The organism is Planococcus sp. 11815, assembly GCF_051096385.1.
GTDB classification, from domain to species: domain Bacteria; phylum Bacillota; class Bacilli; order Bacillales_A; family Planococcaceae; genus Planococcus; species Planococcus citreus.
On sequence record NZ_CP096991.1, the window covers coordinates 715450 to 830792 of the forward strand.

98 protein-coding genes, 1 pseudogene and 1 riboswitch (2 of these 100 only partly in view) are annotated in these 115343 nt (G+C 49.0%); of the genes and pseudogenes, 61 read left to right on the plus strand and 38 right to left on the minus strand.

Annotation, left to right across the window (positions count from 1 at the left end; all coding sequences use genetic code 11):
* Together M1Q06_RS03705 and M1Q06_RS03710 are read left to right on the plus strand one after the other, a co-directional pair.
* On the plus strand, nucleotides 1–119 hold the 3' end of the coding sequence (locus M1Q06_RS03705) for a vWA domain-containing protein (RefSeq protein WP_434401678.1). The gene continues 544 nt to the left of window position 1, outside the view; the window shows 119 of its 663 coding nt (coding positions 545–663); its start codon lies beyond the left edge, outside the window; the stop codon is at nucleotides 117–119.
* A gap of 30 nt (nucleotides 120–149) precedes the next feature.
* Nucleotides 150–701: an Ltp family lipoprotein gene (locus M1Q06_RS03710; protein WP_434401680.1), complete on the plus strand. Its 552-nt coding sequence runs from the start codon at nucleotides 150–152 to the stop codon at nucleotides 699–701.
* A gap of 48 nt (nucleotides 702–749) precedes the next feature.
* On the opposite strand, the gene M1Q06_RS03715 is transcribed toward M1Q06_RS03710, so the two are convergent.
* Complete coding sequence (locus tag M1Q06_RS03715; protein WP_434401682.1) at nucleotides 750–2186, minus strand: carbon starvation CstA family protein; 1437 nt, start codon at nucleotides 2184–2186, stop codon at nucleotides 750–752.
* Between the two features lie 349 nt (nucleotides 2187–2535).
* On the opposite strand from M1Q06_RS03715, the gene M1Q06_RS03720 reads away from it, so the two are divergent.
* Nucleotides 2536–3474, plus strand: a complete 939-nt coding sequence (locus M1Q06_RS03720) for a Gfo/Idh/MocA family protein (protein WP_434401684.1) — start codon at nucleotides 2536–2538, stop codon at nucleotides 3472–3474.
* A gap of 161 nt (nucleotides 3475–3635) precedes the next feature.
* Here the strand turns inward: M1Q06_RS03720 and M1Q06_RS03725 are convergent, their stop codons facing one another.
* From M1Q06_RS03725 to M1Q06_RS03740, 4 genes are all read right to left on the minus strand, one after another.
* Nucleotides 3636–4427 (minus strand): endonuclease/exonuclease/phosphatase family protein, encoded by a 792-nt coding sequence (locus M1Q06_RS03725; protein ID WP_434401686.1) that lies wholly within the window; start codon nucleotides 4425–4427, stop codon nucleotides 3636–3638.
* 98 nt (nucleotides 4428–4525) lie between these two features.
* A complete protein-coding gene (gene ptsG, locus M1Q06_RS03730) occupies nucleotides 4526–6586 on the minus strand; it encodes a glucose-specific PTS transporter subunit IIBC (protein WP_434401688.1) in 2061 nt (686 codons plus the stop codon).
* Between the two features lie 186 nt (nucleotides 6587–6772).
* Nucleotides 6773–7615 carry a glucose PTS transporter transcription antiterminator GlcT gene (gene glcT, locus M1Q06_RS03735; RefSeq protein WP_121300433.1) on the minus strand — a complete coding sequence of 281 codons (843 nt, stop codon included), beginning with the start codon at nucleotides 7613–7615 and terminating at the stop codon, nucleotides 6773–6775.
* 280 nt (nucleotides 7616–7895) lie between these two features.
* Nucleotides 7896–8414 (minus strand): hypothetical protein, encoded by a 519-nt coding sequence (locus M1Q06_RS03740; protein WP_434401690.1) that lies wholly within the window; start codon nucleotides 8412–8414, stop codon nucleotides 7896–7898.
* A gap of 178 nt (nucleotides 8415–8592) precedes the next feature.
* Between M1Q06_RS03740 and M1Q06_RS03745 the strand changes: the two genes are divergently transcribed.
* The gene (locus tag M1Q06_RS03745) at nucleotides 8593–8949 is read left to right on the plus strand and encodes a hypothetical protein (protein WP_434401692.1); all 357 of its coding nucleotides are present in this window, start codon (nucleotides 8593–8595) and stop codon (nucleotides 8947–8949) included.
* Nucleotides 8950–9106: 157 nt separating this feature from the next.
* Here M1Q06_RS03745 and ade read toward each other — a convergent pair whose 3' ends face one another.
* Complete coding sequence (gene ade / locus M1Q06_RS03750; RefSeq protein WP_434401694.1) at nucleotides 9107–10873, minus strand: adenine deaminase; 1767 nt, start codon at nucleotides 10871–10873, stop codon at nucleotides 9107–9109.
* A 390-nt stretch (nucleotides 10874–11263) separates the two neighbouring features.
* Between ade and M1Q06_RS03755 the strand changes: the two genes are divergently transcribed.
* The 8 genes from M1Q06_RS03755 (at nucleotide 11264) to M1Q06_RS03790 (ending at nucleotide 25697) form a co-directional block, all read left to right on the plus strand.
* Nucleotides 11264–12841, plus strand: a complete 1578-nt coding sequence (locus M1Q06_RS03755) for a response regulator transcription factor (RefSeq protein WP_434401697.1) — start codon at nucleotides 11264–11266, stop codon at nucleotides 12839–12841.
* Nucleotides 12801–14579 carry a sensor histidine kinase gene (locus M1Q06_RS03760; RefSeq protein WP_434401699.1) on the plus strand — a complete coding sequence of 593 codons (1779 nt, stop codon included), beginning with the start codon at nucleotides 12801–12803 and terminating at the stop codon, nucleotides 14577–14579. The genes M1Q06_RS03755 and M1Q06_RS03760 overlap by 41 nt, the downstream gene beginning before the upstream one ends.
* 536 nt (nucleotides 14580–15115) lie before the next feature.
* Nucleotides 15116–16414 carry an ABC transporter substrate-binding protein gene (locus tag M1Q06_RS03765; protein ID WP_434401701.1) on the plus strand — a complete coding sequence of 433 codons (1299 nt, stop codon included), beginning with the start codon at nucleotides 15116–15118 and terminating at the stop codon, nucleotides 16412–16414.
* 111 nt (nucleotides 16415–16525) lie between these two features.
* Nucleotides 16526–17473: a carbohydrate ABC transporter permease gene (locus tag M1Q06_RS03770; protein ID WP_434401703.1), complete on the plus strand. Its 948-nt coding sequence runs from the start codon at nucleotides 16526–16528 to the stop codon at nucleotides 17471–17473.
* Entirely contained in the window at nucleotides 17470–18297 is an 828-nt protein-coding gene (locus M1Q06_RS03775) for a carbohydrate ABC transporter permease (protein ID WP_121300441.1), read from the plus strand. Before M1Q06_RS03770 ends, M1Q06_RS03775 begins: the two co-directional genes overlap by 4 nt.
* 707 nt (nucleotides 18298–19004) lie before the next feature.
* Nucleotides 19005–21215, plus strand: a complete 2211-nt coding sequence (locus M1Q06_RS03780) for an alpha-galactosidase (RefSeq protein ID WP_434401705.1) — start codon at nucleotides 19005–19007, stop codon at nucleotides 21213–21215.
* 329 nt (nucleotides 21216–21544) lie between these two features.
* Nucleotides 21545–23269: a glycoside hydrolase family 35 protein gene (locus tag M1Q06_RS03785; RefSeq protein ID WP_434401707.1), complete on the plus strand. Its 1725-nt coding sequence runs from the start codon at nucleotides 21545–21547 to the stop codon at nucleotides 23267–23269.
* 397 nt (nucleotides 23270–23666) lie between these two features.
* Nucleotides 23667–25697, plus strand: coding sequence for a beta-galactosidase (locus M1Q06_RS03790; protein WP_434401709.1), 2031 nt, complete (start codon nucleotides 23667–23669; stop codon nucleotides 25695–25697).
* Between the two features lie 144 nt (nucleotides 25698–25841).
* On the opposite strand, the gene M1Q06_RS03795 is transcribed toward M1Q06_RS03790, so the two are convergent.
* From M1Q06_RS03795 to M1Q06_RS03810, 4 genes are read right to left on the minus strand one after another with little or no spacing between them, the layout of a single operon-like run.
* Complete coding sequence (locus M1Q06_RS03795; RefSeq protein ID WP_101189680.1) at nucleotides 25842–26939, minus strand: ABC transporter ATP-binding protein; 1098 nt, start codon at nucleotides 26937–26939, stop codon at nucleotides 25842–25844.
* Between the two features lie 42 nt (nucleotides 26940–26981).
* The gene (galT, locus tag M1Q06_RS03800; protein ID WP_434401712.1) at nucleotides 26982–28478 is read right to left on the minus strand and encodes a UDP-glucose--hexose-1-phosphate uridylyltransferase; all 1497 of its coding nucleotides are present in this window, start codon (nucleotides 28476–28478) and stop codon (nucleotides 26982–26984) included.
* Nucleotides 28475–29476, minus strand: coding sequence for a UDP-glucose 4-epimerase GalE (galE, locus tag M1Q06_RS03805; RefSeq protein ID WP_434401714.1), 1002 nt, complete (start codon nucleotides 29474–29476; stop codon nucleotides 28475–28477). Before galE ends, galT begins: the two co-directional genes overlap by 4 nt.
* A complete protein-coding gene (locus tag M1Q06_RS03810; protein WP_434401716.1) occupies nucleotides 29473–30660 on the minus strand; it encodes a galactokinase in 1188 nt (395 codons plus the stop codon). The genes galE and M1Q06_RS03810 overlap by 4 nt, the downstream gene beginning before the upstream one ends.
* Before the next feature lie 104 nt (nucleotides 30661–30764).
* Here M1Q06_RS03810 and M1Q06_RS03815 point away from each other — a divergent pair, with 104 nt between their 5' ends.
* On the plus strand, nucleotides 30765–31916 hold the full coding sequence (locus M1Q06_RS03815; RefSeq protein WP_434401718.1) for an ROK family protein: 1152 nt from the start codon (nucleotides 30765–30767) through the stop codon (nucleotides 31914–31916).
* Between the two features lie 51 nt (nucleotides 31917–31967).
* Nucleotides 31968–33014: an aldose epimerase family protein gene (locus M1Q06_RS03820; RefSeq protein WP_434401720.1), complete on the plus strand. Its 1047-nt coding sequence runs from the start codon at nucleotides 31968–31970 to the stop codon at nucleotides 33012–33014.
* A 75-nt stretch (nucleotides 33015–33089) separates the two neighbouring features.
* On the opposite strand, the pseudogene M1Q06_RS03825 reads toward M1Q06_RS03820, so the two are convergent.
* A pseudogene (locus tag M1Q06_RS03825) lies at nucleotides 33090–33227 on the minus strand (5-methyltetrahydropteroyltriglutamate--homocysteine S-methyltransferase); the annotation flags it as partial.
* Between the two features lie 117 nt (nucleotides 33228–33344).
* Here M1Q06_RS03825 and M1Q06_RS03830 point away from each other — a divergent pair.
* From M1Q06_RS03830 to M1Q06_RS03855, 6 genes are all read left to right on the plus strand, one after another.
* Entirely contained in the window at nucleotides 33345–34337 is a 993-nt protein-coding gene (locus M1Q06_RS03830) for a LacI family DNA-binding transcriptional regulator (protein WP_434401722.1), read from the plus strand.
* A 198-nt stretch (nucleotides 34338–34535) separates the two neighbouring features.
* Nucleotides 34536–35786 carry an extracellular solute-binding protein gene (locus M1Q06_RS03835; protein ID WP_434402811.1) on the plus strand — a complete coding sequence of 417 codons (1251 nt, stop codon included), beginning with the start codon at nucleotides 34536–34538 and terminating at the stop codon, nucleotides 35784–35786.
* Nucleotides 35787–35900: 114 nt separating this feature from the next.
* The gene (locus tag M1Q06_RS03840) at nucleotides 35901–37157 is read left to right on the plus strand and encodes a sugar ABC transporter permease (RefSeq protein WP_274842154.1); all 1257 of its coding nucleotides are present in this window, start codon (nucleotides 35901–35903) and stop codon (nucleotides 37155–37157) included.
* Between the two features lie 2 nt (nucleotides 37158–37159).
* Nucleotides 37160–37999: a sugar ABC transporter permease gene (locus M1Q06_RS03845; RefSeq protein ID WP_274842153.1), complete on the plus strand. Its 840-nt coding sequence runs from the start codon at nucleotides 37160–37162 to the stop codon at nucleotides 37997–37999.
* Between the two features lie 34 nt (nucleotides 38000–38033).
* Entirely contained in the window at nucleotides 38034–40094 is a 2061-nt protein-coding gene (locus tag M1Q06_RS03850; RefSeq protein WP_434401725.1) for a beta-galactosidase, read from the plus strand.
* 241 nt (nucleotides 40095–40335) lie between these two features.
* Nucleotides 40336–42324 carry a glycosyl hydrolase 53 family protein gene (locus M1Q06_RS03855; protein ID WP_434401727.1) on the plus strand — a complete coding sequence of 663 codons (1989 nt, stop codon included), beginning with the start codon at nucleotides 40336–40338 and terminating at the stop codon, nucleotides 42322–42324.
* A 153-nt stretch (nucleotides 42325–42477) separates the two neighbouring features.
* On the opposite strand, the gene M1Q06_RS03860 is transcribed toward M1Q06_RS03855, so the two are convergent.
* The 3 genes from M1Q06_RS03860 to M1Q06_RS03870 form a co-directional block, all read right to left on the minus strand.
* A complete protein-coding gene (locus M1Q06_RS03860; protein ID WP_434401729.1) occupies nucleotides 42478–43296 on the minus strand; it encodes an aldo/keto reductase in 819 nt (272 codons plus the stop codon).
* 148 nt (nucleotides 43297–43444) lie between these two features.
* Nucleotides 43445–44572, minus strand: coding sequence for a 5-methyltetrahydropteroyltriglutamate--homocysteine S-methyltransferase (locus M1Q06_RS03865; protein ID WP_434401731.1), 1128 nt, complete (start codon nucleotides 44570–44572; stop codon nucleotides 43445–43447).
* 93 nt (nucleotides 44573–44665) lie between these two features.
* A riboswitch (SAM riboswitch) is annotated at nucleotides 44666–44771 on the minus strand.
* Nucleotides 44772–45008: 237 nt separating this feature from the next.
* Nucleotides 45009–45602: a class I SAM-dependent methyltransferase gene (locus M1Q06_RS03870; protein WP_101189687.1), complete on the minus strand. Its 594-nt coding sequence runs from the start codon at nucleotides 45600–45602 to the stop codon at nucleotides 45009–45011.
* 246 nt (nucleotides 45603–45848) lie between these two features.
* Between M1Q06_RS03870 and M1Q06_RS03875 the strand changes: the two genes are divergently transcribed.
* The gene (locus M1Q06_RS03875) at nucleotides 45849–47330 is read left to right on the plus strand and encodes a phytoene desaturase family protein (RefSeq protein WP_434401733.1); all 1482 of its coding nucleotides are present in this window, start codon (nucleotides 45849–45851) and stop codon (nucleotides 47328–47330) included.
* 115 nt (nucleotides 47331–47445) lie between these two features.
* On the opposite strand, the gene M1Q06_RS03880 is transcribed toward M1Q06_RS03875, so the two are convergent.
* The 3 genes from M1Q06_RS03880 to M1Q06_RS03890 form a co-directional block, all read right to left on the minus strand.
* Nucleotides 47446–48645, minus strand: coding sequence for a cytochrome P450 family protein (locus M1Q06_RS03880; RefSeq protein ID WP_101189689.1), 1200 nt, complete (start codon nucleotides 48643–48645; stop codon nucleotides 47446–47448).
* A 142-nt stretch (nucleotides 48646–48787) separates the two neighbouring features.
* On the minus strand, nucleotides 48788–49600 hold the full coding sequence (locus tag M1Q06_RS03885) for an alpha/beta fold hydrolase (RefSeq protein ID WP_434401735.1): 813 nt from the start codon (nucleotides 49598–49600) through the stop codon (nucleotides 48788–48790).
* 15 nt (nucleotides 49601–49615) lie between these two features.
* The gene (locus tag M1Q06_RS03890; protein WP_434401737.1) at nucleotides 49616–50455 is read right to left on the minus strand and encodes a DUF4097 family beta strand repeat-containing protein; all 840 of its coding nucleotides are present in this window, start codon (nucleotides 50453–50455) and stop codon (nucleotides 49616–49618) included.
* Between the two features lie 216 nt (nucleotides 50456–50671).
* Between M1Q06_RS03890 and M1Q06_RS03895 the strand changes: the two genes are divergently transcribed.
* Together M1Q06_RS03895 and M1Q06_RS03900 are read left to right on the plus strand one after the other, a co-directional pair.
* Entirely contained in the window at nucleotides 50672–51118 is a 447-nt protein-coding gene (locus tag M1Q06_RS03895) for an SRPBCC family protein (RefSeq protein ID WP_101805333.1), read from the plus strand.
* Nucleotides 51119–51339: 221 nt separating this feature from the next.
* Entirely contained in the window at nucleotides 51340–51513 is a 174-nt protein-coding gene (locus M1Q06_RS03900; protein WP_434401739.1) for a hypothetical protein, read from the plus strand.
* Between the two features lie 113 nt (nucleotides 51514–51626).
* On the opposite strand, the gene M1Q06_RS03905 is transcribed toward M1Q06_RS03900, so the two are convergent.
* The gene (locus tag M1Q06_RS03905; RefSeq protein WP_257968658.1) at nucleotides 51627–52328 is read right to left on the minus strand and encodes a FadR/GntR family transcriptional regulator; all 702 of its coding nucleotides are present in this window, start codon (nucleotides 52326–52328) and stop codon (nucleotides 51627–51629) included.
* A gap of 601 nt (nucleotides 52329–52929) precedes the next feature.
* Here M1Q06_RS03905 and M1Q06_RS03910 point away from each other — a divergent pair.
* The 3 genes from M1Q06_RS03910 (at nucleotide 52930) to M1Q06_RS03920 (ending at nucleotide 55782) form a co-directional block, all read left to right on the plus strand.
* Nucleotides 52930–54333: an FAD-binding oxidoreductase gene (locus M1Q06_RS03910; RefSeq protein WP_434401741.1), complete on the plus strand. Its 1404-nt coding sequence runs from the start codon at nucleotides 52930–52932 to the stop codon at nucleotides 54331–54333.
* Nucleotides 54330–55325, plus strand: a complete 996-nt coding sequence (locus tag M1Q06_RS03915; protein WP_434401743.1) for a bile acid:sodium symporter family protein — start codon at nucleotides 54330–54332, stop codon at nucleotides 55323–55325. The genes M1Q06_RS03910 and M1Q06_RS03915 overlap by 4 nt, the downstream gene beginning before the upstream one ends.
* A gap of 124 nt (nucleotides 55326–55449) precedes the next feature.
* Nucleotides 55450–55782, plus strand: a complete 333-nt coding sequence (locus M1Q06_RS03920; RefSeq protein ID WP_434401745.1) for a hypothetical protein — start codon at nucleotides 55450–55452, stop codon at nucleotides 55780–55782.
* Nucleotides 55783–55808: 26 nt separating this feature from the next.
* On the opposite strand, the gene arr is transcribed toward M1Q06_RS03920, so the two are convergent.
* Entirely contained in the window at nucleotides 55809–56225 is a 417-nt protein-coding gene (gene arr, locus M1Q06_RS03925; protein ID WP_434401747.1) for an NAD(+)--rifampin ADP-ribosyltransferase, read from the minus strand.
* Nucleotides 56226–56481: 256 nt separating this feature from the next.
* Between arr and M1Q06_RS03930 the strand changes: the two genes are divergently transcribed.
* A complete protein-coding gene (locus tag M1Q06_RS03930; protein WP_434401749.1) occupies nucleotides 56482–57468 on the plus strand; it encodes an aldo/keto reductase in 987 nt (328 codons plus the stop codon).
* Between the two features lie 168 nt (nucleotides 57469–57636).
* Nucleotides 57637–58119: a hypothetical protein gene (locus M1Q06_RS03935; protein WP_434401751.1), complete on the plus strand. Its 483-nt coding sequence runs from the start codon at nucleotides 57637–57639 to the stop codon at nucleotides 58117–58119.
* Nucleotides 58120–58195: 76 nt separating this feature from the next.
* Here M1Q06_RS03935 and M1Q06_RS03940 read toward each other — a convergent pair whose 3' ends face one another.
* Nucleotides 58196–58888 carry an AIM24 family protein gene (locus M1Q06_RS03940; protein WP_101805334.1) on the minus strand — a complete coding sequence of 231 codons (693 nt, stop codon included), beginning with the start codon at nucleotides 58886–58888 and terminating at the stop codon, nucleotides 58196–58198.
* A gap of 166 nt (nucleotides 58889–59054) precedes the next feature.
* Between M1Q06_RS03940 and M1Q06_RS03945 the strand changes: the two genes are divergently transcribed.
* From M1Q06_RS03945 to M1Q06_RS03995, 11 genes are all read left to right on the plus strand, one after another.
* Nucleotides 59055–59630, plus strand: coding sequence for a TetR/AcrR family transcriptional regulator (locus M1Q06_RS03945; protein ID WP_434401753.1), 576 nt, complete (start codon nucleotides 59055–59057; stop codon nucleotides 59628–59630).
* A 76-nt stretch (nucleotides 59631–59706) separates the two neighbouring features.
* Complete coding sequence (locus tag M1Q06_RS03950) at nucleotides 59707–62856, plus strand: bifunctional cytochrome P450/NADPH--P450 reductase (protein WP_434401755.1); 3150 nt, start codon at nucleotides 59707–59709, stop codon at nucleotides 62854–62856.
* A gap of 121 nt (nucleotides 62857–62977) precedes the next feature.
* A complete protein-coding gene (nadX, locus tag M1Q06_RS03955) occupies nucleotides 62978–63757 on the plus strand; it encodes an aspartate dehydrogenase (RefSeq protein ID WP_434401757.1) in 780 nt (259 codons plus the stop codon).
* A gap of 418 nt (nucleotides 63758–64175) precedes the next feature.
* Entirely contained in the window at nucleotides 64176–64829 is a 654-nt protein-coding gene (locus M1Q06_RS03960) for an ABC transporter permease (RefSeq protein WP_434401759.1), read from the plus strand.
* A gap of 18 nt (nucleotides 64830–64847) precedes the next feature.
* Nucleotides 64848–65840 carry an ABC transporter ATP-binding protein gene (locus M1Q06_RS03965; protein WP_434401761.1) on the plus strand — a complete coding sequence of 331 codons (993 nt, stop codon included), beginning with the start codon at nucleotides 64848–64850 and terminating at the stop codon, nucleotides 65838–65840.
* Between the two features lie 4 nt (nucleotides 65841–65844).
* Nucleotides 65845–66582, plus strand: a complete 738-nt coding sequence (locus M1Q06_RS03970) for an ABC transporter permease (protein ID WP_434401763.1) — start codon at nucleotides 65845–65847, stop codon at nucleotides 66580–66582.
* Nucleotides 66583–66610: 28 nt separating this feature from the next.
* Nucleotides 66611–67513, plus strand: coding sequence for a glycine betaine ABC transporter substrate-binding protein (locus M1Q06_RS03975; protein ID WP_434401765.1), 903 nt, complete (start codon nucleotides 66611–66613; stop codon nucleotides 67511–67513).
* Nucleotides 67514–67652: 139 nt separating this feature from the next.
* Entirely contained in the window at nucleotides 67653–68537 is an 885-nt protein-coding gene (locus tag M1Q06_RS03980; RefSeq protein ID WP_434401767.1) for a proline iminopeptidase-family hydrolase, read from the plus strand.
* A gap of 106 nt (nucleotides 68538–68643) precedes the next feature.
* Nucleotides 68644–69324, plus strand: coding sequence for a serine/threonine protein kinase (locus M1Q06_RS03985; RefSeq protein ID WP_434401769.1), 681 nt, complete (start codon nucleotides 68644–68646; stop codon nucleotides 69322–69324).
* Nucleotides 69325–69499: 175 nt separating this feature from the next.
* Nucleotides 69500–71185 (plus strand): peptide ABC transporter substrate-binding protein, encoded by a 1686-nt coding sequence (locus tag M1Q06_RS03990; protein WP_434401771.1) that lies wholly within the window; start codon nucleotides 69500–69502, stop codon nucleotides 71183–71185.
* 297 nt (nucleotides 71186–71482) lie between these two features.
* A complete protein-coding gene (locus tag M1Q06_RS03995; protein ID WP_434401773.1) occupies nucleotides 71483–73570 on the plus strand; it encodes a GAF domain-containing sensor histidine kinase in 2088 nt (695 codons plus the stop codon).
* A gap of 202 nt (nucleotides 73571–73772) precedes the next feature.
* On the opposite strand, the gene M1Q06_RS04000 is transcribed toward M1Q06_RS03995, so the two are convergent.
* The 6 genes from M1Q06_RS04000 to M1Q06_RS04025 form a co-directional block, all read right to left on the minus strand.
* Complete coding sequence (locus M1Q06_RS04000) at nucleotides 73773–75446, minus strand: DUF2207 domain-containing protein (protein WP_434401775.1); 1674 nt, start codon at nucleotides 75444–75446, stop codon at nucleotides 73773–73775.
* A 138-nt stretch (nucleotides 75447–75584) separates the two neighbouring features.
* Nucleotides 75585–76616: a DUF4097 family beta strand repeat-containing protein gene (locus M1Q06_RS04005; RefSeq protein ID WP_434401777.1), complete on the minus strand. Its 1032-nt coding sequence runs from the start codon at nucleotides 76614–76616 to the stop codon at nucleotides 75585–75587.
* Nucleotides 76609–76932 (minus strand): PadR family transcriptional regulator, encoded by a 324-nt coding sequence (locus M1Q06_RS04010; RefSeq protein WP_058381572.1) that lies wholly within the window; start codon nucleotides 76930–76932, stop codon nucleotides 76609–76611. Before M1Q06_RS04010 ends, M1Q06_RS04005 begins: the two co-directional genes overlap by 8 nt.
* A 195-nt stretch (nucleotides 76933–77127) precedes the next feature.
* Nucleotides 77128–78717 (minus strand): ABC transporter substrate-binding protein, encoded by a 1590-nt coding sequence (locus M1Q06_RS04015; protein WP_434401779.1) that lies wholly within the window; start codon nucleotides 78715–78717, stop codon nucleotides 77128–77130.
* Nucleotides 78718–79131: 414 nt separating this feature from the next.
* Nucleotides 79132–80016 (minus strand): metallophosphoesterase family protein, encoded by an 885-nt coding sequence (locus M1Q06_RS04020; protein WP_434401781.1) that lies wholly within the window; start codon nucleotides 80014–80016, stop codon nucleotides 79132–79134.
* A 167-nt stretch (nucleotides 80017–80183) separates the two neighbouring features.
* Nucleotides 80184–80549 carry a PH domain-containing protein gene (locus M1Q06_RS04025; RefSeq protein WP_434401782.1) on the minus strand — a complete coding sequence of 122 codons (366 nt, stop codon included), beginning with the start codon at nucleotides 80547–80549 and terminating at the stop codon, nucleotides 80184–80186.
* 63 nt (nucleotides 80550–80612) lie between these two features.
* Between M1Q06_RS04025 and M1Q06_RS04030 the strand changes: the two genes are divergently transcribed.
* The 5 genes from M1Q06_RS04030 to M1Q06_RS04050 all read left to right on the plus strand — a co-directional run bounded on the left by M1Q06_RS04030 (nucleotide 80613) and on the right by M1Q06_RS04050 (nucleotide 83475).
* A complete protein-coding gene (locus M1Q06_RS04030; protein ID WP_434401784.1) occupies nucleotides 80613–80759 on the plus strand; it encodes a hypothetical protein in 147 nt (48 codons plus the stop codon).
* A 129-nt stretch (nucleotides 80760–80888) separates the two neighbouring features.
* On the plus strand, nucleotides 80889–81584 hold the full coding sequence (locus M1Q06_RS04035) for an MgtC/SapB family protein (protein ID WP_434401787.1): 696 nt from the start codon (nucleotides 80889–80891) through the stop codon (nucleotides 81582–81584).
* A gap of 24 nt (nucleotides 81585–81608) precedes the next feature.
* Nucleotides 81609–82088: a hypothetical protein gene (locus M1Q06_RS04040; protein ID WP_434401789.1), complete on the plus strand. Its 480-nt coding sequence runs from the start codon at nucleotides 81609–81611 to the stop codon at nucleotides 82086–82088.
* A 176-nt stretch (nucleotides 82089–82264) separates the two neighbouring features.
* Nucleotides 82265–82699, plus strand: a complete 435-nt coding sequence (locus M1Q06_RS04045; protein ID WP_434401791.1) for an excalibur calcium-binding domain-containing protein — start codon at nucleotides 82265–82267, stop codon at nucleotides 82697–82699.
* A 137-nt stretch (nucleotides 82700–82836) separates the two neighbouring features.
* Nucleotides 82837–83475, plus strand: coding sequence for a class D sortase (locus M1Q06_RS04050; RefSeq protein ID WP_434401792.1), 639 nt, complete (start codon nucleotides 82837–82839; stop codon nucleotides 83473–83475).
* Between the two features lie 136 nt (nucleotides 83476–83611).
* On the opposite strand, the gene M1Q06_RS04055 is transcribed toward M1Q06_RS04050, so the two are convergent.
* Nucleotides 83612–84082 (minus strand): SRPBCC family protein, encoded by a 471-nt coding sequence (locus M1Q06_RS04055; RefSeq protein ID WP_434401794.1) that lies wholly within the window; start codon nucleotides 84080–84082, stop codon nucleotides 83612–83614.
* A 377-nt stretch (nucleotides 84083–84459) separates the two neighbouring features.
* On the opposite strand from M1Q06_RS04055, the gene M1Q06_RS04060 reads away from it, so the two are divergent.
* The 5 genes from M1Q06_RS04060 (at nucleotide 84460) to M1Q06_RS04080 (ending at nucleotide 88859) form a co-directional block, all read left to right on the plus strand.
* A complete protein-coding gene (locus M1Q06_RS04060; RefSeq protein WP_434401796.1) occupies nucleotides 84460–85485 on the plus strand; it encodes an NAD-dependent epimerase/dehydratase family protein in 1026 nt (341 codons plus the stop codon).
* Between the two features lie 139 nt (nucleotides 85486–85624).
* The gene (locus M1Q06_RS04065) at nucleotides 85625–86134 is read left to right on the plus strand and encodes a pyridoxamine 5'-phosphate oxidase family protein (RefSeq protein WP_434401798.1); all 510 of its coding nucleotides are present in this window, start codon (nucleotides 85625–85627) and stop codon (nucleotides 86132–86134) included.
* A 129-nt stretch (nucleotides 86135–86263) separates the two neighbouring features.
* Complete coding sequence (locus tag M1Q06_RS04070) at nucleotides 86264–86518, plus strand: hypothetical protein (RefSeq protein ID WP_101189719.1); 255 nt, start codon at nucleotides 86264–86266, stop codon at nucleotides 86516–86518.
* Nucleotides 86519–86746: 228 nt separating this feature from the next.
* Nucleotides 86747–87433 (plus strand): FusB/FusC family EF-G-binding protein, encoded by a 687-nt coding sequence (locus tag M1Q06_RS04075; protein ID WP_434401800.1) that lies wholly within the window; start codon nucleotides 86747–86749, stop codon nucleotides 87431–87433.
* 193 nt (nucleotides 87434–87626) lie between these two features.
* Nucleotides 87627–88859 carry an AI-2E family transporter gene (locus tag M1Q06_RS04080; protein ID WP_434401802.1) on the plus strand — a complete coding sequence of 411 codons (1233 nt, stop codon included), beginning with the start codon at nucleotides 87627–87629 and terminating at the stop codon, nucleotides 88857–88859.
* 76 nt (nucleotides 88860–88935) lie between these two features.
* Here the strand turns inward: M1Q06_RS04080 and M1Q06_RS04085 are convergent, their stop codons facing one another.
* Nucleotides 88936–89811, minus strand: coding sequence for a sulfurtransferase (locus M1Q06_RS04085; RefSeq protein WP_434401804.1), 876 nt, complete (start codon nucleotides 89809–89811; stop codon nucleotides 88936–88938).
* Nucleotides 89812–90267: 456 nt separating this feature from the next.
* Here M1Q06_RS04085 and M1Q06_RS04090 point away from each other — a divergent pair, with 456 nt between their 5' ends.
* On the plus strand, nucleotides 90268–90822 hold the full coding sequence (locus M1Q06_RS04090; RefSeq protein WP_434401806.1) for a DUF1697 domain-containing protein: 555 nt from the start codon (nucleotides 90268–90270) through the stop codon (nucleotides 90820–90822).
* Nucleotides 90823–90890: 68 nt separating this feature from the next.
* The gene (locus M1Q06_RS04095) at nucleotides 90891–91631 is read left to right on the plus strand and encodes an SDR family NAD(P)-dependent oxidoreductase (protein WP_434401808.1); all 741 of its coding nucleotides are present in this window, start codon (nucleotides 90891–90893) and stop codon (nucleotides 91629–91631) included.
* A gap of 105 nt (nucleotides 91632–91736) precedes the next feature.
* Here the strand turns inward: M1Q06_RS04095 and M1Q06_RS04100 are convergent, their stop codons facing one another.
* Nucleotides 91737–91925, minus strand: a complete 189-nt coding sequence (locus tag M1Q06_RS04100; RefSeq protein ID WP_434401810.1) for a hypothetical protein — start codon at nucleotides 91923–91925, stop codon at nucleotides 91737–91739.
* Between the two features lie 229 nt (nucleotides 91926–92154).
* Between M1Q06_RS04100 and M1Q06_RS04105 the strand changes: the two genes are divergently transcribed.
* The 5 genes from M1Q06_RS04105 to M1Q06_RS04125 all read left to right on the plus strand — a co-directional run bounded on the left by M1Q06_RS04105 (nucleotide 92155) and on the right by M1Q06_RS04125 (nucleotide 100061).
* Complete coding sequence (locus M1Q06_RS04105) at nucleotides 92155–95919, plus strand: AAA domain-containing protein (protein WP_434401812.1); 3765 nt, start codon at nucleotides 92155–92157, stop codon at nucleotides 95917–95919.
* Between the two features lie 4 nt (nucleotides 95920–95923).
* Nucleotides 95924–96664: a hypothetical protein gene (locus tag M1Q06_RS04110; protein WP_434401814.1), complete on the plus strand. Its 741-nt coding sequence runs from the start codon at nucleotides 95924–95926 to the stop codon at nucleotides 96662–96664.
* A 126-nt stretch (nucleotides 96665–96790) separates the two neighbouring features.
* Nucleotides 96791–98725, plus strand: a complete 1935-nt coding sequence (locus tag M1Q06_RS04115) for an LTA synthase family protein (protein WP_434401815.1) — start codon at nucleotides 96791–96793, stop codon at nucleotides 98723–98725.
* 145 nt (nucleotides 98726–98870) lie between these two features.
* Nucleotides 98871–99026 (plus strand): hypothetical protein, encoded by a 156-nt coding sequence (locus tag M1Q06_RS04120; protein ID WP_405313656.1) that lies wholly within the window; start codon nucleotides 98871–98873, stop codon nucleotides 99024–99026.
* Nucleotides 99027–99125: 99 nt separating this feature from the next.
* Nucleotides 99126–100061, plus strand: a complete 936-nt coding sequence (locus M1Q06_RS04125) for an acetamidase/formamidase family protein (RefSeq protein ID WP_434401817.1) — start codon at nucleotides 99126–99128, stop codon at nucleotides 100059–100061.
* Nucleotides 100062–100113: 52 nt separating this feature from the next.
* On the opposite strand, the gene M1Q06_RS04130 is transcribed toward M1Q06_RS04125, so the two are convergent.
* The 7 genes from M1Q06_RS04130 to M1Q06_RS04160 form a co-directional block, all read right to left on the minus strand.
* Nucleotides 100114–101436 (minus strand): CitMHS family transporter, encoded by a 1323-nt coding sequence (locus tag M1Q06_RS04130; RefSeq protein ID WP_434401819.1) that lies wholly within the window; start codon nucleotides 101434–101436, stop codon nucleotides 100114–100116.
* Nucleotides 101437–101609: 173 nt separating this feature from the next.
* Complete coding sequence (locus M1Q06_RS04135; protein ID WP_434401821.1) at nucleotides 101610–102320, minus strand: response regulator; 711 nt, start codon at nucleotides 102318–102320, stop codon at nucleotides 101610–101612.
* Nucleotides 102317–103966: an ATP-binding protein gene (locus M1Q06_RS04140; RefSeq protein WP_434401823.1), complete on the minus strand. Its 1650-nt coding sequence runs from the start codon at nucleotides 103964–103966 to the stop codon at nucleotides 102317–102319. The genes M1Q06_RS04135 and M1Q06_RS04140 overlap by 4 nt, the downstream gene beginning before the upstream one ends.
* Before the next feature lie 132 nt (nucleotides 103967–104098).
* Nucleotides 104099–104857, minus strand: a complete 759-nt coding sequence (locus M1Q06_RS04145) for a hypothetical protein (protein WP_434401825.1) — start codon at nucleotides 104855–104857, stop codon at nucleotides 104099–104101.
* A gap of 1 nt (nucleotide 104858) precedes the next feature.
* The gene (locus M1Q06_RS04150) at nucleotides 104859–105731 is read right to left on the minus strand and encodes an ATP-binding cassette domain-containing protein (protein WP_434402813.1); all 873 of its coding nucleotides are present in this window, start codon (nucleotides 105729–105731) and stop codon (nucleotides 104859–104861) included.
* Nucleotides 105731–106105 (minus strand): GntR family transcriptional regulator, encoded by a 375-nt coding sequence (locus M1Q06_RS04155; RefSeq protein ID WP_058381546.1) that lies wholly within the window; start codon nucleotides 106103–106105, stop codon nucleotides 105731–105733. The genes M1Q06_RS04150 and M1Q06_RS04155 overlap by 1 nt, the downstream gene beginning before the upstream one ends.
* A gap of 136 nt (nucleotides 106106–106241) precedes the next feature.
* Nucleotides 106242–107375, minus strand: a complete 1134-nt coding sequence (locus M1Q06_RS04160) for an IscS subfamily cysteine desulfurase (protein WP_434401827.1) — start codon at nucleotides 107373–107375, stop codon at nucleotides 106242–106244.
* Between the two features lie 98 nt (nucleotides 107376–107473).
* Here M1Q06_RS04160 and nadB point away from each other — a divergent pair, with 98 nt between their 5' ends.
* From nadB to M1Q06_RS04180, 4 genes are all read left to right on the plus strand, one after another.
* Complete coding sequence (gene nadB, locus M1Q06_RS04165; protein ID WP_434401829.1) at nucleotides 107474–109024, plus strand: L-aspartate oxidase; 1551 nt, start codon at nucleotides 107474–107476, stop codon at nucleotides 109022–109024.
* The gene (gene nadC, locus M1Q06_RS04170) at nucleotides 109024–109878 is read left to right on the plus strand and encodes a carboxylating nicotinate-nucleotide diphosphorylase (RefSeq protein ID WP_434401831.1); all 855 of its coding nucleotides are present in this window, start codon (nucleotides 109024–109026) and stop codon (nucleotides 109876–109878) included. Before nadB ends, nadC begins: the two co-directional genes overlap by 1 nt.
* Entirely contained in the window at nucleotides 109875–110969 is a 1095-nt protein-coding gene (gene nadA, locus M1Q06_RS04175) for a quinolinate synthase NadA (protein WP_434401832.1), read from the plus strand. Before nadC ends, nadA begins: the two co-directional genes overlap by 4 nt.
* Nucleotides 110970–111168: 199 nt before the next feature.
* On the plus strand, nucleotides 111169–112332 hold the full coding sequence (locus M1Q06_RS04180) for an iron-containing alcohol dehydrogenase (protein ID WP_434402815.1): 1164 nt from the start codon (nucleotides 111169–111171) through the stop codon (nucleotides 112330–112332).
* 76 nt (nucleotides 112333–112408) lie between these two features.
* Here the strand turns inward: M1Q06_RS04180 and M1Q06_RS04185 are convergent, their stop codons facing one another.
* A complete protein-coding gene (locus tag M1Q06_RS04185) occupies nucleotides 112409–113437 on the minus strand; it encodes an NADP-dependent oxidoreductase (protein ID WP_434401834.1) in 1029 nt (342 codons plus the stop codon).
* Between the two features lie 157 nt (nucleotides 113438–113594).
* On the opposite strand from M1Q06_RS04185, the gene M1Q06_RS04190 reads away from it, so the two are divergent.
* Nucleotides 113595–114722 (plus strand): NADH-dependent flavin oxidoreductase, encoded by a 1128-nt coding sequence (locus M1Q06_RS04190; RefSeq protein WP_434401835.1) that lies wholly within the window; start codon nucleotides 113595–113597, stop codon nucleotides 114720–114722.
* 144 nt (nucleotides 114723–114866) lie between these two features.
* Here the strand turns inward: M1Q06_RS04190 and M1Q06_RS04195 are convergent, their stop codons facing one another.
* Nucleotides 114867–115343, minus strand: partial view of a hypothetical protein gene (locus M1Q06_RS04195; RefSeq protein ID WP_434401837.1) — the 3' portion only. Its footprint extends 135 nt past the window's final position; the window shows 477 of its 612 coding nt (coding positions 136–612); its start codon lies off the right edge, out of view; the stop codon is at nucleotides 114867–114869.

The window sequence follows — 115343 nt, forward strand, 5'->3', positions numbered from 1 at the left end:
AAGTGGTGAGCGAAGCGGTCAGTTCGTTCCGGACCGGCAAGAAGATTGACCGTGAATGGAAAAAGGAAATTGAGCGGGATTATGAGGCTCGAGGAAAGAAGAAAAAAAATAATGAGTGAACTTCATTCGAAATTAAAGGGGGATTCATCATGAAAAAAGTATTTAAGATTGGCTGTCTCGGAATCATTGGCCTATTTGTATTAATGGCGATACTGGTTGCTTTAGTTGGTGGTGGAGAAGATTCCACTGAAACCGAAGGCACGACAGAAACAGCTCCGGCAACAGAAGAAACCGCCACAGAAGAAACTTCTACGGAAGAAGCTGAGGAACCAGCTGAAACGGAAGAAGCTGCTGAAACGAAAGAACCGGTTGAAGAAGAACCAGCTGAGCCGGAAGTATCGACGGAATTTGAATCTGCATTGAATCAAGCACAAACCTACTCAGATACCATGCATATGTCGAAAGCCGACCTATTCGAGCAATTGACTTCTGAATACGGCGGCCAGTTCCCAGAAGACGCTGCACAATACGCGATCGACAATGTGGATGCTGATTGGAAAGTGAACGCTTTGGAATCGGCCAAGACGTATCAAGAAAGCATGAGCATGTCCAAAGAAGCTATTCGCGATCAATTGACTTCGGATTATGGCGGCCAGTTTACACAAGAGGAAGCTGACTACGCCATCGAAAATCTGGAGTAAGCCAAAAAGATGAGCCCCGGCAAACCTGCCAGAGCTCATCTTTTTCATTTAAACCGCTTCATATTCCGAATCCACTTGCTTCGCAGCGCGATACTTCATGATCTGCGCGATATACCAGAGAGCGACAGCCAAGGTGATGACCGAGCCGATCATGGCGGCGATGTGGTATTCCATGTTCAAGCCTTCTGGTGCATAGAAGATGTACATGGAGACGACGCCTGTCATGAACATGGCCGGCACGCCGCTGATCCAGTGCATTTTGTAGTTCTTGAGCAAATACATCGTCGCTGTCCACAGCATGAAGGTTGCAACCACTTGGTTGGTCCAGCCAACGTAGCGCCACAAGAAGGTGTAGTCGATCGTTGCCATGTAGAACGTCGGGATGGCGAGTGGGACGGTGATCAACAAGATACGCAAGGTGCCGTCAGTTTTGGTGAACTTCGACAATAAATCAGCCAAGATCATGCGCGATGAGCGAAGCGCGGTATCGCCCGTTGTGATCGGCAAGATGATGACGCCGAAGATTGCGAGGATGCCGCCCAAAGTTCCAAGAAGCGAGATCGAGATGTCATTGACGACGCCAGAAGGGCCGCCTGCTGCGAGTGCTGCGCCGAGTCCTTCTGTGCCGTTGAAGAAAGTCATGCCAGCTGCCGCCCAGATCAAAGCGATAACGCCTTCAATGACCATGGCTCCGTAGAAAATTTTACGGCCGTCGGTTTCTTTTTTCATCGTGCGGGCAATAATCGGGCTTTGCGTGCTATGGAAGCCGGAGATCGCGCCGCAAGAGACGGTAACCATAAGGAGCGGCCAGATCGGCAATTCGCCTGGGTGCAAGTTGCTGAACGTTAGGTTCGGCATCGGTTTGCCGGAGAACACGAGTGCTACGGCTACTGCGATGGCCATGAACAACAGGATGCCGCCGAGTAGCGGGTAGATGCGGCCAATGATGCGGTTGATCGGCAAGATTGTCGCGAGAACGAAGTAAGCAAAAATAAGTGCAAGCGCCCAGATAAACGAGATCGGCGTGATTTGGGCGATCAATTGAGCGGGGCCAGCCGTGAAGGCAGCTGCAACGAGCAGCATCAACACAAGCGACAAACCGTTGATGAAGACTTTTGCGTTCTTTCCGAGGTAACGCCCGACCAGCGTCGGGAATTGCGCTCCGCCGTGGCGCATCGACATCATGCCGGAGAAGTAATCATGGACGCCGCCAGCGAAGATGCAGCCGACGACGATCCAGATGAAAGCGACGGGCCCGTATAATGCACCAGCTACAGCGCCGTAGATCGGGCCGAGGCCTGCGATGTTCAAGAGTTGGATCAAATTGCCTTTCCACCAGCTCATCGGCACATAGTCGATGTTATCGGCCTGCGCGTATGCGGGTGTTGGAGTTGTATCGTCGACGCCGAATACCTTTTCGATAAATTTTGAATAAAAAACGTATCCCAATATTAAGAGTGCAAGTGCTGCGAAAAATGTAATCATATGCGTCGTCCTCCTGGTGTCAGTGATATATCGTATACACATGATAGCATCTTTTGACGAAAATTAAAGTTAATATTTCGAAAAAACTAATATTTCTATTTATTTATAGCAAACCGATAGATAGTTGATAAGATAATCGGGAGTGAAAGCGTATCCAATGGGTTTTGAGGACTAAAGATATTTTGCAGTTGTTCACACAAGTTCGTGAAGTTCTGAATTTCATTATCTTGAAATAAAAGTAAAGTGAAACATTCATTCCAGACATCGGATAGATTTGATGTTATGTGACACATCGGCGTGATTGCATTATGCTTGAACTCTAGTACATAAAGAGAAGAGGGAATAGATCATGAATTTCGGAATCATTGGAACGAATTGGATCACCGATCGATTCATCAAAGCAGCTAAGCAGCATCCTGATTTCCGCATCGGCGCCGTGTATTCAAGGACGGAAGAGACCGGCCGCGCGTTTGCGGAGAAATACGCGGTGGAGGCGGTCTATACGGACATGAAGAAAATGTTCGAAGAAGGCGATATTGATGCGGTCTATATCGCTTCGCCGAATGCGTTTCACGCTGAACAAAGCCTGCTCGCGATGCAACACGGCGTGCATGTGCTCTGTGAAAAGCCCGCCGTTGTCAGCCTGGACGAGATGGACAGAGTCATTACGGCATCGAAAGAAACCGGCATGACTTATATGGAAGCGATGAAATCGACCGTGACACCGACTTTCCTGCGGTTGAAAGAAGAGCTGCACAAAATCGGCCCGGTCCGCCGCTACGTATTCCATTACAACCAGTATTCGTCCCGCTATGATAAATATAAAGAAGGCATCGTCGAGAACGCGTTCAAGCCGGAACTCGGCAACGGCGCAAAAACGGATCTCGGCGTTTACGGCTTGGCGCCGCTCGTCCATTTGGCGGGGGAGCCGGATGCCGTATTGCGCAACCGCTACCTGTTATCGACCGGTGCGGAAGGGCAAGGCAGCATGATTCTCGATTACGGCGAATGCGAAGCGATCGTCATGTACTCGAAGATTTCGGATTCGTATTTGCCGAGTGAAATCCAAGGCGAAAACGGCGTCATCGAAATCGACAGAATCAGCGACCCGAAACATGTGCTGATTAAATACCGCGACGGCACAACCGAAGACATTTCCGTCCCGCACGAGTTCGATACGATGTATTACGAACTCGACGAATTTATTCGCTGCGTGCACAAAGGCCAAATAGAGTCCCCGATTAACACGCACGAGATCTCCCGGCAAGTGACGAAGCTGTTGCTTTAATGAAAAATAGTCAACGAAAAAACCGCTTTTCCCGTCCAGTATATCTAGGGGAAAGCGGTTTTATTTGTCTAGTTATTTGTGTTCGAGCATCACATAAAATCATTGCTCCCACATTTACTGCGTAAATGCGTCGCAAATGAATTTGCTCAGCTGACTCTTCGCTAATTCATTTCCAACTGAACTTCCACACCGAAATGATCCGACACCAGCGGCTTGTGCTCGCCGTTGAAGATGACTTTCGACGATTTGACGGTGACGGGTTCGGTGGAGAGGATCAAGTCGATGCGCAAGTCTTGCTTGTTGTCACTCCAGCCGGTGATTTTGCCTTGGACGGTGATGCCGGCATCTTTTTCCTCGGCCAGTGTGTAGGTGTCGTGCAACCCATTTTCCAATAAGTAGGCATAGCCTTGTTGTTCGAGCGAGGCGTCGTTATTGAAGTCGCCCATCAAAAAAGCAGGGGCTTCTGTTTTCATTTGCCCAAGCAGCTGGTCGGCCTGGAATTGGAACGGCTCTTCCGCATCGTGCCACCAGCCGGTGTGGCAGGAATAGAACGTGAAGGGCTGGCCTTTGTAATGGATCATTGCGCCGACAATCTTCCGCGTTTTCGGCGAATGCTTGTCGGTGCTTTGGCTGACGAAGAAGCTATCCTCCTCGATGACCGGGTGGCGCGTCAAGATCACCAGCCCTTCTTCGTAGCGTCCGTAGACGAGGTGGGAGAAATCCCATACCATCGAATAGCCTGTCACGCCGAGTTGCTCCAGCTCCTGAAGCAGGACCCGTGCGTAATTGTCGTGCTTGACGACATGTTCTGGTTCATCGTCGATCGACTGGTTGACTTCCTGCAAGGCGATGACGTCATACTCCTTTTCGGCAATGGCTTGTGCCAAGTGGCGGATTTTCTCCAGCTGGTTTTCTTCGTGCCAAGCGTGGCAATTCAAAGTCAGTAGTTTCATCGGTTCATTCCTCCAAGAATAACTATTTTACAGAAAACCCGGACCTAAGCGAAGCGATTCGCGCGGGTCCGGGTTTGAAGCTGGTAAGAAAGGAGCTTTTACACTTCTTCATTCCCCCCAGTAATTTCAATCAAGTCTTTCGTATTCGCAGCTACTCGGCCGGATGTTTTGATGTTCACTTGCTGTCCTTCTTGGAGGCTCGTGAAGACAACCGGCGTGATGATGGACGGAGCGTGTTCGCTGATATAGGCGAGGTCCATTTCCATCAATAATTGTCCTTGTTCGACAAGGTCGCCTTGCTCAACATGGGCAGTGAATCCTTCGCCTTTCAGATGGACGGTATCGATGCCGATATGGATCAGCATTTCAGTGCCGTCATCCGCTTTTAACCCGATGGCGTGTTTCGTCGGGAACAAGGTGACGACTTCACCGTTCACTGGCGAGAATACTTTGCCTTCAGACGGTTTGATCGCAAAGCCGTCGCCGACCATTCTGCCGGAAAAGACTTGGTCAGGCACATCGGTGATCGGCAGGATATCGCCTGTGATCGGAATTCCGAAATCAATGGTGCCGAGGCGTACCGGTGCATTTCCCGCGTCTTTCGCTTGGTCGATGATCTGGGATACATCTTGTTTCGTGCGCGGCGTTTTGCCGTTCATGATGTCTTGCATTTGCCCACGCAGGTTGTCGGAAACCGGCCCAAAAATCGCTTGGATGTTATTGCCGACTTCCATGACACCGGAAGCACCGAGTTTCTTCAATTTATTCTTATCGACTGCGCTCTTGTCTTCAACACTGACGCGCAGGCGGGTGATGCAGGCATCAAGGTGGGTGATGTTTTGCTGTCCGCCCATCGCTTGCAGGATTTCGTATGGCAATTCACCGGCAACGGCTGAATCGCCATCTTCGTCTGCTTCTTCGTCTTCACGCCCTGGCGTCATCAAATTGAATTTCGTGATGGCGAAGCGGAAGCCGAAATAGTAAATGACTGCGAAGAACAATCCGACGACGATAACCCAGAACCATTCCGTTCTGCCCGGCATGACGCCGAACAATAGGAAGTCGATGAGGCCGCCGGAGAAGGTCATGCCGATTTTAACATCAAGAATGTGCATGATCATGAACGAGAGTCCAGCGAATACTGCGTGGATCCCGAACAACACTGGTGCTACGAAAAGGAATGCAAATTCAAGCGGTTCAGTGATCCCTGTCAAAAATGAAGTCAAGGCAGCAGAAGCCATGATGCCGCCGACGACTTTCTTGCGTTCAGGGCGTGCACAGTGGTAGATCGCAAGTGCCGCTGCTGGAAGGCCGAACATCATGAACGGGAATTTCCCTGTCATGAACGTGCCGGCTGTGAATTCAACGCCGTCCTGCAGCTGTTCAAAGAAGATGCGCTGGTCGCCGCGGACGATTTCGCCAGCCGCATTCGTATACGTGCCGAACTCAAACCAGAACGGCGAATAGAAAATGTGGTGAAGCCCGAAAGGAATCAACGAGCGTTCCACCAGGCCGAATACAAAGGCAGCGAGTGTGCGGTTCGTTTCAAGCATGAAATAAGACAATGTGTTCAAGCCGTTCTGTGCGAAAGGCCAGACGAGGAACATCGCGACACCGAGAAACAATGCCGAGAATGCGGTAATGATCGGAACAAAGCGTTTTCCGGCGAAGAAGCCGAGAAATTGCGGCAAGTTGATATTGAAGAATTTATTGTACATCGCCGCGGCTAATATCCCGACGATGATCCCGCCGAAGACGCCGGTCTGTAAGGTCGGAATGCCAAGGACCATGGCGTACGCAGGATCTGAAGTGGCCATCTCGGGTGTGATGCCGCCGATTGCTTTCATCGTGACGTTCATGATCAAATAGCCGATGATCGCGGCAAGTCCTGCGACCCCGTCACCGCCGGCTAAGCCGATCGCGACGCCGACCGCAAAGAGCAGTGGTAAATTATCAAAAATTACACCGCCGGCTTCAGCCATGATGAAGAGCAATGACTGGACCCAAGGGGTGCCGAAGAATGGTACCGCTTCCACAAATGTGTCTTGTGAAAAGCTTGTGCCGAATGCCAGCAAAATTCCTGCTGCGGGCAAGAGTGCGACAGGCAGCATCAATGCCTTCCCGACTTTTTGCAATGTGCCGAATACATTAGTAGACATAAAATTTCCTCCTTTATTGGTAAAAATGAATGCGGATCAAACGTGATGGAGCGCATATGGCGGAAGCAAAAGCATACAAAAAAGGCATGAGCGGAAAAGGCATCGGTAAAAAAGGGGAGAATTCCCCTGGATTAACCGTTGTACCTTTTCATACTCATGCCTGATCGAATCAGTAACACGTATGAATCAGTTTGTATGGGTCAAGCGCTGCAAATGAATCGTCAGATAAAGCACTTCCGCTTCGTCGACAGGCTTTTTTAATTGGTTTTGCATTACTTTAATGAGCTTCCAAGCCAGATTATAGCACACGGGGTATTCGGCTTTCAATAGCTCTTGAAGTTTATTTTCATCGCCCAGTGATTCCCCGTGATGGATACGGTCGATCGCCCGGTGCAGATGCTGGATCAGGCGGTGGTAATTGACATTGTCTTTGCTGATGTCGACTTTCAACCCATCTTCAATCAATTCCGTCAGGCGCGAAATAAGCGCGTGGTCACGGTTGATGTCGCGCAAGGATTTGTCGGTCACGGCACTGTGGATGTGAAGCGCGATAAATCCGATTTCGCCTTCCGGAAACACAATGCCCATGTGATTTTGGAAGGCTTTCACGACACCTTTAGCCACTTGGTATTCTTTCGGATACAAAGACTCGATTTCGAAAAGGAACGAATTCGAAAACTGCATGTTCTGCTGGATGCGCTTGATGGCAAAAGACAAATGATCCGTCAACGCTACGTGAATATGTTCATTCAACTCAGTGCCCATCTGCTCCTCGATGTATAAGAGCTGGTCATTGATAAACGCGATGAGGTCTTCATCGATATGCGGAATCATGTTGACGTATTGTTCCTTTTCCGCCTCGTCTTTTAACAGGAAAGTCTTATCGGCATGATCAAACGAAATGACATCGCCTTTTTTCCGGTTGAAGCCAAGGCCATTTCCGATCAAGACGACTTCCTTATAGGCATCATGGCGGGCGATCACGACATTGTTGTTCAATACTTTTTCGATGGTCAATAGCTGTTCCATGATTTCCTCCGTTCAAAAGATCGCCTTGATGTATTAAGCATAATTCAAGTTATACAGGAAATGGGGGAGAAAAAACAAGTTCGGGGCGTGGGGGAATGTAGTGTGTCCCTGTGCAAGGCACAATTCAGGCGAGGTGGATGGCGGTAGCAGTGGGTTTGGGTGCGGAATCGTCCCTGTGCATGACACAATTCGAACGAGAAATGCATGAAGAATGCTCCGGAATGGAGATCTTCTTCATGCATTTTTTATATTTTTGTTTTAATTGTTCGAAGAGGTGTTTTCAGATAGAAGCTTCTTCATTCTGTACTTTGAACATTTCATATTCCATCTGGTCTAACTTATTTGTCCATCTCAACCCCGAAACTTCCGGCATTAAGGATCGATGATCACCCCAGTTCAAGATATGTATAAGCTGCAATTCCTTTTCAGGTAAAGAGGAAATGCTTCTAGCGTTATAGGCGGGCTTATGTGAGTAAATTAATAGACGCTCCGCCAAATCAATATATTTTGACCAAATCTCATCGTTCAAAGGTTGACTCCCATGAAGCCTTCCAATATAGATTTTGTGGTTGTTGGAGTCGTTGGTACACAACCAATTTTCCTGGGGAATCCGTTTGCCTAATGTTTGATAATCAGCTTTTCCTATATAAAGTAATACATCATTTCCATATACGGGGTGAGTTCCGTAAACCTGGTAAACCCCATAATCAGTTTTGTCATTCATCAAATGTGGCAAGTCTTTTAATTGATAAGAACCTTCCCATTGAATTTGGATCAAAGTAGATGCGGTAATGGTCATATAAAGCGCTCCCTCTAAAGATATGATTTTTTTGGAAAAAATTAAGTAGTAATTACTGATTTTAATTAATAATTGTATTTAAGTTCCTTATTTATGATACTATTTACGTAATAAAAATAATAGTCAAAATATCACATCTAGTTTTGAATTATTTTAATTGAATAAAGGGGGAGCATTCATGAAAATTACGATGGAAATGAGCAGAAAAGCGTTTCCAATAGCAAAGAAAGTATTTTCAGGACAGCTGACAAGAACTAACGGGAAAGTTGAAATTAATCGAACTTCAGGTATGGCCGAGGGATCTGCACATGCATATATCACAATTTTTCTAGCAATGATGGGTGGGGAGGAATACAAGCGGGCGTTCAATAATGAGACAAATAGGTTTTTGCTAGAAAGCATTCGAAAAGATTATGGGGAGCAGTATTTTGTAAATGCATTGGATGCAGCACAAAAGCATATAAATTATTACTCCACACTCAAAAAAGGAAATTTAACAGGTTTGCAAAGTATCGTTGACGAGTTGAGACCATAAGCTGCTGAATCGTTTTACAAATAATGCTAGAATACATAAAAAAACATGAAGAACCCCGTATTCTCGGAGGGTCTTCATGTTTTTTCTGCTTAAATTGTGTGGTGCACAGGGCGAGTTCAGGCGTGTTCAACAAACAAACTCCGCTATATCAACACTCTCAGTCGTTTTCTGGCGTTTGAATTGTGTCTTGCACAGGGATAGAAGAAGAAACAGGAACAGAAATATGCCGGAAACTCCCGACATCGAACAATCCCCGGTCGGTCAGTTTCAAATGAGGAATGACCGGCAGCGACAGAAATGACAAAGTCAGGAATGCGTTGAAATGCGTTGGGGCGCCGATCTGAAGCAGGCTGTGATCGATTGTTTTCAGCTGCTCGTAAACGGCGGTGGACGGTTCGTTGGACATCAATCCGGCTATCGGCAGCGGTAAACTCGCCAAGACTTGGCCGTTTTGGACGACGGCGAGTCCGCCTTGCAGTTGATGAAGCGCTTCGATTGCTGCGAGCATATCTTGGTCATTCGTCCCGACCACAATCACATTATGCGAGTCGTGCGCTACGGTTGTCGCGATGGCGCCGTTTTGGAGGCCTAGCCCTTTGACAATGCCGAGGCCGATATTGCCGGTCGCCCGGTGGCGTTCGATGACAGCGATTTTCAAATGGCCGCTTGCCGAATTCGAAACAAACATGCCGTCAGCGACTGGCACGTCTTCTATTAAATGCTCGGTGATCAATTTGTTTGGATTGATGCCGATAACATGTGCGCTCGTATTTGTGCCCATTGGAATTTGTAGCTTGTCTGCGGACAGCTCGGCAATACGTACTGTCTCACGAACCGATGAGCTGTCACTGTCTGTGTCCATGGGCCCTGCGTAGCGCCCGTCTTTCGCTGCCAGCTGCCCGCCTTTATAGACTTCCGTAATCGTGAATTCTTCCAAACTATCGAGCAGTGCGAAATCCGCGTCGTAGCCAGGGGCGATGGCACCTTTTTGGTGCAGCCCGAAACATTGGGCAGCATTCAAGGTCGCCATCGAAATGGCGGTGATGGGATTGATTCCGTAGCGGATTGCTGTCCGGACGTTGTGGTCGACGCTGCCTTCTTCGATCAGATCATCGAGATGCTTATCGTCGGTGCAGAACAAGCAACGCTGAGCGTTTTGCTCGGTCACGCCTTCAAGAAGTGCGTGGAGATCTTTTGCGACCGAGCCTTCGCGCAGCATGACATAAAGGCCGCGTTCAATGCGTGCCGTCATTTCTTCTTTCGTCACGCATTCATGATCCGTCAAAATGCCGGCGGTACCATAGACATTGATATCATTATCAGTAAGGCCTGCTGCGTGGCCGTCAATCTGCCGGCTCAGCAGAAGTTTATCGAGCATCGCCCCGTCTCCTTGAAGCACCGCGGGAAAATCCATGACTTCCGCCAGGCCGAGCACCGAATCGCGCCCGACAAAAGGAATCAAGTCTTCAGCGGACAGCCGGGCGCCTGCGTTTTCAAAAGGCGTAGCCGGGACGCAGGACGGCAGCATCATTTTAATATCGAGCATGGCCTGCTCCGCATCTTTCAACATGAATTCAAGTCCAGCCGTTCCGCTGACATTGGCGATTTCGTGTGGGTCGGTGATGACCGTCGTCACGCCGTGCGGCAGCACGACTTGTGAAAACTGCTGGGGTGTCACCATCGACGACTCGATGTGGACATGGGCATCGATCAAGCCGGGTGCGATGAACTTGCCGGATGCATCGATTTCCTCGATGCCTTCGTAGTCGCCGATTCCGACGATGACGCCGTTGCTGATCGCTACGTCTCCGGTCGTCAAGGTTTTCATGAAGACATTGACGATCAACGCATGGCGAATGACAAGGTCTGCTTTTTTCCGTTTGTTGGCGGCGGCGATCCTGTTTTTCAGTTGGGCTTTTTTCATGGCTGATTTCGCTCCTTTGGATGCTTGATCGGGGATTGAACGCGAGTTAAGTTTTGCCATATTCTACAGCAGAGCGAGCGGAAGCTCTAGTGAAAAAAGAAAATGTCCCTGTGCGCGACACAATTCGGACGTTGGAAAACCCGTGGCCAGTGGAGGTGGGTATGAAACCGTCCCTGTGCATGACACAATTCTCACTCTACAAGACACAATTCGTCTAGATGTTTTCCGATTCTAAAGTCAGAACCTGGGAACTATCCCAATCCGCTCAAAAGGTGGTAACATATCAACAAGAAAAAGAATTCAGAGAATTGCCACGGGGATGGACGGGTCGAGCATGCCAAGCAGAGAAATAGATGGTGTAAGGGCTCGGAATTGACCGATGAGTTTCATATGATGGGGGTAAAAATCATGGGAGAAGCGTGCAAAGTTCTGATTGTTGACGACGAGATGTTGATCAGACAGGGGATCATTAATTATATTGCTTGGGAACAGGAAGGCTTTCAAATTGTGGGGGAAGCTTCGAATGGCAAAGAAGCGATGGGCTTGATTGCAGAATTTGCGCCGCATATCGTCATTACGGACATCGTCATGCCGATCATGGACGGCATCGATTTGGTGAAAGAAGGGAAGACGGAGTTTCCCGACACTGAATTCATCGTCTTGAGCAGTTTTGAAGACTTCGATTACGTGCGGTCGATGTTCCAGAACGGCGTCGCCGATTATATTTTAAAGCCAAAGTTGAATGGGCCTGAGCTGTTGAAAATATTGAACCGTGTCGTGGACCGCATTCCGGGGCTACAGCATTGCGTTTCGGCGGCGCAGGCGGAACCGACCACAGAAGAGTTATTGGAAGGCGTGATTCAAGGTTATCATTTGCCTATCGACGGGGACGGGTTATCTGATGTTTTACCGAACAGTTACTTCGCTATACTGGCAATCCGCGGCAAAAATGTCGATCCGCTCCAGCTGAAAACGGCGTTGGAGCGCTCCATGCTGGAAGAATTGCCGATTCTCGCCTTGAATTCCAGCGACGCGGATGCGCTGATGGTACTGAATTTTCATCCGCATCAGCTGGAAATCGTCAAACAAGCCATCAAACAGCAGGCAGCCCAATCGCAAGAAAGCAGATGGATGATGTGCGAGCCGGTCGATGCCATCGAAGAGTTAAAGAAAGCGCATGATGAAGGATGCGCAAAGATGAAGAAATATGAATTTTATTTGCCGGATGACAAGCTGTTCCTCTTCGGTGAATTGCCGCTGGAAAATGAAAAACAAGCAAATTTCGATTTGAATCACTTCATTGAGATGTTCAAGGACCGGCTGTTCAATGCCGCTTTCACGTATTTGGAAAACCATATCGAGTATTTGGCCGGGCGCTACAACAACGACAGTTTCGAGTTCAAATCGTTTTTGGGCAATATCGTCTTCAACATCGTCGTCTTATTGGATGCCATGAAATACGATACCCAAGAGCTTGAGCAGAAGAAATATAGCTATTTCTCGACGATCAATGAAGCCGCTGATGTCAATGAAGCATTGGGTTTGCTCGATGCCTTCCTCGAAGAAGTGAAGGAAATCATCCACCTAGGAGACAAAGCGAATGAATCCAATAACCTCGACAAGATTCTGGAGTATATTGAGCTTCATTACACCGAGCCGCTGAGGTTGTCTGAAATCGCCAACCATTTCCATTTCAACGCGTCGTATTTGTCGTCTTATTTCAGTACGCACCATAAAGAAGGATTCAGCGAATACTTGAACCGTGTGCGCATCAAAAAATCGATGGAACTATTGGAAAACAGTACAGTATCCATCTCGAACATCAGCGGCATGGTCGGCTATTCGGAGCACAGCTATTATTGCAAAGTGTTTAAGCGCATAACCGGGATGTCTCCAGGCAGCTATCGAAAGGAGCTCCAAGCCCGCCATGAAACTGAAGAAAAAGGCCTTTCTCATCTTAAGAAATAACAGCTTGTTCATCAAAATGTTCCTGATCATGGTCATCAGCATCGTGGCGGTTTCCTTGTTGATCACGTTCAGTTCGATCCGCATGTCATCCGACCTGTTCATGGACACCTTCAGCATTTCGAACACGAGAGCTTTGGAGCAGATCGAGACCGAATTCGAAGACTATAGCTTTGCCATCGTGGCGGCGACGAATGAAGTGCAAAACAACGGCACCATCAAACGGGTGCTGACGCAAACGAACGCCACTACTTTGGAAACCTATAGCTCTTATCACGATATCAGCGAGCAGATCGAGCGCATTTACCGGACCGTCGAGTCGTACGATGCCAATATGATCGTGCTCGGCAACAACGAGCGCTTGTATAATGTGAACTACACAAATTGGCCGGTGTCGTGGGAAGCGCTGCGCAATCACCCGATCTCGCAATACACGATTAACCGTCCGAACCGGCTATTGTATCAATACTTGCCGTCCACGTCATTCGCGGATGAGCCGATGATCGTCGCAACGAAAGCCTTGATGGAGCGGTCGACCGGCGAGATTTACGGCGTCTTGTATTTCCCGATCCGTGAAGCGCAGCTGAAGCAATTTTACGAAGGCTATACGAGCGAGGAAAACGAAGTCATGCTGGTCGATGCTGAAGGGAAGATCGTTTCCGGCAATCAAGAGGCAATGATCGGCCAAGATGTGCCCGAATTGATGGCTTTGGCACAAGAAGTGGACGATGAGGGGCTGGAATACAAAGACGTCGAAGTGTTCGGCAAGGATTATATGCTGATGGCGCAATATTTGCCGACTTATAATATGTATTTGGTCAATCTCGTCGACAAAGATGCGGTGCTCGCCAACCTCGTCAATACGAGGGAAATCCTGCTGATCAGCCTTGGCATCGTGTTACTGGCGGTCATTGTCGTGTTCATCATTTCACGGCGCATGACCAATTCCATCAGCCGTTTGGTCAAGCAAATCTCGACCATGGCGAAACACGATTTCAACGTGCCAGTCGCTGAAACAGGCGGCTACGAAGCGAAGAAAATCGCCAATGCGTTCAACTCGATGCTCAATGAATTGCAGGAATATGTGGATCTCGCGATACAGGCGCAGCAAAAACAGCGCAGTGCCGAATTGATGGCGCTCCAGCACCAAATCAACCCGCATTTTATCTACAACACCTTGGCGTCGATCAAGTTCATGATCCAGCAAGGCAAAAAAGAGCAAGCGACCGATATGATCCATGCCCTGATTGCGCTGCTGCAAAATGCCCTCAGCAATGTCGAACAGACGATTACTGTGGAACAGGAAATAACGGATTTGAAAAACTATGTGCTGATCAACCAATCGCGCTACGGCGACGGCATCAAAGTGAATTTCTTCATTTCACCGGATTGCCTGGATTGCCAATTGCCGAAATTGATCCTGCAGCCCTTTATCGAAAATGCGTTTTTCCATGCGTTCAATGAGAAAAAACAAGGCTTTGTGCAAATCCTGGTGTCCCAAAAAGGCGATAATTTGTTGTGCGAAATCGTCGATAATGGCGACGGCATGGAAATCAAAGGCGACCACACGAAAGAAGATATCAAGGAAAAACGCCATCTGTTCAGCGGCATCGGCATCCGCAACGTCCATGAACGCATCCAGATGCTTTACGGTGAACAATACGGCGTGGACATCTCAAGCGTCAAAGGCGAAGGCACGAAAGTGAAAGTGGAATTGCCGCTTCAGAAAGTCATGGTGTAAGTTGAATGAATTTTTTAGATTTCTTTATAAGCGATATTCCGCAAAACAGCTGGCTTTCCTGGGGGCTTGCGCTGAACTAATTCGGGCTAAACGCCCGAATGGATTTCAGCACTTCGTCGAAACGGAGTTGGAAAGCCACCTCCGTTTCTGCTCCCCAAGGAGTCTGCGCTATTTTGCTACATATCTATTCAATAGTTCATCCGAAAGAGCGGAAGGTGGCGACTCCTGCGGAAATAGCACGAGCTGAAGACCCTGGACTGAGCGTAAGCGAGGGAAGCGGCTGAAGCCGTGTCCGCGGAAAGCGCCCACCTGAAGCGATTTTAACATTCTATTTTTCTAACTCTGATTTATTTGTTCGCCAAAAGCCAATGAAATTCCAAGAACCTAACAATACTACAAGAAAAAAGAGAGAAAATTGAAATATCTAAAAATTTTCGGATAGAACACCTAAAGATTGTGCTAACAATCTTTTTTTTTTGGCCGCTATACTGTTTACAAGGCGAAAAGTTAAGCGCTTACAAAAAGGGGGATTTCAAATGAAGAAATTTAATCTTATGTTTTTGGCGGCAGCGAGCATGGCCGCATTAGCAGCTTGTTCTTCTGGGGATGAAGAGGCGAGCGGTGGCAGTGGATCAGAAGGTTCAGCTGACGTAGACGAGATTACGGCATGGGCTTGGGATCCGGCTTTCAACATTGCAGCTCTTGAAGATGCAAAAGAAGCTTACAATGGCGATGGCGATTACGAAGTGAATATCATTGAAAATGCGCAAGACGATATTATCCAAAAACTCAACACGGGGCTTAGCTCAGGGACAACGAACGGCATGCCGAACATTGTCCTGATCGAAGACTACCGTGCACAAAGCTTCCTGCAAGCGTATCCGGATGCATTCCATCCATTGACGGACGTCATCGATTCCGAAGACTTTGCGGATTACAAGATCGCAACGACGAGCTTTGACGGCGAGCAATACGGATTGCCGTTCGACTCTGGCGTTGCAGCACTGTATGTACGGACAGACTATCTTGAAGAAGCCGGCTACTCAGTCGAAGACGTAACAGACATCACGTGGCAGGAATACATTGAAATCGGGAAAGACGTCAAAGAAGCGACAGGCAAGAACATGCTGACTTTGGATCCGAACGATTTGGCGCAAGTGCGCATGATGATCCAGACGAACGGATCTTGGTATGTCGAAGAAGATGGTTCGACACCGAACATTGCAGGAAACGAAACTCTTGAAAAAGGCTTTGAAACATATAAAGAAATGATGGATGCGGACATCGCGAAAATCGTTTCTGACTGGAGCCAATTTGTCGGTGCGTTCAATAGCGGCGATGTAGCCAGCGTACCGACCGGAAACTGGATTACGCCAAGCGTCAAGCAAGCAGCTGATCAATCCGGCAAATGGGCAGTCGTTCCAATGCCACGCTTGGATATGGAAGGCGCGGTCAACGCATCCAACCTAGGCGGCAGCTCGTGGTACGTACTGAATGTGGACGGCAAGGAACAAGCAGCAGACTTCTTATTGAACACATTCGGCTCAAATCCTGATTTGTATCAAACACTGGTCAAAGACATCGGCGCGCTTGGGACATATTCACCGGCAGCTGAGGGCGATGCATACGCAGTGGAAGACGAGTTCTTCAGCGGGCAGCAGCTCATCACAGACCTCTCCACATGGACAGATGAAATTCCAGCAGTCAATTATGGCCTTCACACATACGCAATCGAAGACATCCTGGTCACTGGAATGCAAGATTATTTGAACGGCGCAGAACTGGATACAGTACTTGAAAATGTCCAAGGGCAAGCTGAAGCACAACTCAAATAATTGATCGGAAATACATGAAGCCTTGAGTTGCCGCCGACGAACTGGTAGAAGTGCTTTATCACTTACCAGTTGGGCACAGCTCAAGGTTTTTTTATAGGAGGAATGAGGAGCATGAGCCAACTAGGAACAAAGAAAGCCGAAGTGGATCTTCCGGTTCGCACTAAATACGAAGAGAGTAGGCGCCAAAAAACCGGTGTCTTTTTCAAGAAAAAAGTGGGTTGGCTGTTTATCATTGTCTCGGTCATCGCCATCACCATCTTCAACTTTTACCCGATGGTTCAAGCGTTCCTGCTGTCGTTTCAGTCAGGGATGGGCGCAAACCTAGAATATGTGGGGCTAGATAACTGGCGCAGATTGTTCGGCGACCCGACCTTTATCGCCGCGCTGACCAATACAACGATTTACTTGCTGATCCAAGTGCCGTTGATGATCGTCTTGGCCTTGTTCTTTTCGGTGTTATTGAATGACCCGAAATTGAAGTTCAAGAGCTTTTTCAGGATTGCGATCTTCCTGCCTTGTGTCACATCGCTCGTTGCCTATTCAGTCGTCTTTAAATACTTGTTTGGCATCGATGGCATCGTCAACCAATTTTTGCTCAATTTCGGTTTCATCCCACAGACGATCAACTTTTTAGCAGATCCGTTTTGGGCGAAAGTCGTCATTATCTTGGCGATTACATGGAGATGGACCGGCTATAACATGATTTTCTATTTGGCGGCTTTGCAAAACGTCGATAAATCGATTTACGAAGCGGCGAAAATTGATGGGGCCAGCTCGTTCCAGCAGTTTTTCCAAATTACGGTCCCGATGCTCAAGCCGATCATTTTGTTCACATCGATCACCTCGACGATCGGGACATTGCAAATCTTCGATGAAATCGTCAACATCACCAATGGCGGCCCAGGGAATGCAACGATTTCGATTTCGCAATACATTTACAACTTGTCATTTGAATACACGCCTGACTTCGGTTACGCGTCAACCGTTTCCTATGTCATCGTAATTCTCGTGGTGATCCTTTCAATTATCCAATTCAGAGTGGCGGGTGAGAAAAAATGAACAGCTTAAAACGAATCTTCATCTATACGTTTCTCAGTGTCGCGGCGATTGTTTCCATTTTCCCATTCCTATGGATGCTCACCAGCATCACCAATAAATCGGTCGATGTGACGCAAGGGCGTTTACTTCCGGGAACGCATTTAATCGAAAACTTGAAAACCCTTTTCGCAACAGTGGACATCGTTCCAGCTTTGATCAATTCTTCCATTATCGCGATCATTACGACCTTTTTGACGCTGTTATTGGCCTCGCTTGCCGGCTATGGGTTTGAAATCCACCGCAGCAAAGGAAAAGACATCATTTTCACCATTTTGCTGTTGTCGATGATGATTCCGTTTGCGGCGATCATGATTCCTTTATACCGCATGTTCGGCAGCATCAGCGAAACGGCACCGCTTATCGGCATCGACTCGCTCGGTGCAGTCATTTTGCCGACAGCGACGACGGCGTTCTTCATTTTCTTCTTCCGCCAAAACACCAAGATGTTCCCGAAAGATTTGGTGGAAGCGGGACGCATCGATGGCTTGAGTGAGATCGGCGTGTTTTTCCGAATCTACGTGCCAACGATGAAAACGACTTACGCAGCTGCGGCGATCATTGCCTTCATGAACAGCTGGAATAACTATTTATGGCCATTGGTCATTTTGCAGTCGCCAGAAAAACGGACGATTCCGCTCTTGATCTCCAATCTCGGCTCGAGCTACTCGCCGGACTATGGCGTCATCATGTCAGCGATCGTCATTGCAACATTGCCGACAGCGCTTGTATTCTTCCTCATGCAGAAGCACTTTGTTGCAGGCATGATGGGCTCGGTTAAGGGTTAAATGAAAGTCAGCTTTAAGTGTTGTCAATAAGCTCCAGAAAATCGTATTTTCCGAAGCTTATCGCTCGCTTTCCGTGGGGCGGGAATCGGGCCTCCTCGTCACTAAAACCGTGTGCTCAACTCTCACTGCGTTCGAGCATCGCAAGAAAATCGTTGCTCCCACATCTGCAAGCAGATGCGTCGCAAATGAATGTGCTCAGCATAGCTTCGCTCATTCATTGCCTGCGGAGTCTCTCAAACCCGCTAGTCCCACAGGAGTCGAGCAAACGCTTCTCCAAATACTCAGCTAGCACATTGATCTTTGAATGCAGAAATAGGATTCACATTTTTCATTCATAGAGGCTTGTGGACTTCTTTAAAACTCTAAAAAGTTAGTTTAATGGGGCATGTCATTAGTTAAAGACGTGTTGCCTTAAACGCCGCTTCGGCCGCTTTGGGCATGGTTCCCGCAAGAAGCCAGGAAAACCACCTGTCTTCTTGCTTCGCCTAGCCCGTGGCTGCGCCGGCGCTAGTGAATGCATTAAACAAAAGCAACTCTACTTTTCAACAACTACTGCCAATTCAGATATGAAGCAAAATAGCGTAGACTCTGCAAACCCGTGACGACATTGAGCGCCAGCTGCATGATCCATATCTTGTGGCCGCGAAAACAAAGCTGCTTTGCGGAATATCAACACAACTTCTAAAAGTTCAAGTAGGAGGTAAATTGTGCCGATTTTATATAACGACGCCACACGTGAGTTTCATCTGAAAACCGAGAAGACCAGCTATATTTTCAGCATCTTGAAAAATGAACAGCTCGGCCAGCTGTATTACGGTAAAAAACTGCGCCACCGGGACTCGTTCGAGCGCTTGTTTCATATCGAGGAAATGCCGAATACCGCTTGCGTTTACGAAGGCGACTTGGTGTTTTCGCTTGATATCCTCAAGCAGGAGTATCCGGCATACGGAACGACGGATTTCCGCGAGCCGGCGTACCAGGTGCTGCAACAAGGTGGCAGCCGCATCACGAACTTCGTCTATCAAAATCACACCATCCATCAAGGAAAAAACAAGCTCGCTGGCTTGCCCGCGACATATGTCGAGCAAGACGAAGAAGCGACCACCTTGGAGATTTCTTTGTACGACGAAGCGATCGATGTGGAGATCCAGCTGTCCTACAGCGTCTTTGAACAACTGAACGCGATTACCCGCTCCGCCCGCTTTATCAATCACGGCCAAGGAGACGTCAATTTGACGAGAGCAATGAGTGCCAGCCTCGATTTGCCGGATTCGGATTTCGAGATGGTGCAATTGTCCGGTGCGTGGGTCAGGGAGCGCCATATCCACAACCGCAAATTGGTGCCAGGCCTTCAAAGCATCAGCAGCACGAGAGGCACGAGCAGTGCGCATCAAAATCCTTTTCTGGCACTGAAGCGCCCATCGACCACCGAGCATCACGGCGAAGTGTATGGCGTGAGTTTGGTCTATAGCGGCAATTTTCTGGCGCAAGTGGAAGTCGACCATTACGACGTGACGCGATTGATGATCGGCATTAACCCATTTGATTTTAATTGGCTATTGGAAAGCGGCGAAAGTTTCCAAACGCCAGAAGTGGTGATGGTCTACTCGGCAGATGGCTTGAACGATATGAGCCAGACGTATCACAAGTTGTACCGTAGCCGTTTGGCGCGCGGAACATGGCGCGACCGGGAACGCCCAGTGTTGATTAATAACTGGGAAGCGACGTATTTTGATTTCGATGAAACGAAAATTTTGGAACTCGCGAAGTCTTCCAAGGATTTGGGCGTAGAGCTGTTCGTCCTGGATGACGGCTGGTTCGGCAAGCGCGATGCAGACACGACGTCTCTCGGCGATTGGTTTGAAGACAAGCGCAAATTGCCGAGCGGCATCAGCCAATTGGCGAAAAACATTGCCGACTTGGGAATGAAATTCGGTTTGTGGTTCGAACCGGAAATGGTCTCGAAAGCAAGCGAATTGTACAAAGCGCATCCGGACTGGATCCTTCATGTGCCGAATCGCAAAAGCTCGCATGGCCGCAATCAACTTGTGTTGGATTTCTCCCGCCAGGAAGTGGTGGATTATATCCACGGCTTGGTAGCAGGCGTGCTGCGCGATGCACCGATTTCTTATGTGAAATGGGACATGAACCGCTATATGACAGAAGTCGGTTCATTGGAATTGCCGGCGAACCGCCAGCGGGAAGTCGCCCACCGCTACATCCTCGGCGTGTATTCCTTGTACGAACGATTGACTTCGGAATTTCCGGGTGTCTTGTTCGAATCCTGTGCAGGAGGCGGGAGCCGCTTCGACCCAGGAATGCTTTATTACGCGCCGCAAGGATGGACGAGTGATGACACCGATGCGGTCGAGCGCTTGAAGATCCAATACGGCACGTCGATGGTCTATCCGATCAGCTCGATGGGCACGCATGTCTCTGCAGTGCCGAATCATCAAGTGGGTCGCATCACGAGCCTGAAGACGCGGGCAGATGTCGCGTATTTTGGCGCATTCGGCTACGAACTTGATGTCACGAAGATGGACGAGGAAGACAAAGCCATCGTTACAGAGCAAATCGCTTTCTATAAAGAAAACCGTTCGCTCATTCAAAAAGGCCGATTCTACCGGATAGCCAGCCCGTTCGCAGAAGACGGCAACGTGACGAGCTGGGTGGTCGTGTCAGATGACCAGAGCGAAGCGGTATTCGGTTATTACCAAGTCTTGGCCAAACCGAACCCTGGATATGCACGCGCATTCTTCAAAGGGCTCAACCCCGAATTCGAATACGCCATCGACGGGATCGACGATACGTTTTACGGGGATGAATTGATGGGAGCAGGCGTGCAGCTCAACCGCTACCGCAAAAATCAACATCCGAGTGATTTTTCTTCTATTATTTTTAAATTAACGCGAGTTTAGATAATATTGAAAGCTTACACCGCACCGGTCGCTTAGTCCTTGGGCGTATCGAGCTGGATAACTACTATCAAAAGGTTAATAAAAGCTATCTAGAGTATGGAGCAAAACAACGGAGACTCCCGTGGGACAGCGAGACAGCCGAGACCCCGCAGTCGCGAAGCGACGAGGAGGCTTGGCGCGAGCCCACAGGAAATGAATAAGCGATGGGAAGCGGAGCTTATTCATTTGCGATGCTCGAACAGAGTGAGAGTTGAGCAAAGCTTTGAGGAGTTGTTTTGCGTAATACTGGCTATTGAAAACTATCTTCATCTTACATAGGAGGCGTCGATGTGCTGACTGCTAAAAACGGATCGTTTTATTTTGAAGGAGAGCCATTCCAAATATTGTCAGGAGGCATGCATTATTTCCGCACCGTGCCTGAACAATGGGAAGACCGTTTGCAGAAATTAAAAGCGCTCGGGTTGAATACGGTCGAAACCTATATTCCGTGGAATTTCCATGAACCAAAAAAAGGCCAATTCCACTTTTCCGGAATGGCGGATATCGAAGGCTTTATCGAGCTGGCACATCGCTTAGGACTGTATGTCATCTTGCGCCCGGCGCCGTATATTTGCGCAGAGTGGGAAATGGGCGGCTTGCCGTCCTGGCTGATGAAAGACAAAAACCTGGTGTTGCGAAGCAGCGATCCCGCTTTTCTTGGACATGTGGAAGATTATTTCGCGGAGTTGCTGCCGAAATTCAAAAAACACCTGTACCAAAACGGTGGCCCGGTCATCGCCATGCAGATCGAAAACGAGTACGGCGCATACGGCAACGATTCGGCCTACCTTGATTTCTTTAAAGCACAATACGAACACCACGGGCTCGATACGTTCTTGTTCACCTCAGACGGCCCGGACTTTATCACGCAAGGCTCGATGCCGGATGTGACGACGACCTTGAACTTCGGATCGCGTGTGGACGAGTCATTCCAAGCACTTGATGCCTTCAAACCGGATTCGCCGAAAATGGTGGCTGAGTTTTGGATCGGCTGGTTTGATTATTGGTCCGGGGAACATACCGTTCGCAGCGGGGACGACGTCGCTTCAGTGTTCAAGGAAATCATGGAAAAGAACATCTCGGTCAATTTCTATATGTTCCACGGCGGTACGAACTTTGGCTTCATGAACGGAGCCAATCATTACGATGTTTATTACCCGACGATCACCAGCTACGATTACGACAGCTTGCTGACAGAAGGCGGGGCGATCACCGAGAAATACAAGGCGGTCAAAAAAGTCTTGAGCGAGTACAGGGAAGTACCAGCTGATTTCGAGGAGAACGTCTCTGCGAAAACGTATGGAACTACTACGCTGACCGAATCGGCTAGTTTGTTCGATGTGTTGGAAACGATCAGCGACAAGGTCGAGCATATTGTGCCGCTGTCGATGGAAGATATCGGCCAGGCTTACGGCTACACACTTTACCGCACGACCGTTAATCGGCGGGGCGAACTGAAAGTCAGCTCAAAAGATATCCGCGACCGCGGGTTTATTTACATCAACGGCCGCCATGTGGCAACGACATATATCAACGACGAGGAAAAAATGATGACACTCGATTTTCCGGAAGCGGTGAACACGCTCGAGATTCTTGTGGAAAATATGGGGCGCGCCAATTACGGAGAGCATTTGACCGACCCGAAAGGCTTAGTCAACAATTTATGGCTCGGCGAACAGTATTTCTTCCACTGGGACATGTTCAAAGTGGAGCTCGAGCAGTTGCCGGAAAGCTACGGAGCGGGAGAAGACCCGCGCTTCCCGAAATTCTTCCGCGGGTCGTTCGATGCCGAAGAAGGCTTGGATACGTATGTCGACACGCAAGGATTCACAAAAGGCAATGTCTTCATCAACGGCTTTAACCTCGGCCGCTACTGGAACACCGCCGGCCCGCAGCAACGATTGTACTTGCCAGGCCCATTATTGAAAAAACAACACAACGAAATCGTCGTTTTGGAACTGGAACAGACAACAACGGATCAAATCCAATTGCTGGATGAGCCGAAGCTTGACTGAAAACTAATGCTAAGAAGATGTTGTCCGTTTTTCCCTAATTTATAAGATATGGAGCGAAACAGCGTAGAAAACCGTACTGCACAATAATGCTGCGCATTACATCGCAAAAGAAACTGCTCCCACAGCGCTGCGCACTGCGTCGCAAAGGATTGACCTTGCAAGCTTCGGTCAACACCTTTCCCGCGGGAAAGCGAAGTGCCGAAATCCACTTGGGCGTCTAAGCCCAAGTTAGTTCGGTGCAAGCCCGCAGGAAATGAATAAGCGAAGGGAAGCTGAGTTTATTCATTTGCGATGCTCGAACATAGTGAGAGTTGAGCAAAGTGTTTTAAGAAGCTGCTTCGCGGAATATCGATGGTGAAAATTCTCGGTTCAACATACATAGAAGGGATGGAATCAAATGATCAACGATAAATTGCCGAAGATTTGGCACGGCGGGGACTATAACCCGGAACAATGGGATTCACAAGAAATTTGGGACGAAGACGTGCGCATGTTCAAGCTTGCTGGCATCGACGTCGCTACGTTAAACGTCTTTTCATGGGCGCTCAATCAGCCGAACGAAGACACATACAACTTCGAATGGCTCGATGATAAAATCAACCGCTTGTACGAAAATGGCATTTACACATGCCTCGCTACAAGCACGGCAGCGCATCCTGCGTGGATGGCGAAAAAATACCCCGACGTATTGCGCATTGATTTCTACGGCAGAAAACGCAAATTCGGCAGCCGCCACAACTCGTGCCCGAACAGCCCGACTTACCGCGAGTATTCCGAGAAAATCGCCGACAAACTAGCCGAGCGCTACAAAGATCATCCGGCGGTCTTGATTTGGCATGTGTCTAATGAATACGGCGGCTATTGCTATTGCGACAATTGCCAGGACGCTTTCCGCGTTTGGCTGAGCGATAAATACGGCACGCTTGAAAAGCTTAACAAAGCTTGGAACACCGGCTTCTGGGGCCACACGTTCTACGAATGGGACGAAATCGTCGCCCCGAATATCTTGAGCGAAGAGCGTGAAGACAACGTTTCAGACTTCCAAGGGATTTCTCTTGATTACCGCCGCTTCCAGTCGGACAGCTTGCTTGATTGCTATAAGCTCGAATACAACGCAATCCGTAAGCATACGCCGAACATCCCGATCACGACAAACTTGATGGGCACCTACCCGATGCTCGATTACTTCAAATGGGCGAAAGAAATGGACGTTGTGTCGTGGGATAACTACCCAGCGATCGATACGCCGTTCAGCTATACGGCGATGACGCACGATTTGATGCGCGGATTGAAGAGCGGGCAGCCGTTCATGCTCATGGAGCAGACGCCGAGCCAGCAAAATTGGCAGCCGTACAACTCCTTGAAGCGCCCGGGCGTCATGCGCTTGTGGAGCTATCAGGCAATCGGCCGCGGGGCGGATACGATCCTTTATTTCCAACTGCGCCGTTCAGTCGGAGCTTGCGAGAAATACCACGGCGCAGTCATTGAACATGTCGGACACGAAAATACGCGTGTCTTCAACGAAGTGGCGCAAATCGGAAGTGAGTTCAACCAGTTGGGCGATACTTTGCTCGATGCGCGGGTCAACGCCAAAGTCGCGATCGTCTTTGACTGGGAAAACCGCTGGGCGACAGAGCTGTCGAGCGGTCCATCCGTGTCACTGGATTATGTCAATGAAGTCCATAAATACTACGACGCGCTGTATAAATTGAATGTCCAAGTCGATATGGTCGGTGTCGAAGAAGATTTGAGCCAATACGATATCGTCATCGCACCAGTCCTTTATATGGTGAAAGAAGGTTACGCAGCGAAAGTCGAGCGATTCGTCGAAAACGGCGGTACGTTTATCACGACCTTCTTTAGCGGCATCGTCAACGAAACGGATATCGTCACACTTGGCGGTTACCCAGGCGAATTGCGCAAGGTGCTTGGCATTTGGGCAGAAGAAATCGACGCATTGCATCCGGACGAAACGAATGAAATCGTCGTGAACGGATCGCGTGGAAGCCTGAACGGCAGCTATTCCTGCAATTTACTGTTCGACTTGATCCACACAGAAGGCGCACAAGCGGTTGCTGAATACGGCTCTGATTTCTACCAAGGCATGCCGGTCCTCACCGTCAATGAGTTCGGAAAAGGAAAAGCCTGGTATGTGGCCTCGAGCCCAGACGCAGAGTTCTTGGTCGATTTCCTGCAAACCGTATGCGAAGAAGCAGGCGTCGAGCCCTTGCTTTCGGTACCGCAAGGCGTCGAAACGACCGAACGCGTCAAAGACGGCCAGACCTATTTGTTCGTATTGAACCACAACAACAAAGCAGAATCGATCGACTTGAAAGACAGCCAGTATAAAGAACTGCTGACTGCCCAGCAATTGAGCGGAACAGTGGAACTTGAAGCAAAAGGCGTCTTCATCTTAGCGAAAGTATAAGAATATATAATAGAAACAATCAAAAACCCATGCACAGCGCCCGGCTGTTGGAAATCAATCCAACGGTTGGGGGCAGGTGCATGGGTTTTTATTGTTAAAAGTTTTCGAGAAAAAACCCGGCCAGAACTCTGGCCGGGTTTCCTTTTATTTAATACGCAATTCTGATTCGCTATCGAAGAAATGGGCTTTATTCATATCGAAGGCCATGTCGATCGTCTGGCCGGATTCTACATTGAAGCGGGCATCGACGCGTGCGACGAAATCCTGTTCGTTCACATTCGAATAAAGAATGATTTCCGAGCCCATCAATTCCGCCACTTCTACATAAGCTTTCACTTTTGTATGCGGTGAATGGTCGAGGAACAAAGGTTCATCGTGGATGTCTTCCGGACGAATGCCGAGAACGATTTCCTTATCTTTATAGCCTTGGTCGCGCAGTGTCGCAAGCTTGCCTTCAGGGACGAGCACTTTGACATCGCCCATGACGAACGAATCGCCAACGATTTTCCCGCGCAGGAAGTTCATGGACGGCGAACCGATGAAACCGCCGACAAACATATTGTCCGGCTTGTCGTATACTTCTTTTGGTGAGCCGACTTGCTGGATAAAGCCATCTTTCATGACAACAAGGCGTGTCGCCATCGTCATCGCTTCTGTCTGGTCGTGCGTGACATAAATAGTCGTCGTCTGCAGGCGGCGATGCAGCTTTTGGATCTCGGTGCGCATCTGTACGCGCAGTTTGGCATCCAAGTTGGACAATGGCTCATCCATCAAGAACACTTCTGCATCGCGCACGATGGCACGCCCGAGAGCGACACGCTGACGTTGTCCGCCTGAGAGCGCTTTCGGTTTGCGGTCCAGATAAGCATCAAGGCCGAGAATGCTGGAAGCGTTGGCCACGCGTGACTTGATTTCATCTTTCTTCATTTTACGCAGTTTCAAGCTGAACGCCATATTGTCGTAAACGCTCATATGCGGATACAATGCATAGTTCTGGAACACCATGGCGATGTCGCGGTCTTTCGGTGAAACGTCGTTGACGCGTCTTTCGCCGATGTACAAATCGCCGTCTGTGATTTCTTCCAAGCCTGCGATCATGCGCAAAGTAGTGGACTTGCCGCAGCCTGAAGGCCCGACGAGTACTAGAAACTCTTTATCGCGGATTTCCAAATTGAAGTCCTGAACAGATACGACCCCTTTTTCGTATTCTTTTCGTATATTCGTTAAAGTTAAGCCTGCCATCTAAATCCCTCCCGTGTATGTAAGTGCTTTGTGTAATCGTTGTTAAATGGTTTTTGCTGTTTGTTCGTTGACGGCGTGGATAAATCGTTTGAATGCTTGTTGTTCTTTCAGCACACCGGCGTCTTCGAGGATACGTACGAATTTCTTGCCCAGTTCTTCCCGCACGAGCGCTTCGGCATGTTCGTGGCTCGCGATGGGGCCGTATTGCGCTTTCAATTGCTCCGCCCAATCGAGGTGAGCGGGTTCTACGTGGTTTGATTTGCCGAGCAGGAATTCCTGGATTTGTTCCAGTTCCTGTTTCAAGCGCGGCGGCAGGACAGCGAGCCCCATCACTTCGATCAAGCCGATATTCTCTTTTTTGATGTGATGGACATCTGCATGCGGATGGAAGATCCCGGCAGGATGCTGCTCTGTCGTGCGGTTGTTTCTCAATACCAAATCGATTTCGAATAGACCGTCGCGTTTTCTGGCAATCGGCGTGATCGTATTATGCGGCGTATCCCCACTAAAGGCAAGGACATCTGCCGCTTCGTCCGAATACTGCTTCCAAATTTGCAAAATCTCATCTGCGGCATTCACCAGCTCATCAATATGACCGCTTTTCAAGCGGATGACCGACATCGGCCAGTTGACGACAGATGCCCGTAGGCCTGGGAATGAATCCAAGCGGAACGTAAACGCATCTTCAGCGCGGGTCATGGCGAATTCGTAACGGCCCGCCTGGTAATGGTCATGGCTCAGGATGGATCCGCCGACGATCGGCAAATCGGCATTCGAACCGACAAAGTAATGAGGAAACTGTTCGGTAAATCTCAGCAATTGTTCAAATCCGCCGCGGTCGATTTTCATGTCGCGGTGTTCTTCGGAAAGAAGGATGCTATGTTCATTATAATAGACGTACGGTGAATACTGAAAGTACCAATTTTCCCCGGTGAGCGGAATTTTGATGACACGGTGGTTAGCGCGTGCGGGATAGCCGATTCGCCCCACGTAACCTTCGTTTTCCTTGCACAATAAACATTTCGGGTAGCTGAGCGTTTGCTTCATTTCGCGTTCACGTTTGATCTGTTCCGGGTCTTTTTCAGGTTTGGACAAATTGATCGTAATGTCCATCTTGCCGTAAGGGCTGTCGTGTTGATAGGAAATGTTTTTTCGGATCCGGTTCATTTGAATGTAATTGCTGTTTTGGCTCAGTTCGTAAAAATAATCGGTCGCAGCGATTGGCGATTCAGCGTATTTTTCGTTGAATGCGGCGTTGATGGCAGATGGCCTGGCGACGAAGCAGTTCATGATATTCGCCGACAGCATTTCCTTGTCGTCCAATAAGTCCTCGATGACACCATTTTCAACTGCGTAGTCGTTGAGCGCTTCCAATAGATTTGGAATGGTGTCGTCTGTTGGTTCGACAGCTTCTTCCGGGAAAGCGTCCAATTGAAGCAAGTGCATCGCTTGGTTGCGGGCGTAATCGATATCGTCTTTTGCAATCAATCCAGTGGCCAAGGCTTTTTGAATAAGTCCAGCAAGGGTGTGGTGGATCATATATTGACCTCTTCTCCGTAGCCTGCAGGATGGGCGGAATGCCAATTCCAGGCATCTTCAATGATTTTCGTCACCGAGGTATGGCTTGGATGCCAGCCGAGAATGCGCGTCGCTTTTTCGGTGCTGGCGACCAGAATGCTTGGATCGCCTGCCCGACGCGGCCCGATTTTGACAGGGATTTCTTTGCCGGTGACAGAGCGCGCAGCGGAAATCATTTCATTGACTGAAAATCCTTGGCTGCTGCCGAGGTTGAAGACATCGTTTTCTCCGCCCTTGCGTAAGTAGTCGAGTGCTAATAAGTGGGCGTTGACGAGATCTTCGATATGGACGTAGTCGCGGATGCACGTGCCGTCCGGCGTGTCGTAATCGTCGCCGAAGACTGTGATTTCCTTTCGTTGCCCGAGGGCTGCCTGCAAAATGATCGGGACGAGATGGGATTCGGGGCGGTGGTCTTCTCCGATTTCGCCTGTCGCCCGTGCGCCTGCTACATTGAAGTAGCGCAAGGAAACGAATTTCAAGTCATGGGCAACAGAAGTCCATTTCATCATTTTTTCCATGGTCAGCTTGGTTTCGCCGTAAGTGTTAGTCGGCTGGGTCGGCATCGTTTCAGTGATCGGCACGGATTCTGGCTCTCCGTAAGTCGCGGCTGTAGAAGAAAAGACGATGTTCTTGACGCCGTGTTTTGTCATGGCCTGCAACAGCACCTGGGTGCCGTAGACATTATTGTCAAAGTACTTTAACGGATTTTCCATTGATTCGCCGACCAGGGAGTTGGCCGCAAAATGAAGAACTTCGTCGATTGACTCGTTTTCGAATACGGTATCCAAGAAGTCCGCGTCCCGGATATCGCCTTCGTAAAAAACAGCTTCCGGGTGGACCGCTTGTCGGTGCCCGTTCTCCAAATTATCGACGACCACGACTTGCATGCCTTGGTCGATCAATTGATAGACCGCGTGAGAACCGATATAGCCTGCTCCGCCTAATACCAATACACTCATAATTGCCACTCCTCTACCAGCTCTTTTGCGCCATCCGAAACTTTCGCTTCGTAAAACGCTGGGGGATAGCCGAAATCTTCGCTATAGACTGTTGTCAGTGTTTTTTTGAAACTGTCGATCTGTGCTCGCTCGACGATCGCAATCGCACAGCCGGCGAATCCCGCCCCGGTCATCCGTGCGCCGATGACACCGGGATGGCTCCAGGCCGTTTCTGCGATTTTATCGAGTTCCGCTCCCGTAACTTCGTAATCATCACGAAGGGAGACGTGGGAGGCGTTCATCAGTTTTCCGAACGCTTCGATATGGCCTTGCTCCAGTTCGCTGAGCGCAAGCACGGTCCGTTCATTTTCGTGGACGGCGTGCTTGGCGCGTTTGCGGTTGATGTCGTTTGTGATCAATTGCTTGTGCTGTTCGAATTGTTCGCCGGTCAGTTCGCCCAGGCTTTCGATTGGCAATTGTTTCTGTAGATCCGCCAAAGCCTGTTCGCATTCGCTGCGGCGTTCGTTGTATTTGGAGCCGGCGAGCGTCCGTTGTTTATTGGAATTGATGATGACGATTTCATAGCCGTTCAATTCGACCGGTGCGTAACTGAATTCCAGCGTTTGGCAATCCAGCAGCATCGCGTGGTCTTTTTTGCCTTTGCCGATGGCGAACTGGTCCATGATGCCGCTGTTGACGCCGAGGTAATCGTTTTCAACTTTCTGCCCAAGGCGAATCATCTGCAGCCGATCGATCTCCAACTCGAATAGCTCTTCTAGCACAACGCCCGTCGCCATTTCGATGGAAGCGGAAGAGGAGAGGCCAGCGCCGTTTGGAATGTCGCCATAAAATAGGATATCCATCCCCGAGGAAATCGTAAAACCGTGTTCGATGAAGATGTGAATCATGCCTTTCGGAAAGTTCGCCCAGTCGTGATCGGGATTGAACGTTAAATCACTAAGTGTACACTCAATGATGCCAGCATCCGGAAAGTTCATTGAATAAAAACGCAATGTTTGGTCAGTGCGCTTGCGGGCGATCGCGTAAGTGCCGAGTGAGATGGCCGCCGGGAACACGTGGCCGCCGTTGTAATCGGTATGTTCACCGATCAAATTAATGCGGCCGGGTGCGAAGAATGATCGCGGTGTGTCAGTGGTCTGAAAGATATCCTGGTAGTTTTGCAACAAGTCTGGCTGTGTCATCATGTCCCTCCAATACTTTGTAAATTAATTTAATTAACATAAGTATATGGTATTTTGTTAAACTATTCAATAAAGAAACTGAAAACTTTAAAAACGGAGGAATCAGCATGCGCCAAGGCAGCTTTCAGTGGATGAAATCGATGAACAAATCGATCATCCTCAATAAAATCAGAACGCAAGGGCCGATCTCCAGGGCGCAGATTGCGCGCGAGACCAACTTGACACGCCCGACCGTGAGCAGCAATGTCAAAGAACTGATCGACCAGAACATTGTCGAAGAAAGCGATGTCGGCCAATCGCAAGTCGGCCGCAAACCGACCATGCTGGTCATCAATCACGGCGCTTTCTGCATTCTTGGAGTGGATGCCGGCCCGGATACCATCAAGTGCGTCGTTTCGGATCTTTCCGGAAAAGTTCTTGAGAGAGCCGAAACGCAATTACAATTGCCAATCGATAATGGAGGATTTCTTCATGCCTTGAAAAACTCGATTCAGGAATGCCTGGTGAAAACGTCAGGCAAAGATGTCATGGGCATCGGTGTGGCCATGCACGGGGTGGTGGATGTCGAGACCGGCGTGTCACTGGTCGCACCGAATTTAGGGCTTACCGATATTCCGATCAAAGAAGAGCTTGAGAACACTTTCGGCCTGGAAGTGAAAGTGGAAAATGATGCACGCGCCATGGCGCTTGGGGAATTCTGGTTTGGGGATCACGGCGAACTTGAGAGCATGCTCGCGGTCAATATCGGGCGCGGTGTGGGGGCGGGGTTGATCATCGACGGAAAGCTGTATCACGGTTCTTCTGACATCGCAGGGGAGATTGGCCATATGACGATCGATTTGCACGGTCAAGTATGTGAATGCGGTAACCGCGGCTGCCTGCAGACTTTTATCGCCGGCCCGGCCATTTCGCGGAAAATCAACGAACAGCTAGCGGAATCTTTGACTGCGGAGCAAGTCTTTGAACGGGCATTAGGCGGTGATGAAGCATGCATCGAAGTGCTGTCACAAGCCGGCAGCGCTCTAGGTGTCGGGCTGACCAATCTGATCCATATAGTCAATCCCGAAAAAATCATTCTCGGAGGCGGTGTTTCCAAAGCACAGCAATTTCTACTCCCGGCGATCCGTGAAACGATTCGCGCGTCTGCATTGACGCAATCGGCAAGCCAGACAAAAGTGGAGATTACCAAGCTTGGCGACGACGCCACGTTAATCGGCGCAGTGACGCTGCTATTGGTGGACGTTTTTGAACTGACATAAAGTGAATGAGTCGTTTGAGATGATAAGAAGATTGGAAGGGAGATAAACAAAATGGCAATTACGAAAAAAGCATTCGGCCAGATCAATGGCCAAGATATCACGCGCTATACATTGACGAATAACAAGGGCTTTCAGGTATCCTGTCTCGACTACGGCTGCATCATTACGGAAATCCTGGCACCAGACCGAGATGGCTTGCTGGAGAATGTCGTGCTAGGCTTCGATACATTGGAAGAATACGGAAGTAATACGCATTATTTCGGCGCTATTGTCGGCCGTTTTGCCGGGCGCATTCAAAAAGGCGCTTTTACAATAGAAGGAACGGATTATCAGCTCGCCCAGAATTCCAACGGCCAGCATTTGCACGGCGGTCCTGGCGGCTTTCACGCGGCCGTCTGGAAAACGAAAATGATTGAAACCGAAAACGAGTCGATCGTAGAACTTACCCATTTCAGCCCGGACGGAGAAGAAGGGTTTCCTGGGAATCTAACGATGACGGTTCGCTACATCGTGAAAAACGATGAAAATCAATTGACGATTTCCTACTTCGCGAACTCCGATAAAACGACCTTGCTGAACGTCACCAACCATTCCTATTTCAATTTGAGCGGCGATTTAAAGCGGACGATTGTGGAACATCAACTGACCATCCCAAGCGGCCACTACGCAGAGTTAAACAGCGACATGCTGCCGACGGGGAAACTGGTGCCGGTAGAGGAAGATCCGCTATTTGATTTTCGCAAGGGCAGAACCATCCGCGAAGGGACAGACTCCCAGCATCCTCAAATCGAACTGGTCGGCGGCGGCTATGACCATCCGTTCCTATTGGATAAAGAAGCCAAGCCTGTAATTGAGCTTAAAGACGAGGAAAGCGGGCGCGGCTTGCAGGTCGAAACGACAGAACCAGCAGTCGTCTTGTACACCGCCAACCATATCGGCGGTTCGTATTCATTCAAAGGCGTGGCGGCGCAAAACCAGCTCGGGCTATGCCTCGAAACACAAGGCATGCCAGATTCCATCCATCATCCGCATTTTCCTTCTGCGATATTGAAAGCAGAGGAAGCGTTTGAGTCGCGGACTGTGTATCGGTTTGTGTAGTAGTGCTGTCCCTGTGCACCACACAATTATTCCAAACAAAAAGGCAAGCGCAAATTTGCGCTTGCCTTTTCTGATTCACTCTCCGAAAATCTCTGCAGAAACTTCCACGATGTAGCGCAGTTTGTCCCATTGCTGATCTTCTGTGAGGAGATTGCCATGGTGAGTCGAAGCGAAACCGAATTGCGGGTTGATAAATAGCTGTTCGAGCGGCAAACTTTGGACCAACTATACTAATGTTTCCGAAGGAATTAATATAGCTTGACAATCAAGTAAAAAAGAGTAAAAATTAAGTAAAACAATTTACTTGATTTAAAAGTGGAGGTGGAATCATTGGCTACAATTAAAGATATTGGTGAAAAGACTGGATTTTCTATTTCTACGGTTTCACGCGTACTTAGCAATGACCAAAGCTTATCAGTTCCTGAAGAAACTCGGGAAAAGATATTCGAGGCAGCGGAACAGTTGAACTATCGTAAAAAAACAGTGAAGTCACTTGTGAAAAATATCGCTTTTTTATATTGGTTGACTGAGAGAGAAGAATTGGAAGATGTCTATTTCAAGACCATGCGTATTGAAATAGAGAAAATGGCCAAGTTATCCAATGTAGAATTGACGACTTATAAAATAGATGGTGGACTCGGTCAGATTCCAGACAACATTGAGGGGTTTATCGCAGTCGGAACATTCTCGGATAAAGAAATTGCACATCTGCGACACCTCACGCCTCACGGTGTCTTTATTGATTCAACCCCTGATCCAGAACATTTCGATTCGGTTAAACCGGATTTGGCCCAAATTACTAGAAAAACGATTGATTTCCTGATTGAAAAAGGCCATCAGAACATTGGGTTCATCGGGGGAACTTACCATAACCCGAATACTGATGGAGACGAAATGGACATTCGTGAACAGACTTTCCGTGAGCATATGGAGAGAAAAGGTCTGCTTCAGGATCGCTTTGTATATTGTCATAGAGGGTTTTCAGTAGACAATGGCTATCACCTGATGACTAAGGCTATTGATGAGTTAGGCGATCAACTTCCAACAGCTTTCTTTATTGCAGCAGACCCGATTGCTGTAGGCTGCCTCCAGGCTTTGAATGAACGAGGAATCCAAATACCCAAAAGGGTCAGTGTCGTCAGCATCAATAACATCAGCATCGCTAAATACATCTCACCTCCCTTGACTACATTCCATATCGATATGGCGGAAATTTGTAAGAACGCTATTTCTTTATTGCTTGAGCAATTACTGGAAAAACGAAAATGCACGAAGACCTTATACTTAGGGGCAAGCATGATTGTAAGAAAAAGCACGAACTAGAAAACAGCCTAGTAAATAGGCTGTTTTTATTTTCGTAAAAATATTCAATATTTTTAGTAAAATAATTGTTTACAGTTTTTTCTAACAATGCTATATTAAATTTCAGGAAGCGCTTTCAACAGAAACTTGTGAGAGAGTTTCGAAAATGACTTGAGAGGGTGTTTATTCGTGAAGAAATATACTAAGTATGCAGGGTTAATGAGTGGAGTCGCTATAAGCTTATCTTTGGCTGCGTGTGGGCCGCAAGAGAGCGGGGGAGGCACTTCTGGAACGGGCGCTGCAGAAGAACAGAACCGTGAACTAATTATTTGGGAAGACATCGAAAAAACTGACGGAATTCAAGCTGCTGTCGACCAGTTTGAAGAAGAGAATGATGTAACCATTACAATTGTCGAGAAACCCTATGCACAGCAGATAGAAGATTTGCGTTTGGATGGGCCAGGAGGAACAGGGCCGGATGTGTTGACCATGGCGGGAGATCAGATTGGCACAGCCGTCATTGAAGGGCTGGTCAAAGAAGTGGCTGTAGGAGAGGAAGTTCAATCCATTTATACTGATGCAGCAATGCAATCACAAATGGTTGATGGAAAAGTCTATGGTTTGCCTAAAGCAGTAGAGTCTACAATTCTTTACTACAACAAAGATTTGATTGCTGAAGAAGAATTGCCGGCCACGCTTGAAGAATGGTACGAATATTCGAAGGAGACTACAACGGGTGACCAGTTTGGATTCCTGGCATTATTTGACCAGATCTACTATGCACAAAGTGTTATGAGCGGTTATGGCGGCTATATCTTTGGACAGGACGCCGATGGAAACTATGATCCGAGTGATATTGGTTTGAACAACGAAGGGTCTTTGGAAGGTGCAAACTACATCCAGAAGTTTTATGAAGAAGATTTGTTCCCAGCTGGAATAATTGGGGAGCAGGGTATTAACGTGTTGGAATCTTTGTTCACCGAAGGTAAGGCGACAGCCATCATTTCGGGCCCTTGGAACGTTGATCCGTTTACAGATGCCGGCGTTAACTTCGGGATGACCAAATTGCCTGAATTGGACAATGGAGAAAACATGAGTTCATTCATTGGAGTAAAGAGCTATAACGTCAGTGCTTATTCGGAGAATGCTGAACTTGCTGAAGAGCTGCTAGTATTCCTAGCGAATGAAGAAAACTCCCGGACACGTTTTGAAGAAACACAGGAAGTTCCTGCAGTAGAAGCTTTGGCTAATGATCCCGTCGTTGCTGAAAGTGAAGTTGCACAAGCGGTAGCGGAGCAATCAATCTTTGCAGAATTGACGCCGAATATTCCTTCTATGAATGAAGTATGGACACCAGCAGATTCTGCATTGCAGACAATTGCAACTGGAAAAGCCCAGCCAGAAGAAGCACTGAACCAGGCTGTTGAAACAATAGAGGGGCAAATTGAAGCCACTCATGGCGGCAACTGATTAGCGATAGCAGCAACAAATGGTGTCAAACGTCAAGGCGGTTTGACGCCATTTGTTGTAAAGGCCGGTAAACATGCGGGTTTGCCGGGCCATACATAAAAAGAGGTGAAGAAAGTGCAAGCACGTAAAATAGCCTTATTGTTATCAATTCTACCGGGATTTGGCCAATTTTATAATAGGCAGTGGATTAAAGGGCTCTTGTTTCTCGGTTTTGGTATATCCTTCTTTTTAGTGTTCGGAGATCTCTTGAACATGGGATTTTGGGGACTTGCTACACTCGGCACAGAAGTCCCACGAGATAATTCGATTTTTCTTTTGGCAGAGGGTCTTATAGCAGTAATCGTGACGATTTTTGGACTTGCTTTTTACTACGTGAATTTAAGAGATGCCTATAAAAACGGCAAATTGCGTGATGAAAATAAACCGTTGAGCTCGTTGAAAAGTGATTATCAAAACTTAATTGCGCAAGGCTATCCATATTTAATTAGTGGCCCATCATTGTTCATTCTGATTTTTGCGGTTATTTTCCCGATCCTCTTCAGTTTTGCACTGGCTTTTACAAATTATGATTTGTATCATTCCCCACCGGCTAATCTAGCCGACTGGGTTGGGTTTGACACCTTTGCGAAAATTTTCACCGTCGATATTTGGCGCTCGACTTTTTTCAGTGTGCTCGGCTGGACTGTAATCTGGACACTTGTCGCTTCAACGCTTCAAGTCGCTCTAGGAATTTTCATGGCCGTGTTGGTCAATCAAAAAGATCTTCGTTTCAAGAAGTTTTACCGGACAGTGCTTGTTTTGCCTTGGGCTGTTCCTGGATTCGTTACCATTTTAATTTTTGCCGGTTTGTTTAACGACAGCTTCGGGGCCATCAATAACGATATCTTGGCTATGGTGGGCATCGATGCAATTCCTTGGCTAACAGACGAAAATTGGAGCAAGGTAGCATTGATTCTTATGCAGGGATGGCTCGGCTTTCCATTTATTTTCTTGGTCACGACTGGGGTGCTTCAATCGATTCCGGATGATCTTTATGAAGCTGCCCGAATTGACGGCGCGTCCATTTTTGCGCAATTCCGCAATATCACCATGCCAATGATTTTAATCGCCACAGCACCGGTGATAATTACGCAGTTTACTTTCAACTTCAATAATTTCAATATCATCTATCTCTTTAATGGCGGGGGGCCTGCTGTACCGGGATCCACTGCCGGAGGGACCGATATACTCGTATCGTGGATCTATAAGCTGACCTTGCAATCAAGCCAATATTCACTGGCAGCTGCATTGACGATACTTTTGTCTGTATTCGTTATCGCGATTGCGTTATGGCAGTTCAGACGGACTGATGCATTTAAGGAGGGTGCTTGAAAATGAATAAAGGAAAATTTTTTCGTCTTCTAGTTTCCCATTCAATTTTGATTGTTATGGCGGTCATTATTATTTATCCGCTGCTGTGGACGGTGGGGGCGAGCTTTAACCCTGGAAATAGTTTAATCAGCACGACGATGATCCCCCAAAATCCGACATTGGACCATTACCGGGAGCTGTTTGCAGGAAGTGAGAGCTTGCAGTATGTCCAATGGTATTTAAATTCCTTAAAGATCAGCTTGTTTACCATGCTCGGTTCGGTCATCTGTGTTTCTTTTACCGCTTATGCTTTTTCACGTTTCCGTTTTAAAGGCAGACAAAATGCGTTGACGCTGTTCCTGTTGCTGCAAATGATTCCACAGTTCTCTGCTTTGATCGCGCTTTTCGTTTTGGCGCAAATTCTGGGAATGATGAACAGCCACTGGCTATTGATCTTGCTCTATATTGGCGGATTGATTCCACTGAACACGTATTTGATGAAGGGCTATATGGATTCCATCCCGATGGATCTGGACGAAAGCGCCAAAATAGATGGCGCAAGCAACACGAGAATTTTTCTGCAGATTATCATGCCTTTATCAAAGCCGATGATCGCGGTCGTGGCGATGACAGGATTTACAGGACCTCTGGGAGACTTCATCCTGGCATCGACGATTCTGCGATCGCCTGAATATTATACATTGCCGATCGGCCTCTACAATTTGGTCAATGATGTGATGGGGGCAAGCTTTACGACCTTTGCTGCCGGTGCTATTTTGATCAGCATCCCGATCGCCATCATTTTCCTCCTGCTGCAAAAGAACTTTGTGTCAGGTTTAACGGCAGGCGGAACAAAAGGCTGACAGCCCAAACTGCAGCACCTGGAAGGAGAACATTATGCCTATAAATGAAAAAACCTATACTACTGCGGCTGATTTCATGCTGCATGGTGGAGACTACAATCCCGACCAATGGTTAGACCATCCGGAAATTTTAGAAGAAGACCTGAAGCTAATGAAGCTTTCAGGCAGCAACACGTTCTCAGTAGGCATCTTCGCCTGGAGTACGCTCGAACCGGAAGAAGGCCAGTTTCATTTTGAATGGCTGGATAGCATTATCGATAACATCCATAGCATCGGCGGCCGGGTCATTTTAGCGACGCCAAGCGGAGCGCGACCAGCGTGGATGTCGCAAACATACCCGGAAGTTTTGCGGGTCGACGGATCGCGTGTCCAGCAATTGCACGGAGGGCGGCACAATCATTGTTTCACTTCGCCGATTTACCGCGAAAAAACGGCCAAGATAAATCGAATGCTTGCGGAACGCTACGGCAAGCATCCGGCTTTGCTCATGTGGCACATTTCAAATGAATACGGCGGCGAATGCCATTGCGACAGATGCCAGGATGCGTTCAGAAGCTGGTTGAAAGACAAATACGAGGGCGACTTGAAAGCTTTGAACGATTCTTGGTGGGGGCCATTTTGGAGCCATACGTTTAACCATTGGTCGCAAATCGAATCGCCATCTCCAATTGGCGAGAATATGGTGCACGGCTTGAATTTGGATTGGAAACGTTTTGTGACAGACCAAACGATTTCTTTTTTTGAAAATGAAGTGACAGCGATCAAGGAATTGACCCCGAATATTCCGGTCACCACAAATTTCATGGCGGATACACATGATTTGATTCCTTTCCAAAGCTTGGATTACAGCAAATTCGCGAAGCATTTGGACGTCATCAGCTGGGACGCATATCCAGCGTGGCACAACGATTGGGAAACGACCGCGAACTTGGCGATGAAAGTCGGCTTTATCAATGATTTATACCGCAGCTTGAAGCAACAGCCTTTTTTGTTGATGGAATCTACGCCAAGTGCTGTCAACTGGCACAAGGTCAACAAAGCCAAACGGCCAGGCATGCATTTGCTGTCTTCGATGCAGATGGTGGCGCATGGCTCGGACAGCATCCTGTATTTCCAATGGCGCAAATCACGCGGTTCTTCGGAAAAATTCCACGGAGCGGTCGTGGACCATGACAACAGCGCAGAAAACCGTGTCTTTAAAGAAGTAGCGAAAGTCGGAGAGACTTTAGGCAAACTGTCCCAAGTGGTTGGAAGCAATCGCCCTGCAGATGTTGCCATTCTTTACGACTGGGAAAGTAATTGGGCGCTTGACCATGCCCAAGGCTACGGAACTGAAACAAAATCCTACCCACAAACTTTGCAGGAGCATTACCGGCCATTTTGGGAACAGGATGTTCCGGTCGATGTGGTTACGAAAGAACAAGAATTTTCAGGTTATAAATTGCTTATAGTACCGATGCTGTACTTGGTAAGTGAAGAAACAATTGCGCGGCTGAAGCGCTTTGCAGCAGACGGGGGCACAGTGGTAATGACTTATATTAGCGGGATCGTCAACGAGTTCGACCTAACGTATTTGGGAGGATGGCATCAAGATCTGCAAGATATTTTTGGCATCAATCCGGTTGAAACGGATACGCTTTATCCAAGCGATAGAAATGCAATCCAGTACGGCAACCGTTCCTACGTGTTGAAGGATTACGCAACAGTGGTGGAAAATCATTCTGCGGATGTCGTCGGAACTTACGAAGAGGATTTTTATGCCGGGACTCCAGCGGTAACAAGCAAGCATTATGAAAAAGGACGGACTTACTATATCGGCGGTCGTTTGGAAGAGCAGTTTCACCGCGATTTCTATCAAGAGTTGATCCGCGAATTGTCGCTCGAAGCAGTATTCCCGGTTACCCATGGTCCGGGTGTCTCGGTTCAGGTGCGCCAGGACGCCGATCAAGACTACGCCTTCGTCATGAATTTCACCGAACAGCAACAAATCGTATCAATCAATTCGGCAGTGAAAGACTTGGTGACGGGTGAGGATCTATCGGGCGAGCTTGCTTTGGCGCAGTATGAAGTGCGGATTTTAGCCATAACCAACTAAAATAGATTTAGCATTGCTCCGGTTTGGAAAATCTAGTTTTTCCGAAGTGAACTATTGGGGATTCAGTGCTAAGCGTCGGACAAAAAAGTTTAAAAAATCCTATATGTAAATGTCACTGGCATCCGCTCTTAATAGGAAATCTGTTGAGCGGATGTTTTTGATTAAGGGTCTAATATTCAAGGTTATAAAAGGATTTAATTAAATCCTTTTTAACAATAAAATCAAAGGATGTGGAAAGAGGATGGCGAAGGGTAGAAAATGGAAAGCGAAGCTGGCGGCTGTATCTGCAGCTGCCATGGTGATGGGTTCTCTTGGTTTAAGCACTGCACCAGCACTGGCCGCGGTACCTGAACCGGTGAAGGCGGATATCTTTGTCGAGCGCGTTCCTGGAATCGATGAAGATTTTATTAAAGGGGTCGATGTTTCGAGTATACTTGCACTCGAAGACAGCGGAGTGAAATTCTACAATCAAGACGGAAAAAAGCAGGATATTTTTAAAACATTAGGACAGTCAGGCGTAAATTATGTGAGAGTGCGTGTCTGGAATGACCCTTACGACTCGGAAGGAAACGGGTATGGTGGAGGCAATAACGATATAGAAAAAGCCATTGAAATCGGCAAACGGGCCACTGCCAATGGGATGCAGGTGTTGGTGGATTTCCACTACTCCGATTTTTGGGCAGATCCTGCGAAGCAGCAAGCGCCAAAAGCTTGGAAACAGTTGAGTTTTGAAGACAAGAAAACCGCCCTTCATGACTTTACAGCAGACAGTCTTCAAGCGATGGAAGATGAAGGTGTGGCCATCGGCATGGTGCAGATCGGAAATGAAACCAACGGCGCCATGGCTGGAGAAAAAGACTGGAAGCGCATGAGCGAGCTATTCAATGAAGGAAGCCGAGCAGTCAGAGCACTGGATCCGGAAATTCTGGTCGCGTTGCATTTTACCAACCCCGAAACTACGGGAAGATATGCATCGATCGCCAAAACGCTTGAAGACAACAAGGTCGACTATGACGTATTCGCCAGTTCGTATTATCCATTTTGGCATGGCACATTGACGAATTTGTCATCTGTTCTTAAAAGTGTAGCTGATACTTACGGCAAAAAAGTCATGGTCGCAGAAACATCATATGCCTATACTGCAGAAGATGGCGATGGCCATGAAAACACCGCACCGAAAAGCACTGGCCAAACTTTGGACTATCCAATTACGGTCCAAGGGCAAGCGCATGCAGTCAGAGATGTAGCAGCAGCTGTTGCGAAAATAGGAGATGCAGGCCTCGGCGTATTTTACTGGGAACCGGCTTGGATTCCTGTAGCACCAGACAAGAAGTTGAAGAAAAGCAAAATGATTTGGGAAAAATACGGTTCCGGCTGGGCGACAAGCTATGCGGCAGAATACGATCCGGAAGATGCCGGGGAATGGTACGGTGGCAGTGCAGTTGATAATCAGGCGTTGTTTGATTTTAATGGCCGTCCCTTGCCCTCTTTGAACGTTTTCAAGTACTTGGAGACAGGGGCAGTCGCTCCATTGAAAGTAGATGATGTGAAAAATCCATCCATCTCGGCTGTCGCGGGCGAGGCGATTGTATTGCCTGAATTGGTGACCGTCATTTACAACGATAGCAGCGGAGGCTCGGTTCCGGTTACATGGAATGAGGAAGCATTGCAGCAGGCGGTCAGCAACGGTGCCGGCAGTTATGTGATTGATGGGGAACTGGAGAACGGCTTGTCTGTCACAGTGAATCTTCAGATCAGTCCAGAGAACTTTGTGAAGAATGCAGGGTTTGAAAATAGCGACAGAAGCGTGTGGAATATCACCCACCGAAATGGTACTGCGCCTCACACGAGTTATCAAAACAAAGCATCGGATGCTAAATCTGGAAACTATTCGCTTCATTTCTACTCAGCGGATGCAATCGATTTTCAGGCAGAACAAACGATAACAGGCTTGGAACCGGGATATTACAAACTTTCTGCCTTTGTGCAGGGAGGAGATGCCGAGAACTCCGAGATGTATATTTACGCTGAAACAACTGGCGAGCGCTATACAATGAACACCACTGTTAACGGGTGGGCTAATTGGAGCCAGCCTGAACTAGACGGTATCCTTGTGGAAGACGGTACAGTGACAATCGGCGGAAGCGTGAAAGCAAATGGCGGGGCTTGGGGAAGTCTAGATGACTTTTCCTTGTTCCGGATGCAAGATGCTGATGCAGTGAATCAATAACTGAAAATCTGACCTAGATACTCAAGAACGATCAATGTTCGTGAACAGGTTAAGCTCAACAACGAAGGGATGTGTATCCTAAAAAAGGATCATCTTATTTTGGTTGGAATTGAGTTAGGCAGATAAAATGAAAAACCGCCCAAGGGCGGTTTTTTATTTGGCGCGAACATCTTCAAAAGCATCGAGCTTTTGAAGATCCTCTGGAGAGATGGTGAACGCCAATTGACTATTTTCAACGATGCGTTCTTTGTTCGTTGATTTCGGAAGCGGCAAAGTGCCATGCTCCAGACAATAACGAATGCACAATTGAGCAGGGGTAACGCTGTATTTAGCAGCCATTTCTTTGATTTCAGGGCTGTTCAAGATTTGGCCAGTTGCCAGCGGAGAGTACGCTTCTACGACAATATTATGTTTTTTGCAAAACTGTAGCAGGCTCGCTTGATCACGACCGATATAGAATGGGATTTGATTCGCCATAGGTACAATGTCGCAGGAATCCAAAAGCGCCTGAATATCTTTTTCCGAAAAGTTCGAAACGCCGATTGCCCGAATTTTGCCGTCCTTATAAAGCTTCTCCATCGCTTTCCACGATTCAATATTGCCTTCTGTACAATCTTTGCCGACTTCGTCCCACGGCCATGGCGCATGAATCAAATAAAGATCTAACACATCGACTCCGAGATTTGAAATCGTTTCTTCAAAAGCCGCTAATGTTGCATCATAGCCTTTAATTTCAGCAGGAAGCTTGCTGGTGATAAAGACCTCTTCCCGAGAAATGTTAAAATCTCGAATCGCTTTTCCAACATTTTCCTCGTTCTGATAGGCTAAGGCCGTATCAATATGAGTATAGCCATTTTCTAAAGCAGTCGTTACTGCGGCATAAGCTTCTTCATTTGGGATTTGCCAAGTGCCAAATCCGATAGTGGGAATTTCAACTCCATTGTGGAACGTGAAAAACTTTTCGTTTGCCATGGAAATATTTCCTCCTCTTTATCGAACGCTCTTTTTTATTGTACGACTTTTCTGTCAACAGGGGAACTCTAACCCGCGGTGTCCCTGTGCACCACACAATTATTCCAAGCAAAAAGGCAAGCGCAAATTTGCGCTTGCCTTTTGTCGTTTACTCTCCGAAGATCTCTTCAGAAACTTCCACGATGTATCGCAGTTTGTCCCATTGCTGTTCTTCGGTGAGGATATTGCCGTGGTGAGTCGAAGCGAATCCGCATTGCGGGCTGATGCATAGCTGCTCGAGCGGCACATGTTTTGCGGCTTCTGCGACGCGTGCTTTGATCGCTTCTTTGTCTTCAAGTTCACCATTTTTTGAAGTGAAGACGCCGAGCACAACTCTTGGTCCACCGTTTGGAATGTACTCAAGTGGCTGGAAGCTGCCGGAGCGGTCGTCGTCGTATTCAAGGAAGAAGCCGTCGACTTTTTCTTTGGCGAACAAAGTCGGCGCGATCAATGCGTAGCTGCCTTCAAATGCCCAGTCGGATTGATAATTGCCGCGACACAGGTGAGTCGTCACAGCGAGGTCTTCCGGCTTGCCTTCCAGCACGCCGTTTGCGACACGAAGCGCCAAGTCGATCAAATACTCGCGATTGTATTTTCCATCGTTGAACGGAATGTCCGGAGATGACAAGCCAGCGATATAGACATCGTCGATTTGGATATAGCGCGCGCCGGCATCATAAAATGCCTGGAAAGCGTCGCGGTAAGTTTGAATGACGTCTTTCGCGTAGTCTTCCAAGTCCGGATAGATGGCTTCATCGCGGATGCCTTGGTTGAAAAATTGGTTCGGGCTTGGAATCGTCAATTTCGGCACAGCGCGGCCGCCGACGATTTCCTTGAATTCAATGAAATCACTGAGAAATGGATGGTTTTCATTAAAAGAAATCTTGCCGATATTGCGCACGTCATAAGCTTCCGTTTCGACGTTTTTGAACTGATAGCCTTTTTCCGGCGTGTAACCTTCGAAGCCATTGATATGCGCCATGAAATCAGTATGCCAGAACGTGCGGCGGAATTCGCCGTCCGTCACTGCTTTGAGACCGACTTCGATTTGCTTGTCGACGATGCGCTTGATTTCCGTCGTCTCGACTTCCCGCAGCTGTTCCGCTGTGATTGTGCCTACTTTGAACTGTTTGCGCGCCTCGTGAATGCTGTCGGGGCGCAATAAGCTCCCGACGTGATCAGCCTTGAATGGGGCAGTTGTTAATTTTTGGTTTGTTTGAATAGTTGAATGGATCATGTGAAATTCCTTCTTTCTGTTTTTAGTGTGAGTGGTGGAAATAAAAAACGGGCTTTCTTCGAAAAGAAGAAAGCCCGTTTTGGAAAAGCATTCTTCTTATCTTCTAGGCTTATGCCTATTGGAATTAGCACCTTGTCCTGAAATAGGGCGGTTGCTGAGACTTCACAGGGCCAAATCCCTCCGTCTCTCTTGATAAGAAATCGACTATTAAGTTAATTGCTGGTTGATGTTGTTCACATTAAACCAATCTTCGGACAATTGCAAGGAAATTGGGAATTATTTTTTTGTGCCTGTGCACCACACAATTCGAGTAGTGCCCCATGCAGGATAAGTGAATAAGAAATACCTTCAAATCAGGATCAGTAATATTCCTTCCGTATTTTCATGCCTTCAGGTAAATAGTCATAATTGTGCCGTACACAGGGACAGTTACAATTCACAACGGTTTCCGGCTCTCAATGGTCAAAAATAGTCCGCCGTAATAGGATTCCACCTTCACAATTTCCAGAGGGGAGCGATTCACCAAATCGATTGTATCGCGGTTCAAATGGCAGCCGTCGCATAGCTTTTTCCAGACGGGTGTCAAGGATTCCTGAGTTTTGCCCATGAGCGGTTGGTCCATTTTGACGTGCTCGAACATGAGGATCTGGGCGCCGGGTTTGCTGACGCGGTAGATTTCTTCGAGCGCTTTGACCGGGTCTGGAATCGTGCAGAATACTAAGGTCGCGACGACCGTATCGAAGCTGTCATCGGCAAAGGGCAGTTTTTCAGCGACTGCTTCGTACGTGCGAATCGGTGTCTTCGACTGTCGGATGCGTTTGCCGGCCTGTTTACTCATCTCCGGGTTTGGTTCGATGGCGTCGACCCGTTCGGCATTTTGATAATAGCGGAAGTTCGCACCTGTTCCGAAACCGATTTCGAGCACGCGACCTTGCGCTTTTTGAACCAGTCCGGCGCGGATTTTTTCAAAGCGCGTCTTCTCGAGCGGCTTCATGGCCGTGTCATATATATGCGGTAAAAATCCAGCCATAGTGATCAACTCCTGTCTTGTGTATTGCATCTTTCTATACCATTCCACTTTCCCTGTCAATGTCCTGTTTATTCCTGGAATGAACGGTTTGTCTAGGATTATACAAAAACTATACAATCAGCGTTTTTAAGCTTATTATGAAGGGAATAACAAGGACAATGGCAAGGCATTAAAGAAATCTCCGTACAGGCGGTTTTAGCGTAAAAAAGAAGGATACATATTTCATTAAAAAGGGGCGGTACATATATGGGGAAAGCGAAGAAATCCGTAATCGTAATCGGAGGCGGGCTTGGGGGCTTGTCGGCGGCGATTTCATTGCAGCAAAAAGGCTATGAGGTTTCGTTATATGAAAAGAACGAGCATATCGGCGGGAAAGTGAACCGCTTAGAGCGGGACGGCTTCGGTTTTGACTTGGGCCCGTCGATTTTGACGATGCCGCATATTTTCGATCGCTTGTTCCAAGGCAGTGGCAAGAAAATGACGGATTACGTTCCGATGCAACGCTTAGAGCGTGAGTGGCGCTCATTTTTCCCGGACGGCACGGTGATCGATCTGTACCATGACCTTCATTTGATGGAGCGGGCGAACCCGGCACTGTCGAAAAAGGACATGAAGGAATACTACGCGCTGCTCAAGTACGCGAAGCGGATTTACGAAACGACCGAGCGCAGCTATTTGAAGGAAGGGTTTGAATCGCCGAAGGAGGCCGTCGCACAAAACGGCATCCTTGCGACTCTGACCGGATTCGATTTGACCTCGACGATGTACAGCGCGATTTCCAAGCGCATCAATAATCCTCATTTGCGCGACATGCTGTCGTATTACGTGAAATACGTAGGGTCTTCGCCGTATAGCGCACCCGCTGTGCTCAATATGATGATTTATATGCAACACGCACAAGGCTGCTGGTATGTGCCGGGCGGCATGGAGAGACTGGCGCGCGAAGAAGGCGTCCAGATCCATACCGGCATGGGCGTGATTCGTGCCTTGACGAGTGCGGAAGGCAAGATCACCGGCGTCGAACTCGAAGACGGCAGCTTCCAAACCGCTGATTATTACGTATCGAATATGGAAGTCATCCCGTTCTATCAAAAAATGGTCAAGGCGGAGCATGAGTTTGTCGATAAGCTCGAGAAGAAATACGAGCCGGCGAGTTCCGGACTCGTTTTGCATCTCGGCGTCAAGAAGACCTATCCGCAACTGAACCACCATAATTTCTTCTTCTCGGACAATTTAAAAGAGCAGATGGACAAGGTGTTCGAGCGTCATGAATTGCCCGACGACCCGACGATCTATCTCGTCAACGTCAACAAGACCGACCCGACGCAGGCGCCGGAAGGGTATGAAAATATTAAAATCCTTCCGCATATCCCGTATATCCAGGACAACCCGTTCACGCCGGAACAGTACAAGGAATTCGAAGAGCGAGTCATCAATAAGCTCGAACGCATGGGGCTCGACGGCTTGCGCGATAATATCGTCGTACGCGATGTCTGGACGCCGCATGATATCGAACGCATCTACGGTTCGGACCGCGGAGCGATTTACGGAACGGTTTCCGACAAGAACAAGAACGGCGGCTTCAAGCACAAGAAGCAAAGCGAACTATATGACAACCTGTATTTTGTCGGCGGTACGGTCAACCCGGGTGGCGGCATGCCGATGGTGACCTTGAGCGGCCAGCAAGTGAGCGATAAGATCGTCAAACGCGACAATGCAAGCAAGTAGAAGTCTTTAGTTGAAGCGTGTATTGGATTTCCTGTCTTCATAGCCTGGACTAATTACAATTCAAAAGGCGGTGCCAATGACTTCGAAAAGTCATTGGCACCGCCTTTTTGCCTAGCTATTTTCCGAGTGTCACCGGAAGTTCACGGACGCCGCGGACGATCATGCCCGGACGCCATTCGAGTTCGTTTTCTGGGACAGCAAGCGCCATGGCAGGAAAACGTTTCAATAGACCGTCGATGGCGGTATGGCCTTCCAGCCGTGCGAGGGGAGCGCCGAGGCAGAAGTGGATGCCTTTGCCGAACGCCAAATGGGCACTTTTTTCGCGGTGGATATCAAACAGTTCAGGGTTATCGAACTGCTCGGGGTCATGGTTCGCCGCGTTCAGCGCGACGATGACCAGATCGCCCCGGTGAATGGTTTTTCCGCTGAATTCGATCTCTTCCGCGGCCCATCTTGAGGTGCTGAATTCGACCGGTCCGTTCAAGCGCAGCGATTCTTCGATGGCCGGCCCGATCAGTTCAGGCTGTACGCACAATTCGTGCTGCTGTTCAGGATGCTTCAACAGCGTGAGCACGGTGTTGCCGATCAAGTTCACGGTCGTTTCGTGTCCCGCGATGATAAGCAAGGAGACCAGCCCGTACAGCTCTTTTTCCGTCAAACGGTCGCCAGCTTCTTCTGCTTCGATCAAGCGGCTGATTAAATCGTCTCCCGGTTGTTGGCGCACTTTTTGGAACCATTCGCCGAGATATTGGATAAATTCATTCATATGTTCGTAGACACTGACACCTGCTTCGCCGCTCGTGCCTTCGATCAGCGAGTTCGACCAGGTACGGAATTTGTCGCGGTCCTGTGAGGGCACGCCCAAGATCTCGCAAATGACGATGATGGGGAGCGGAAAGGCGAATTCGTCAATTAATTTGACGTTCGATTTGCCTTCGAATCCATCGAGCAATTCGTCGGTGATTTCCTGAATGCGCGGTTTCATGCCTTCAATCATTTTCGGGGTAAAGGCTTTTTGTGCGAGCCCGCGCAGCCTTTTATGGTCGGGCGGATCGGAAAATAGCATGTTTTGGGCGAATACGCTCATCTCGTCCATGCTGCCGCCGAACAGCTTCGAAAAGTCTTTGATGAAGCGCGGGTCTTTCAATACGGCTTCCGCGTCCGCGTAGCGCGTCACGAGCCAACCGAGCTGGCCATCTGGAAAACGCACCTGGTGCACAGGGTCTTCTTCGCGCAGCCGTTCGTAGGCTGGGTAAGGGTTCCTGGTGAATTCTGGGCTGAATAATTTCGTTTCGTCTTTGTCATGCAAATTCATTGAAATGCCTCCTTTTTTATCTATACCCTGAGGCGGATGGCTTTTACTCGCCTATTTTTCATATTCCTTCCTTCTCTAAAGAAATATGGAAGGCTGCTTTTTCGGTCCAGGCGATTTTCCGGCGAAATGGTTTGGCTAGTCATTAGCTTTTTTGAGCTTTATCGACAAACTGGGTGATGGCCTTTGCGACTTCTGGCGGGCCTTCCCAATACAGCATATGGCCGAGCTGCGGGAGGATGCACAGTTGGGAATTCACGATGGCAGAGGAAAGCTTTTGCTGGTCTTCTTGTGAAGCGATGGGATCTTCCTTTCCGGAAATGATAAGCGCGGGTGCTGTCACTTGGTGAAGGAAGCCAGGGAATTTTTCATTCAATGCAGCTTCACTCGTTTCTCTCCACACACGCGCGGGAACGTTTTGGATCTCATGGAACATTTTCTCCAAGAAATCGGCAGGCACCGGTTTGTTGAAAAGTCCTCCGGTAAATTTCCGGATGAACTCGGGACTGACGGGATCTGTTAAGTGCGACAAAGTGGATTCGTGAATGGCGACGATTTCCGGCTGGTTGCCGAGCTCGGAAGGGGAGCCGATTAAGATGAGCCCAACTGTCCGTTCCGGGTATTTCGCAGCGAAATTCCTGGCGGCAAATCCTCCGCTGGATGCACCTGCGATAAAGGCTTTCTCGATAGCTTTGGCATCCATGAACTGCAGCAAATCCGTTTCAAAATCTTCTGTTCGATACGACAGGCCCGGCAGATCGATGCCGTCATGCCCTCGCTGTGTATAGGCGAGGGTGCGCAATTGTTCAGGGAAACAAGCGAATAATAAGTCGAAGGTATGGCAGGAATCGGCAAGCCCGTGCAGGAAAATCAGCGGAATGCCGTGCGGGTCGCCGTGCTCGATATAGCATAGTTCTCTTGTATCCGCCAAGCGCAGTGTCGCTCGTTTCAAAGGCATGTTCATCCATTCCTTTCATTCGACAGCAATGCTGCCATTATTTGAAGCGAGCTGGATGAGCACCTCGCCGCTGCCGAACACGGTCTCTTCATTTTCGCGCCCGTATACATCGATGCTGCCATTGTCGACGCGCGCTTCGATGCGGGCATTCACCGGTTCGCTGGCAGTGCGGATTTCGATTTGCCCATTATCCGTAGCGAAATCGACAGGGAAATCAAGCGTCTCTGTGTCCAGTTCTATGCGTCCGTTATTCGCTTGTGCTTCCAGTTCGCCTGAAACGTCACTGAACAGGATGCGTCCATTGGATGAGCGGACGCTAATGACGGCTTCCATGTCTTTCAGTTCAACCGGTCCGTTGTCTGTTTCGACCTCAACCGTATCGCTGTCGACTGCCTCCAAAGCGATGCGCCCATTGTCTGCTTCAAGAAACAACTCAACAGCAGTGATCTCGCTCACTTCGATGCTGCCGTTATCGCTATCGGCCGACAAGGAATCAAGCCCGCTCGCAGGCACGTAAACTTGCAGCGTATAGGAGCGGTTAAAGTCGAAATTGAAGAACGGGGAGCGGTCTTCGACTTCGATTGCCAAGCGGCCGCCTTCAACTTCTGTGTTTAAGGTGAAATCATCGTCATTGCCGGACATGACGATTCGGACCGTTTCATCTTCACTTGGCATAATGGCTACCCGGGAATTTTCAACGGTAATTTCCACTGCCTCAATATTTTCATCGAAGCTTTGTTCCTCGAGCACGTCTTGCTGCGCCGGGTCTGAATTGTAGACGGCATATAAGACGATGCCGACACCGACCAAGAACAGGCTTGCGATGATGATCAAAATTTTCAAGAAAGTTCCCATCACATCTTCTCCTTTCATTTAAATAACCCATAGTTTGGTACATGGAGCCGTATTGCTGCTGAACGGATTTTGCTAAGTACCATCATTTTACTATAAATATCAGAAAAGTCAGTTTATTTTAATGGAATCATGCTATATTAATACCTATAGAGAGGTTGTGAAAAAGAGATCCGACGCTGGTTGGATCTTAAATGTGAGGCAGGGGAGGATGCTGATATGTGGAGGGTAACGAACACGGTTTTCATTGACCGGCGAGCAAAGGAAGTCCATCACTTCGCAACCAATCCGAAACTCTGGTATCAGTGGTATGCCGGATTGTCCGAAGCGGAAAATCTGATTGGCACAGGGAAAAAAGGGACGAGCATGAATTTGAAGTATTACTTTTTCGGGAGAAGCTTGGCTTTGCATGTACTGGTTGTGGAAAATGCGGCTGTAAAAGACGGCTATATATGGCGCTGCCTAATTAGCGGCGCATTTGGTGGCACTCAGACCTGGCGCTATCTTTCGAAAGACGGGGGCACTGAGATTCAATTCGAAATGGAATACGAACTCCCAGGCAGCATATTCGGGAAATTGGCCAATACGATTTACATCAAGAAGCTCATGTACAACTCGGTTGAACAGACTTTGCAAAACTTAAAGGATATCAGTGAAAGTGAGTAGCGGGTTCGGCAGGCGCGAAAATAAGAGGGGTGATTAATGGCTTGCTTTTAGGGAGTGGAAAAATGGAGCAAAGTCAAAAACGCGATTATTCCACCTTTCAGTTTGCAAGACCGGGCTTTTGTCATGGGAGTGCCGGCTATCTTAGACATTGAACTACAAATGGGTTATGCTGTGCACAGTTAAGCTGGTAGAAAATCAGCTGAAACGGGAGGGTGATTGACATGGCATTTTTGGACAAGCTGAACGCAATGAAAGACAAAGCGATCGAAAAAGGCAAAACCCATTGGGACGAAAATAAAGATGACTATAAAGAAAAAGCGGCTGACTATAAAGAGAAAGCCATGGTAATGAAAGACGACGTGGAGAACAAATTGAAAGAGAGAAACAGGAAATAAAAGGAGGTGTGCTCTCTTGGGAGAGTGCGCCTTTCAGATATCCTGCTTTCGGAATTGAAAAACGCGTGGAGAAACGAATCCGTTTCTCCACGCGTTTTTTGTTTTAAGCGAATTCATGTCGAACGATACAATTCCGAACGGATGCGAGAGATATGCTCGCTCATCAATTGCTTGGCCAATTCGCTATTGCCGCTTTCAATCGCCAAATAGATTTCTTCATGTTCATTGTACGTATCCTGATGGCGCTCAACATCGGTGAAGCGGTGGCGACGCGTGGCGCGGATATTTTCTTCCAGCCGCTTCGCAAGTGTTTCCATCAAGTCGATCAATAATTGGTTTTTGGTGGCATTGGCGACTTGCAGATGGAAATCCACGTCAGCCTGGACGCCGAGTTCGGGATCGTTCGCTGCCAAAGCCATGTGCCCGAGCACTTCGCGGATCGCCAGCAAGTTCTCAGGTGTCGCCCGCTGCGCTGCGAGCGAGGCGGCTTCGACTTCGAAAGCGCGCCTGAGCTCGAGCATGTCGTCGATGTATTGGATCTCCGCCGCATCGATGCGGGTGCCGAGTTCATTTCCGAGCATATCGTGCTTCGTCTCAGAGAGAAAACTGCCGCCGCCTTGCCGGATTTCAAGAAAGCCTTTGCTTTCCAGGCCTTTCAACGCTTCGCGGACGGAATTGCGGCTGACGCCGAACAAACTCGCCAAATCCCGCTCGGAAGGGAGACGGCCGCCAGGAGGCAAATTGTTCTCCAAGCACAGCGTTTGGATCTGTTCGACGACTAATTCATAGGTGCGTTTTTTCGGATTCAATAACACGGAACTCTCTCCCTGCTGACTTGTTTTTTGCGTTCTCTTTTCATCATACCGAAAGAAATGCAAAATGTCTGAAAATACACATTGTACTTTTCAGATTATTATGTATAATTGGTTTAATTGGTAGGACCAATTTTCGGAGGTATGAAGATGTATCGGTGTGTATGCATGCTGTTGTAAGACTTTTGGTAAGGCATCGCAATCGATATTCCACAAAACAGCTAGCTTTCCTGGGGGCTCGCGCTGAACTAATTCGGGCTAGACGCCCGAATGGATTTCAGCACTTCGTCGAAACGAAGTTGGAAAGCCACCTCCGTTTCTGCTCCCCAAGGAGTCTGCGCTGTTTTGCTCCATATCTAATAATTAGTATTTATTAAGAGTGGAAGGCGGTGACTCCTGCGGGAGCAGTGACGGAGCATTGCGACGGAGCGACATGAGTCTGTGCCCTGGCAGCTGGCTGCGCGACGTCCTGTCGCGCCAGCTGCATGACCCACATCCTGTGGGCCCGAAAGCGTCCGCCTGAAATGATCCAATAAGCTTTTCCCTATTATAATTTTGAAATTAAGTTTAAATAGTGTGAATAACCACAAAGGAGCGATATGAAATGGCAATTCCTCATCAGGAGAAAATCCTGCACAATTTGGCGGAGTTTCTTACAAGCGAACAAGTCAGCGTCAACGAGACGATCAAGGAGCTGCACGGCAGGGATGAATCCTATCATGCCATGCAATTGCCGGACATCGTCGTGTTTCCAGAAACGGCGGAGCAAGTATCGAAAATCATGAAGTTGTCCCAGCAATACGCGATTCCGATCGTCCCGTTCGGCCTCGGATCGAGCCTTGAAGGCCATGTCATCCCGGAACAGGGCGGCATCACCGTCGATTTTTCCTTGATGAATAAGGTGCTGCATGTCGATGCGGAAGATTTTCTCGTCACTGTCCAGCCGGGTGTCACCAGGACGCAATTGAATAAGGAATTGAAAAAACACGGATTGTTTTTCAGTGTCGACCCTGGGGCGGATGCGACCCTTGGCGGCATGGCGGCGACCAATGCGAGCGGCACAACATCCGTCAAATACGGCGTCATGCGTGACCAGGTGCGCGACCTTGAAGTGGTCATGGCGGACGGCACCATTATCCATACCGGCAATAAAGCGGCGAAATCGTCTTCCGGGCTTCATTTAAACGGCTTGTTCGTCGGCTCTGAAGGGACGCTTGGCTGCTTTACGGAAATGACCTTGAAAGTATACGGCATCCCAGAATTCGTTACGGCGGCTCGCGCTTCATTTCCAAGCGTGAAAGATGCGGTCGAAGCGGTCGTCTCGATCTTGCAAGCGGGCATTCCGATTGCCCGCGTCGAACTTGTCGATGAACAGTCGATGAGGCAAGTGAATGAATACAATGATACCGCTTACCTCGAGAAGCCGACTCTGTTCTTGGAGTTCCATGGCAACGAAGCTGGGCTCAAGCAAGATGTGGAGTTTATGGAAGAAATCGTCCAGGGGCATGCGTGCGAAGAAATCGCATTTGAGACTGATACGGCGGCGCGCAATCAATTATGGGAAGCACGCCATACTTTGGCCTATGCCTATATCCATGGCTATCCCGGCAAAAAGATGATGGTGACGGACGTTTGCCTGCCGATTTCAGAACTTGCAAACGCAGTCGGCCATGCACGGGAAAATCTGGAGGCGCTTGGGCTTCCGGGCGGCATCGTCGGCCATGTCGGCGACGGCAATTTCCATGCGCTCATCATGATGAATATGGAAGACCCTGATGAAGTGGCGCGTGCGCAGGAGTTTAACGGGCGCATCGTCGAGTACGCACTCGAGCGCGGAGGGACTTGTACAGGCGAACACGGCGTCGGGCTCGGCAAACAGAAATACCAACAGCAAGAACACGGAGCGGCACTTGAGGTCATGGAGAAAATCAAACGGGCGCTCGACCCGAACAATCTATTGAATCCCGGCAAAAACATTAAAGTGGAGACAAAGGAGACGATCAAATGAAAGTATTGCAATCATTGAGTGCCATCGCTGGAAAGTATTTTGCTGTGTGGGTCATCCTGGCCGCCTTGCTGGCGTTTTTCCTGCCTGAAGCCTTCGTCGGATTCGGTGCCTATATCACGATTCTGCTCGGTGTCGTCATGTTCGGGATGGGCTTAACGCTCAAGCCGGTGGATTTTAAAATCATCGCCAAAAGCCCGCTGCCGGTATTCGTCGGGGTAGCAGCGCAGTTTCTCGTCATGCCGCTTGCGGCCTTTGCCATCGCGTATGTCTTGAATCTGCCTCCTGAGCTTGCGGCAGGCCTCGTGCTTCTCGGCTGTGTGCCGGGCGGGACGGCATCGAACGTCATGGTCTATCTGGCAAAAGGCAATTTGGCCTTATCAGTCGCGATGACTTCCTTGTCGACTTTGATGGCGCCGATCATGACGCCGCTGCTTTTGCTATTGCTTGCAGGGCAATGGCTGCCGGTCGACCCTGTCTCGATGTTCACATCCATCATCCAAGTGATCATCCTGCCGATCGCACTCGGGATCTTAATCCAGCGCATCTTCCCGGCGGCGGTCGCAAAAAGCATCTCGGTCGTGCCGCTCATTTCGGTGGCAGCGATTCTCATCATCGTCTCCGCCGTTACTGCGGCCAATGCGCAAAACGTCATCAGCTCAGGATTCATCGTCTTCCTTGCGGTGTTCTTGCATAACGGATTCGGTTTGATGCTCGGTTACCTGGTCGCGATGCTCATGGGCCTCAGCGAAACAGACCGCCGCGCGATTTCACTCGAAGTGGGCATGCAGAACTCAGGGCTAGGTGTTGCCTTGGCCACCGCCCACTTCAGCCCGCTCGCTGCGCTGCCAAGCGTATGGGGCGCGATCTGGCACAATATTTCCGGGCCGATCTTGGCGACGATCTGGTCGAAAAAACCAGCCACTGCACCGGATAAACAAAACCCGGAACTGGCCTCGCGAGTCAAACCGGCGGTAGATTCCGGATCCAAATAAGTGAATGCTATGTATGCGAAAACCACCCGTCACTTGGGTGGTTTTTTGCATGAAGGAGAATGAAACGCAAGTGGCGAAATTTACCAGGTGGAAGATCATCATACGAAAAAGTGAGTGAGACATTGTGGAATTCAAATTGGGAAATGGCACGCTAATGCTGCCGGAGCTGCACATCACAGTGATGGCGATCATCATTATTTACTTGCTGGCCAAATGGAGCAAGGAGTTGGAAACCGGCCGCATTAAAATCTGCATCTATTTTCTAGTTGCCGCCTATGTCATGCCGGTTCTTTCATACAGCACTTTAGAGTACGACTTCCAGCTATGGATTCCGGCCGGCTTCCTAGTGGTGTTCTTTTATATTTACCGGAAAGAACGGTACCATCCCGCTAAAATGAAGGCCAGTGTGCTTGGTCTGTTCGTGGCGATATACCAAATCGCTGGCCATATGTTTTAAAGCCCAGCCGGCGTTTTGAAAAGAGTTCAATCAATAATGGTTGCTTTGCCTTGTTCGCGAAGCGATTTCAGCGAGTCGAGCATATGCTTGATCTGCTCGTCGCTATGGCGTTCCCAGGAAGCGAGTTCCGCCACGATCTTCAATGGTTCTTTGGAGCGGTAGGAGCGTGTCGGGTTCCCGGGAAAGCGCTTGTCGGTCAAATTCGGGTCGTTTTCGAATGTGCCTGTCGGTTCGACAATGTAGATCCGTTCGGGCAAATCCGTGGCGGCGAGTTCCGCGCCCCATTTCGCCGCGTCGAGTGTGGCGGTGAAATAGATGTAATTGGATTTCTTGTCCTGGAAGTTGGAAGGATTCTGAGATTCCAGCAAGTCCCCGACTGCCAGTTGTGCTTTCGTTCCGTGGAAGAAGGGGCCAAGGTCCAAAACTTCTGTCGATTCATTCATCGTGTTGCCTCCCATTTTCAGTTTGATATCCTGAGTATAGGGCAGCCGTTTCCGAAAAAGTAGTCTGCAAATACATTTTTCTTTCAGGTATAATAATAGGAGAGAGTAACGCGCATAGCCCGGTTTTTCATGTCCGACCATGAGAAATCGGGCTATTTTCATGCCTGCCGATAACTGGGATTTCATTCGTTTAACGGCTTCCTCAACGGGTACACATGGGTATATGTTTTAACTATTAAAGAAGAGGTGTTCACGAATGAAAAATGATGTGACAATCAAACATAAACTTGGGCTCGGAACAGCGCCGCTCGGCAATATGTTCCGGGACGTGCCGGAAGACGAAGCGATGGCGACCATCGAATCTGTCTGGAACGAAGGCATCCGTTATTTCGACACGGCGCCGTTTTACGGGGCAGGGCTTGCGGAGCTGCGGCTCGGCGAGATTTTGCCTTCCTACAAGCGCGATGACTATTTGTTGAGCACAAAAGTCGGCCGCATCGTCTTGGACGAGGAAGAAGAAAAAGAAGGGCTGTTCGAATTCGGCCGCAAAAATAAAATCCAGACCGATTACACGGAATCGGGCACGCTGCGTTCGATTGAAGACAGCTTGAAGCGCTTGAAAACAGACCGCTTGGATATGGTCTATGTGCACGATATCTCCCCGGACTTTCTTGGCGATGAATGGGTCACGAAGTTCGATGAAGCACGAACAGGGGCTTTTAAAGTGCTCGATCGCTTAAGAGACGAAGGCGTTATCAAAGCATGGGGCCTTGGGGTCAATACGACCACGCCGATCGAAGTCGCACTCGAACTCGAAGAAGCGCACCCTGATTTGAGCTTGTCCGCGACGCAGTATACTTTGCTGCAGCATGAACGCGCACTTGAGCGCATGATGCCGCTTGCCGAGAAAACAGAAGGCGGCCTAGTCATCGGCTCGGCGTTCAACTCCGGCGCTTTGCTTGGCGGCGATCATTTCGATTATGCAGAAATCACGCCAGAAATCAAACAGCGGGTGGCGCGTTTCAACGAAGTTGCCCAAAACCACGGCGTGCATTTGAAAGACGCCGCGCTGCAATTTTCAACGGCGCATCCTGCGGTCAAAGCAGTCGTCACCGGTTCCACGCGGCCAGACCGCATCAAGGAAGACTTGGCTGCACTGAAAGCTGACATCCCGTCTGCCTTCTGGGACGAACTCGTCGACAAAGGCCTCGTTTCTCCGAAAGCCGTATTGCCGAAAAAATAGTAATAGAGAACGACAAAAGGTTCCGGTCAGCAGACCGGAACCTTTTATTGTGGATGCAACAGCAGTTTGTGCAAGAAGCCTCATTAATTGCCGGATTAGCATATCTTTAATTTTACAAATTTACCATTTGCTATACTATAGACTAAGGATAAGAACTGGAGGGTCAACATGAAAGCTTCGGCTGCAATATCGATAACGGCATCTTTACTGATCGTCATCGCCACCTTGGCTGGCTGTGGTACTGTCGGGGAAAGCCCAGAAACTCTCGCGATCGAACACCGCGGGGAATACGAAGGGGTACTCGTTTCAAGCACTTATACTTCGGCCAAAACCGCAGGCTATGAAGAAACGTTCATCGAAGGGCCGGAAAAAGCCGATGAACTGATCGACCGGTTGAATGGAGAAGAGCTGATTCAAGCGAGTGAAGCGGAACTGCAAGAAAGGGCCGATCTGCTCGAGCAGCCTGGCAGCTACCGGATGATGCTTTACAATATGCCGGCAGCCAATCGCATGGACGAGCATATGTATTTGATTCACTTTTACAAAGACGGAACGATTCAACTGGATCAAGAAGGTGTCACGTATTTCGTCTATAATCCTCCAGAGGATTTGCTTTCACAATTGAAACAACAATGGAATATCGGCTTTTAGCATAAAACAAACTGCCCCGCGGCGATTAGAGCAAAGTCTAATCGCTGCGGGGCAGTATTTAGTAGGTGATATGTCGTCAGCCTTGTGGCGCGTGATAGATTTCCTCGAATGGCTGGACGACGACAAAGCCATTTCCGGAGAATTTCATCTGTACGGATTCTCCGCTGCCTCTGCCAAAAAAGCTTTTCAACTGCACGTCGGTGACGAAATCCGGTTCCAAATTGCCCGACCAAGCAACAGTCGCGTTCGGGTCGGTGAACACTGGCGTATCCGGCGTGACGAGCAAAGTGAGCGGCTCGTAATGGGAAGTGAACGCGACGAGTCCGTGGCCTTCTAAGCGGACATTGAACAATCCGCCCGCCATCATTCCGGCGACGCGGCGCATCAATTTGATGTCCCAGTCGAGCCCGTCCTGAAACGCGAGCAAGTCGTTGCCGTTGATGAAAATGCTTTCGCCTTCAAGATCTAAAATAGTGATTTTCTTGCCGCTGTCCGCGACGTAAAGTTTGCCTTGGCCGTTCGCTTTCATCAACTGGGCGCCTTCTCCGCTGAGCGCTTTTTTGACAAATTTCCCGAGTCCGTGCTCGAGCATGCCTTCACGCTCGAATTTGATATTGCCTTCATAGGAAATCATCGAGCCCGCCTTGGCCCATACTTGGCCATTCAAATTCACTTCGAGCAGGCGGTCAGTTTCAAGTTCGAAAAAATCGCGCGCGCTTTCTTCCTGTTTCGTTTGCTGGACAAATTGCTTGATGGAATACTTCGACATGAATGATTCCTCCTTTAACTGGATACTATGCTATACGGACAGCCAGCGAAATCGTTTCATTTTGGCGACATCCACTTTCGGGTTATTCGTTGATTTTCAAGGAGGGAAGGAGTAAACTATCGGAGAATGAATGTTCATTCCGCAACAAAAGGAGGAATTTTTCCAGATGCCGACATCCACCACTAAACGAGATGATATTCTCGACAGCGCGCTGACCTTGTTTGCCGAACGCGGCTTTGATGCCACGACCATCCCGATGATCGCGACCGATGCAAAAGTCGGGGCGGGGACGATTTACCGTTATTTCGCCAATAAAGAAGTGCTCGTCAACACCTTGTTCCAGCATTATGTGACCTTGTTCAAGGAGGCGCTGGAGAAAGACTATCCTGAGGGAGCGGGCATTCGTGAGCAATTCCATCATTTATTCCAAGGGATGATCCGCTTTACGAACGAGCACGATCATGCTTTGTATTTCATTAAAACCCATACATCCGCTTATTTTCTGGACGCCGAAAGCCGTGAGCAATTCAGCCATTTACTAATGATCCTCGAAAATTTCTTCGAGGCAGGAAAACAGCAAGGGCAGATCCGTGAGCTTCCGTCCAAGGCGCTCATCGCCATTATCTTCGGCGGCTTTTTGCAACTCTATCAATTGATCCGTGCAGGGGAACTTGAAGCCTCGGCGGAACTACTGGCAGGCGTCGAGGAAAGCTGCTGGGATGCTGTGCGTCATCATTCGTGATGATGCCAGTTTTTTTCTCATTTTATAGGAATGAATATTCATTCCGTTTTTAATTTTACAGAAGAGGTGCTAATCCATGATTGAAATGAAAAACCTTCCACAACCGAAATCCTACGGCCCGCTTGGCAATTTGCCATTGATCGATAAAGAAAAGCCGGTGCAATCGTTCATGCAGCAAGCGCGTGAACTTGGGCCGATCTATCAATTCCATTTTCCGGGACGTGCCAGCACGTTTGTATCGAGTGCGGAACTGGCCGCGGAAATCTGTGACGAGACGCGCTTTGATAAAAAGATCGGGCCGGCTCTCCAGAAAGTCCGCGCATTTGGAGGAGACGGTTTGTTCACGAGCGGAACCGAAGAGCCGAACTGGAAGAAAGCCCATAATATCCTGTTGCCGAGCTTTAGTCAGCAAGCGATGAAAGGCTATCACGAGAAAATGATCGATCTCGCGTCGCAATTGGTGCAGAAATGGGCACGTCTCAATCCGAACGAAGAAATCGATGTGCCGGATGATATGACGCGGTTGACGCTTGATACGATCGGCCTGTGCGGGTTCAATTACCGCTTCAATAGCTTTTACCGTGAGGATTCTCATCCGTTCATCGAGAAGATGGTGCGTGCTTTGGATGAATCGATGAGCCAGACGCAGCGTCTTGGCATCCAGGACAAATTGATGGTGCGCTCGAAGCAGCAATTCAAGGAAGACATCGATTATATGTTTAACTTGGTTGACGAATTGATCGCAGAACGCAAGGAAGCGGGAGACCAGGGAGAAGATGATTTGCTGGCGCATATGCTGAAAGGGAAAGACCCGGAAACCGGGGAGTCCTTGGATGATGAGAACATCCGCTTCCAGATCATCACGTTCTTGATTGCCGGACACGAAACGACGAGCGGCTTATTGTCATTCGCGATCCAGTATCTCTTGAAGCATCCGGAAAAACTTGAAAAAGCTTATGCCGAAGTGGACGAAGTGCTTGGTGATGCGACGCCTTCATTCAAGCAAGTGAAGCAATTGAAATACGTGCGCATGATTTTGAATGAAGCGCTGCGACTGTGGCCGACCGCACCGGCATTTTCCGTCTATGCGAAAGAAGATACGACGCTTGCCGGCAAGTATGAAGTCGAAAAAGGTGAAGCGTTCACTTTACTCATTCCGGAACTCCACCGCGATAAAAGCGTTTGGGGACAAGACGCAGAAAGTTTCCGGCCGGAGCGCTTCGAAGACATCTCGAAAATCCCTCATCATGCATACAAGCCGTTCGGCAACGGACAGCGCGCATGCATCGGCCAGCAATTTGCGCTTCACGAAGCGGTTCTCGTGCTCGGCATGGTGCTGCAGCATTTCGAACTGATCGACCATACCGATTATCAACTTGAAGTGAAAGAAACTTTGACCTTCAAACCGGACGGATTGACGATGAAAGTGAAACCGAGACGAAAAGTACAGATGTTCCAAGCGCCAGTTGCGGAAGAGCCAGAACAAGCGCCGGAAGCCGAGCAAGCCATCGATTCGCACGGCACGCCGCTATTGGTGCTTTACGGATCCAACCTTGGGACAGCACAAGGCGTCGCCCGGGAGCTCTCGGAAACGGCACGTTTTAAAGGCTTTGAGTCACAAGTAGCTGCGCTCGATGACTATGCCGGCAACCTGCCAACACAAGGGGCGGTCGTCATCGTATCGGCTTCGTATAACGGAAACCCGCCGGACAATGCGGTGCGCTTTATGGAATGGCTGGCCATGGCCGATTCCACTGAAGGCGTCACATACAGCGTCTTCGGCTGCGGAGACCGCAACTGGGCAACGACCTATCAGCGCGTGCCGAGCATCATCGATGAACAGCTGTCGGCAGCAGGCGCCACGCAGCTCATCGGCCGCGGCGAAGGCGATGCCAGCGAAGATTTTGACGGGGAGCTGGAAAAATGGCAGCAAGCCCTATGGCCAGCACTCGCCGAACGTTTCGGGCTCGACTTGGAAACGAACGCACAAGCAACCACCCAGTTGACGATGGAATTCATCAGCGGCGTCAGCCATACCCCATCAGCGCGCGCATACGATGCGTTCACGGCAATGATTGCCGGTAATGAAGAACTATTGAAGACAGCGGAACGTAGCACACGCCATATCGAGATCCAGTTGCCTGAAGGGGCAGCGTATCAAGAAGGCGACCATCTCGGCGTGCTGCCGGAGAATTCCAAGGAATTGGTGGAGCGGGTGTTGACGCGTTTCGGCCTAAAAGGTGAAGAGCATGTAGTTTTGGAAGGAAGCTCTGGACGCGCGAACCATTTGCCGACCGGCCAGCCGGTCCAGCTCGAACAATTGCTTGCAAGCTATGTCGAGTTGCAGGAACCGGCGACACGCGCGCAGCTACGCGAACTCGCGAAAAGCAATCCATGCCCGCCACATAAACAGGAGCTTGAACAATTGGTGGAAGACGAGACCTATAAACGGGAAGTGTTAGCGAAGCGTTTGACGATGCTTGAATTGCTGGAACGCTTTATGTCGTGCGAGATGGAATTTGAGCACTTTTTGGCTTTATTGCCGGCATTGAAAGCCCGCTACTACTCGATCTCGAGCTCACCGCGTGTCTCATCCAGCAAAGCGAGCATCACGGTCAGCGTCGTGAAAGGCGACGCGTGGAGCGGTACGGGTGAATACGAAGGCGTCGCTTCCAATTATTTGGCGAAGCGCGTGGTGGGAGATAAAATCGCTTCCTTTATCCGCACGCCTCAAACTGCTTTCCAATTGCCGGAAAACCCGGAAACACCGCTCGTCATGGTAGGCCCAGGCACCGGCATCGCACCGTTCCGCGGCTTTATCCAAGCACGAAAAGTGTTGAAAGAACAAGGAGCCACACTCGGTGCCGCGCAACTGTATTTCGGCTGCCGCCATGCACAAGAGGATTACTTATATGAAGAAGAGTTGAAGCAAGCCGAGCAGCTTGGCTTGATCGAATTGCATAGCGCCTTCTCGAGACAGCAGCAAGAGAAAGTTTATGTGCAGCACTTGATGGAACAGAACGCACAGGAAATTCTTGGGCTGTTGGAACAGGGCGGACATCTGTATATTTGCGGAGATGGCGGCAAGATGGCGCCAGCCGTAGAGGAAAGTCTGATTCTAAGCTATCAGGAACTGAGAGGCGCGACGCGTGAACAAGCGCTGGCGTGGCTCGGTGAACTTGAACAATCCGGCCGTTTTGCGAAAGACGTTTGGTCGGCTTCCTAAAAATGAATCATTTGAGATAATGAAATGCCACCTTCCATGAAATCAGTCGATTTCGAAGGTGGTATTTTTCTATTTAGGGGTAAAGAAACATAAGGTGATTTTCAAGGAGGGAGGAATACTAATGAACATCGGCATCATCGGAACCGGCAATATCGCGACCTACTTGCTCGAACAGGTGAACGACAAACGCATGGCGGATGGGCGCATCACTGCTGTGTTTGGCCGCAACGTGGAAGCCGGAACGCGTTTAAAAGAACGTTTTGGCATGGAGTTTTACACCGACCTCGACGAATTTCTATCAACCTCGGTCGATACGGTCGTGGAAGCTGTGACAGTGGATGCGGCGAGGCTGTTTTTGAAACAAGTGGCCGAACGCAAAAAAGACCTCATCGTTAGCAGTATCGGGGTGTTCAAAGACTTCGCGTTCCTGGATGGACTGACGAATCTTGCGGAAACGAACGGCACACAAGTCTATCTGCCGTCCGGTGCGATCGGCGGTTTGGACGTCTTGCAATCGGCAAGGGCACTCGGTGGATTGGAATCTGTCCGGCTGACGACGCGGAAATCGCCGATGTCACTCGGGATGGAGACGGACCGTGAACAAGTGCTGTTTGACGGGACGGCGTTTGATGCGGTGGGCGAATTTCCGAAGAACATCAACGTCGCTTTGGTGCTTGCGATTGCGGGCATTGGGGTGCATGAGACGAAAGTGCGCATCATCGTCGATCCGAAGATTGAGCGCAATACGCATACGATCGAGGCACAAGGGGATTTCGGCAAGATGCAGCTGCAAGTCGAGAACAACCCGATGGCAGCGAATCCGAAAACGAGTTTACTGGCTGCACTCAGCATTCTGTCGGTGCTGCAGAATAAAGGCCATGCGCTGCGGATTGGAAGCTGACCCAAGGGCAAGAATATTATTCTTATCAAAATAACAGCGAGCCAGCTGCTTGATTAACCATCAATAGCTGGCTTGCTTTTTTTATTCATGGATAGACAATAACGAAAGGCTATTTTTCAACGGAAAATAATGGGGCGCTAATCGATTTTTCGCCGTTCTCTAGCACCTCCAATCTTCAGCGAATCGCGAAAAATACTATAGAAATCATTTTATTAGAAAAATACATGTTATGCTTGTAGAGGATGAAAAGGGAGTCATGGAGAATGTTGTGCATTTTCTTTGCTCTTCGTGACGTCCTTTTGTCCTGCGCAATTAGGGCAGGAAGAGGGATTCGGCGTGTGCTTGCACGCTTTAGTAAAGGAATGGCCGAGTCGCCGTTCCATTCATTTTTTTCTATTAACAGAAGGGAGGTGTTTCAATGGGAAATTGGGGCAGGTTTCTTGAGGTCAATTCGTCCCGTATTTTAGAGCTGACGATTGACCATGCGATACTGGTATCGTTGGCGATTGCCGTCGCGCTATTGATCGGCATTCCGCTTGGCATTTATTTAACGACGAACCAATACCTGGCAGACACAGTTCTTCAGATGGCTTCGATTACATTGACGATCCCGAGCATTGCGCTGTTCGGCGTGATGATTCCGATCTTTTCCTTGATCAACCAGGGAATCGGGTTTGTGCCGGCTTTTGTGGCGCTCGTGCTGTACTCACAGCTGCCGATTATCCGCAATACATATACAGGCATCAAGAACGTCAATCCGGAAATGCGCGATGCAGCAATCGGCATGGGCATGAAAACGCATCAGCGCTTGTTGCGTGTCGAAATCCCGAATGCTTTGCCGGTCATCATGGCAGGGGTTCGGACAGCGGTCGTCATGAATATCGGAATCGCAGTCATCGCCGCGTATATCGGCGCCGGCGGCCTTGGCGTACTCATTACGCAAGGCATCAGCAGAGGCGATAATTACTTGATCATCAGTGGATCCATTGCGGTGGCGATCTTGGCGATCATTGCAGATTCCATTCTTTTATTGATCCAAAAACGGTTTACGAAAAAAGCGATAGCCGATTAACTGCAAAGAGGTGAGTAGATGATTTCATTTAACCATGTAACGAAAAAATACAGTGAAGAGATGACCGCGATCAGCGATGTCGATTTCACGGTGGAAGAAGGCAAGATCGTAGTGCTGCTCGGCCCTTCCGGCTGCGGTAAAACGACATTGCTGCGGATGGTCAATCGCTTGGAATCCATTTCACAAGGCGAGATCGTCATCAACGGTGAAAACTCCCAAGATCTGGACCCGATCGAATTAAGAAGAAAAATCGGCTATGTCATCCAGAGCAATGGATTGTTTCCGAATATGACGATCGAAGAAAACGTCATGCTCGTTCCCGATCTTCTTGGATGGAGCAAAAAAGACAAGCGCGAACGTTTCAGCTATTTGATGAAGCTGATCGGCTTGGATGCCAAGGATTATGGCAATCGCTACCCGCACGAATTGTCAGGCGGCCAACAACAGCGCATCGGTGTCGTCCGTGCACTGGCAGCCGATCCGCCGGTCATGCTGATGGACGAACCGTTCGGCGCGCTTGACCCGATCATTCGCGACAAGATCCAGGAAGAGTTCCTGCAGATCCAACGCGAAGTGAAAAAGACCATCCTGTTCGTCAGCCACGATATCGACGAAGCGATTAAAATGGCGGATAAGATCCTGTTGCTGCGCGACGGGAAAATCATGCAATTCGATACGCCTTCCGAAATGCTGGCGCATCCGAAAAACGAATTCGTTTCCCAGTTCTTCGGCAAGGACCGTGCGATCAAAAGCTTGAGCTTGCACACGGTCGAAAATTTGCGGGAAGTCATCGGGCTTGGGCCGGTGGATGAATCCATACAAGATACGAAAACGATCCATGTCCACCAGGATCTGCGCAACACCTTATCGATGCTGTTGAATCAGGAAGCCGACCAGGTCATTGTCACCGATGAACAAGGCGAAAATATCGGGACGATCACCATCGACCTGGTCCAGAAATATTTGCATTTTGAAATCAAAGGGAAAATGTCCGCCTCCCAGGAAGGGTGATCCGGTGAAACGAAAAAAATTGATAGGCAATATAGTCAGATACAGTTTATACGCAGCGGTCGCCGCTTTTTTCATCTGGGCGGTCTCGAATAATTATTTCGGCTACATCTTCACGCAGTCGGAGACATTCCTGGTGCTGTTGCGGCAACATATCGTTCTCGTGCTGGTGTCTTCCGTGCTCGCCATCTTGATCGCGGTACCGGCGGGAATCCTCATCACACGTCCGAAATTCAAAAAAGCGGAATGGGTCGTATCCAATATCGCCAACTTGGGGCAGACGATCCCGAGCCTTGCCGTTTTGGCGCTGATGATCAGCGTGCTCGGCATCGGCTTTCAAACTGCCGTGTTCGCCTTGTTCATTTATTCGATCCTGCCGATTTTTCGAAACACCGTGGCAGGCCTCGATTCGATCGATAAGAACATGATCGATGCGGCGAAAGGGATGGGGATGAAACCCCATCAAATCCTGTTTCGCATCGAGCTTCCGAACTCCGCCTACTCGATCCTCGCGGGCATCCGGACAGCCGTCGTCTTGAACATCGGCACAGCCGCTCTTGCTTATGTGGTCGGGGCTGGCGGGCTGGGCGTCTGGATTTTCACGGGCATCAATTTATTCGATAACGGCTTTTTGATCTCCGGCGCGATCCCAGTCACCTTATTGGCGATTTTGGCGGATTACATCTTGCGTAAAATCGAGTATGTGGTGGTGCCGAAGGGGTCAAGGCGTATTGAGAAAGCATAGCGATAGCGAATAGGAGGAATCAGAAGTTGTGGGCAATCTACTTAAATTAATCCCTTTGCTGATCATCATGCTGATCTTGTCCGCCTGTTCGGGTGTGGCAGGAAAAGAAGTGACGGTTGGGGGCAAAAACTTCACCGAACAATACATCTTGTCGGAAATGACCGCGTTCTTACTGGTCGAAGAAGGATTCAAAGTCAATCAAATGAACAATCTCGGAAGCAGCGTGGTCCGTTCCGCACTCGTTAACGGCCAAGTGGACATGATGTGGGAATATACAGGGACGGCGCTCATCACCTATATGGGTGAAGAATCGATTGCCGATCCGGAAGCGGCTTTCCAGAAAGTGAAAGAAATCGACAGTGAAAACGGTATCCACTGGATGAATATGTCGGAAGTCAATAACACTTACGCGCTCGTCATGAGAAGCGAGCAGGCGAGTGAACTTGGAATCGAATCGATCAGCGATCTTGCCGGTTACATCAATGAAAATCCAGGAGAGTTGTCGATGGCATCCGATGCCGAATTCGCCAACCGTTCCGACGGCTTGCCGGGCGTTGAAGACACATACGATTTTGAATTTGGCTCCGGCCAGGTCAACCAAATGGATCTAGGCTTGACGCAGCGCTCTCTAAATAATGAACAAGTGGACGTGTCGGTCGCTTTTGAAACCGACGCCACTATCCGCAGCTACGATTTGATCGTGCTGGAAGACGACGAACAATTCTTCCCGCCTTATCGGGCAGCGGTGACAATCAACGAGGACGTACACGAAGAATACCCGGAAATTGAAGAAATCACTTCGCGCTTGGCGGAAAACCTTAACAGCGATATCATGCGGGAACTGAATTATCTGGTCGACGTTGAAGGCCAGAGCGTTTCGGTCGTCGCTTATGATTGGCTCGTGGAAAATGGATTTCTAGAAGAAGAATAAGGTCCATCAATTAAAACAAAGCAGAAACCGCCATTCCTTTTCGGGATGGCGGTTTTGCTTATGGGGACATGAAAATAAAGGGGATTTTGCATTGATGGAGAAATGCTTGTTAACAGGCTAAAAGGAGGCTCAAGCATTTATGGAACATGTCAAAGAAGGGTTCATTCCCGTGACTGGGGGCAAAGTATGGTACCGCATTACAGGCAAAGGCCCTGGTATTCCGCTCTTGCTATTGCACGGCGGACCGGGAATGAAAAGCAGCGATAGCGACCCGCTGCAACAACTAGGGGCAGAGCGGCCGGTCATCCAATACGACCAGTTGGGCTGCGGAAAATCGGAGCGGCCGGAAGATGCGTCTCTTTGGACAGTGGACCGCTACGTCGAAGAGCTCGTGCAAGTGATCCAAGCGCTCGAACTGGAAGAAATTCATCTTCTGGGCCATTCCTGGGGGACGATGCTCGCCGCGTCTTATTTATTTACAAAACCACCAGGCGTGCGCAGTGTCATATTCTCGGGGCCTGCACTCGATGCACAGCGCTGGGAGCGGGACCAGCGCGCTTATTTGAAGCAATTTCCGGAGCAGGTGCAAAAGACGATCGTGCAGAGTGAACAGCAAGGGACAACCGATTCCGAAGATTACAGGGAAGCTGTGATGAAATACTATAAAACCCATATGTGCCGCGTCGACCCATGGCCACAGGAGTTGTCGGAAGATCTCGATCAACTGAACCCGAGTGTCTACAACTATATGTGGGGGGCATCGGAATTCACGGTCACCGGCACCTTGAAGCATTTCGACGCGACGGAGCGCCTGCAGGAAATCGCTATTCCGGCTTTGTTTACTTGCGGCCGGTACGATGAAGCGACACCATCTGCGACTGAATATTACGCGAGCCTCGTCCAGGATGCGGAATTTCATGTGTTTGAAAACAGTTCACACATGCCGGCGATCGAAGAACCCGGTGCTTACCTGGAAACCGTACGCGAATGGGTCAATCGCCAGGAAATGAAGCCGGGTGCGTAAAAGGGAAAATTGGAGAACTGATGCTATGATAAAGACGAACCGCCAACACATGGGCGGTTCGTTATTTCAATAGAACAAACCGTGAACGATCAGAGGAGAGATGGGCATGAATGAAGATCAATGGCAACTGGCGGCGCAAGCTTTGTCGGCTGTCACCGTGACAGCGCATCCTGATAATGAACCCGTGACAATCGTGGGAATGGCAGATAGCTTCCGCTGCATCGGCGTCGGGACGGATGCGGCCGTGTTCCAATCCGAAAACTTCCCCGAATATGCATTCAAGGTATACGCAGAAGGCAAAAAGGATAAGCTCGAAGCTGAGGCACAAGTATATGAACAAATCGGCCAATCTGTTTATTTCTCGACTTGCTATGGAAGAAATGAGCGCATGCTTGTGCTGAAATTCGAGCAAGGCCCAACTTTATTCGATTGCCTGCTGCAAGGTATTTACGTGCCTGAACAGGCCATTGTGGATGTGGAAAAAGCGCGCGACTATATTCGTGAAATCGGCTTGAATCCCCGGGATATCCATTTGAAAAACATCATTTTGCAGGACGGGCGCGCAAAGCTGCTCGATGTGTCCGAATACATCAAGCCCGGCAATGATTTCCGCTGGGAGCATTTGAAAAAAGCGTACCAGGAATATTACCCGATCATCGACGGCAAACCGGTGCCATTCTGGCTGCTCGACACGATCCGCAAATGGTACCACCATTGGAACCGCTATTCTGCCTCGTTTGAAGAATTCATGCGTATTGTATCCAAGCAAATAAACTACCGCAAATAATTTTAGCGAACAACAGACTTTCCGGCTCTTGGAAATCCTGTTGTTTTTTTGAAATAAATAACTGATAATACCAACTCTATTAAATTCAAAATTTTATATATTTTTCAAGAAAATTGTTATTTGTATATAATAGGAGGGGAAATGAACTAGAGCAATAGACTTAGGAGGCTTCATAATGACTAAACGAAATAAAGCTTGGGCTTTGGTGACGACGGCCAGTTTGGCTGCGATGCTTACAGCTTGCAGCGGGGATCAGGAATCGGCATCTGATACGGAAAGTGAAGCTGGGCATGGAGAACTGGACAGTGTCCAGGAGCTGCGCTTAACGACAGGGTCTGGAATTCCGACGATGGATTCCGTATTGGCGGACGATGCGGTATCGTTCACAATGTTGAACAATACCGGCGAAGGGCTCTATCGCCTAGATCAACAGAACACGGCCATACCGGCGATGGCTTCGGCCGAGCCTGAAATCAGCGAAGACGGATTGACCCATACATTCAAGCTGCGCGATGCGAACTGGTCTGACGGCTCACCTGTGACGGCGCATGATTTTGTCTTTGCGTGGCAGCGAGCAGCCGATCCGGAAACAGGCTCGACTTATGGTCCATATATGATGGCGGGAACGATCAAGAATGCCGCTGCGATTGCAGAAGGCAAGCTGGACAAGTCGGAACTCGGCATTACCGCACAAGACGACCAAACGCTCGTCGTATCACTTGAACGCCCGATTCCTTATTTCTTGTCCTTGATGGCGTTCGGTACGTTTTATCCACAGAAGGAAGCCTACGTCACTGAACTTGGAGATCAATACGCCGTGGATTCAGAAAATCTGTTGTCGAACGGGCCGTTCGTTTTGGCGAACTGGGATGCAACTGCAGCATCGTGGGAGCTGGAGAAAAACCCTGAATATTGGGATGCGGAAACGGTGAAATTAGATGAGGTCGAATTTAATATCGTCCCGGATCCAGGGACCGGTGTTAATTTATATGAGACAGGGGAAGCGGACCGTGCCGGCTTGGCAGGCGAATTTGCGATGCAATACGCAGAGGATGAAGAGGTCGTGCGCGTTTTGAAGCCGTCTGTCTATTATTTGCAATTCAATCAGGAGCGCGAAGGCGAATCGACGCCGCTTGCTAACCCGAAATTGCGCAAAGCCTTGTCACTGTCTTTCAACAAACAGGATTTGGCTGATGTGGTCCTTGCCAACGGATCGATTCCGGCAGATTTCTTGGTCCCGACAGAATTCACGTTCGATGCAAACAATGAAGATTTCCGCCAGCTCAATGGAGATATGATGGAATTCAATGCTGAGGAAGCGAAAGACTTATGGGCAGAAGGCTTGGAGGAAGAAGGGCTGACGGAAGTGAGCTTGGAGTACTTGAGCGGCGATACGGAACTTTCGAAAAAGATCGATGCCTATATGAAAGACCAAATGGAAGGCAATCTGGAAGGCTTGACGCTTGAGATGAGCCAAGTACCGTTCAATGTCCTGCTCGATAAAAACGAAGCACAGGATTACGATATCCAAAGCACAGGCTGGGGCCCGGATTTCCAGGACCCGATCACATTCCTTGATTTGTTCGCGACCGAATCGCCTCAAAACACAATGGCATATTCCAATGAACAAGTGGATGAATTGCTGGAACAGGCAAACGGCGAACTTGCCCTGAAACCGGAAGAGCGCTGGCAAGCGTTAGCTGAAGTGGAGAAAATCCTCGTTGAAGAAGATGCGGCCATTGCCAATATGTATCAGTTCGGCAGCATGGCGCTGCAAAAACCATATGTGCACGATGTCATCACACATCCGTTCACGGGTGATTTCAGCTATAAATGGGCGTATATCGCAGGAAGAGAATAATGAAAAGGAGGACGGCGGCTGCCATCCTCCTTTTTTAGATTGTCGCGAAAGCTTTCACCTTCTATCGGCATTCATTTCAAGCCAGGCTAGTTCCCAAGCAAGTGGACTTGACTTTAGGTATTCATTATTTAAAAGGGGAAAAATTACAATAAACATTTATTAACAAATAAAACGGTTGTAACCAAAACAATATAGTAATATTGTAGACAGATGAACAGAGTGATCCGGAAAGAAATTTTTAATAGATAGTGGCAGATGAACTCCAACGATCAGTTGGCGGGAATGGAGAGTTATTGTATGGTGAATGATCAATCGCGGTATTCGAGGCTTGCGAACATCACACGCATTGTTAATATGAAACTGGATTTGCATGAAGTTCTGCAGCAAGTCACAATGGCCATTTCGGAGGAAATTGTCCGGTGCGATTCTGTTGGGATCTTTTTGCCGGAAGGCGATGGCACTTACCGTGGCTTTGCGGGAAAACCGGAGATGATGAGCGGCGTAACACTGCAGTCACAAATTATCGATCCGAAAACTGACCCACTGGCAGCGGAATTAATAGAGAAAAGAAAAACCATCTACATAGCGGATACGTCGACAGATAATCGGCCGAATTTGACGCCGGTGGGAGCTTTCCGAATCAATTCCTTATTGGCGCTGCCGATTTCCTCTGAAAAGGAATTCATTGGCATGGTGTTCCTGTTCAATTACGGCATACCGATGAATTTAACGCCATCAGAGATTGAAAGCGTTGAAGCTTACGTAAACATGGCAGCCGTCGCGATCCAAAACGCGAAAGCCCTCAATCAAAAGGAGAAGTTGTTGATGGAAAAGCAACTATTGCTCGACCTCACCCGAGAGTTGTCTTTTTGTTCGACGATTCGGGCAAGCTTGAACGTGTGCTTCGATTATTTGAAACGGGCAGTTGGCACCGGGGATTTTGCCGCACATATCATCAAGCCGTCGAGCGCGAAAGGCAGCACGCCAATTAGGTTTCACGTAGCGGGTGAGGTGGCCGAACAGGACTGGCATGAACATCTTGCCAAAAAGGGCTTAACCGATAATTATGAAGAGCTGATCAAGCGGGCTCTATCAAAGAAAGAGCCAATCCGGGCCGATATGGGTGGTCGCGGGGAACTGCTGCTTCTTCCAATGGTTTCCATGGGGAAAGTGCATGGCATCGTTTCTGCGTCATGTGCTTGTGTGGGGGTGAAAAAGGCTATTGATTTGCAGGTTTCGTTCGCGCAATCCATTATCGATGCCACTGCCCCGGTGTTTTCGAATTTATTGTATATGGATCAATTGGAAGGCATGGTCGAAGAGCGGACGCGTGAGTTGTATGCTGCGAACAAACGGGTCAACAGCGTGATTGAAAGTATCACGGATGGTTTTTTTGTGCTCAATAAAGACTGGGAATACACCTATGTCAACAAGCATCATTTTTTTCCGGGAGGGAAAAAAGTGGAGGAAGTGCTTGGCAAGAACATTTGGGAGGTGTTTCCGCAAACTGTGGGAACCATCACCTATACCGAGTTCCATCGAGCCATGAATGACCGGATGACAGTCCGCTTTGAAACTCAATCCGATGTGCATGATTTTTGGTTTGAAATTACCGCCTATCCGTTTGATGACGGCATATGCTGTATGTTGAAAGACATCAAAGAGAAAAAGAAATACGAAAAAGAATTGAAAAGGCTCGCCAATATGGATCTGATCGGCCAGATGGCAGCAGGGATCAGCCACGAAATCCGCAATCCGATGACAACGGTACGCGGCTTCCTGCAATTGATGTTAAGCAACGAGCAATTAGAGCCGCACGCCTCCCATTTCAATTTGATGATCGGTGAATTGGACCGGGCGAATGCGATCATCACTGAATTTCTATCGGTCGGTAATACGCAGACTTCCGATATGAAAATGATGAGCTTGAATACCATTCTCGAGGACATTTCCCCGTTGATTAAAATCGATACGTCCAATCAGAACAAACAAATCCGCATTTACACACAGGAAGTGCCGGAATTGATGTTGAATCATAATGAAATCCGGCAATTGATCATCAATTTATATCGCAATGGGCTTGAAGCGATGGGGGAAGGGCAGACTCTGACCATCGGCACCTATCCGGAAAACGAAAACTTCGTGGTGCTGGCAGTTCAGGATCAGGGCAGCGGCATCGATCCTGCCATCATCGAAAAAATCGGCACGCCTTTCTATACGACAAAAGACGAAGGCACGGGCCTTGGGCTGGGTATCTGTTACGCTGTGGCAGCTCGCCATAATGCGACGATCACTATCGAGACAGGACCCGAAGGCACCATCTTTTTCACGAAGTTTCCGGTCGAACAGGAGCCGGATGGAAAGCTTCCAACTCATCGCGACTGACCTCACCCCTCCATAAAGAAAATTCATCATTCAAAGCAAGGGGATTCTCCAGGCTGTCGAGAAAGCTCGGCAGCTTTTTTGTGCTCCATTCCAACCGGGCACGTTCCGCTTTTGTTCATAACATCAAGAATGACCTGTGTTTCTCAATAGATTGGAAAAGGAGGATGGCAGCTGCCATCCTCCTTTTGCGTTAGCTATCATTTTAAAACGCGCCCGATCCGCCACCACCACCGCCGACTCCGCCTCCAGTTCCGGCCATTCCGCCGCCGCTTGCGCTGGCGCTCGAACTGGTCGTGGTGCTGGCCGAGACGAATACGGCCGTCATGAGGATTGGGTTCATCGCGAAGCCAGAGACATCGTTTGCCGGCTCAGCAGCTGTGAAGGCATTGGCTTTTCGCTCGGCCGTTTTCTGGTCGCTGCCGAGCAAGTAAGCGTAAGCACGCTGCTTTTCGTCCATAGTCAGCCGTTCCCATTGCTCGGTCGGCAATTGTTCCATAGCGTTTTTCATGCTGCGCCATTCATAGCGCACGCCGTGGCCTTCGCGCGTAATCGGCGAATAGCCGATCGCAAATCCGAGAGCGAGCATCGCAAGCGCAATAGAGGCTGCCATCCATGGCAATAATCCGTAAATGCCCGACACGATGGCGAGGCCGATGAAGACCGCGCTCATGATGCCGACCGCCCAGCGCAGGCCGATATGTTTTTCGTAAAAGTCTTGAGCCAACACTTCGGCTCTCACTTCTTTATTCCACTCGGCGGTCGCTGCATTGTAATCTTCGTGATTGCTTTCATTTTTCGTATAAATTTCGACTTGTTCCAGCGTGAACTCCTGGCCATCCCCGATCGTATCGAACAATAGCCCAATCAATACTGCTTCATGCGGGTGGTCGGTACTGCGGTCGGCCAGTTCGAAATGTTCTTCCGAGAGTTGGCGAATCTTGCCTTTTCTCATCAAATCCAAAATCGCCGCTGACATGCCGTTCGCCGCTACATAGCTCGGGTTCGTAAAATGAAGCAGGGCGGGAATGCTCATTGAGCCTTCAGGTACGAAAAATTCATAAGTGCCGCTTTGGACACTTCGTTTACGTCTCGACGCCTTCAGCCAAGAAAATAGCACGAGCCCGATGAGAAGCGCGCCAAGTATCACGATGGCGGGAATCCCAGCCGATTTCGCGATTTGTTGGTTGCGGGCGAACGCTGCTGCCTCGTTTTCGAGTTCTTCACGGTCATCCGCGAGCTCATCGCGCACCGTACCGTCTTGCGCTGTGACACCAGGGAACAATTCTGGTTCAAAAATTGCGCGGATATCTGCATTTTTTTCGGATGGCACATTGCCTAAATCGAAAACCGCGGTGCCGTCTTCCGTAACGTTCGAGGTATCAAACGCCTCGCCGTATCCAAGCGCTTCGGTTTCTGTTGCCGGGGCAGGCGGGATGACTGTAATCGTCATATCGCCGTACTCGCTTTCGTTGGTTGCATCAAAGAACGGCCAGTAAAACTCGGCGCCGTCTTCAAACTTCTCGACAGCCCCGACGATCCGGTAGTTCAGTTCGACTTGGATCGAATCGCCGTCATTGCCCGAGCGGTAGATTTTGTACAGGCCGTCTTCGGCTTCCACTTCCAGATCCCGACGGCTGTCGCTTGCCGTGAAATCCTCGATCGACGTTCCTTCTTTTGGAATCAAGCTTCTCGTGATGCCATTAAACTCATCTTCGAATTCATACGTGAATTGTTCCGTGACATCTGCCGTACCGTCTTCATTCAACTGGGCTTCGATCTGCACTTCCGTAATATCGAAATCAACTGCAAACGCCTGGACCGGGACGAGCAGCAAGAAAATGAACAAAACGAATGCCAACACTTTTTTGTTCTTCACGATTCATCACCTCTTGTATAGCAGTACGGATGAGAAGGGAGAAGGTTTCATATCAGGACGCAGCCGGTTGGATGAAATGAAAAACCAGGCGGGGAAGAAGTTCCCTGCCTGGTTTCCATTCGTGCATCAATCGCTTATTCAATTAACTAATTCAACCGTGATGCTGCCATTATCCGACTGCAAATCCACCGCATTCTCTCCGCTGCCGAAGACGCTGTGTCGGTTTTTTATGCCGAATACGGAAACGGTTCCCCAATCGACATTCGCGCGGATTGTCGCATTTTTTGGCTGCGCCTGGGTCTCGACCGAGATGGCGCCATTGTCGGTTTCGAGGCTGATTGTGCGGTCAAGGTCCGCAGTCGACAAGCGAATGCGCCCGTTGTCGGTTTTCGCGCGGACATTGCCTTTGATGTCTTTCAAGTCGATGGCGCCGTTATCCGTTGACGCATGGAGTTCATCTGCCTGGATGTCCCGCAGCTGGAGCTGTCCGTTGTCGGTGCCGACTTTCAGTTTCTTTGCCTGTACATGTGCCAATTTGATATCGCCGTTGTCCGATTCGACATTCGCTTGGTCCGCCGTGATGTGCGTAAGCTCGATGCGGCCGTTATCGGTTTCGATGGACAACTGGCGGCTGTCGAGTCGCTCGCCAGTGATCATGCCGTGGTCGGAATCGATTTGGATTTTGTCATACAGTTTCTTTGGCAAGCGGACGTCTAGCTTCGGTGATTTCATGCTGCCGGTAAAGCTGAAGATGCCCCATTTTCTTGGCTCTTCTTTCAAGGTGATGACGAGCGTCCGGTTGAGGATATCGACATTCAGCTGCTGGCGGTAGCTTTTATCGGTGATGTCGGCATGCATCTTGCCGTCTTCTGAAGGAGCAATCGTCAGTATGCCATTATCGATTTGGATATCGACTTGATCGAATTTATCTTCTGTCAGTTCATTCGCCGCCGCACTAATATCGCTTTGATTGAAATCAAACGACTCGATCAGTTCATCGGCAATTTCCTGCGGCGAGCCGAGTTCATCGGCGATTTCGCTATCGGTTTTGCCATCTGCCTGGCCGTTCGCAAAATACTCGCGGATGTCTTGGAGAATATCGTTCTGTTCTTCTTTCGGCAATCGTTTCAACGCTGTTTCAAGTTCTTGCAAAAATTGGTTTTCAGTCATTTTGCACACCCTCTTCAATTAGTTGGTTGACCCCATCCGTGAAACTTTTCCATTCTTCGAGCTGTTCCTGTAAATACGTCCGGCCGAGTTCGGTGAGCGAGTAATATTTCCGAGGCGGGCCTTCGCTTGATTCCTGCAAGTAAGTGGTGAAATAGCCTTCTTTTGTGAGCCGCCGCAGCAGGGGATAGACGGCGCCTTCCGAGATGGCGATGCGGCTCGAGATTTTCTGGACGAGTTCATAGCCGTAGCGGTCTTGTTTATCCAACAACACCAGGACACATAAATTCAACACGCCTTTTTTAAACTGGATGTTCATCTGGGTTTCCTCCTTTCCTAGCTAGTGTTTTATAAACAGTAGTGATTAATGAATAATATATCATCTAGTATTGTTCAATGCAAGGTACTGAACAGAATTAATTGAAAATTATTTTTTCTTTGCTCAAATAGCTGTCTATAAACATAAAAAAGCTGGCTCCCATTATGTAGAAAGGGGAGCCAGCTGGTAAGGCAATTATTCAAAGTCGATTTCCAAAGTCATGACGCGTCCTGTCGGGTGCGGGTCAAAGCCGGTGATATTGTCTTTGCCGGCAAGCGATGGGGACGTATGGACGAGCGGGATGATCGGTGGATCTTCGTGCAGGATGACTTGCGCTTCACGGTATAATTCATTGCGCTCTTCCTGGTCAGTGATGATCCGCGCTTGGTCCAATAAGGCGTTCAGTTCCGGGTTATCGTATTGCGTCGAGTTGGTCGAACCGACATTGTCACCGTGCAAAAGCGTATAGATGAAATTGTCCGCATCGCCGTTCATGCCGGTCCAGCCGAGCAGGAACGTATCGGCTTCACCATTAATCGCTTTTTCGATATACGTTGCCCATTCAAACGTGACGATTTCTGCATCGACGCCGATATCGGCAAAATTGGACTGGAGATATTCAGCGACCTTGGCGCCGTCTGGCATATACGGGCGCGATACCGGCATCGCGTAGAGTTCCATGCTGAATCCGTCGGGGAGCCCAGCTTCAGCCAGCAATTCTTTCGCCCGTTCCGGATCGTAAGCGTACGGTTCGATATCATCGTTGTAGCCTTCAACAGCAGGCGGGATGACGTTTTTCGCCGGAATCGCCCCTTCGCCGAAGAATGCTTCGACCAGCGCTTCTTTATTCACCGCATGGCTAAGCGCCTGGCGGACGAGTGGGTCGTCGAACGGTTCATGCGTCAATGTCATGCCGAGGTAGCCAAGGTTGAGAGGGGGACGGGAATAAAGCTCGAGCCCAGCTTCTTCTTCAATCTGCTCATGGGATTCGGAATCCAAACCGGCGACCAGATCCACTTCGCCGCTCAGTAAAGCATTGAGACGGGAAGAATTGTCCGGGATTGTGCGGAAAATGATTTCCTCCAGCTTCGGCAGTCCATCGACCCAGTAATCGTCGTTTTTTTCCAGGGCGATCCGCTCATTCGGCAACCACTCCTGGAACGTAAACGGACCGGTGCCTACCGGATTGCTTCTACAATCATCTCCGGACTCTTCAATCGCTGCGGGGCTGGAAATTGACAGAGGCGTCAGCGCCAAATCTTTTAAAAGCGTTGGCTGCGGCCGGTTTAATTGAATTTCGACCGTGAATTCGTCGACGGCCGTGACGGATTCGATATTATGGACTTCGTCGCCTGCATAGCCGCCGAATACTGTGCCGTACATCGGGAAGCTGTCACCGCTTCCGTTCATCCAGCGATTGAAGTTAAAGGCGACGGCGTCTGCATTAAAATCTGTTCCGTCGTGGAATTTCACGCCTTCACGGAGCGTAAAGGTATGGGTCAGCCCATCGTCTGATTCCTGCCATTCGGTCGCAAGCATAGGTTCGACAGTCGTCCCGCCTTCCGCGAAAGTCGTCAATGTTTCGAGTATGCTTTGCGCAACATTCTCGGATTCGTTATCCGTCACTTCAGAAGGATCGAGCGAGACCGCATCGCCGCCGCGTGCGAAAATGAGCGTATCTTGTTCAGCCGATTGTTCGCTTCCGGAATCACCGCCGGAACAGGCCATTAAGAGAAGGGGGGACATAATCAACAGGGCAAGCATTTTCGTGGATCGTTTAATCATTGAAACACTCCTTTTTATGTAGATTATTTTTTGCAACACAAGTAAATAAAGTAATTCATTATGTATACCTGAAAGGGCGGCTTGAGAAGTATTGATGTTTCTTGTTATGCCATTCAAACTGTTTTTTCATGTATAGTGCCAAGAATTGCTAGGCTTTTCCTTCAATAGGTGAGGGAATTCTAGAGGTCGCCTTGTACTATTATAAAGTATAATCATTTAGTTTTGTGATTATTTAAACAATTTAGTTATTTAATATCATATAAAAAGGCACAGTTTTGTCGAAACAAGAAAAGATTAAGCATTCAGATCGATTCATAGATTTCTATTTCCATGTTCAATAAAAAAGGATGGCGCCAATCCACTGGGGAGTGGGCGCCATCCTTTTTCTTCAATTTCATTCTAACTTGGCAAAGATTATCTCGTTTTGATTTTTTGAATATCGTTTAAATCCAAGCCAGTAGCAATCGGCGATGAAGCCGAAAGCGGAATCGCGTATTTCACATCGGCCTGGGTGCCGAGAGGGTGAGGCTTGAGTTGAAAGTGATCGATGGCTGTACCGATCGTGTGTGCTGCCGATTTTAATTTGGGATCCACTAAAGAAATATAATCGATGGCAATTAATGACTGGGATACGTCAATGATTCGGACAGCCTGTTCGTCCAAAACAGCGGCTATTTGGAGGAATGTCCACTGTTCTCTTGCTGCGATGGAATTGTAATGATTGTGCCCATTTACGTACAGTCCAGCACGCTGCTTCGGTTTTAGCAATTCCCACATCGGAATGTCTGGCGCAATGCAACGTTTTTCTTTTTCGGAGTTTTTGGTTGTTCCATGTACAGGATGATGGCCGAAGACGATGAGTGGAAGATCCCCAGACTCCTGAACGACATTTTCAAGCCATTGTTGTTGAACAAGATCCAAAGTGCCGCCCCAGTCTTCGTAATTTTGTTCTTGGGCAGTATCCAGAAATGCCAATGTTGCATGTTCTGTTGAAATGGTATGAAAACGCTCTTGTTGTGTGATGTGGAGGACATTTTTCCGGTTCATGGCATAGACGTCATGGTTGCCGAGCACATGTACGAATGGTTTTTCATGCTGGCGGATCATGCCATATATATCTTCCAATTCGTCAGCTGAACCAAAATTCGTCAAATCACCAATAGAGACATACAAGTCTGCCGGAATCGAGAAAAACTGTTCCATGAAGGATTCAAAAAATGACTGCCGATCTTCCCGGATAAAAGCATAGTCCTCTTTTACCGAAGGAAAATGTAAATCTCCAATCACTGCAATTTTCATTCTGTTCAACAACTCCTTCTTCATTTAATAACACCAGTATCTCAAGCGGCTGCTAAGCTGTGGTAAACGCAGTGTAAAGAATTGTGAAAATACGGATTCTGTCCCAGGGCAATAAAAAAGCCATACCTATCCGCCCGTGTGACGTGTAGGTATAGCTCAGTTGAAAGTTACAGAATCGCTTCCGCAATAATCTTATCTAGTTTGCGGATATCGACTTTCTTATTCAAGTTCAGTTTGAAGTTCCCGGCTCTTGTCCAAAGCTGGATTTCCGCGTTGGCATCGAAGGTACCGGCATTTTCGGTCGAGTACATATTGATCGATGCGAATGGGATGGTGTAAACTTCAACTTTTTTTCCGGTCAAGCCTTGCTTATCGGAAATGATGATGCGCTTGTTTGTTACGACAGCGGTATCGCGCACGGTTTTATAGGCGACTTTCGCTTGTTCGCCGTCCACCAGCAAGTCCTTGACCGAGCCCGGCACATCAATTTCCTGCAGGAAGGTCCAGCCCATCATTGCGTTCAATTCTGCCATTTGAATTCCCCCTCATTATTGTTGATACCAGTATGGCATATGTCGGAAAAGGGAGCTATAAAAATGAACGCCTATTCGATTGGAACTCAGGCGGTCAAATGCTTATTGGATTTCATTGCAATCGCATCTTTCAGCAATTCCCTCAGCAATTCGGCAAAAACGGCCACGACTGCAGAAGCGAATGTGCCAACGACTGTATGGCTTGCCTAGCTGGCGTTGAATTCCCCCCGGCATTTCTAATTTGGGATGGTAATGACTATTCATATACCATAAAGAATGAATCAGCTCTTTAAGGGGTATAAAATGATAATAGACTCCATAAGTATCGGAGGGATGAATGTGGATTTTTTACCAGATGATTATCTCCTCATCACTTTACGGCTTATACTGGCTGCCCTATTAAGTGGACTTATCGGAATGGAAAGAGAAATGAAAAAACAGCCTGCCGGACTTCGCACACATCTTTTGGTTGGCATCGGCGCCTGTTTGATGATGCTGCTTTCCATCACCGGTTTTGATCATTTCTTGAAAAATAGCACCGGACCAATCCAATTTGATCCTAGCCGTATTCCATCCTATGTCATCAGTGGCATCGGTTTTCTTGGAGCGGGCACTATTATCGTCCATGGGAAATCGGTAAAAGGTTTGGCAACAGCGGCTTCGATCTGGGTTGCTGCAGGACTTGGTTTGGTGGTAGGCATTGGGATGTATTACGTAGCTGTGTTAGCTACTTTTATTGTACTGGTTGTCCTCTTTGTACTCGGAAAACTAGAAAAAAAGTATATTCCTAGCTCTAAGCAAAAACAAATAACGGTAATAGCCGAAGATCAACAAGAAACTTTTTCAAAGATTAGCCGTGCTTTTGAAGACCACCACTTGATTATTATCGACTTTCGTATCGAAGATGGAGCGCTATACGGCAGTAAAAATATTTCGAAATATATTTTTTCGATAGAAGGTGGAGAGACTGGCCGAGAAATGGAGCTGGTCAAGGACTTACAGAAATCAACGGCTGTCATAAAAGTGATTACTTAATTTATTTCTGGAGGTGACCATACAATGCCGCCATCGACACGGAAAGAAATGATGGCTCGTCTGGATTTCTTCGTCGGGACTTGGGCAATCGAAGTTTATCATCCAGAGCTTCAACCAACACCGATTACAGGTGAGGCAAGCTTTGAGTGGCTGGACGGGCGCTATGTCATACAGCGCACGAAAATCGACAAGCTCGAATTTCCAAGTAGCATGATCGTCTACGATTGGGATGATGCGAAGGGACAATATATTCAGCATTATTTTGATTCGCGCGGCGTGACGCGTTTGTATGAAATGAGTTTGAAAGCAGGCGTTTGGAAATTGTGGCGGAACGAGCCCGATTTCTCGCCGCTCGATTTTTATCAGCGGTTCAGCGGCATAGTGAATGAAACAGGAAACCTTATCGAAAGTTCTTGGGAACAATCGGCAGACGGTATTCATTGGGAGCATGATTTCAAGTTGATTTTTAAAAAAATAGTAAAGAGTGAAAGCCTTCCGGATTGATTGGAGGGCTTTTTAACTGTGTAAATGAAAAATTTGGAAGTAATCAATGAGAGACAGGGCTTTTGATGTCTGTATGAGGATTATGACAAAAATATCGAAAATGATGTTGAATTATTTGTTAATTCAGACTATTATTTGTTGTAGCAAGAAAATAAAGGGAATGGAAGGAGAATAATATGAAAAAAGGAATTACTGGAATATTTATGGGATCGCTTTTATTTGTAGGAGCTTCTCTGAACGTAGCAGCTGATGAACATGTCGATAAAGATTGTGGTGATTTTTCAAGCCACGAAGAAGTCATGGAATTTTGGTACACAAACGGGTATAGTGCAGAAAACGACCCGCATGACCTCGACCGTGATAATGACGGACTCGCTTGTGAAGTTAGTCAATCAGAATACGATGATTATGTAGCGAGCCAAGAAGCTGCCGAATCTGATGACGAAGCTTCTGGTGATCAGGAAGAGGCCGTAGAAGTGGAAGAGGATGGCGCAGCTTTGCCGGACACTGCTTCGAACGGACCTTTGATGATGCTGTTCGGCGCTGGAGTTGCCGGGGCAGGGTCATTGCTCTTATTCCGTAGAAAGAGACAAACAGCCGAGCAACAATAGGCTGTCTAATAAGCACTCATACAAAAGATCAGCGGGATTGAATCTCCGCCGCTTTATTCAAATCTAAAAAAGGACTGTCCTTGAAAGTCATGACCATGACCTTTTGGGGCAGCCTCTTTATTGCGAGGTGAAGCTAAATGAAGCGTTGGTTGGGCTTGGTGCTCCTGTTTATTGGTTTAAGTATTGTCATAGTGAATTTCTTGGAATGGAATACCGGCCATACAGCAGCGCAGGATTTCACTGAAAAAGAAGCGGATGAAGTGGCGGAAGTGGCTCAGACACTGGAAAAAGAAATGATCTATACGCCACCTTCCATCGAAGAGCCGACTCCCGTTTTCACAAGCGATATTCAAGAAGAGGCAGGAGCGAATATCGCTACACTGCTTATCCCCAAGATTGAGCAAAAATATTCCATCTACTGGGGGACGGATCCTTCGACCTTGACTCAAGGCGTCGGCATGTTCGTCAGTGATTTGACGACGGTGCCAGGCGGTTATGGCCATACCGTTCTAAGCGGCCATCGGGATACGGTCTTTACTAGATTAGGTGAACTCGAAAAAGCCGATCTGCTTCATGTGCAATACGGCGATGAAATTTTTATTTATGAAGTCACGGATACGTGGATCACGCACGAAGATGATCGAACAGTCATTGTCAAAAAAGAGGAATCCACTCTGACTTTGACGACTTGTTATCCTTTCGACTTTATCGGCTATGCTCCGGATCGGTATATCGTTCAAGCAGAGTTGGTCGCTGAACAAAAAATCAAGAACTAATAATTGAAACGTTGTGGATGCAAGTCAATATTGCAGCCACGAAAAAACAGCTGTCCGGATGGATTTTCCATCCCAAGGGGCAGCTGTTTTAAATTGGCGAATGCCAAGATCAGTTGGTGGATTGGCGAACGGGGTTTCAGTCCGCATTCATGCTGTAAGTGTCAGATGTTTCGCAGACGGCTTTTAAATTGTTCAAGGTTTGCTCCATGGAGTTGTTCATCAGTTTTTGGATAATGAGTTTATTGGCTACTTTGCCCACCAATTTACCAGGCAGCTCGTAGTTCATGTCCAAGGAAATTTCAACACCTTTTCCTTCAGGCACATATGTCCAGAACTGATCGGATTTGATTGCTCCCTTGACCGTGCCTCTCCATGAATAGCCGTTGCCATCTTTGCCCGTTTCCACTACTTCGACTTCGATCGGCAAATGCATCCCCAGCATCGTGTATTTCATGTCCATGGTCGTTCCGGTCTCTCCTTGGCCAACCAGCTTTTCAGGTTCCGAAAGGCCCACATACCATTGGAACCAGTGGGTCGGGTCGATTGCGGTATGGTAGACTTCATCAATCGGCCGGTCAATATAGACGCTTTTTTTGATATTCCACATACCATGCTCCTCCTCGTTCGTGCTCCGGGTACGGGAAGTGAGGTTCGAATCGTTCTTCGCCTCATAGTTTTGAAACGGTGCGGGAAATCTTGATGTCTATTTCAACTGATGTCGCCAAAACAATCGCCAATTCTTCAAACGGAGTTAGTGGATGCGCAACGACAGAAATCATTCGTTTCCGATAATTTAGGCACTACTATTATATAGCAAATGAACCTAAATTACAATGAATAATTAGAATATTCAAACTAAAGGAGGCTGCGCCAATTAATATCGAATCCAGAGAGGAAGGACTTTGAAAATTTTTTGGCGAATATGCTTGAAAAGATGGATTCTGAGCGTATTGACCATAAAAAGTAGCGATAGGAGGAATCGCAATGAAAATCCTGATTCTCGGCGGCACCCGGTTTTTGGGGCGCTTTCTAACGGAGTCGGCGCTAAAGCAGGGGCACGAAGTCACACTGTTCAACCGTGGAAAAGAAAATCCGGAACTTTTTCCAGAAGTGGAGAAATTGCTCGGCGACCGTGGAGGTGATTTGTCTGCACTTGAAGAGGGCGAGTGGGACGCAGTCATTGATACATGCGGCTTTGTGCCGCGTGTAGTCCGTGAATCGGCCAAGCTTCTTGCAGAACGTGCGGGGCATTACACCTTCATCTCCAGTGCTTCCGTCTACGATGAATTGGAAAGCCCAGGAATCGACGAGGAGCATCCCGTCGGCCAATTGGCGCTATCGGAAGCGGAAGAGATGACGAAAGGGATGACCAATCCGCCTGCCAATGAATACTACGGCGAACTCAAATTTTTATGCGAGCAGGAAGTGGAGAAGCAATTTCCCGGACATAGCCTCATCGTCCGCCCTGGACTGATTGTCGGGCCATATGATTTCACGGGCCGCTTCAGCTATTGGATCAACCGCGTCGCAAAGGGCGGCAAAGTGCTGGCGCCCGGCCGCAAAGACAAACGTATCCAATTTATCGACGTCCGGGATTTGGCAGAATGGATCATCCGTATGGTCGAACAACAGGACAGCGGCATTTTCAATGCGGCTGGGCCCGAATCGGCCTTGACGATGGAAGCCTTTTTAGGCGAATGCAAAAGAGCGTCGAAGAGCGATGCGGAATTCGTTTGGATGGATGAAGCGTTCCTCCTTGAAAATGAAGTCGGTTATTGGATGGAGCTGCCTTTATGGATACCGGATAGCGAGCAGATGGAAGGCTTCCTGTCGCTTAATATCGATAAAGCGCTTGGGAAAGGGCTCACGTTCCGCCCGCTTTTTGAAACCATCCGCGATACGCGTGAATGGGAGCTCAGGCAAGATGCTTTGGAGCGTAAAGCAGGGCTTGATGACGATAAGGAACAAGCGGTGCTGGGAAAATGGAAAGCAAGAAAGGCGAATGCGTAAATCTCGGCATGTATATGACTGGATAAAACGCATACTTTTTCAGGGATTTCTTCCAAAGTTTAGCGACAATTCATTGCGGGAAACTAAGAGACTGTACTTAATTAATCGCAGGTTACTAGTTGAATGGAGGAGAAATAAGATGGCACAACAGCATACACATGAAGAAGCAGTGGAAACGGTCAAAGATCTCATTAAGGATATCAAGGTCGCGATGATGACGACAGTCGTGGATGGGAAGCCCGTGTCGCGCCCAATGCAAACGCAGGAGACCGAGTTCGATGGCGATTTATGGTTCGTTACCTTGAAAGACACGGATAAATACGATGAGATTGCATCGAACCCGACAGTTAATTTGGCGTATGCCGGAAAATCCTACGTCTCCGTCAGTGGCACGGCTGAATTTATGGAAGACCTGGAGCGCAAGAAGAAATATTGGAACCCGATCTTCGATAAAATGCTGGAGACCAGCTACGATGACCCGAATGTCGTGCTGATCAAAGTAACACCGGAAACTGCGGAATATTGGGAGTCAGGCAATACGCTGAAAACCGTGAAGAAGTTTGCGCAAAAACTGACGAGCAAAGATTCCGTAGGTGATAATGACAGTGAACTGAACGACACCGTCGATTTCAACAAGCCAAATAAATAATTGAAATCACAGATTAAACAGCATCCGCTTCTAACAGGATGCTGTTTTTTATTGACGGACTATTATGATAAACTTAAAGAAGAAATGGATGATAGTGGAAAAAAGTTGAATTTCCCAAGGAGGGCTTAAATGAAGAAAAGCTTTGAATTCACACATGAAGGCCGACATATCGTCATTGAAAATCGATGGTTTGAAGGCGAAAAATTATTCGTAGACGGCCAATTGCAGGATGAAAATCTGGGGCTCAGTTTTGGCGGGGAGTTGAACGGCAAGCTGAAAACCTCTGAAGGCATAAAAGACTTGAAAGCCACTGTCGGCGGTTTTTTTACGATCGAGTGCAAAGTGTTCGTCGATCATCAATTGGCATACTCCAGCAAGGCGTAGGCAATTCAATAGCTTAATTTGAGATGAGAAAAAATTACAGCGAAAGGGGTGATATCAGATGGCAATCCGTAATCAATTGTCAGCGTCAGGAACAACTCACGCAAAGCCTGTATGGAATGGCGATCCTTTGTGTGGGGCAAGCAAGAATTGAATCGCCCATCACGCGTCATTTCAGCACACGGCTTCCTTATTAAATAAAAGAATCTACTTTATAAGGAGTGTCTTACAATGACGCAAACAGAACAGAACCGTGCTGAGAACAACATTTCTGGCAGACGGGTGGAAGCATTCATCCGCAATGACCAGTTTAACTTTATCAAAAACCAGGCGAAAATCCTGGTCAATGGCAAGGCGTCGAGCAACGACCGCGAAGTGGTGGATGTCCTGAGGCATTTGGCGCAGGAAAAGGTTTCCGGCTTGTTTCCATCAGTTACTGAAGAACAGTCATCGCTGCTTGGGCAATTGACCGATATTACAGATCAAGCGCAAACCGATGCTTATTTGGAGAAGTTGGAAGCTTATCTTGTACCGTTTAAACAAGTGTCGCCTGTGGGATTGAAAAAGCTGTTTCCGAAAGCGAAAAAGTTGAAAGGGCCGAAGCTTGAGTCACTGGACTTTAAGCGTATATCTTATTTGGGCTGGATCGAAAGTTCGAATGTGATGTACTTGGTAACGGAACAAGACGGGCAGTTGCAGGGAATCCATGGCAGCTTCACACGCAGTTCGAAACAAGGCATCTGCTCGATCTGCAACCGCCATAGTGAGGTCGGCATGTTCATCGCGAAAACGAAAGGCTCCACTCAGGATCAGTTCATCAAGCGCGGCAATTATATTTGCCAAAACAGCGAAACCTGCAATGAACACATCGATACCTTGGAGCGTCTGGATGAATTCGTCGGACGGCTGCAAAAATAAATGACCCAAAAGCTCTCCAGCAAATGCTGGGGAGCTTTTGTCTTAAAAAAGTTCTGATTCTCAACGGGCGGAGCGGTGTGAAATGGCAGGGATGGGGGTACTTTATCTGTAATCACGAACTCTGCCACTGCTGCCGGCGCACCGTGTCTGGTACAAGACAAAACCAATTGTGTTGTTGGAGAGGGTGGGTTCGATGGGACCGGAACAGAATAAAACAGCGTTCAGCCTTGCCGCTTCCTGGTTCGTGAGGTGGGTGCTGAACAATAAAGCGGTATCAGTACTGATCATTCTTTTATTGATCCAAGTGAACATCCTGCTGTTGCCGAGGATCAGCTTCATTTTCGCGCCGCTTCTTGCATTGATCAGTGTCATGGGGCTGCCGCTGATCATGGCCGGGGTGCTGTATTATTTATTGAGCCCGCTGATTGACTGGATGGAAACGAAAAAAATCAACAGGCTCGGCGGCATTACGATTGTTTTTGTAGTGATTCTCGCTTTGCTCGCATGGGGAGTTACGGCGTTGATTCCGGTAATCCGCGAACAATCGCTGAGCTTGCTGGAAAACTGGCAAGATTATTTGGCCAGCTTTATCGCCAAAATCGATACATTTTTTGAAAGTGAATTTTTGGCAGGGCTGCAGGAACAATTGACAGGGGAAGAAGGCGGCATCACGGCCACGATTACTGATCAAGTCGGCGGTTTTTTCGGTTCGACGGTGAGCGGCATCGGCAATGTATTCGGCATCGTGTCGACGACCGTCTTGGCCTTGATCACGACGCCTTTCATCTTGTTCTATTTATTGAAGGACGGCCATCACTTGCCGTATCATATTATGAAATTTGTGCCTTCGCATATGCGGGAACAGACCTACCGATTGCTGCGTGAAATGAATATGCAGATCAGCCAGTATATCCGTGGTCAGCTGCTCGTAGCATTTTTTGTCGGGCTAATGTTCTGGATCGGCTTGAGCATCATCGGCCTAGAGTATGCGCTGACGCTTGGGATTTTGGCGGGCGCCTTGAATTTGATTCCATTTCTTGGGACCTTTATCGCGGTCATTCCGATCTTCATCATCGCCATTGTCCTGCATCCACCGCTCATGCTTTTGAAAGTGCTGATTGTGTTCATTATCGAACAGACATTGGAAGGGCGCGTTGTGCAGCCGCTTGTCCTCGGCAGCAGCTTGAATATCCATCCGGTGACGATCATCGCCGTGCTGCTGACAGCTGGGAGTTTATTCGGTTTGCCCGGCGTCATTATTGGGATACCGGCCTATGCAGTTCTCAAAGTCGTTCTCGTGCATTTATTCAAATGGTACCAATCCTATACCGGCATGTATGCCGACGATTACAATCCGGCCCCGAAGCCTTTGGTTTCTGAAAAGAAAAAGAAGAAGCTGCTGAAACGTAAGAAGAAAATCGAGTAGTTTCCAATGGACGATGGATCGGTCGCGCAGGCAAAAAAATCCCGGCCATCAGAAGTTGGCCGGGAGTGTTCTTGTATTAGCGGGTTTCGCTTTTGACGACCGGACAGGAAGGGTCGCTTGTCCATTCGTTCATGGAGCCGTCGTATACGGCCACATTGGGCTGTCCGAGTTTATTCAACATCAAGGCGTTCCACGTTGCCGCGATGCCGCCTCCGCAATACGTGATGACTTTTTTGCCGGGATCGAGTGCGCCGGTCTGTTCAAAGGCAGCACGCAGTTTTTCATCATCGTACAATGCTTTTGATTGTTCGTCTGCATGAACACCGAAAAAGACATTTTGGCTGCTCGGGATGTGGCTGCCCTCGTATTCTTCTGGCGACAGGCTGTCGATGAGAATGGTTTGTTCGTCATCGATGGCTTTTCGAACGTCTTCTTTTGTGGCGAGCATCTCGCTGCGCCGCTGCCCTGAGAAGCTGGCTTTTGGATAGGACGCTTGGTCTGTTGATAAGTCGCGGCCTTCCGCCTGCCATTTCTGTAAGCCGCCTTCTAAAATGGCGATTTGGCCGAATCCTTCGTAGCGCAATTGCCATGCGAGGCGCGAAGCCCAGTACGAAGCGGCAACCGATTCGCCGACGAGTGCGTTTTGGTCATAGACGACGGTACGTGTGCCGTCACCGATGCCGAGCTCGGTCATTTTGTCGATAAATGCGTCGCGCGGCGGAACGGTGAATGGCAAATCCGATTCGCTATCGGTCAATTCCCCGAGCAAATCAGCATACACGGCTCCGGGGATATGGCCTTGTGCAAAGGACTCTTTGCCGGATTCGACATCCGGCGGCCCGCCGGCTTCCGGAAATTTCATGAATACAGTGGCATCCACAATCCGCAAATCAGGATCATCCAAATGCTCGGCTAGCCAATCGGTTGTCACGATTAATGGAATATCATTCATCTAAGAACTCCTCCTTCGTGTAGTTGTCCTTACTGTACGCCTTGTATGAGAACTCCGTCAAAAATTAGGTTTCTAAAAATCGATTGACATGACAGAGTGTTGAATAAGTTCGTAGTCCGCTATAAGCAAACAAAGTGCGTAGCTTTTCGACATTCAATAATCAATGACCTATCTATGTATTTGGAGAAGCGTTCGCTCGTAACCCCTTCTGCTCAATAATGCTGCGCATTACTTTCGCAAAGATAAGGTCTCCCATAGGTCGATCTTATCTTTCCAGTGGATCAGCGAGACGACCGAGACCCCGCAAGACGCGTAGCGGCTGAGGAGGCTTGGGCGCGAGCCCACGGAAAGCGAGCGATAAGCTTCGGAAAATACGATTATCAAGTGTTAATTGACAGCCTGCATAATGGCCATGCCAATCTGCTGGCACACTATTTTTCAAAAGGGGAGATGTCCATGATCTATGCAGCGTTGCTTCGCGGAATCAATGTCGGCGGCAACAATAAAATCAATATGAAAGAACTGAAAGAAGCGTTCGAACAAGCAGGCATGTCGTCGGTCAAAACGTATATTAATTCAGGGAATATCGTCTTCGAAGACGCCCGCAATAAAGAGCAAGTGACGTTTGTGTCTGAACAGGCGATTTTTGAACATTTCGGACTGCGCATCAAGGTGCTCGTTTATTCATTCGACGAATATAGCCGTATTGCACAAGCGGTCCCACCGGAATGGGCAAACGATGAACGCTTGAAAAGCGATGTATTGTTTTTATGGCAACAAGCCGATGATGAACGCGTGCTGGAACAATTGCTCTTGAAGCAAGAAATCGACCGTGTTCAATATGTGCCCGGGGCAATTCTGTGGTCGGTCGACCGAGGGGATGTAATGAAAAGTGGAATGGCAAAAATCGTCGGGACCAAGCTGTATAAGCTGGTCACCGTCCGCAACGTCAACACTGTCCGAAAGATTTACAATTTAATGAAGGAACTGGAAGAAAAGTCACCGAAATAACTTATAAATTGATGGATAATTCTGATAAGATAAACATGATACAAAATTTGGAATTGGAGGCGATTGGGATGGATTTGGCAGGCAAAGTGGCAGTGGTGACAGGCGGGGCTTCCGGCATCGGGCTGGCAGCAGCGAAAGCGTATTTGGCAAAAGGCGCGAAAGTGGTCATAGCCGACTTTAATGAAGAAGGCGGCAAACAGGCGGCAGAGAACTTGAAGAATGACGGCGACATCCTGTTCATTAAAGTGGATGTAGCAAGCGAGGATTCGGTAAAGGAGATGATCGATTTCGCGATCGATCAGTTCGGCACCATCGATCTGCTCGTAAGCAACGCCGGTATCGGGGCGCTTACGGAAACGCATGAGCTAAGCTATGAAGATTACCATAAAGTCATTGCGGTCAATCAAGACAGTATTTTCTTCGGCGCGAAACACGCCATCCGCCATATGATGAACAATGGAGGCGGCGCCATCATCAATACTTCATCGATTCTGGGAAGTGTCGGCGAAGGAGCAGCATTTGCCTATAACGCATCAAAAGGCGCGGTCAACCTCATGACAAAATCCTTGGCGCTCCAATATGCCAAGCATAATATCCGCGTCAACGCCGTCGCGCCGGGCTATGTCGAATCCGGCATGGTAAGCCGTGAAGCGCTCGGCGAAGAATTCTACGGGCAGCTGGTCAGCAAGCATCCAATCGGCCGTCTCGGAAACGCGGATGAAATCGCCCACGCGATCATTTTCCTTAGTGAAAATGACTTCACCACCGGCACCACCATCCTGGTCGACGGCGGCTATACCGCGCAATAAACTGAAATGAAGTGTAAAATATCCGAAAATACCTGTGCGCTCGATGGCCGGCCTTGAACCAGCCGGGGAGCCGCAGGTTTTTTACGTTCAGTTGACCATGAACACTCAGGGCAAAAGCTTTTTCGGCTCTTTCACTTTGATGGAAACGACTTCACCGCAGTCGAGGCAAACCGTGAAGACCCGTTCCGAACCGAAAGACATTTTCTTATTCAATGGGCGCAAGTTGACGAAATCCATCGCTTGGACAAACGAATTCCCTCCGCAATCTGTGCATTTCTTTTCTGTGTGCTTCATACTCTTCATCTCCCTTTAATGGTTTACGCTTTTTACGCAATAAAGTTTCAAGTTCTACAATGCGTGAAATTGTGTGAGGCAAAAGAAGGGTTTCCTTTAAAATACATAAGTTCAGAAAACATAAGGGCCCTGCAGGTGATATGATTAGAAGATACGATCGACAGCGAAAACCCGAAGGAACAGCTAGGCTTTACGGCTTTTTCAGTTTGGCGGAACAGGTGATGACACAATGGCAACGCAGACAAAAACATACCAGACGTCTATACGTCTAACTAAAACCGCATCGGAAAAGATGAGAGGGTTCGGCATCAGCGAACGCTCATTTTTTATGGCGGACAAACCGTTTCAAGTATTTCTTGAACGCTATCCGTCGACTGCGGATGGCTCTCTTTCGGTTGCGCTGCTGTTCAGTGCAGAACAGACAGGGCGGCTGACGGATCAAGCGTCAGGGCAACTCGCTGTGCTTCACTGCGTGTTCGCCAACCATCAATTATTGGTGACCAACGTGACGCTCAGAAAAGCCTATCAAGCGCTCGGGACCAATTGGCAGCGCGAGGAGTCGATTCAGTTCAACAATTCGCGCGATCCGGTGCCGGTGGCGTTCATGAATCTGATCAACCGGATGACGCCGGCGAAAGAGCGTTCGGATTACGTGAAAAAGCGCATCTCGAGCTGGGAAGGCTATTTGAAAATCCAGGAACAGGGCATGGATATTCCGGATATCAAGACAGGTTATTCGAATCTAGCGTTCAGCCACGACTTCAGCCGCATCACCTTGACGGGCTGCCGCATGGACGACAAAGAATGGAAAAACCTGCGCAATTTGAGCGTCCGCTTGACCGGCATCGACGGCGATGTCGGCTCGGTCTTCAAGACGAAAAACCGCGCGATCGAAATCGAATTGAACCCATACATCATCAAGCAACTGCGCGAAAAAGCGCATGCTCTTCATAAGAAGGAAGTCGTGTTCAGCAATTTCGCGGCACTCAGCCAAATCCGGAGATTGCGCCAGGGCTTCACCAATCTCGAGAAAGGCCTCGCGGTCAATCCCCAGCTCGACCGCCTGTTGTTCGAGGAGCGGCCGAATGTGGCGCCGCTAAAAGAAATGCCAAAGCTCGAGTTTCACAACCGCTTGAATGAATTCCAGCAGCAAGCGGTGACAGGGGCGATGTCAGCGGAAGACTTATACGTTATTCAAGGGCCTCCCGGAACCGGTAAGACGACGGTCATTTCGGAAATCTGCCTGCAAAATGCGAAAAAAGGTTTGCGCACGCTCGTTGCTTCCCAGTCGAATCTGGCAGTCGATAATGCGCTCGGGCGTTTGCTTGCCCATAAAGACATTCGCATCTTGCGCGTCGGGCGCACCGAAAGCATCGAAGAAGACGGACAGAAATTCATCGAAGAAAACGTCGGCCAGTATTGGAAAGACCACACCTTAAAAGAAATCACGGCGCAGTTCGAGGCGCGTGAAATTCGCGAACAAGAAGTCGCCCACAAGCTTAAAGAAACGCAACAAGCCTACGCGGAATTGCAGCCGGTTTTTGAAAAATGGAAGCAAGCCGTGGAAGATAAAAAGACAGCCCAAGCGAAACAACGCGAATTGCAGTCATCCATCGAACCATTGCAAAATAAAACCCGGGCATTCGAGCTCGAACAGCGGCAAGCAAAAAGCCGCAAGCAAAGCATTCAAGAGAAAATGGACGCTCTGCAAACGGCAATCGATAAAGCGCAAAGTTTGATCGATAGCGGGCATGGGCCCGAATGGTTTGAAAAACAACAGCAGCAAACAACTGAAACGATCGAGCAACTCGAACGCGTACGTGAGTCCACTCAGCTTAATGAAAAGTTATCAGCACTCCGCCGCGAGATGGCATTGATTGAAGAAAAACGCGATGAGGTGATGGTGAAAGCTAAGGAAAAGCAAGCCGTGCTCGAAACAGTCGAGAGCATGAAGAAAATCGACAGCTTGCTTGATGTGATGAATGAACAACAGATCGAAGAAGTGCCGGCAATCACTTTCTCACTCAGCAAACTCGATATGATCCGCGACAAGATGGCCGAGCGTAAAAAACTCGAAGCCTATAATACCAGTGTCACTTCAGCGATCGGCTATGTCGAGAAATTGCTCGGAAGTTCTGGCATCGATGCGGCGCAAGTGAAAGAACGCGCCTTGTTGCAAGCAGAATCATTCACCTCGGCCAATATCGATGAGTTTCTTGAAAAGCTGCGCGGTGTGCTGAAAAATTCGCAGCACATCGATTCGAGCGTGCTCACGAAAGCACTGAGCGGCTTATACAAACGGCAGAACGATGTTTGGCGGAGAGGCGCGATGCTAAAAGCCGCCGATGTTTATATAGAAGAGTCGCAACGTGCATTCGGCCAATTGAAAAAAGCGCTGTACATCGAACTCGAAAAGCAAAGGCAGCGCTACCTGGACTTGGACGAACGGGGGCTTGAGCAGTTCGAACAGCAGCGTGAAGAACTTTCGCGCATCGAACAACGAGTGGTCAGTTTGTTTGTCTCGATTGAAGTACCGGAAGATATCAGACAGGCGATTGCCGATCACGAAATGCAATTGACGCAGCTACGGAAAGACCAAAGTGATTCGGTTCAAGCGGCAGCAGATTTGGAGCAGCAGCAAGCCCGTTTGCTCGATGAACAAACAGCATTTGAGAAAGCCGAACAGCGAATCGTGGAGATTGCAGCGCAACTTGCCGAAGCGGTGCGGCGTCAAACAGAGAAAGAGCAGGAACTTCAAGCTTTGGAAACCATTCTTTCAATGGATCCAGAAGCAGCGTACGAAGAAACCGCGAAACAACTCGCCAGTTTGTCATTCGATGTGGAATCGCTCAAGCAAGAGCAGAAAAACTTCCCTTTATTGCAATCGGTGCAGAAGCAATGGATCGGGCTGCTCGAGTCGGCGAACGAGCACGATTTGGATGAAATCCGCAAACTGTATATCAAACACGCCAATGTCATCGGAACGACTTGCGTGGCATCAGCGCGCAAGGATTTTCAGGACAATTATCCGGTATTCGATGTCGTTATCGTCGATGAAGTGTCGAAAGCGACGCCTCCTGAACTATTACTGCCGATGCTCAAAGGCAAAAAAGTCATTTTGGTCGGGGATCATCATCAATTGCCGCCATTGCTCGGCAACGATACTTTGGAAGAGACCTTAGAAGAAATGATCAAAGAAGACAGCGGTTTTGAAGAAAAGCGCGAACTCGAAAAACTGCTCGAAGAATCGCTGTTCGAACGCTTATATAAAAACTTGCCAGAAACCAACAAGACGATGCTTGCCATCCAGTACCGCATGCACAAAGACATCATGGAAACCATCTCGCCGTTCTACAAAGACGAGAATGTGCAATTGCAATGCGGCTTGGCTGATTCAGACAAAGAACGCGACCATTTCCTTGAGTCGGCATCCGTCAAACGCCATAACCACTTGATGTGGCTCGATTTGCCGAACGAACCGGCGTATTTCGAGGAGCGCATGAGCGGCGGGAAAAGCTTATTCAACCCGTCGGAACTTGCAGAAATCAGCCGCCTGCTGGCGGAACTTAACGATGCGGTGGCCGAAGCGAAAGCGGCCGGACGGATTCCATCGGATGAGCTGAAAACGGTCGGTGTCATTTCATTCTACGGCGAACAAGTCAAACGGCTGCAGCGCATGATCGACCAGGAAATGCGCTTGCCGCATCTACTGATCCGCACCGGCACGGTCGACCGATTCCAAGGCAGCGAAATGGAGATTATCCTCCTGAGCATGGTCCGCAATAACCACAATGACCGCGGCGATATCGGCTTCGCGAAAGATTACCGCCGATTGAACGTCGCGTTGTCGCGCGCCAAGCAATTACTCGTGATGGTCGGCAGTTCCGCGATGTTCACGCAGCGTGCAAAAAAAGAACAGACAAAACGGATGTATCAGCATGTGCTCGATGTGGCCGAACAAAAACAAGGCGTAAAAGTGCTGCAGAAGGGGTGAACAAATGGACAAACTGAATAACAGGCTGCGTTCGGAAGTGGCGTCCAACAAGGACGTGACGATCGTTAAAGAACTTTCGTGGCATTTGCCGTTGGTTTCTTATGATGTGTCGTTTGCCCGCGTCAAGCGGCTCAAAATGGACATTTTAATGAAGATGCTGCTGCTGACATTTCAAGAAGCAGACATCCGCCGCCCCGCCACGCTCGCTGAGATGCTGTTTGTCGAAGAGCTATTCATTCGCGATTTGATCGATAAAATGCACAGCACGCAGCTAATCCGCCTGGACGCGAAAGGCTACCGGCTGACCGACAAAGGCCATGGCCATTTGGAGAAAGGCATTTTCGAGGAGGAGATGGAAGACGATGAAGCCATCGTGTCCTTCAGTGCCGTGCACGATAGTTATGGGCTGTTAGAAGATGTGCTTGAAGAAGATGGGCAAAACTTACCCTCCTACCGTTACGCACTTAGCCGGAATGCTGATACCGAGCGCATCCATGAGCTGCTGACGGAAGAAAAAAACAGTGCAGAAGATGGCTATCAAGTGATCGTCTCGGACGTTTCATCTTGTGAAGAACTTGGTACCGAACACATCCCGTGCATCGAGTTTCAATTATACGACCAAAAACAGGACCTCTTCTACGCGCGTGTCTGGAATACCCGGCTCGGCGCATGGGATGGAGTGCTTGAAAAACAGATCGAAGAAAAGGAACTTGTCGAATGGCGCGAAGCGATGAATAATGCGTAGCCTTCCTAAAAAACCGCTTCAAACTTTGAATTCCCGGAAAATGGGAGTACAATAGAGTTTGTTTCTTTAAAGGCAGGTACGTTAGACTGCTTTCAGATAATCGATGATGAAAAGGTGTAATGCAAAATGAAAAACAAAATGAAAATGAATACTTTTATGCCCTTGTTTCTCGTGGCAGTTGTCATGTTGTGGGCGAAAACTTATATCTCGCAAAAAACACAATTTACGCTGGAAGTGGAAGGGGCGCTGCAGGAATTCCTGCTGGCGATCAACCCTTTAGGCTCGGCACTGCTATTGCTGAGTTTCTCGCTGTTCTTTAAAGGAACGCGGAAATACTGGGCGCTGCTTGTGATTTATCTCGGCATGTCGATCCTGTTGTATGCCAATGTCGTCTATTACCGGTTTTTCAGTGATTTCATCACGTTGCCGACTTTGTTCCAAACGCAGAACTTCGGCGATTTGGGGGGCAGTGTCCTGACCTTGATCCAACCGATGGATTTCCTGTTCTTTGTGGACGTCTTGATCCTCGGCGCATGGGTAATTTCCAAGCGGACGGAAAAAGACATGCGCATCATCAAAAAGAGAATGGCCTTGCCGATAATTGCGGCGGCTTTGTTGATTTCCCTCTTTAATTTGTCGCTCGCGGAATCGGACCGTCCCGACTTGTTGACACGCGGCTTTGACCGCGCGTACATCGTCAAGTATTTGGGGATGTATAATTACGCCCTGTATGACACGGCGGAGACCTTGAAAGCTTCTTCGCAGCGGGTTATGGCGGACAGCGACGACAATACGGAAGTGTTGAACTACACGAAATCCAATTATGCGAGCCCCCATGAAAAATATTTCGGTGCAGCGGAAGGCATGAACGTCGTCTATTTGCACCTCGAATCGTTCCAGACGTTCCTGATGGATTATGAACTGGACGGGGAAGAAGTCACGCCGTTCTTGAATTCGATGATGGATGACCCGAATACGATGTACTTCGATAATTTCTTCCATCAGACAGCACAAGGCAAAACTTCGGACGCTGAATTCATGCTCGAAAACTCCCTATTCGGCTTGCCGAAAGGATCTGCGTTCATTACGAAAGGGCAGAACACGTATCAATCGGCTCCAGCCATCTTGAAAGATGAAGGTTATACATCGGCTGTGTTCCATGGCAATAACGGGACGTTCTGGAACCGCTCTGAAATCTACAAGTCTTTCGGCTACGACCATTTCTTCGATATCGAATCGTATCCGAATACGACCGAAGCGGATATGGCAGAATACGGCTTGATGGATAAACCGTTCTTCGAGCAGTCGGCACCGATTTTGGAATCGCTGCCGGAGCCGTTCTATACGAAATTTATCACCGTGGCGCATCATTTCCCTTATAAAATGGACCAGCAACTGGCGACCATCGAAAAAGGGACGACAGGCGATGCCAGCGTCGATAATTATTTCCAGACGGCCCGTTATGCTGACGAAGCGATCAAGCAATTTTTCGAACAGCTTGAAGCGTCTGGGCTTGCGGACAATACGATGATCGTCATGTACGGCGACCATTACGGTATTTCCGACAACCACAACGAGGCGATGTCTGAGGTATTGTCAAAAGACATCACGCCGGTAGAGAACGCCAAGCTTCAGCGCGTGCCGTTGTTCATCCACGTACCGGGCATGGAAGGCGGCATCAACGACACATATGGCGGCCAGATTGACCTGCTGCCAACAGTGATGCACCTGCTTGGTGTGGAAACACAGAACTACGTGCATTTCGGTACCGATCTATTGTCGGAAGAACATGAAGAACTCGTCATGTTCCGCAATGGCGATTATGTCAGCCCCGATGTCTATTCCATCGGCGAAGCGTTCTACGATCCCGAAACCGGCTTGCCGCTTGAAGAACAACAGCTCGAACAAGCCGAGACCTTGAAGCAGCACGGTAGATACGAATTGCAGTTGTCGGACCAAGTGGTCAACGGCGACTTGTTGAGATTCTATACGCCGAACGGCTTCACGCCAGTCGACCCGTCGGATTATTACTACCAGCAATCTACAGACTTAACTGAATGATATGAGCAGATGCCCTGAACCGTTTATGGTTCAGGGCATCTGTGTGAAGGCGTACTGCAGCTCTGGATGCTCGTTAGTTCCCTTATGCTTTTTTCTGTGAAACAATAAACGTACGATGAATCCAAGAATAAAGGAGCGACAGCAAGTGTTCTCGTTTTTCAAAAAGAAATGCGCCGTGTGCCAACAAAAAGCACGGCAGCCGCGAAAATATTACAACGACCGCAATGAAGCGGTCGTCGTCTGTGCACAATGCGCCATTTACGCCGAACGACGCGCGTTCCGGAAACGCAGCAGTGCCTAAACAGAAAGCTTGCCGGGTTAGCGGCAGGCTTTTTCCTATTAAAAGAAGTTTTATTTTCCGTTATAATAAAAAAAACCGTCGTTACGGAAGGGGAAGCGCATGAATCACCACATTGAACTCAAGTCCGAAAATCTCCACTCTTCGTTCAATAAAGAATACAAACCGATTTTGACTATTCAATCAGGCGATACGATCGAAACGAGGACACCCGACATCCAATGGGGCTACTCGGCGCATAAAGGCGAAGAACGAGTCATTTACCATTCGCGCGAAAACGAAGAACGGATCGGCCATCCGCTCATCGGCCCGATTGCCATTGAAGGCGCAAAGCCTGGAATGGTGCTCGAAGTGCGCATTAACCAAAATGTGCCTGGCTGGTACGGGCGCAATTGGGCGGGCGGTACGCCGGCTTGGCAAAACGAAAAGCTCGGCATCGCGGACAGCGAACGCCTCCAAGTGGACTGGAGGCTGGATCGTGAGCAGATAAGCGGCAACTGCACATTGTCCGGCAAGGAATTCAGCGTCGCCTTATCGCCGTTTCTCGGGCTCATCGGCCTGGCGCCTGGAGAGGCGGGAACGCACCGCACCTCGCCGCCGTACCGGACGGGCGGCAATATCGATTGCAAGGAACTGGTCGAAGGCAGCTCGCTGTTTTTGCCGGTCGAAGTGGAAGGGGCACTGTTGTCGTTCGGCGATGGCCATGCTGTGCAAGGCGATGGCGAGAACTCCGGAACGGCAATCGAATGTCCGATGGATCTCGTCAATTTGACAGTCGTGCTCCATGAAGAAATGGAACTTGCCATGCCGAAAGCTAAAACGCCCGCCGGCTGGGTGACATTCGGTTTCGATGAAGACTTGAACGAAGCCGCAGCGACGGCTCTCGACGAAATGGTCGGCTTGATCCAGCAGTTTCATTCGCTATCAAAAACGGAAGCGATGGCGCTCGCGAGTGTCGCTGTCGACTTGCACGTCACACAGATTGTCAACGGCGTCAAAGGGGTGCACGCCATTTTGCCGCATGGGGCGATTCGTTAAACAATGAAAAAATGCCAGGAAAGAGAGTACGCTCTTTTCTGGCATTTTTTTATTAGACGACGCCAACCAATACGGAGACGGCGAGCAAGACGATGCTGAAGCCCCACATAATCGGAAGCGAGTAGCGGATATGGCGGCCCATCTCGAGCCCCGCCAGGCCAAGTGCGAGCCAAAGAGCAGGTGAGAACGGGCTGACGAACGTGCCGATGATATTGCCGATGATCATGGCGTAAGCAGCCGTCAGCGATGACACGCCTGCGCCTGTAACGACTTGCTCGACAATCGGGAACAAGGCGAAATAATAAGCGTCGGTGCTAAGCAATAGATCGAACGGCACGCCGAAGAATCCGATGATCAAGTGCAGGTAAGGAATGACGAATGCCGGCAGGATCGTGACCAAATCACTGGCGATCGAGTCGAGCATCAAAGTGCCTTCCAGGATGCCGAGGAATGAACCGGCAGCCAAGATGATCGCAGCCATAAGAAGCGCGTTCGGCGCATGGTCTTTGATGCGGTCCATTTGGTCTTTCATGTCCGGGTAGTTGAGCGGCAAGGCGATGCTGACGCCGATCATAAAGGCAAGGCCTGCTGGAATGACGCCCCATACGAGCACACCGATGACGGCCAGCGCCAAGATGGTATTTGCCCATAAGAGCTTCGGCCGGCGCAGGGCCGTAGCTTTTTGTGACTTTTCATCTTGAGCCGTCACATCGAGTGGGTCTGCTTCTTCGAAGATTTCTTTATTGAAATCACCGCGTCTTGCGATGAGGCGTTTTTCGCGCATCGCGAGCAAGACGGCCAGGGCGATCAACAGGATGAGCCCGATCACTTGGACTTTGATCAGCGGGCGCCATAATTCGGTTACGTCCATGCCAAGAACGGCAGCGGTGCGGCCGAGCGGTCCAGCCCACGGCAGCATATTCATGATGCTCGCCGAAGTACCGACCAGCAATAGCAGGAGATAAGGATTCATTTTCAAACGCTTATAAAGCGGAAGCAGTGCTGGTATGGTGATCAGGAAAGTGGAAGCGCCAGATCCGTCGAGTTGTGCGACCGCTGCGATGACGACGGTGCCGACTGCGACAGCGATGACGTTTCCTTTAGAGACAGCGATCATTTTATTAATCAACGGATCGAACAAACCGACATCTTGCATGATGCCGAAGAAAAGAATGGCGAAGATGAACATGATGACGACGCTGATGACCGATTCGACGCCGCTATTGAAGAAGTCGCCGATTTCCGCAAAGCTGAAGCCTGCGACAAAGGCAGCCACAATCGGCACGAGCACAAGTGCGACAATCGGCGTGATTTTATTGCTGATAAGAAGTGCCACAATGATGATGATCGTAAATAAGGCAATAATACTTAACATACTGGATTCCCCCTAGGTGCAAAATAGCGCGGAGGATCATTTTGTAAACGCATACATCTTGGCGCAAAAAATAAATCCCCCGGTTCAAGTTATAAATAACAACTTATCACAGAGGGATTTGAAAAATAAGATTATTCACTTAAGACGACTAAAGAGCGTTTTGGGGGTTTTGTTCATTTTGTCCACGGGACGTAGCGGCGTTCAGGGCGGCCGATTTCCCCATAATTCAATTGCGCTTTCGCTTCATTACTTGCGACTAGATGCTCCAGGTAGCGCCTGGCGGTGGAGCGGCTGATGCCGACCGCCTTGCCGGCCTCCATGGCATTGGCCCCTTCAGGTGAAGAAGCGTTCAAAAAGTCGCGGACGCCGTCCAAAGTCAATTGGTCGATGCCTTTCGGAAGTTCTTCGCCATTGTCTTCTGTTTGAGCCGCTTGTGGAGCGGACACGCCGAACAGGCGATCGAGGTCGCTTTGCTGCCAGTCCAATGAGGCAGAGAGGACCAGCCGCTGATCGCGGAAGCGTTCCAAGGCTTGCGCGAACCGCTCGAAGTCGACAGGTTTCAATAAATAATCGAACGCCCCGCCGCGAACGGTTGCTGCAATCGTTTCAATTTCATTGGCGGCAGTCACCATGATGATGGCGATTTGAGGATACTTAGTGCGGATTTCCCAAAACAGTTCCAGCCCCGAGCGGTCGGGGATAAAGACATCGAGCAGGATCAGACCCGGAAGCGGCGCCGCCTTCTCTAAAAAGGCCATGGCTTCGTCTCCTGATTTGGCAATCGAGGCAGCTGCATACCCAGCGACTTGCCCGGCGAGTTCGGCGTTGATGCCGGCCACGCGGAAATCGTCTTCGATAATCAATACGTGAAGTGGTGCGTTCATGGGTGTATTCCTTCTTTCGGTAAAGTCAGTACAAAACAAGCGCCTCCGAGTTCACTTTCTTCGATCAGCACTTCGCCGCCAGCCGCTTTGGCGAGGCGATTCGTCGTACTCAAGCCGAAGCCACGGCCAGCAGTACTTTTCGATGATGTGCCTTCATTAAAGATGCCGCTCGCAATGGCCGGGGAGATCCCGGGACCGGAATCATCGATTTCAAAAATGATGTCATCCCCGATATCGGTAAATGTCAGGGAGATGAGCCGCTCTGATATTGGCTGTTGCTTGACGGCTTCAAAGGCATTATCGAGCAAGTTGCCGATGGCGGTCAAGAGGGCTTGTCGCTGCGGTTCAGCTACAGCTTGCTGGAGGCTACTATCCTCGCCGATTGTCAGCTGCACTTGCTGTTCACGTGCTTGATGGATCTTGCCGAGCAACAAGCCGCTGATGAGCGGGTCTTTCACTTTGCCGATCAACTGTCGCGACCATTCGAGCTGGATATGATGTTCGGTCCGGATGAATTCAAGGGCGTCTTTTCTTTTATCCAAATGGAGCAATCCGGAAATCGTGTACAGTTTATTCGAAAATTCGTGAGTTTGGGCGCGCAGCGCATTGGCGTATTGTTTTACTTGGGCAAGTTCTTTCGCCAGCTGGTCGATTTCCGTTTTGTAGCGGAAAGTCGAAACCGCCCCGACCAATGCCCCTTCGAAATGAATCGGGCTTGAGTTGACATAGACGGGATGCTCGCCGTAAAGCCGTTCCTGGTCGAAATGGCTCGTGCCACTCGCCAAAATTTCAGGCAGATCGGAAGAAGGCAGCACTTCGGTGACCGGTTGGCCAATCAATGACTGTTCGTCTTTCTCATTTCCGAACAATAATTGCTTGGCTTGGTGATTGAGCAAAGTGATGTGGCCTAGACGATTAACGGCGATGATGCCTTCGTGGGTCGATTGCAGAATGGTTTCTTTTTGGAATAGCAGATGGGCAATTTCTTCGGGCTCAAGGCCGTGAAGTTTACGCTTGATATACGAAGCAATGGCGATTGCCATTAGGAAAGCGACAGCGCCGATGATGAGCAGCATAAGCCAGACTTCCTGCGTATAATCGCCGATCAAGCTCTGGACGTCGGTCGAAAGAAAGCCGACTGAGACGACGCCGATAATTTGCCCGTCGGAATAGATGGGCACTTTCGCGCGCAGCGAATCACCGAGTGTACCGGCTGCTTTCGAGACATAGGATTGGCCTTCATTAAGAGCCCGTTCGTTGTCTTCGCCGACCATCCGCCCGCCGATCTGTTCGGGATTGGGATGGGAATAGCGAATTTCTTCGCGGTTCCCCACCACGATGAATTCCGCTTCGGTTGCTTGCTGTACGGGGGCGACGAGCGGCTGGATGACGGCTGCCGGGTCCGGTGCATCGAATGCCTCGATGATATCAGAGTTGAGGGCGATGGCTTCCGCGACACTGAGCGCTTGTTCTCCGAGCTGGTCTTCTGTCACGGTGAGCACAAAATAATTCGAAAACAAGCCGATCACCAAGAGGACCGCTGCGATCAACAGCGCAATCAAGGCGACCATTTTGGTTTTTAATGAAAGCGCACGGCCCGGTTCATCGTTCCAGCGGCGTTTCTCGGGTGTCTTTTGTAGAAACATGTGGCAGTCTCCTTGTGGATAATTTCTGTAGACATCATACCATAGCGAAGAAGGCATATATGGTGCCGTGCCATTAACCGGGCATGCAAAAGCCTTGCCGCATGGAGGGGGAGGGCAAGGCTTCGGTGGAATTTACATTTTGATTGTGACGCGTTTGGTCAGCAACCGCATCAGCGAGAAAAGAAGCAGAATCAGGACGGACGATCCGAGTGCTGTCAGCCAAAAATTCGCTTCGAGCGGATTATATGGCAACCATTCCATGGCATCGGCCGTGTTAGGCTTCCATAGATAATCATTTAGGCCGAAGATGACGAACGATAAGGCGATAAAGCCGAAGCCGGCGATCCAGCCAAAGCGGTAATAGCCGATGCTGATGACCCAGCCGGCTAAAAAGAAAGTCAAGGTGTTCAGGAATAGCGCAATCGCAGCGGCAAACCAGCCGCCTGTCGTCTCGAAAGCAGAGACCGTATCCAACTCGACAGGCAATGAAATCGTTTCAGCAAGCAAATGTTGAAGACCGTTGACGGCGAGCGGAACCAAGGTAGCAAATGCAGACAACGCGAGTGCTGCCAGGGCAGTGCCGAGGTATGAATCTTTGCGGCTGACGCCTTGCTGGATGTGGCGGCTCATGAATACATAAGCGGACATAATGCCGACCACCAACATGAAAATATTCACGGAATACTGGGAAAAGACGAAGAAACCTTCAATTTGATTGGTGTCGCCATTCTGGGAAAAGACGAAGAAACCTTCAATTTGGATGGTGTCGCCATTCAGCCAAAATACTCTTACTAAATGAATCACAAAAAGGATAGAGAAAAACCACAAACTCCATTTGAACATATCGGAAAAGACAGCGGCTGCAACTCTTCTATAGCGCGGGGATGTCATATTAATTCGCCTCCTCGGTTAAATGGATAAATAGATCTTGAAGTGAAACCGGTCCGATTTCGAGTCCCAGCGAATGCGCTTCTTGTCGTTTGGTCTCATCGAGTTCCCCATAGACCATGACGGACTTGGTCCCGCCCAGCTGCTGCTCGTTTAAGCGTTTCATATCAGATGTGAATGCATCCACATGCTCGGCGGATCCCGTGATAGAAGCGCCATGTGATGACACGGTTTCATAGGGTTCGTTCAATAATAGTTTGCCTTGGTCGATGATAACGACGTGGTCGAATAAATAATCCATTTCCGATACCAAATGTGTCGAGAGGATAAACGTCCGAGTATGTTCTTCCTGATCCATCAGTATCTCTTTGTAGAAGATCTCGCGCGCTGGTGCGTCCATGCCGAGATAGGCTTCATCGAAAATGGTGACGGGTGCGCGGCTTGCAAGGCCAATGACAACGTTTAACGCAGATTGCATGCCTTTCGATAGTTTATTGACGGGTTTATTGACCGGCAGTTTGAAACGCTTGGTCAATTGTTCGGCATAGTCCATGTCAAAATGAGGACGGTAATGGGAGGCAAGTGCGATTAACTTCTTCGCTTTCTCGGTTTCTTCTTTATAGTCCTTGTCATAGACGAACGCCACTTGCTCCATCTTCTCTGGATTCTCGAACACCGTGGAGCCGTCGACGAATACTTCGCCAGCAGTAGGTTCGCGGAAAGCGGCAATCAACGACAGCAATGAGGTTTTGCCGGCGCCGTTTCGGCCGATGAGGCCATGGATCTTGCCTGCTTCCAATGTCAGTGACACGTCTTTCAAGGCTTCAAACTTTTTGAATTTCAATGTTACGTGATTGAGTTGGACTGAGGCTGCCATCATGCATCACGCCCTTTCGTGGATTTGATCAATTCGATGATTTCTTGTTCCGTAATGCCGAGTTTTTCTGCTTCCTGCACGAGCCCGGTGACGTAATTATCGACAAATGCCTTTTTCCGCTGCTGGACTAAAGTTTTCTTTGCGCCTTCTGCTACAAACATGCCAATCCCTCGCTTTTTAAATAGTATGCCTTCGTCGACAAGCTGTGTGATGCCTTTGGAGACGGTTGCGTGATTGATTTTGTAGAAATTGACCAATTGATTCGTCGATGGAGCTTGGTCGCCTTCTTTTAATTGATCGTTGACGATTTGGTCTTCGATCAATTCGCGGATCTGCAAAAATAAAGGTTTCGCTGAATCGGTTGGGTTGACCATGAAAACACCTCCTTGGGTGATTGGGTAATATGGTTATATACTTATGTGTATAACCATATAACGTAAGCTTTTGTTTGTCAACAAAGTTGTCAGAAAAATTTCAGGCATAAAAAAGAAGCCGCATGAATAGCGGCTTTCAAGAGTGTGGAACGAATTCAGACAGTGATTGTCCAACTAATTGGATAAAGTGGTCGATCTCGTCGTTGGTGGTTTCTTTATGGAAGGAAACCCGGACGAATTTTTTTGCGGCGTCGCTTTCCGTTCCCATCGCAAGCATCGCAGACATCGCTTCACCGTAGCCGATTTTGCAGGCGGTGCCTGTGGAAATGGCAATCTGTGCGCGGTTGCAGGCGAGCATCATCCATTGCCCTTCAACATGCGGCAAAACAAGTCCATGAATGAACGGGGATTTCGATTTTATGTCGCCCGTCGCGATGACGCCTACGGGCAAATGTTCAATCAAATAGTCCTGAAGCTTGCGTGCGTGCTCATAGTTCGCGGGTTGTTCCATGACAGCGTGTTTTGCGGCGATGGACGCGGAGACGATTCCCGGAACATCGATTGTTCCGGCGCGGAAACCGCCTTGATGTGTCGTTCCTTCGTACACCGATTCCCAGTGAATGGTCGGGTCGAGGTAGGCGATGCCGACACCTTTGGGGCCGCCGATTTTATGCGCTGAACAAACAGCAGAAGCGACGCCCCATGATCCGATGTCGACTGGCAGCTTTCCGAAGCCCTGGACGATATCCGAGTGAAGCGGCACGCCGAATTGCTGAGCGATCTTCGCACATTGTTCGACCGGCTGGACGGCACCCATCTCTGAGTTGACGAGCTGCATGACGACGAGCGCCGTTTGCGCGTTGACCAGTTGTTCGTAAGCATCCAAATCGATGCGTCCAAACTCATCGACGGGAACATAGGTAATGTCATAGCCTTCCTGTTCAAGTTCATGAAACACAGATAAGACGGAAGCATGTTCGAGTTGTGTCGACACGATCGACCGGCAATGCTCGGGACGTCCTTTCAATAAAGAGCGTATGGCGAGCTGGTTCGCTTCTGATGCGTTGCCGGTGAAGTAAATGCCATCTTGTCGCACGTTAAGGAATTGTCCCCATAATTTCTTGCACGATGCGAGATAATCTGCTGCGAGAGATCCTGCATCGTGCAAGCTTTGCGTGTTGCCGAATGCATTGTTAGCCGCTTCCACGTAAGCGTCAATCGCTTCTTTTCTCATCGGGGCGGTCGCCGCCGAATCCAAGTAAATCGTCATTTTCCATCAACTTCTTTCCCTATCCGAGTTTATTCTTGTAATCACTGTATCTTTATGTCATTAATAGTGTCAAGACACTTGTAAAGAAGGTGTAAAGTTTGTTCGATGTTTGCATCATCGGGGGAGGCGTCGCCGGGCTCATGCTTGCGCGTTCGCTACCAGACAATTATTCCATCGCAGTCGTCACGAAAACAGATGCCGGGACAGGAAATACAAGCCTTGCGCAAGGTGGAATCGCCGCAAGCCTGAGTTTTGATGACCGTCCCGAATCCCATGCCACGGACACTTTGCTCGCCTCGGCACATCACGCCGACGCTGGGCGCGTAGAAATTTTGGTCAATGAAGGATCGGAGCTCATGAAGAATTTGCTGAAGCAAGGGCTGCCATTCGACGGGGATGAACGCGGGCTGCCAGCGCTCGGCATGGAAGGCGCACACAGCCAGCGCCGAATCGTCCATGCAGGAGGCGACCAGACCGGCAAGATGCTCATGCACTATCTAATGGAAGAAACGTCCGGAAAAATCACGCGTTTCGCTTTTCATCAAGCCTTGGCATTAAAGATGAAGAACGGCCACTGCACTGGCGTCGTCGTTTCAGATCAGTCCGGACAACGTTCAGTCATTCAAGCACGGCACCTCGTCCTCGCGACAGGCGGCATCGGGCAATTGTACAACGAAACGTCCAACTCATCCGTTGCGACAGGCGACGGATTGTCACTGGCCTATCACGCAGGCGCTGTACTGGAAGATCTCGAATTCGTCCAGTTTCATCCGACTGTCCTGACGCTAGAAGGCAAGTCGTGCGGGCTCATCTCGGAAGCTGTGCGCGGTGAAGGCGCTGTATTGGTGGCTGGAAATGGCAAGCGTGTCATGGACGGCATCCATCCGCTCAAGGAACTCGCACCGCGCGATATTGTTGCAAGGGCGATCGAACGGCATTGGCAAACCAAAGGGCCGGTCTTTCTCGACGCCAGGCATGTGGCTGATTTCCAACAGCGCTTTCCATCGATTTATGACAATTGCCGGAACCATCGAATCGATCCAACGAAAGAGTTACTGCCAGTCCGTCCGGGCGCCCATTTTCATATGGGCGGTGTCAGGACGGATAGTTGCGGCCAGACGTCCATTCCTGGGCTGTATGCTGTCGGGGAAGTCGCGTCGACCGGTGTCCACGGCGCCAACCGCCTGGCGAGCAATTCATTGCTGGAAGGCTTGGTATTCGCTAAGCGGCTTGCGGAGCGGATCAACCAAGAGCCGCAGCCATCCGAAAAGATAAAATCAGTGCAAGCAGATCATGAACTGCCATGTACATATTTTCAAGGCGTTGATGAAAATCAGCTGAAACGAAACATGACAGAAACGGCAGGGATTTTAAGAGAACCGTACGCACTGCAGAAGTTTTTACAAGCACATCCCTTAAAAGTGCAAGCTCTCGAGGATTATAAGGATGAAGTCATCGCACAGATCCACCGGGAAACCTCCTGCAGCCTTATCGCGACTGCAGCCTTATTGCGGGAAGAAAGCAGGGGCGGCCATTACCGGGTCGATGCGCCTGAACCGAAAGCCGAATGGGACGGAAAAGTCATCGGCATTTCAAAAAGCGGCGTCCATTTAATTACACGAAATACGAAGATCAAGGAGACCATATGATGAATCGCTTAAAAGCAGAACAAGCATTAACACAATTTCTACTCGAAGATATTGGAGACCGCGATGTCTCCTCAGTATTGTTCGATCGGACGGATACAGGCGCAGCGCTCGTGCGCATGAAACAAAGCGGCGTCGTGGCAGGTCTCGATTGCTATGAATGGGGCTATCGCCTGCTCGACGCGTCGGTCGAAGTGGAATTATTGAAACAAGACGGTGACCGTGTAGAAGCAGGAGAGGCGATCGTAAAAATCACGGGACCCATCGCTTCGCTTCTGGCGGGAGAGCGGGTGCTGTTGAACTTGGTCCAGCGCATGAGCGGCGTTGCGACATTAACGGCGAAATGCGTGGAGGCATTGGACTCGGACCATACGCGCATCGTCGATACCCGCAAAACGACGCCAGGGTTGCGAATGTTCGAGAAATACGCGGTCCGCGCGGGCGGTGGTTTCAACCACCGAAACGGCTTGTACGATGCGGTCATGCTAAAAGATAACCACATCGCAGCGGCCGGATCGATTACCGAAGCGGTGAAAAAAGTACGCGATTCGCTCGGCCACATGACGATGATCGAAGTTGAAGTTGAGACAGAGCAGCAATTGATGGAAGCGATTGACGCACGTCCCGACACGATCATGTTTGACAACCAGACCCCGGAAACAATCCGACGCTGGGTGCAGCTAGTTCCAGAGACGATCCGTACGGAAGCGTCCGGTGGCATTGACCTCGAAAAGCTTTCCGATTACCGTGATACCGGCGTCGACGTCATTTCCATCGGTGCTTTGACGCATAGTGTTTCGAACCTTGATATCAGCATGAATCTTTCCATATCCCCGAAGGAGGCAGTAATTTCATGACTTCATTGCTTGAAGAACTTCAAATGGCAGATGCCATGCCAAAAAGCTATTTAACAGCATCAACAGATGAATTGCATGAACGCGCAAAACGTGCACGTGCAGCTCTCGGAGAACGATTGTATATCCTTGGCCATCATTACCAGAAAGACGAAGTGATCCACTATGCCGATGTGACCGGCGACTCGCTGCAATTGTCGCAAATCGCTGGTAGGCAGACAGCGGATTATATCCTGTTTTGCGGCGTCCATTTCATGGCAGAGACCGCGGATATCTTGACTGAACCGCATCAAGCGGTCATTTTGCCTGATATGCGGGCGGGTTGTTCGATGGCGGATATGGCCAATATCGACCAAACCGAACGCGCTTGGCAAGAGCTTCAGAAATTGTATGGCGACACTATCGTCCCGCTTACTTACGTCAATTCAACAGCGGCGATCAAAGCGTTTGTCGGCCGGAACGGGGGAGCGACGGTGACTTCCTCCAATGCACAGGAAATGGTCGAGTGGGCTTTGTCCCAAAAACAGCGCATGCTGTTCTTGCCCGATCAGCATTTAGGGCGCAATACTGCCGTGAAGCTTGGCATTCCGCTCGAGCACATGGCGGTGTGGGACCCGATCAAGCAAAAACTCGAACTCGGTTGTGCGGTAGAAGACGTGCAAGTAATTCTCTGGAAAGGGCATTGCTCGGTGCATATGAACTTCTTGCCGAAACACGTCGACCATTTGCGCGTCAAAGAACCGGACCGCAACATCCTCGTGCATCCGGAATGCACCTATGAAGTCGTTAGCGCCTCTGATTTTGCGGGCTCCACAAAATACATCATCGATATGATCGAAGCATCCGACCCAGGCTCCAAATGGGCGATCGGTACGGAAATGAACCTCGTCAACCGGCTCATCAAGGATTTCCCGGACCGCGACATTGTTTCCTTGAATCCTTTTATGTGCCCATGCCTGACGATGAATCGTATCGATTTGCCGCATTTTACATGGATCTTGGAAGAACTGGTGGAAGGCCGCGTCCTCAACCGTATCCAAGTGGACGAGAAAACGGCGAGTGAAGCGAAGATGGCTTTAGCGAAGATGCTATAGGAAGAAAACCCGCTGTCCTGGAAAGGGACAGCGGGTTTTGTGTATCTTTAATAGATTGAATTTTACAATATTTATACTTACAATTAAGAGGTGAGAAAATAAACGATTGAAGATTGTAGTTTGATGGGCTGGAGTACATAAATCTTATATTGAGTAAAAGAGAAGTGGAGTGGATGATGTGTCGAGCAAACTTACATTCATGCCGATCAGCTATACCGGCTGGGGCGCATTGGAGCAATTAACGAGCGAAGCGGAACGCCTGAACGCGAGCAATATCCTCATCGTCACCGACCCATTTCTGGAAGAGCTCGGGATGACGCAAAAAATCGTCGAACCGCTCGAAGCAGAAGGGTGGAAGACGAGCATCTACACAGAAGTCGTGCCGGAGCCGCCACTTGAAGTCGGTGAAAAATTGGTTGCTTATACGAAAGAAAATAAATTCGATTTAGTCATCGGCCTGGGCGGCGGCAGTGCCTTGGACCTGGCAAAATTAGCAGGCGTCCTGGCGACACATGAAGGGAAAGTGGCCGACTATTTGAACTTGACGGGCAAGCGTTCCTTGACGGATAAAGGCATCCCGAAAATTTTAATTCCGACGACTTCCGGAACGGGTTCCGAAGTGACCAATATTGCCGTATTGTCGCTGGAATCCTCGAAAGATGTGGTCACTCATGATTATTTATTGCCCGATGTGGCGATTGTCGACCCGGAATTGACTATTTCCTTGCCGCCGAAAGTGACAGCTGCAACAGGCATCGACGCGTTGACGCATGCGGTGGAGGCGTATGTATCGAAAAATGCCAACCCGGTAACAGACGGCCTGGCGTTGCAGGCGATCCGCTTGATCAGCGGGTCGATACGCACAGCAGTAGAAGACGGGGAAAACAAAGAAGCGCGCACGAATATGAGCTACGGCAGTTATTTGGCAGGATTGGCCTTTTTCAACGCCGGCGTTGCCGGTGTACACGCCTTGGCGTATCCGCTTGGCGGTCAGTTCCATATCTCGCACGGTGAATCCAATGCTGTTTTGCTTCCGTATGTCATGGGCTATATCCGCCCGAGCTGTGAGAAGAGAATGAAGGACATCGTCGAGGCGATGGGCGTTAACATCACACAAATGGATGACCAACAAGCTTCCTATACATGCGTCGAGGAGTTGAAAAAACTCGTCGCCGATGTGAATATTCCCGTGTCGCTGAAAGGCTTCGATATTGGGGAAGACGCCTTGGACAGCTTGGCGGACGATGGCATCAAGCAAACAAGAATCTTGGCGAGAAGCCCGATGCCGCTTGAAAGAGAAGATATTTACGCAATCTACCATGCCGCCTATTCAGGGGAAGTCGCTGAGAAGAAGACGGCGTAATATGAAAAAAAGCTGAAGCAGGAACCCATTCAGGTTCCCGCTTCAGCTTTTGTATTTCTATAGAAGAAAGTGAGATTTACAGTTTAGCGAACTCTGGGTCAGCCACTTTCACCAATTGCTTGCCGAGGTTGCTGCCTTCGAACAAGCCAAGGAATGCTTCCGGTGTTTTCTCGAAGCCTTCTACGATCGTTTCTTCGTATTTCAGCTTGCCTTCTTGCAGCCATTTGCCGAGATCCTGTGCGCCGGTTTTGAAATCATGCGCGTAATCGCCGAGCGTGAAGCCTTTCATCATCGAGCTCGTCGTGATGAATTTCCACTGGATGCGCGGGCCGATATCTCCTTCTGGGTTGTTGTAAGCAGAGATGGCGCCGCACAACACGACGCGTGCGTTGCGGTTGATTTCAAAAATGACCGCGTCCGATACTTCGCCGCCGACATTGTCGAAATAGACGTCAACGCCGTTCGGGATGGCTTTTTTGAATGCTTCTTTGAAGTTATCGTCTTTATAGTTTACGGCTGCGTCGAATCCAAGTTCGTTGATCAGGTGGTCGATCTTATCCTGTGAACCGGCGATGCCGACGACGTGTGCGCCTTTCAGTTTGGCGATCTGCCCGACGACTGAACCGACAGCTCCTGCTGCGCCTGAGACGACGACCGTTTCGCCTTGTTGCGGCTTGCCGATATCGAGCAGGCCGAAGTAGGCTGTTAGGCCAGTCAAGCCGAGTATGCCGAGACGGGTCGTAATGGGTGCAATGGATGGATCGACTTTTTGCACTGATTTCGCATCCGCCACATTATACTGTGCCCAGTCCAACGTGCCAGTAACGATATCGCCTTGTTTGAAATCATTGGAATTCGACTCGATGACTTCAGCGAGCACTCCTCCTGAAATTGCTTTGTTCAATTCGAACGGTGCCACATAGGATTTCTGGTCTTTCATGCGGCCGCGCATATACGGGTCGACGGAAAGATATAAAGTTTTCAGCAATAATTCATTCGTGCCGATTGTCGGGATGTCTTTTTCGACAAAATTAAAGTCGCTGTCAGTCGGCGTGCCTTCTGGGCGGTTCGCCAATTGGATTTCTTTGTATGTGTTTGGGGTCATGTAGATTCCTCCTTGGAATAAGTTTGCATAGAAGAGCGTACCACTCCCAAAGAAAGGAAGTAAAATTTCCAGCTTGCCAAGCTCGTATTGTTGTAGTTGTCCTAAGGCTATGATATTTTAATATAACTAACTTTAATTCAAAGGAAGAGGTAATTAAATGAACCCGCAATACAAACCATTATTCGAAGAAATCACGTTGCCAAACGGCGTCGTCCTGTCTGACCGTTTAGGCGTCGCACCGATGACGACCTATTCAGGAAATCCGGACGGCACTGTCTCAGATGCAGAACTTTCGTATTACCAGCGCCGCGCAGGTCTCGGCAGCCTATTCGTCTCTGCCTGCATCGCAGTTTCGGAAAACGGCATCGCTTTTCCGAACCAATTCGTCGCATTTAAAGACGACGTCATGCCGCGCTTAAAGCAACTCGCGACTGAAATGAAATCACAAGGCAGCAAAGCCATCCTGCAAATGCAGCACGGCGGTCGCCAAGGCCAGCCGGATTTGATCGAAGCGGGTGAAACGGTCGCACCGAGTGCCATCGCGGAATCTGCGGACAAGCCGACACCGCGCGCTTTGACGGGAGAAGAAATCACCGACATCATCCGCGATTTCGGTGAAACGACGCGCCGCGCAATCGAAGCCGGATTTGACGGTGTGGAAATCCACGGCGCCAATACGTATTTGATCCAGCAATTCGTCTCTGCCACTTACAACCAGCGTGAAGACGAGTGGGGCGGCAGCCTGGAGAACCGTTTGAAATTCGGTTTGGCGGTCTTGGATGAAGTGAAGCAAGTGGCTGCGAAACATGCAGACGACAGCTTCATCATCGGCTACCGTTTGTCACCAGAAGAAAACAATGCAGATTCCGTTGGCTATACGATCAAAGAAACGCAACAATTGGTTGAGCGTTTGATCGAAGGCGGGATCCATTATATCCACGTATCGCTCATGGAATTCAAAAAAGCGCCACGCGGCATGGAAAATGGGGACAGCATCGTTCAAATCCTGTCGAAACAAATCGATGGTCGCGTCGCATTTGTTGTAGTCGGCGGCGTCACGCAGCCTGAACATGCGGTAGCTGCGCTTGAAGAAGGTGCGGACATCATCGTCATGGGCCGCCAAGCACTGGTCGACCCGGAATGGACCGAGAAAGTGAAGCAAGGAAACGAAACAGACATCAACGAAACGATCCCGCAAGAACTGGTCGGCAAACTCGACATCCCGGAAACGATGTGGAACGCCATCACGTCTTATGGCATGGTCAAAGTTGACGCGAAAGTATAAAGAACAGCAAGCTCCCAGGCCGGATATGGCCTGGGAGCTTTTTAGTGTTAATTTTGCAATGTTTGATTAGGCTTTTATTAAAAGTCTCAGTTTAGATTTGTGAATAATAAGGTCCTACACATTTTCTTTAAGAATTTTTTTACATTACTTTTTCTCCTCTTCTAACTGTTTTTTTTCATCTATTAATTCACCTAACTCTTTTGAAATCCACTCACTATTAGAGTCACTATATTTCACAATATGAGTTTGTGAAAAGCTATCACTCTTATCTTGTTCGCTTAAAAATTCTAAAATTTTATCTAAGGCAGTGTCAGCTTGTTGAAGTGGTACTTTACTGAGGTGAAAAACATATTCATTATTATTAACTTTTGCATTAATACTAAAAGTAATATCTTTTTCTGAAGCGCCATTTGCAGTATAAGATGTGTATTTCTCATCACATGTATTTTTTTGAGTTTTTTTACTGAAGTGTTTAATTGCCTCCCAAACTGCACTAGAGCTTACCCCTAAAACTAATGAATTAACTACTTGGGAGTGTAGTACTAAAGTGACTGTAGTGAAAAATTCTGCATCTAAAGCTAAAAATTTTCCTTCTTTATCATGTACATTAAATGCTATTTC

Coding starts and splice junctions, on each gene's coding strand:
- M1Q06_RS03710 (WP_434401680.1), top strand. CDS start 150: ATGAAAAAAGTATTTAAGATTGGCTGTCTCGGAATCATTGGCCTATTT.
- M1Q06_RS03715 (WP_434401682.1), bottom strand. CDS start 2,186: ATGATTACATTTTTCGCAGCACTTGCACTCTTAATATTGGGATACGTT.
- M1Q06_RS03720 (WP_434401684.1), top strand. CDS start 2,536: ATGAATTTCGGAATCATTGGAACGAATTGGATCACCGATCGATTCATC.
- M1Q06_RS03725 (WP_434401686.1), bottom strand. CDS start 4,427: ATGAAACTACTGACTTTGAATTGCCACGCTTGGCACGAAGAAAACCAG.
- ptsG (WP_434401688.1), bottom strand. CDS start 6,586: ATGTCTACTAATGTATTCGGCACATTGCAAAAAGTCGGGAAGGCATTG.
- glcT (WP_121300433.1), bottom strand. CDS start 7,615: ATGGAACAGCTATTGACCATCGAAAAAGTATTGAACAACAATGTCGTG.
- M1Q06_RS03740 (WP_434401690.1), bottom strand. CDS start 8,414: ATGACCATTACCGCATCTACTTTGATCCAAATTCAATGGGAAGGTTCT.
- M1Q06_RS03745 (WP_434401692.1), top strand. CDS start 8,593: ATGAAAATTACGATGGAAATGAGCAGAAAAGCGTTTCCAATAGCAAAG.
- ade (WP_434401694.1), bottom strand. CDS start 10,873: ATGAAAAAAGCCCAACTGAAAAACAGGATCGCCGCCGCCAACAAACGG.
- M1Q06_RS03755 (WP_434401697.1), top strand. CDS start 11,264: ATGATGGGGGTAAAAATCATGGGAGAAGCGTGCAAAGTTCTGATTGTT.
- M1Q06_RS03760 (WP_434401699.1), top strand. CDS start 12,801: ATGAAACTGAAGAAAAAGGCCTTTCTCATCTTAAGAAATAACAGCTTG.
- M1Q06_RS03765 (WP_434401701.1), top strand. CDS start 15,116: ATGAAGAAATTTAATCTTATGTTTTTGGCGGCAGCGAGCATGGCCGCA.
- M1Q06_RS03770 (WP_434401703.1), top strand. CDS start 16,526: ATGAGCCAACTAGGAACAAAGAAAGCCGAAGTGGATCTTCCGGTTCGC.
- M1Q06_RS03775 (WP_121300441.1), top strand. CDS start 17,470: ATGAACAGCTTAAAACGAATCTTCATCTATACGTTTCTCAGTGTCGCG.
- M1Q06_RS03790 (WP_434401709.1), top strand. CDS start 23,667: ATGATCAACGATAAATTGCCGAAGATTTGGCACGGCGGGGACTATAAC.
- M1Q06_RS03795 (WP_101189680.1), bottom strand. CDS start 26,939: ATGGCAGGCTTAACTTTAACGAATATACGAAAAGAATACGAAAAAGGG.
- galT (WP_434401712.1), bottom strand. CDS start 28,478: ATGATCCACCACACCCTTGCTGGACTTATTCAAAAAGCCTTGGCCACT.
- galE (WP_434401714.1), bottom strand. CDS start 29,476: ATGAGTGTATTGGTATTAGGCGGAGCAGGCTATATCGGTTCTCACGCG.
- M1Q06_RS03810 (WP_434401716.1), bottom strand. CDS start 30,660: ATGATGACACAGCCAGACTTGTTGCAAAACTACCAGGATATCTTTCAG.
- M1Q06_RS03815 (WP_434401718.1), top strand. CDS start 30,765: ATGCGCCAAGGCAGCTTTCAGTGGATGAAATCGATGAACAAATCGATC.
- M1Q06_RS03820 (WP_434401720.1), top strand. CDS start 31,968: ATGGCAATTACGAAAAAAGCATTCGGCCAGATCAATGGCCAAGATATC.
- M1Q06_RS03835 (WP_434402811.1), top strand. CDS start 34,536: ATGAGTGGAGTCGCTATAAGCTTATCTTTGGCTGCGTGTGGGCCGCAA.
- M1Q06_RS03845 (WP_274842153.1), top strand. CDS start 37,160: ATGAATAAAGGAAAATTTTTTCGTCTTCTAGTTTCCCATTCAATTTTG.
- M1Q06_RS03850 (WP_434401725.1), top strand. CDS start 38,034: ATGCCTATAAATGAAAAAACCTATACTACTGCGGCTGATTTCATGCTG.
- M1Q06_RS03855 (WP_434401727.1), top strand. CDS start 40,336: ATGGCGAAGGGTAGAAAATGGAAAGCGAAGCTGGCGGCTGTATCTGCA.
- M1Q06_RS03860 (WP_434401729.1), bottom strand. CDS start 43,296: ATGGCAAACGAAAAGTTTTTCACGTTCCACAATGGAGTTGAAATTCCC.
- M1Q06_RS03865 (WP_434401731.1), bottom strand. CDS start 44,572: ATGATCCATTCAACTATTCAAACAAACCAAAAATTAACAACTGCCCCA.
- M1Q06_RS03870 (WP_101189687.1), bottom strand. CDS start 45,602: ATGGCTGGATTTTTACCGCATATATATGACACGGCCATGAAGCCGCTC.
- M1Q06_RS03875 (WP_434401733.1), top strand. CDS start 45,849: ATGGGGAAAGCGAAGAAATCCGTAATCGTAATCGGAGGCGGGCTTGGG.
- M1Q06_RS03880 (WP_101189689.1), bottom strand. CDS start 48,645: ATGAATTTGCATGACAAAGACGAAACGAAATTATTCAGCCCAGAATTC.
- M1Q06_RS03885 (WP_434401735.1), bottom strand. CDS start 49,600: ATGCCTTTGAAACGAGCGACACTGCGCTTGGCGGATACAAGAGAACTA.
- M1Q06_RS03890 (WP_434401737.1), bottom strand. CDS start 50,455: ATGGGAACTTTCTTGAAAATTTTGATCATCATCGCAAGCCTGTTCTTG.
- M1Q06_RS03895 (WP_101805333.1), top strand. CDS start 50,672: ATGTGGAGGGTAACGAACACGGTTTTCATTGACCGGCGAGCAAAGGAA.
- M1Q06_RS03900 (WP_434401739.1), top strand. CDS start 51,340: ATGGCATTTTTGGACAAGCTGAACGCAATGAAAGACAAAGCGATCGAA.
- M1Q06_RS03910 (WP_434401741.1), top strand. CDS start 52,930: ATGGCAATTCCTCATCAGGAGAAAATCCTGCACAATTTGGCGGAGTTT.
- M1Q06_RS03915 (WP_434401743.1), top strand. CDS start 54,330: ATGAAAGTATTGCAATCATTGAGTGCCATCGCTGGAAAGTATTTTGCT.
- arr (WP_434401747.1), bottom strand. CDS start 56,225: ATGAATGAATCGACAGAAGTTTTGGACCTTGGCCCCTTCTTCCACGGA.
- M1Q06_RS03930 (WP_434401749.1), top strand. CDS start 56,482: ATGAAAAATGATGTGACAATCAAACATAAACTTGGGCTCGGAACAGCG.
- M1Q06_RS03935 (WP_434401751.1), top strand. CDS start 57,637: ATGAAAGCTTCGGCTGCAATATCGATAACGGCATCTTTACTGATCGTC.
- M1Q06_RS03940 (WP_101805334.1), bottom strand. CDS start 58,888: ATGTCGAAGTATTCCATCAAGCAATTTGTCCAGCAAACGAAACAGGAA.
- M1Q06_RS03945 (WP_434401753.1), top strand. CDS start 59,055: ATGCCGACATCCACCACTAAACGAGATGATATTCTCGACAGCGCGCTG.
- M1Q06_RS03950 (WP_434401755.1), top strand. CDS start 59,707: ATGATTGAAATGAAAAACCTTCCACAACCGAAATCCTACGGCCCGCTT.
- nadX (WP_434401757.1), top strand. CDS start 62,978: ATGAACATCGGCATCATCGGAACCGGCAATATCGCGACCTACTTGCTC.
- M1Q06_RS03960 (WP_434401759.1), top strand. CDS start 64,176: ATGGGAAATTGGGGCAGGTTTCTTGAGGTCAATTCGTCCCGTATTTTA.
- M1Q06_RS03965 (WP_434401761.1), top strand. CDS start 64,848: ATGATTTCATTTAACCATGTAACGAAAAAATACAGTGAAGAGATGACC.
- M1Q06_RS03980 (WP_434401767.1), top strand. CDS start 67,653: ATGGAACATGTCAAAGAAGGGTTCATTCCCGTGACTGGGGGCAAAGTA.
- M1Q06_RS03985 (WP_434401769.1), top strand. CDS start 68,644: ATGAATGAAGATCAATGGCAACTGGCGGCGCAAGCTTTGTCGGCTGTC.
- M1Q06_RS03990 (WP_434401771.1), top strand. CDS start 69,500: ATGACTAAACGAAATAAAGCTTGGGCTTTGGTGACGACGGCCAGTTTG.
- M1Q06_RS03995 (WP_434401773.1), top strand. CDS start 71,483: ATGGTGAATGATCAATCGCGGTATTCGAGGCTTGCGAACATCACACGC.
- M1Q06_RS04005 (WP_434401777.1), bottom strand. CDS start 76,616: ATGACTGAAAACCAATTTTTGCAAGAACTTGAAACAGCGTTGAAACGA.
- M1Q06_RS04010 (WP_058381572.1), bottom strand. CDS start 76,932: ATGAACATCCAGTTTAAAAAAGGCGTGTTGAATTTATGTGTCCTGGTG.
- M1Q06_RS04015 (WP_434401779.1), bottom strand. CDS start 78,717: ATGATTAAACGATCCACGAAAATGCTTGCCCTGTTGATTATGTCCCCC.
- M1Q06_RS04020 (WP_434401781.1), bottom strand. CDS start 80,016: ATGAAAATTGCAGTGATTGGAGATTTACATTTTCCTTCGGTAAAAGAG.
- M1Q06_RS04025 (WP_434401782.1), bottom strand. CDS start 80,549: ATGGCAGAATTGAACGCAATGATGGGCTGGACCTTCCTGCAGGAAATT.
- M1Q06_RS04030 (WP_434401784.1), top strand. CDS start 80,613: ATGAACGCCTATTCGATTGGAACTCAGGCGGTCAAATGCTTATTGGAT.
- M1Q06_RS04040 (WP_434401789.1), top strand. CDS start 81,609: ATGCCGCCATCGACACGGAAAGAAATGATGGCTCGTCTGGATTTCTTC.
- M1Q06_RS04045 (WP_434401791.1), top strand. CDS start 82,265: ATGAAAAAAGGAATTACTGGAATATTTATGGGATCGCTTTTATTTGTA.
- M1Q06_RS04050 (WP_434401792.1), top strand. CDS start 82,837: ATGAAGCGTTGGTTGGGCTTGGTGCTCCTGTTTATTGGTTTAAGTATT.
- M1Q06_RS04055 (WP_434401794.1), bottom strand. CDS start 84,082: ATGTGGAATATCAAAAAAAGCGTCTATATTGACCGGCCGATTGATGAA.
- M1Q06_RS04060 (WP_434401796.1), top strand. CDS start 84,460: ATGAAAATCCTGATTCTCGGCGGCACCCGGTTTTTGGGGCGCTTTCTA.
- M1Q06_RS04065 (WP_434401798.1), top strand. CDS start 85,625: ATGGCACAACAGCATACACATGAAGAAGCAGTGGAAACGGTCAAAGAT.
- M1Q06_RS04070 (WP_101189719.1), top strand. CDS start 86,264: ATGAAGAAAAGCTTTGAATTCACACATGAAGGCCGACATATCGTCATT.
- M1Q06_RS04075 (WP_434401800.1), top strand. CDS start 86,747: ATGACGCAAACAGAACAGAACCGTGCTGAGAACAACATTTCTGGCAGA.
- M1Q06_RS04080 (WP_434401802.1), top strand. CDS start 87,627: ATGGGACCGGAACAGAATAAAACAGCGTTCAGCCTTGCCGCTTCCTGG.
- M1Q06_RS04085 (WP_434401804.1), bottom strand. CDS start 89,811: ATGAATGATATTCCATTAATCGTGACAACCGATTGGCTAGCCGAGCAT.
- M1Q06_RS04090 (WP_434401806.1), top strand. CDS start 90,268: ATGATCTATGCAGCGTTGCTTCGCGGAATCAATGTCGGCGGCAACAAT.
- M1Q06_RS04095 (WP_434401808.1), top strand. CDS start 90,891: ATGGATTTGGCAGGCAAAGTGGCAGTGGTGACAGGCGGGGCTTCCGGC.
- M1Q06_RS04100 (WP_434401810.1), bottom strand. CDS start 91,925: ATGAAGCACACAGAAAAGAAATGCACAGATTGCGGAGGGAATTCGTTT.
- M1Q06_RS04105 (WP_434401812.1), top strand. CDS start 92,155: ATGGCAACGCAGACAAAAACATACCAGACGTCTATACGTCTAACTAAA.
- M1Q06_RS04110 (WP_434401814.1), top strand. CDS start 95,924: ATGGACAAACTGAATAACAGGCTGCGTTCGGAAGTGGCGTCCAACAAG.
- M1Q06_RS04115 (WP_434401815.1), top strand. CDS start 96,791: ATGAAAAACAAAATGAAAATGAATACTTTTATGCCCTTGTTTCTCGTG.
- M1Q06_RS04125 (WP_434401817.1), top strand. CDS start 99,126: ATGAATCACCACATTGAACTCAAGTCCGAAAATCTCCACTCTTCGTTC.
- M1Q06_RS04130 (WP_434401819.1), bottom strand. CDS start 101,436: ATGTTAAGTATTATTGCCTTATTTACGATCATCATCATTGTGGCACTT.
- M1Q06_RS04135 (WP_434401821.1), bottom strand. CDS start 102,320: ATGAACGCACCACTTCACGTATTGATTATCGAAGACGATTTCCGCGTG.
- M1Q06_RS04140 (WP_434401823.1), bottom strand. CDS start 103,966: ATGTTTCTACAAAAGACACCCGAGAAACGCCGCTGGAACGATGAACCG.
- M1Q06_RS04145 (WP_434401825.1), bottom strand. CDS start 104,857: ATGACATCCCCGCGCTATAGAAGAGTTGCAGCCGCTGTCTTTTCCGAT.
- M1Q06_RS04150 (WP_434402813.1), bottom strand. CDS start 105,731: ATGGCAGCCTCAGTCCAACTCAATCACGTAACATTGAAATTCAAAAAG.
- M1Q06_RS04155 (WP_058381546.1), bottom strand. CDS start 106,105: ATGGTCAACCCAACCGATTCAGCGAAACCTTTATTTTTGCAGATCCGC.
- M1Q06_RS04160 (WP_434401827.1), bottom strand. CDS start 107,375: ATGACGATTTACTTGGATTCGGCGGCGACCGCCCCGATGAGAAAAGAA.
- nadC (WP_434401831.1), top strand. CDS start 109,024: ATGAATCGCTTAAAAGCAGAACAAGCATTAACACAATTTCTACTCGAA.
- nadA (WP_434401832.1), top strand. CDS start 109,875: ATGACTTCATTGCTTGAAGAACTTCAAATGGCAGATGCCATGCCAAAA.
- M1Q06_RS04180 (WP_434402815.1), top strand. CDS start 111,169: ATGCCGATCAGCTATACCGGCTGGGGCGCATTGGAGCAATTAACGAGC.
- M1Q06_RS04185 (WP_434401834.1), bottom strand. CDS start 113,437: ATGACCCCAAACACATACAAAGAAATCCAATTGGCGAACCGCCCAGAA.
- M1Q06_RS04190 (WP_434401835.1), top strand. CDS start 113,595: ATGAACCCGCAATACAAACCATTATTCGAAGAAATCACGTTGCCAAAC.